Genomic DNA, 100,172 nt, shown 5'->3' with positions numbered 1-100,172 from the left:
GCCGTAGAAATGAAAAGTCATTGTCTTAGACTTTTCATTTCTACGGTCACACCAAGCGAAGCGCGGTAGTAGTTTTGAATGAATAGTTCACCAAAGTGAAGTGTCCATTTTCTTGACAGAAGACCAAGATTGAGCCAAAATATTGTGAACTTCAGCCGATTATGTGACAGCTTGAGCCGAATGCTTAAGAACCACTAAAAAAGGACCTCTCCTCACTGGAAAAGTCCTTCCTTGTTTACCTTATGGTAAAAATCCAAACCCTAATCTTCCAAAACCTAAAATTAATGTGAGAATAACTGCAATAACAAGCTGAATCCACCAGCTTTTCGTTGCTTCTTCTCTGCCCATTTTCAAGCTAATCATTTCCATGGCAAAGATAGCCCATATTCCTGCAAGACCTTTAAAGATGGCTTCTCCCATTTGCGGACCGCTGAAATATGCCGCAAGCAGCGTACCACCGGAATATAGTATTAATAAATAGTCCAGACGCAAAATCATTTGTACTATTTTTGCACCTTTTACCTTGCCGGATTTATGCAGTAAAACCACTACAATAAAAAGAATGAATGCCAAGGCCCATGCAGTGACGTGCAGATGTGTATTCATATATGTTCCTCCTATGCATTAATACATAATAAAACTATCATATCATGTACCACTAAGAAATTCATTTGAAAATTATTTGAACACCTCAAACTGGAAGTAAAATTGTTTAAAAACTGTTATACTATAATGTGTAATCGAGATTTAAAATCGGAGGGATAGTATGGTACAAAACAGTCAGCAAATAATTGATCAGACGCAGGAATACGGCGCTAAAAATTACCACCCGCTTCCTGTTGTCATATCAAAAGCGGAAGGTGTTTGGGTTGAAGACCCAGAAGGAAACCGCTATATGGATATGCTAAGTGCATATTCAGCAGTTAACCAGGGACATCGTCACCCAAAAATCATTGATGCATTAAAAAAACAGGCAGACCAAGTAACACTAACCTCACGAGCTTTTCATAATGATCAGTTAGGTCCATGGTATGAAAAAATTTGCAAATTAACAAACAAAGAAATGACGCTCCCAATGAATACTGGTGCAGAAGCTGTCGAGACAGCTATTAAAACTGCACGTCGCTGGGCTTATGATGTTAAAGATGTTCCTGAGGGCAAAGCAGAAATAATTGCTTGTGAAGGCAACTTCCACGGGCGTACGATGGCAGCGGTATCGTTATCTTCCGATGCAGAAAATAAGCGTGGCTTTGGACCAATGCTTCCAGGAATAAAAGTCATTCCATATGGGGATATTGACGCTTTAAAGGCAGCTATAAATGAAAATACTGCAGGCTTCTTATTCGAGCCAATCCAAGGTGAAGCTGGAATTGTCATGCCACCAGAAGGATTCCTTAAAGAAGCATATGATGTATGCTCAGAAAACAATGTATTATATATTGCTGATGAAATCCAGGCAGGTTTAGGTCGAACTGGAAAAATGTTTGCCTGCGACTGGGAGGATGTATCACCTGATATTCTCATTTTAGGAAAGGCTCTGGGTGGTGGTGTATTCCCTATCTCATGTGTCGTTGCCAACAAAAACATACTTGGCGTATTTAACCCGGGATCACATGGTTCCACATTTGGCGGTAACCCGCTCGCATGTGCGGTCTCAGTGGCATCACTCGAAGTATTGGAAGAAGAAAAATTGGCTGACCGGTCATTGGAACTTGGTAAATACATGATGGATGAACTTAAAAGCATTGATAATCCGATGATAAAAGAAGTACGAGGCAAGGGATTATTTATCGGCGTTGAACTGAATGAAGCAGCCCGCCCATACTGCGAGGCATTGAAAGAAAGAGGCCTTTTATGTAAAGAAACACACGAAAACGTAATCCGATTCGCCCCACCACTTATCATTGAAAAAGATGATTTAAAATGGGCAGTAAACCATATTAAAGATGTTTTAAAAGGTTAGAAAACTAGGTTATCACCAAGCCTTAATATAGATAAGCCTTAATTACACTTATGCAGTAAGAAAGGATTTATACTTTCTTTTCTGCCTAGAATTAAATAAAGCTTGGATAATATCTTATTATCCAAGCTTTATCTTTTTGTTTTGATTAAAAGACTCGAGTGTCCTAAAAGTTTATATATTGTGACATAGCATACTGCTCCTGTTACCGAGACGAAACAACATTGCTACAGTATCGCAACTTATGTCTATATGCTAAGATTAAAAAGCTTCAGAACTTAATGAATAAATCCTAGTTTTCAGATGACTTCTCATTCGAGATATCACTAAAAATACCGACATATTTAATGATTTCTCCCTCATCACCTTCAATTGCACTTATCGTCAGCCATTCATGATAGACTTCACCATTTTTACGCTTGTTCCAAATATCACCCTGCCAATAACGATTTTTATCCAACTCATCCCACATGGATTGATAAAAATCAGCTGTATGATAACCAGAGCTTAATATTTTTGTCTTTTCCCCTAAAGCCTCCTCAGCTGTATACCCGGTTACTTCAGTAAAAGCCTTATTCACGTTTGTAATAAATCCTTTTGTATCTGTAACCATAACACCTTGACCTGTGTTTTCCACAATTTCATTGGAAAGCTTAAGCTTGTCTGTATAATACATCCAAATGACAATAATTAAACTTGCTAACGCAAATTGTGATAAAGCCATGAATCCAATTGCATAGTGACCTGTCAGACTGAAAACAGTTGACAGCATTAACGGTGGGAAGAAACCTCCTAACCCCCCCATTGCTGCAACAATACCGTTAACGATACCACCTTGTTTTGAGAAGTAAAAAGGAACCAGTTTAAAAATAGTCCCATTCCCAATCCCGGAACAAATCGCAACGGTTAGCGTACCGACTGTATACAATGTCATCGTTGGAGAAAATGACAGCAAGACACCGGATAATGTTAATCCGGTAAATACAAGGATTAAGATTTTAAAGGGATCAAACTTATCTCCAAGCCAACCACCTAGAGGGCGAATTAATGTACAAAGTGCGATAAACCCAGCTGTACGTAATCCAGCATCAACTTCTGTCAAATTGAATTCTGAGACTAGAAAATTTGGAAGATAAACCGTAAATGCTACAAACGAACCAAAAGTCAGAAAGTAAAATAGACTGAGAAACCATAGCTTTTGATTAAGGTAAACTGCTTTAATTTGATTATTCAACGACGTCGATACCTTTGGTTCATTGCGGTCACCAAAGAAAAAGTTTAATAAGGCGAACAATATAAGCGGTATAATTAATAATCGGACAGTTACTTCCCAGCCAAACTGTCCCGCAATAATCGGGGCTGCAAAAGCAGTTAATGCTGTACCAATATTACCAACACCATAGATTCCATTTACGAAACCATGGCGTTCTTTTGGAAAATACTTAGGAAGTGATGTTACACCAGTAGAGAATATCGCTCCACCGACACCAATGAATAAGCCAGCAATAATTAAGCCGATAAATGAATTAGCTATACTAATATAATAGACTGGAAATATTAAAAAGATAAGACTAATTAAAAATATCCATCTGGCTCCAAAACGATTCGTCCAATAACCGATAGGCACTCGTAAAATTGATCCTAAGATAACAGGAACTGCCGTAACCCAGGACACCTGTCCCATTGTTAAATCAATATCCTCTTTAATAAATGGCATTAATGAGGATAGAATTACCCATACCATAAATCCAACAACTAAACTTAATGTCTGAAGGGGTAATTGTAATTTCTGGTTACTCAATATAACCTCTCCTTTCACTACCAAATTCTAGTGACTTTAAGACGTTCAACAAGGTAAAATATGTAAAAGCATTTTGTCTAGTATAACTTATACACATCTTCTTTTATACCTTTATGCTATGACATTATTGTGGCAGTTTTGCTTTATAGTCACACTACTGTTGTCACTAGGAATCTCTTCGCTTCACTTTTCGTAAAGACTGTTTTTCTTTGTACGTAAAACTTCGCCATATCCATTCAAGCGGTCCAAAGCGATATCTTTCCAGCCACCATTTACTCGAGACAATTTGAAGGCTATAGACAACTGCAACAATCCCCATAGCGACGATTGGCCGCACCGATCCATACAACCCGAAACCTATTCCATAAAACAATATAAAACAGATGACCGATTGCGTTATGTAATTTGTCAGGGACATCCTGCCAACATAAGTGAACGGTTTTATCAACTTTGTTCCAAAACTGCTCCTTGCCAGCAATGTTATAGAGAATAAATAGAATAAAGCAGATGCTGTTCCGCCAAGATTATCCTGAATGTATGAGAACCAAGTCGGATTATTGTATGAATATGGACCCAATTTTAATGCTGCAAAGAATAGCAAACTAATAAACCACACTATCAAAAGTGTTCGTTTATGTTCGTCGGGCTTGTGCAGCCATCCTTTTCTTGCTAGGAACATACCAAATAAAAATAAAGGCAATAATGTTGTTGCTAAAAGAAAACTTGAGAATAAACTATTCGAATAAAACCAATCGCTAGCGTTTTGTGACAAAATCACTGACAGATCACTGCTGCTATAGTTTTCCTTCACCTGGGAAATTTTCGAAGCGTCATAACCGTCCAAAAACGCCCTTGCATCATATAACATTTTAGAAAAGTAGCTAACGCTCAGTCCTAACATCAGCGCTCCCCATACCAATAGCGTTTTATTTTTTCGGTTTACAAATGCTACTAAAAATAAACCAACAACCCCATATGATAATAAAATATCACCATGCCAGATTAAAAATGCATGGATTAAACCAAAACCAATCAATACAAATAGTCTCCGAAATAAAAATGGATAGACATCGATATTTTTTTCCACCAATCGTTCCTTCAGAACCTGAAAGCCAAAGCCAAATAATATCGAGAAAAGTGTATAAAAGCTAGCCTGGAAGAAAATATCAATAAATACTTGAGTATTCTGATCAATAGCGGATGTCCACGCATCTTCCTCTCCGCCATACATAAAATACGGTGCAGAGAAAGCTCCAATGTTTACGACGAAAATCCCTAAAATAGCGAAACCCCGAGCGGCATCAATCCATATTAAACGCTCAGATTCCTTCGATGGCGATACAACATTCATTCGTTCCACTACCTTTCTTAGAAAACTTACTGCCAGAATAACGAACTTTTCTATTATTCTATAAATTAATAATAACTTCTTTCTACTGATTCAACAAATTTTCACCTTCACATAAACTATACGTGAAGGGGGGATTTAGCATGCCAGCAAAAGTCGGAGCAGTCAAAGTAATTAATATAGGCTCGTCCAGCATTTTTAACATTGGAGATGTGTATTCTATGAGCCCGGAAAGTACTGCAAAAACATATGCTGGTGGTGGATCCTTTAATACAGGAGATGGCACTCATATCCAGTTGAAAGAATCGAATACGTATGTACGGGATACAGATGCAGCGGATCAGAATATAGATTAATAATGGAGTGTATACCATGAATTTTACCATTCACCAATCCATAAGTATTCATATGTTAAAAATTGGTGCGATAACTAATTCTTCAGTTGTTCAAATCGGAAGTACTGGGTGTATTCAGGCACAATCTGATATTTACAATACAGGTGAATATGAAGAAGCAGCAGAACCAGCCGAACCTGTTGGTGATGCTTCCATCATTCGGTTGCAACAGCCTGGTCGTTAGCACAATTTCTGCCGTTATGCATATGGTACTATAGGTATTTGCCTAGTTATAAGGAGGGCACACTCTTATGAATAACTGGAATAATTATATGTATAACTTACTTCAACGAATCGATGAGCAGGATAGAAAAATCAGATCACTGGAATCAAGAGTCGAGAAGTTTGAACAAAAAGAACCAAATCATAATAACATTGAAAAAGTTGAATATCATTTTGACCAGCTTAAAATAGAGAATCTCGATGGAACTCTCCATATCGGATTATCACCAAATGACCTGAAAAATATAGAAGATCTCTCTGTTCCAACTGGCAAAACACCATTTAAACAACAGTTATTAACTGATTTAAATAGATATTTAAAAGAAGATGGAACAAACCTAATTCAAAATTTAGCGGATCAGAATAATTTTTCAATTGATAACACCGATCCATCCATACTTATTGAGGATATGGCTAAACAGCTACCCGAACGAATCGCTTTTTACGAAGAAGAATCAAAACGAAGCAAGCAGGAACTTTCAGACGAACAGAAGAAACAATTCATAACAGAGCAAATTAAGAATGAAATTCATCATTCGCTAACAACATATATGGAAAGGAATGATTCAACAAATGAATATGGAAGTTCATAATTGGGGCTTACAAGTCGGAAATGTTCAAATTGATGCGATCACATCGTCATCTGTTTTTTTAGTCGGGGACAGTGAAGAAATAATACTCTCTTCATTCTTCGATACACCGCCAGAAGCAACTATGATAGGTACCATCGTTCCATTATCAGGATGAGGAATTTGTTGATGCAAAAGCGAATAGCTTCCGTAAAGCATATCGAAGTTCATGGTTTAACATATAGTGGTGTGTTTAACATCGGCGATACATCAAACGCCAGACCGAAAACAAGAGGACTCGCAATACAAAAAGAAGGTGCAGCATTTGCTGACGATGAGGGATTGTATTTTAATAAATTCACAATATTTCAACGAGAGGCAAACTGGCCAAGTGATGCTCTTAAAATCCATAAAAATACCCTGAATCATTCTGACATAATTCAGGTTGAAAGTATATCTATTCTCGGCGTAAGTCAATCAGCTATTTTGCATATTGGCAACCTTAACGAATTATCTGCAGAAGCAAGGGTAAAACACTTTCGCCAGTATAGTATCGGCACGGATGACAACATGACATCATAAACTATATGTATCCTGTAATATGATTATGGAGGAATTCTTCATGCCATCAATTGTTGGACCAATAAAAATTAACAGCGTGGGCGGTGGCGTTATCAATTTTGGTGATTCTTTTTATCTGGCACCTAAAAGTACTTCTAAAACTAATACTGGTTCAGGATCACAAAACACTGGCGATTTCATTTGTACCAATAGTGGGTTAAGCTCCACCAATCCATTTGACCCTGATGTGAACGATCAAAATGTAACCGCAAATGCTTAATATTAAAAGAACTGTCTGTTATACGGGCAGTTCTTTTTGCTGTTGTGTTTTTTGCTGAAGTTAATTGAAGTTTCTCCTACCTGGTTAGAGTTCCCCCAACAGAAGATTGAAATCCCGCATTATACAAACCCTCGACCTCCTCCCCTGCCAAAAAAAGCACCCCTTACAAGAGGCGCTTCAAGCTTATTCAAATCCTGATTGATCAATGAATAATAATTGCAAAACATATATAAGTAAAAATGCTGCCATTGCGAGTGAACCCCAGCCAAGTGTTTTTTGCTCCACTTCCAGGTAGTTATTACATATTTGGCTATCCGCTCCGATATACAACAACGCCATTAGTCCAAACATGATAACAAAGAATATATAAATAAGATTTCTGCCAACTTTTCCAAGCTTCATCCAGCTATCACGGAGGGAAACTCCTGCCAAGAAAGGTAAACTAATAAATTTAAAAATCTCTACCATTTGAACAGTAATTGCTTCATCCATTGAACGTGGAATCATCCAGTAACTCCAAATAATAATAAATAAGAGAATTCCAGGTACCCCATTACGATTCCATTTTTCAAAAAAACCCGGAAACTTTATCTGAAAAAATCGTGCCATTAGGAATCCGGATGCTAATAGTAATGGCATTTGCATATGCATATGAATAATCATTATCGATTCCAGTAAATTAGCTACGGGGGGAAGAATCAGAAAGACGAACAGCAGTAAACCATAGATTGCCTGTTTCATCATTTATTCCCCCTCTTCGCTGTTTAGAATATCTACAACAGTACCAGCAGCTTCATCAATTTTGGTGAAATCCATCACTTGCTGCAAATGACCTGTTTTCCCAATCAAATAAAAGGCACTGTTATGTGTAAAATCCCCGTTACCATCAGGAATTACAATTACACCCAGTTTTTCCAGCAGTGAATCCAGTTCAGCCTGGTCATTAATTCTGGCCATACGCCATGTCTCTCCATCGCTGCCGAAATAAGATCTGTATTTGGTTAATGTAGCTGGGTCATCTCTTTTTGGGTCAAAGCTAATACTTAAGAAAACGATGTCCTCACCAATATATTTACTTGGTATCTGCTCATAAACATCTGCCATGTTCATCTCCAGCTGCGGGCATACAGTTGTACAACTTGTATACATGAAAGTCAAAAATACATATTTCGCTTCTGCAAATTCATCAAAAGTATATGTCCGCTCATGACTGTCTTCTAAAGTTACTGGTGGAAATTCAGGCTTATTCTGCAATATTTCATATGTTCTAGCACTTTCTGCTGTGAAAGCACGAAATCCATCAGTTCCAATATAAAATAAACCAATTCCAAATAGGATTACGAGAATGATAGCTATTAAATTATGTCTGTCTTTGATCATAACCGATCACTTCCCAAGTCATTAGTTTTATTTTAAAAAGATAGCCCTGAACAGGACTATCTTTTTAGTTTTGTTTCAACTACCATGTTCTGATTGGTGGTGATCCTGGTGGTCCATTTACCACAAAGTCTACAATTGGAACAACATAAGCCATAGCAACAACCATAAGCATTAAGATGATCCAAATGCTCCACCGTTCTGTCCATAGTGGTGTAGGTGCTTCACTTTCTTCAGTTTCACCAACTGGGAATTCTGTTTCTCCTTTTGGAGCGAAAAACATCATATTAACTACTGCATATACTTGAATGATTACACCTAAAAGTAGTAATGTTCCTCCGAATGCCATAACATACTCATAAGGCACCCAACTTAATGCTATTTCATGGTCTCCATAGGTAGTGAAAGATGTACGTCTTGGGTCACCTAACAGGCCAACTAAATGCTGAGAACCTGACATGAAGATCATTCCAACTGTCCAAACAATTGTCTGTATTACACCGAGTCTATTCATTTGAGGTGTTAGCTTACGTTTGGATAAAAACGGTACAAGCCAATAAGTAATTCCAAAGAATGTTAGTACAACTGTTACACCTACAGTTATATGAAAGTGTCCAACAACCCACATTGTGTTGTGAATTACCTGGTTCATCTGGTTACTTGTATTGACAATTCCACCAGCTCCTCCAGGGATAAAGGCAATCATTGCAATCATAGGAGCTAGGAAACGAACATCTCCCCATGGCAATTTTGTAAACCAGCCTAATAATCCTTTACCTCCACGTTTTCTGCCAGCTCTTTCAAACATAGCGAATATCGCAAATGCAGTCATTAATGAAGGAAATGCGATTGATGTACTCATAAACACGTGTAAAAACTTAACTGATTCTGATATGCCCGGATCGATAATCTGATGGTGAAAACCACCAGGAATGTTTAGGATAACTAATAATATTACTACTACCCTTGCAAGTTTATCACTGAATACTTTGCCGCCGATAATCTTAGGTATAGCCACATACCATGCTGAAATTGCTACGATATACCAAATATTTACCAATGTGTGTCCAAAACTCCAAAATAGTGTGCGGCTAACCATAACGTTAATTGTTTCTTTCCAGCCCAATGACCAAGGAATAAGCGTTAACACTTCGACTGTTACCCCAATACTTCCAAAGAACCAAAGTACGAATACAGCCATTGCGAAGAAAGCATACAGCGGGGTTACTTGACCGCGATGATTTTTTCTCCAGTGATTGTAATTGATAAATGCTCCAAAAGCACATGACCATATACCAAGCACAACAAATACTAACCCGATATAAAAGATAGGTGATGCAGCAAGTGGTGGATAAAAAGTATATAATACAGATGCCTCATTCATTACAATCGTTGCAACTACTAGCACCACTCCTAATAACATGAGTGAAAGTCCTACCCAAGCCATTCTGCGCACTTTTGGAAGTAGTCCTTCTAATGTATGGGATAATACTGCATATAAATATCCGATTGTGAAAGTAGCTGTAAAAACAAGAATTAATAAAATACCGTGTGCTGTTAATACTTGATAATAATTCAACCATGTCGGCAATTCCAGAAGACCTGCCCTCTGAAGTCCCTGTACTAGTCCTAAAATCCCGCCAATAAGCAAAGTAATAAAGGCTACTGATAAATATGATTTCGATATTTTTGCATCCAGAGGATTTACGCCTAATCCTTTATTCGCCTTCTCGCGAAATGTTTCTCTTACTGATTGTTCCATTTGACTTTACCTCCTTTACTTCACCGTGATTGTCGTGGACATTAGCTGATGCCCCGCACCGCAATATTCATTACATAACACTAGATACTCGCCTGGTTCCTCAAATGTGTGTGTTATTTTCTGGATGTGACCCGGCATTACCATCGCATTAATATTTGTTCCAGCAACCTGAAAACCATGTACAACATCTTTTGATGTCATCGTAAATGTCACCTCTGCTCCAGCTGGAACTTCAATATCACTAGGGTTAAAGCCAAATGCTTGTAATGTCATAATAACTTCATATTCGTTTTCTCCAACCTTTTTTACACCAGGCTCATCAAATGGAGCTGTCTGATCTACTTGTTCAGGATCAATCGTATCCTTGTTACTTGGTGGCCCCATACCTAACGCGAATGTTTGATAACCAACTACTACCATAAATAAAATTAAAATACCGGCGCTTAATCCAAGCCAAATTTCTTCTAATCGATGCATATCATTTCCCTCCTATACTCTGGACATATATAGCCAAAAGACTCCTACCCACATAACAACGATGACTCCTAAGACAAATAACACGGAGATCATCGTACCTTTTAATGATTTTTCTTCTTTATTTTCGACTGGAGTACTCGTTTTTGCTGCTTCCATCACAAATCCCCTCCTTGTAAACTATCTTTCTACTACATCTTATTTTTTTACCTGAATTACTGAAGTGAACTAAATCACACGCAAATGTGATTTTAGTTACAGGCAAATTCCCGGTGATTATTTACCGCGAATTCGAATAAAATTAAAGAGCCAAACCCCTTCTATAACAGGGTTTGGCTCTTTAAATGTAACCATTATAATTTGTAACCGCTTCGTCACATTTTCGGAAATTATATTTATTAAAAAACGTTAAAAGGATTCCTAATAAAGGATTTATGTTTTATTAACTTCTAATAAGAGCTGCTTAGAAAAGAAATAAAGGTATGTCTCTTTTACTTGCTCATACCAAATATGTTCAATCGCATGTTTGTACAAATTCATTTGTACTTCATATCGGTCTAATAGTTTATCTTTTACGCGATCCGTTACTTCCTCGGTAATTGCGTCCGTCTTATAGTCAAGAATGATCCATCCATCCTCTTTTGGTATAACACAGTCAATTACACCTTGCACCAATACTTGTTCATCCGTATCATTAGTCCAATTTGCATAGACTTTTTTTGCAGAAAGCGAAATACTGAATGGTATTTCACGATAGATAACCGCAGAATCCATCATTAATTGCGCAATTGGTGTCGTAAAAAACTGTTCAACAGCATCAATATTAATCACTTCTGCTTCCTGCTTTGTCAGGATTTCCCGTTCAGCCAAATGTTCTACAAAATCTTCTATTTCAGATGCGTTCATTGGCCGCGTCATTGGTATATGCTGCATGACGGTATGCATTGCGGTACCACGCTCTGCTGCTGTTATGGGTTTTTGTTTTTGCATAAATGCAGGACGCTTTACGATTGGTGCATGAAACGTTTGAATGAGCTGATCACCGCTGTATTCATCCTTAATCTCACGCTGCCGTTTAATTTCTGTTACGGTTTGTTTAGCACGGTAAGTTGCAGCTTCAAGATATGGATACGTATAGGAAAGGCGGTCGTTAACCGCTTCATCCAGTCCATTGTCATCCAAATCAAGCTTCTGCCACTTCACAATATTTTCCTTACGTTCCAGGTCAGCTTCCGTAACTGTTTCGTCCAAATTAGTTAATGAACTTCCGTGAACAATCGAAACATTCCATTCTGACGGATCAACTTGTATCTCATCCAATACTGCATCGTCAATATCCATCGTCCGCAGTACATCATTCTGTTTGTGACGGATTAAAGCAGGACCCACCCAATCAAGGTACGTTTTCGATTCGATCCTGTAATGTGCTGGAAGAATCCATTCGGAATGATCAATCATTTTCTCCCATTTCTGCTGTTTCTTCTCAAACGATGCAACATTACCGACCATTACTAATTTCTCTTTCGCACGTGTTAATGCAACATATAATACTCGCATTTCTTCGGCCAGAAGCTCTCGCAGCTTTTCTTTCTGCAATGCATGGTGAAACAGTGTCGGATACGTTATCCGTTTGACAGGATCAATATATTTACTGGCAAACCCAAGATCTTTATGCAATAAATAACGTCGCTTCAAATCCATAAAATTAAACTGTTTATCCATAGCACCCAGAATAACCGCTGGGAACTCCAGCCCTTTACTTTTATGAATGGTCATAATTCTAACAACATCCTCTTGCTCACTTAACGCCCGAGCTGCCCCCAGATCATCACCACGCTCCTCCATTCGCTCAATAAAGCGCAGGAAGCGGAATAAACCGCGGAATGATGTTGACTCATACCCTCTGGCACGATCATACAATGCTCTAAGATTTGCTTGACGCTGCCGTCCTCCAGGCATACCGCCAACAAAGTCATAATACCCTGTTTCCCGGTAAATCTGCCAGATCAATTCAGATAAAGCACCCTGTCGTGATGCAAGCCGGTAACGCTCAAGCTGCTCCAGAAAATTACTTACTTTAATTGCTGTATCACCTGAATTCTGCGTTTTAAATGCCTTTAATGCATCATAGTATGTTCCTTTTCGATCTGCCAATCGAACGAGAGACAGCTCCTCTTCATCCAATCCGACAATAGGTGACTTAAGTACAGAAGCAAGCGGAATGTCCTGTCTCGGATTATCAATCACCTTAAGCAGACTTAACATAATTTTTACTTCAATAGCATCAAAATAACCTGTCGAAAGTTCGGCATATACTGGTATTCCCTGTTTTTTCAATTCGTCAACTATTGTTGGTGCCCATGTCATCGAACGCATTAAAATAACAACATCGCGATACTGCAGATCCCGCTGTGTATCTGTTGTTTTATCATAGACTTGTAACGGACTATTTTCTTTCTGTCCAATCCAGCCTTTAATTTTTTCAGCATATGCACGTGCCTCAAGCTGTGCCTTTTCCAGATCCTGATAGTCCTCTTCTTCCTGTGAAATATCCTCGCTTTCCTCTGGTACCTCACGATCAATAATCATCAGTTCTGGCTGTGGTTCAGTATGTGGTAATGTATCATACATTTTATTTGCATAAATCAGCTCAGCGTCCTCATCATAGGCAATTTCCCCTAATTCTTCGTCAAGGATTTGTCTGAAAATATAGTTAGCACCAACCAGGACATGTTCACGGCTGCGGAAATTACTTGCCAAATCGATTCGTCTGGCAGGAATCCCTTCATCAGCAAAACGTTTGTATTTCTGGATAAATAACGATGGTTCTGCATGCCGAAAGCGATAGATACTTTGCTTCACATCTCCAACCATAAACCTGTTTCCTGGACCTGTCTGATCGCTAATTAGTGTTAAAATTGTTTCCTGAACAAGGTTTGTATCCTGATACTCATCTATTAATAACTCACTGAACTGTTTTTGCAGATTGACGGCCACGCTTGACGGTAAAATATTATCCGCCGTGGACGAATCGTCAATTAACAACTGCAGGCAGTAATGTTCCAAGTCGGAAAAGTCAACAATAGCTCGTTCACGCTTTTGTTCTGTAAAACGTGTTTTAAATTGTTTCACAATCTCCGTCAATTGCCTGATGACCGGAGCCAGTTCCTGCATATCTGCAATGTGGCCTGCCAAATCACGGCTGAACCAGCCCTCTTTCATTTCATTCCAGCGTTTCTTATAGCTATCACGCAATTTTTTCACTTTATCTTTTTTGGTATCATCACAATCGACTTTCTTCCCTGATAGTTTTGCAAAAGAACTTGTCACCATATGTGCTTGCAAATCATTCCAAGAATTCAGATGTGCCAGTGCTATTTGCAAGTTCTCCGCGTCTGAATCAATTGCATCCGCATAATGGTATGGCCCATCGCTTTCTCTTGTTAATTCCATTGCAAGATTTATTTCTTGCTGCATCGCTTCAAGCTGGTTTTTAGCTTCTCTTTTTATGATTGACAGCCATGGCAGTTGATCTTCATTCCAATCATTCGGAATATCATAGACGTCTGCAATTTGATCAAGCCACATATCAGGCCATGGATTTTGTGCAGCAAATGTATATAAATCAAGTACTAGACTTTCCACATCTGCATCACTTCGATCACTGGAAAAACGGTCTACTACAGCAAAAAATCTCTTTTGATCTTCGCCTTCTTTTCCGTACCATTCTTCAAATAAATCGTCAATTACTTCCTGCTTAATCAAATCTGCTTCCATATCATTTGCGATACGAAAAGCAGGATCAATATCCAGTAAATAAGCATATTGTTTAACCGTATCAAGGCAAAACGAGTGCAAGGTAGATATGGATGCACGCTGCAGAAGTGATAATTGCTTTTTAAGATGTGGTGAGCTCGGGTCTTCTGCCAATGCTTCTTCCAGTGCCAATCCAACCCTGTTCCGCATTTCCTGAGCTGCAGCGTTGGTAAATGTTACAACAAGCAGCGAATCAATATCTACAGGGTTATCCTTCTTAATTAACTTTTGAATTATCCGCTCGACAAGGACAGCTGTTTTCCCCGAACCCGCAGCCGCGGCTACGAGCACATCACTGCCATCCGTATAGATTGCCTGTTCTTGTTCCTTTGTCCAACTAGCCATTACATTTCCTCCTTATGACGGAGTCTTTCCAGTATTTCGTCATCCTTTAAGTCTGTTAGCTTCCGATAATTATTTTCTTCAAGAATCGGATCAAATTGACAGACCGATAAGAATGGGCAATACGTGCAAGCCGTGTTCTGTTTATGCTGGAATGGATTTAAATGTACGCCACCAGACGTCATATCAATCCCCGCCTGCATCATGAGGTGATGAATATGCTGCTGCAAACTCGAAAACGTCTCATTGTCAGCAACCTTGGAGCTGCTGTAAAAATCACCATTCTTCTTCATTCCTGCCGGTATCACCTGACTTGTTCCTGACTCAAGTGATGTATCCATCATTTTTACAATCTGCTCATCTGACAGCAGTAATCCTTGCATTTTATACTTTTTGAATATTTCTTTTTCAATTTCATCATCAGCCATTTTCAGCTTGCCTGAAACCATTGGATTATGCACATGGAAGTAGAGAACCCCAGCTGGTGTTGCTTTTGCACCGAGCCACTCTTCTGAATGGGACAGCACAACATCAAGGTAGGTCAGCATCTGTAAAGCAAGTCCATAATAAACCTCTACCAAATTTAATCCTTTTGCACTTGATTTGTAATCAATAATCCGCAAGAATAAATCCTCATTATGGAGCGCCTTATCAACCCGGTCAATCCGTCCACGCAGCATTAGTTCAAACCCATTGTCCAACTGCATTGTGACAGGCGGCAATGCCTTGTTATCGTCAAACCCAAAGCCAAGCTCTAGTCCAACTGGTGAAAAATCACTTTGCCGTGATTGTTCACTTAAAATATACGTAGCTCTTGTAATAACTTCCTGCAGTTTTTGCTGGATATATTTATATCGATTTGAGCTATGCAGAATCTGATGCTGTAAAATCGGTGCAAGATTATCGACCGCTTTTTGCGCATAGCTTGCACTGTCATTTTTGGATAACTGGGAAAAGTCCTTACCCTCAGCTTGAATCCATTCGGTTATTTTTTTCAATGCCTCGTGGAATAACTGACCAATATCAGGCGCATCCAATTTATATGTTTTTCGCTCATCCAATTTAAGACTATATTTGGCAAAATGCTGATAAGAACAACGATAGTATGATTCCAGTCTCGATACACTTGCTTTCACCTGCTTCGGATAGAGCTGTTCAGTTGTTTCTTTTGTTAAATTAATCGGACGATTCTGGTAATATAAACTTTGTAAAATTGTATAGGTTGTACTATATTTCGGATGGTTTTCAATATACCAGTTCAGTACATGCCACCAAACTGGCTTCACAGGGTACCCTTTTCGACTGCGGGCCAACTGTGCTGTTAACGCCGCCCTTGTTTTAACCGGGGTCGTGATAAACCGATCCGCATCTGTTAATTCATCCGGATCCTGCAGTAACAAGTGGTTGCTGCATGAAGGGAATAGATCCTCCATCCGTTTGATCAGCTGTGATGGCATTTTGGATTTACCTTCTTCATCACTTAATGGATAACTTAGCCATAAATAATTGGTTGCAGATGTGAATGCAACATACATATAGAACCAGTCATCAAGCAATTGCCGTTTACTGCTCTCGGCAAGCTGGATTCCGTGTCCTGCTAATAATTCCCGTTCCTGTTCATTGATCATACCTTCTGCCGCCGGTTTCATTGGCCAAACACCATCATTCACACCAAGTAAAAAGGAGCATTTCATACCACTGATTCTTGACCTGTCAATGGTACCGACGATGACATGGTCCATACTTGGGGGCACATGAGAAAAAGTTAGTGAATCGAATCCCGCCTCAATCGTCGTACGGAAAGTATCCAGGTTCATCATTTCGTTCCCGGCCAATTCGACCATCTCATCAAAAAGCTGGATCACTGCATCCCACACTTGCTCTTGCTCGCGGGCCTTTTCGATTTGACCTTCTCTATCATACATTTCCCGCACCTGCTCCAGCCGTTGTGGTACGCCCAATTGTTCTATTAGCAAATAGACTATTTCGCATAATTCACTAATCGTATCTGCTTTTCTTATGTCTTTGTCAAATTGCTGTAATGCTTGTACTACTTGATTTCTGTACGCATTTATTCGATTTTGGGTTTCTTTTTCCGAATCTGTTTGTGCTGATTGATCAAACCCTCGAAAGCGCTGAAAAATCCACTGTTTATCGCCCATCCATCGTTCCCGCGAACGAATTCCATATTCAAGTACATAGTTTTCCAACTCATCAATGGCATCATTGGTAAGTGGATACTTCTTATCGGTGGATGGGATAAATCCAGTTTTCAGAACCCGAAAAATAGCATCATACCGCCAATTACCTTCTACAATGTCCAGGACAGAACGAATAAACTCAATCAGGGAATGATTCAGCATTGTCCGTTTTTCATCAATAAAAACTGGAATATCATAATCACTAAAAATAGTATCTATTAAATCGTGATACATATCTGACTGGCGAATAAACACAGCCATATCCTGGAAACGATAGTCTTCTTCACGTACCAGTCGTAATATTTCCTGGGCTGCACCTTCCACCTCTGCACGGGGATGTACTGCCTCAGCAATTTGCAGTGGAACCTTACCACTATATTCAGGTGCAGGTCGCACATCAAAGTTTTGTTCTAAGTGGGCAAAATACGGCCGTTCCTTAAATCTGCCATTCACTGGATCTAGTACAACTGTTTCATCTACGCTAATATTATTCTCCGAAGCAATTGTTTTTAGTATCTGGTATGTTTCTTTCGTTTGGTAAAACAAGTCCAGCTCAGATAGTTCTTCCTCTTCTGGATTATCGACTGTTAATGCAATGGTCACTGATTTACACTTTTTCATTAATGCTTCAACAACAAGGAGCTCCTTTGGCGAAAATCGGTGGAACCCATCCAAGTAAATTTCGGCATCCTCAAGTAATGTGGCATCCTTAATCTTTTCTGCAAGCAACTGCAGCTGGTCCTCACTATCAATATATTTACCTTGCAGTGCATGCACCAAGTTTTCATATATGTACGATAAATCATTTAATTTATCCGATAAAGCAACTTCACCAGATTCTTTATGAACAAACTGATTCATCTGTTCAATTTGCATGTATAACATTTCAGGGGTAATACGATATCGCTTGAATTCGGTAATCATTTTTTCCAGCTGTTCAAGGAACCCCTGTTTCTCTAAAGCCTTTTGAAATACATTCCACTCCGATTCTTTCTCTTCAATAATCTTTCGGAGCATCATTTGAATACCGACCGAGCTAATAAACTGTCTCGTACCGCCACCTGTCTGCTGCAGGACCCTCCACGCCAGACGTGAAAAACTGGTAACCTGTGCACGAATACTTCCATGGATATCCTGACCATTAAACAAGGCATACTCCTGCTGAAAAGTCATTTGATCCGGTACGATATAAAATATTGGCCTGCCTTGTGGATTATCAATCAGTTTTCCTTTAATCTCATCCAATGATCTTCCACTTTTACCAGTACCAGATCTGCCTAATAAAAATCGGATCCCCATAATTTTTCCCCCCTTATTGAAATTTCTTACTCAAAATTTGTTGTTATTAACTGAACTTTCGCATCTATAGAATTAGCTCAAACAGCTATCTACTTCTTAAGACTCATTACTTAGAAAAAGCAACAATCTTTTAGAAAACAACCTTACTAAAAGAGCTTCAATAAAAAAACCTCTATCCCCTATTTTATCAGAGACAAAGGCTTAATTATAGTTAATTGCCGAAGCTTAATTGCATTTGGGAAAATGGCCAATACGTTATATCTACCTTCCCGACAAGTTTATTAACCGATACAAAACCAAACGTACGGCTGTCTAAACTAGATTCACGATTGTCCCCCATAACAAACAAGTTCCCTTCTGGTACTTTCGTCTTCCCAGTCTTTTCCTTCAGTGTAAAGTCTTTTGTATATGGCTTTATCTCATCCATCTTCTTTAATGGTTCCAAAAAGTTTTCTTTTACATACTTTCCATTTATAAAAAGCATATCATCCTTGTATTCTATTTCATCACCAGGCAGCCCAATAACTCGTTTCACATAATCATCTTTTTTGCTTGCATGGAACACAATAACATCAAAACGATCGACATCCTTCAAATCGTATACCACTTTATTTACCATTAACAGGTTTCCATCATAAAGGGTTGGTTCCATCGATTCACCGTCAACAACATAGCTTGCAAATAAAAAAGATCGAAAAAGAAACGCCAATGCTATTGTTAATAAAACAATAGGAATAATTCTGCGTAAATATTTTCTTTTCATTCAAATTTCCTCCAGGGTATTTTCTTTGCGGTTTAGCTGAAGCACCAAAACTTTATATAGACGCTTACGCTTCTGCTTTTCTCTCTGTCTAGCATACCCCGTTCTGATAATTTCTAACCTAATCTCTTTCGGATATTTCTTTGATTAATGCTTTTCGTTGTAAACGGCGCTCAATATATTTACCGATAAGCCAAAATGATACAATGCATATCCCAACAACTATCGTTTTCACCGGTTCTTTTGCAAATTCAAATATACTTGACCCTACATAAGCTATGGAAAATATCATGACAGATTTACCAAGCAATACTGCCAATATAAACTGTTGAATACTTATATTGGATAACCCCGATACAACATTAATCACCGACGATGGCGAAAAAGGAAAACACATTAACAGAAACAACGGCCCAAACCCTCGCCGTTCAACCCAGCCAGTAACCTTATGTACTTGTTTATTGTTACGGATTGCTTTAAAAAGTCGCTTATCACCAAGTCTTCGTATGATTAGAAAAACTAAAATAGCTCCAATCGATGAACCCGCCCATGACAGCAAAAAACCCTCCAGTAACCCGTATGCCGCTGCATTCGCAAACACAAAAACAACTAACGGCAGAAATGGCAAAAATGCCTCAATGAAAGGTAACACAATCCCTGGCAGTGGCCCTAAACTCTCATATTCATTTAATAGTTGCATGATATAGTCATCTAACTTATCTTCCTGAAGTAATACCTTAAAATTAGCTATAAAATATAACAGATCCATTAATGAAGTCTCCCCTAATCATCTATCAACAAAATACACACCCTAATTCACAAAAGCGGAAGCGCCTGTCTAGCGACGTATGGACTGTGCCAAGCGCTGCGGTAGGTCACGTTGCCGCGCAAAGCAGCGGTCTTAGTCGATTTTCCCTTTCCCAAAGATAAAGAATACACGTAGAGCGAAAGCTGCCCCACAGGACGTGGGGTAGTTGATGCTGCTACAGGATGTGTTGTGTTTTAGTCGAACATCCTTTACTTCTTATCTTAAACACGGAGAGGGAAGTCCACTAGGCGCTATGTACTGAAGCTAGACGTAGCTGATGCGGTAGTTCAGTTATCCAAGCACTCCCATTTTATAAATTCTTATGCAACAAGTTTATCTACTTTTATTTTAAATTAAACCTCATTATCTGGAAAGCAGAAATAAAGTTTTTGGCCTCTTTCTTTTCACCTGCAGATTTTTTAGTGTATTTTTCATACATTTTATCATATAATAATTACAGAACATGCGTTCGATTAATGGAGGGTTATCATGCGCTATCTTAATGAAGAAGAATTACAGTTAGCTTCACGCTTTCTATTCCTTTCGATGGCAATGGTTGTTATTCAACAGGATATTCAACACGTCCAGCAAGGAGCTTTTAAAATTAAAGAACCTTATATTGAGCTTTTGGAAAAAATGAATTCAGAAGCAGCTAATGAGCGAAGGAAATTACGAAAATTGATGGAAGACGGGAGAATACAAGTAGTGACATTAAATAAGAACGACTCCTTTTCTTCGTTTTTATTTATTTGCAAAGGTCGGGAAGAAAAACGTAATTATTTTAATCCTGCCATTCGCAAAAAAGTGGAACTAATTGTTCAGGAACTTATGCAAAAGGCTCTGCCACCACATCAGCATTCTGTCTCTGCAAATACTTAATGCGGTTATCCAATAAATAGCGATATTGTGCAGTCCGATGTACCTGATTGAGCATCGATCCGTGAGATACTTCCAGAAGAATAGATTTGCCATTATTGAATACTACTTTGGTAAACCGGTCCGGCCCTTTTAAAACCTGATCAATATGAGAATGTGCAATCCATGAACACTTTGGATTTGTTGGTGCAATTGTGGGAAAGAAATACATGCCACTGGTAGGATCAATCGATATGGGAGCTTTATGTGTGATTCCACAAATATCGCGGGTGCCGTCCTGACGACCTCGCAAACTGGATCCGAAGAACTTGCAAGCATAATCGATGACTTTACTTGGAGACTGTTGAACAAAATACTCTTCCTGTTCTTCTAAAACAGTTGTATTGGTATTTCCGTTTTCATCATGCTTTGCTATAACTGCCATGGTAAGAGGAGTTACTTCGTGCGATGGAAAATAAACTTCATTTAACATATTATCTTCATCCTTTCATAATTAAATGAAAAGAAAGAGGCTTATCTATAATTTACCAAATTCCGAGTAAAAAGTGTATTAAAAATTTAAATTTTCAACAAATTATTAACGAAGTTCACATTTTAGACATAATTAATCAGTTGAATCTGGTGAATTGTCACTATTGCCAGTATTTTCGTCAGTTATCTGTTCCTTTTCCCCACTTTGGTCCAGTTGTGCATGAAAATCTGGATTTAAAATTGTAAAAGTAGCTAACTCAGGCGTGTCATTATTTTTTTTCATCACTAACAAATCCTTTTATTTTTAGTATTCCAGGATTTGAGCCCAAATATACTTAGCATGAGGGCCATAACATAGAGAAGAGATGCCCCAGTATCCAGAACATCTCTTTTCTCTATAAATTCTACTGTTCTACTTTATCACGCAAATTCTTTCGCAAAATTTTGCCTGTCGTATTCTTTGGTAATTCATCCAAAAATTCAATTTTGGATGGTACTTTATATTTTGCTAAATGACCTTTGCAAAAGTCTAATAAAACATCTTCATTTAAGGAGGGGTCTTTTGTAACGACAAAGCATAGTACCGATTCACCGGTCTCAGAGTGAGGTGTACCAATTACTGCTGCTTCAGCTATACTTGGATGCTGATATAGCACTTCTTCTACTTCTCGAGGATAAACATTATACCCGCCGACAAGAATCATATCTTTTTTCCGGTCAACAATGTAAAAATATCCTTCATCATCCATTCGAGCCATATCTCCAGTGTGAAGCCAGCCATCTCTTAATGCCACAGCCGTTTCTTCATCAAGTTTATAATATCCTTTCATCACATTTGGCCCACGAACAGCTAATTCGCCGACTTCACCTGCCTCAACTTCCTCACCAAATTCATCAACAACTTTGTTTTCGACATTTATAATACTCTTACCAATAGAGCCAGGTTTTCTAGGCTGATCCAATGGATTAAAGCAGGTAACTGGTGATGCTTCAGACAGCCCATACCCTTCAGAAACTTTTGCATTAAACGCTTCTTCAAACTGGCCAAGTAAAGCAACAGGCATCGCTGCCCCGCCGGAGATACAAAGACGGATTCCAGTAAATGCTGAAGTATTACCTTCTGCACTTTGAAGCAGGTAATTATACATTGTTGGTACCCCTGCAAAAATCGTTGCTTTGTGATCAACTGCTATCTTAAATACTTCCTGCGGCGAGAATTTTGGCATAATCAATACAGTCCCGCCATTCATTAATGGTGCATTCAACGAAACGGTTAGGCAAAAGACATGGAACATCGGCAACGCTGCTATAACGCGATCCTCTCCATTAATTGTTAAATAATCGGCTGTATCCTTTGCGTTCGAATAGATGTTTTTATGAGATAACATTGCACCTTTTGGCTTACCAGTAGTTCCTGACGTGTACAAAATGATCGCTGTATCATTGTCACTCATTTGTGGTCCATCAAATTCCAGACTTCCTTCCTGTACCAGTTGAGTAAACGATTTCAATTTAGCCGATAATGAACTTTCCTCTAACGAAATACCCGCGCCACTTTCGCATGATATATAGTGCTTCACACTTGGAACCTGATCAGCAATAGCTTCAAATTTCTCAAGTAGCACATCCATAGTAATGACAGCTTTCACATCACCATTCTTCAGTATGTAACTCATTTCAGGTGCTGTATATAACGGGTTAATTGGAACGACGACTGCTCCCATACGAAGCGCACCATAAAGTGCAATTACATAATATGGGCTGTTTCCAACTACCAGAGCAATATGGTCCCCCTTTTTATAACCCATTTCTTTTAATCGTGAAGCAAATTTTGTAACAGATCCTTCCAGTTCCATATAGCTAGTCTCGTTATCCTGAAATACATATGCAGTTTTGTGCGGATTCTCTTTAGCTGTTATGGATAATTGTTCTGTTAAGTTCACTTTATATCCCCCTATATAATTGATATGAATGAATAATCATTCATTTTTATAATAAAATTTATATTAATTATAAAATACAGAAAACGACAAATCAAGTGAAAGCGCTTGCTGATTCATTAAAAAACGAACCTCCCAGCAATAAGTAGTTTTGGCGTATAATTCCAATGGTTAACAATAGATATAAACTGCGAAGTACTGATTGGGTGCAGTAACACCGCTACGGAAATACACTTCGCGCACCTATGGCGGCTGTTGAGCCCTCTTCGTGCTAACGCACTCAGATGTCTCATCTAGGCCTTTCCTCCCCCAGGAGTCTACGTGTATTTCCTGCGCTAGGATTTGCTCATTATAATTTGATAAAATAACAAAATATACATTTTGATGGAAAAAGAGTAAAAATTTTCAAACCATTTAAACTAGCAGCTGGAATACGCGAGACTCCTGTGGGAAGAACAAGCTAGGCGAGACCCCGCAGGCGAGGTACGAGCTGAGGAGGCTCGGCACTTGCCCACGGAAAGGGAGCATATTCCAGCTGCGTGGTTAGAGAAACTTACAAATTTCACTCGTTCGCAGCATTTGCGTTAGAAAACTTACGAATAGAGCCCAAAAAAATTACCATCAATCTGCAGTACAAATTGATGGTCACTCATATCCAATTTTAATGTTTTAGATTTGTGGTTGGTAACGGAAACCCGATATCACTGTTTATTAGTATAACAAGTTGATAAAGTCTTCTTTAGAAATTTTGCCAAGGTAATGTGGTACGTCAACATCGTTTAATGCCTCTTCAATTGCTTTTCGCTCATGACGAACACCAACAAGCTTATCTTCAATATCGCGAACTTCACCAATTCCGAAGAAATCTCCGTAAATCTTACAGTTTTCAATCGTTCCATTCTTCACATCCAAACGAACGTCGACAAGTCCTGCATCAAATTTATGTGATTCCTGTATGTTGAATTTAGGTGATTTTCCATAGTTCCAATCCCATTTCTGATAACGTTCCTCTGAAATTTTATGGACATTTTCCCAATCTTGTTCCGTTAACTCATAGCGTGGCACATCTTTTACATCTTCTACGTCGAATACATAACGTAAAATCATTCCTTTAAATTCGTCCATTGTGATTTCTTCTTCCAGGAACTCAGAAATATTTGCAACACGACTGCGAATAGATTTAATTCCTTTAGATTGAATTTTTTCCATTTTAACATTTAAAGCAGAAACAACATTTTCAATTTCTGAGTTGAACATTAATGTTCCATGACTAAACATGCGTCCTTTTGTCGAAAACATTGCATTACCGGAAATTTTACGTCCATCTGCAGCAAGGTCATTTCTTCCTTGTAATTCTGCTGGTACACCTAGTTTATTTAAAGCTTCTACCATTGGCTTAGTGAATTTTGCAAAGTTTTGGAAGCTTTCCCCATCGTCTTTTGTAATAAAACTAAAATTTAAATTACCCTCATCATGATAAACAGCCCCGCCACCAGATAGACGGCGAACAACTTTAATACCGTTCTCATCCACATAGTTCGTGTTAATTTCTTCAATTGAATTCTGGTTTCGGCCTATAATAATAGAGGGTTTATTAATATAAAATAATAAATATGTATCTTGCTCTCCGAAGTTTTGTAAAACATATTCTTCCAAAGCCAAATTTATGGTTGGATCTGTAATACCTTTATTATCGATAAATTTCATCAAAATCAGCCTCCCTATATAATATATCCATTGATAAGTTTAATAGATAAGGCTGACACAATCAAAACTAACGACTTTTCTCCCAAATAAACCCTTCCTTCGCGAGTCGAATTTCACCTTTAAAATAGTTGCTTGCTTCCTTAACTAAATCATAATTATCACCGAACTGTGGTAAATGACTGAGCAATAATTCCTGCACATGTGCTTCCTTTGCAATCATGGCAGCGTCTTTACTATTCATATGTCCCGCACTAGAACCATCCTGACTCTCATAAAAATTACAATCTGTTATCAAAAGACCAGCGTTATTAGCAAACTCATACCATTCTTCTTTAAAAGATGTATCGGCTGTATAAACAATTACACTTTCACCATCAGTAATTCGCATACCGTAACAGGGAACAGGATGATTAGTTTTCAGAAAGGTAATGGATATCGGACCTATCTTTAATGTTTCACCTGGATCATAAGCAATTCCTTCCGTATTTTTATGTGTTAATGATTCAAACCCTCCCAAATCTTCCGAATGACCATATATTGGCAAGATTTCATTCCGGTTCTGTACAAACGAATCCACTAACCATGCATACTGCAATACACCAACATCAGCAATGTGATCGTTGTGATAATGGGATAAAACGACTGCATCAATATCCATTACGTGCTTATAATTCTGCAGTTTGGATAAAACACCACTCCCAGCATCAATTAATAATGAAAAATTATCCTTCTCGATTAAATAACCCGAAGTCGCTTCATTCGGGGCAGGATAACCACCCCAGCAGCCTATTACGGTTAACTTCATAGACATTCACCTCATTTTATAATTTTGTCGTAACACAGCATTGACTTTTTGCATACTGTTATATTACAATATAGCTATCAACTAAAAGGAGGATACACATGATAAACGTCGTTGAGTTTTTCAGAAATTTACCAAAGAAAAAGTGTCATCAGTGTGGGCAGGCCATGCATGAGAAAGCTGATTGCTATGGTAACCTTTGTGACGAATGTGATCATCCTGCCAGATAGTAAGTAGTATAAACCCAAATCATATAATTAATGTACTATAACAGATTCTTTTTCCATTGAACAGCTATGCAGATAGCTGTCTTTTTTTGCAAGTTTAAATACATTCTTACTGAATATGTCCAACTGAGGCTTTTGCCACCTATTTTCTGAAAAATATTTCATTTCAGCTTTATTTATTTTATAATTAGTTAGAGAGACGAAATAAGTATTTATGGAAGGGGTACAGTTATGACAACCAAAAACAAACGTTGGACACGTTCAGAAGTTCCAGCTGAGCAAACCTGGAATCTGACAGATTTATTTGCCACAGAAGAAGATTGGGAGAAAGAATTAACAGCCATACAGGCAAATGTTAGTGATGTTACACAATATAAAGGCAGACTGAATAATGCCCAGAATTTATTAAACTGTCTGACAGCATTAGAAAACTTTGAAAAACGTCTCATTCGCATAGGAACATATGCCAACCTAAGAGCAAGTGCTGACGGGACAGATCCTAAAAATCAGGGTGACATGTCCAGAGTATCCGCTGTTATGGCAAATTTAGGAGCTAAATTAACGTTTATTGAATCCGAGTTACTGGAGTATTCAACGAGTGCCATTGAACAATTTATTGCCAATGAACCAGAATTAGAAACCTACCGGAAAATGCTTGAAGATATTATGGAAAAAAAGCCGTTTACACTTGCACCGGAAATTGAAGAAACACTTGCGGCGCTTGGTGAAGTACATAGTTCCCCATACATGATCTATCAGCGGAGCAAATCATCTGATTTGACATTTGAACCGATTGAAAATAACAACGGAGAAGAATTGCCAATGTCATTTGCGCTTTATGAAGACCGCTATGAATTATCACCTGATAAGGACATTCGCAGAAAAGCATATGACTCCTTCATCAAAACATTAAATCAATACAAGAACACATATGCGGCTACATATGCTACTGAAATCACCAAAGAGGTTACGATGTCCCGCTTACGTTCCTATAATTCTGTAACAGAAATGCTGCTTCAATCACAACAAGTAACACAAAACATGTATCATAATCAATTGGATGTTATTCAGAAAGAGTTAGCACCACACATGCGCCGGTTCGCAAAGCTCAAACAGGATAAACTGGGCTTAGATGAGTTGCATTTTTCCGATTTAAAAGCACCGCTCGACCCTGAATTCAATCCAGAAACAACTTATGAGGAAGCGACATCAACTATTCTTGAAGCCCTTCAGGTAATGGGGCCAGAATACAGCGAAATCATGAAGCAAGGGGTTAACAATCGCTGGGTGGATTTTGCCGATAATGTCGGCAAATCAACCGGAGCATTTTGTACAAGTCCATATGGTGTCCACCCCTACATCCTGATCACCTGGACAAATACCATGCGTGGGGCCTTTATACTTGCACATGAACTGGGACATGCTGGCCATTTCTATCTGGCTGGTAATAACCAAACACTTTTTAATACACGACCATCAACCTATTTCGTTGAGGCTCCTTCGACCTTAAATGAACTATTACTAGCGAATCACTTAATCAAGAAGACTGATAATAAACGCATGAAGCGTTGGGTCATCACACAATTATTAGGGACATATTATCATAATTTCGTTACCCATTTACTAGAGGGTGAATTCCAGCGTCGTGTTTATGATTTAGCTGAAAAAGGTACCCCACTAACTGCAAACGTACTTTCCGAGCAAAAGAAAGAGGCTCTGGGGAATTTCTGGGGGGACGCAGTAACACTGGATGAAGGTGCCGGTCTGACATGGATGCGCCAGCCACATTATTACATGGGCTTATACCCATACACATACTCAGCTGGATTAACAGTATCTACTGCAGTCGCACAAAAGATTCAAGAAGAAGGTCAGCCAGCAGTTGATCGCTGGCTATCCGTACTTAAAGCTGGCGGATCCATGAAGCCACAGGATTTGATTGAAAAAGCAGGTCTCGACATGTCCAAACCAGACGCAATCAAAGGAGCAGTAGCATACGTCGGCGAACTTGTCGATGAATTAGAGAAAAGTTACGAATAACGAAAGTGTGCCCCAAAGCAACCGAGCTTTGGGCACTTTTTAATTCTGCATCAGCAGAAAACCCATCACCAGACTCAAATCCTGCTGGAAACTGAATAATGTGGCATGAACACTGAATTAAGTGATGTGAATACTGAATTACGCTCCATGAAAACTGAATTACAGCTCAAACTGCTGAACGAAGACTGAATTATCCGCACGAAGACTGAATCACCCCTTCCCCCATCACCACCTCACACAAATAGCAAAAACCCATCACCAGACTCAAATCCTGCTGGAAACTGAATAATGTGGCATGAACACTGAATTACGTTGTGTGAATACTGAATTAAGATCCATGAAAACTGAATTACAGCTCAAACTGCTGAACGAAGACTGAATTATCCGCACGAAGACTGAATCACCCCTCCACCCCAGCACCACCTCTCACAAATAGCGGAAAACCATCACCAGACTCAAATCCTGCTGGAAACTGAATAATGTGGTGTGCATACTGAATTAAGTGGTGTGAATACTGAATACGCTCCACGAAAACTGAATTACAGCTCAAACTGCTGAACGAAGACTGAATTATCCCTCACCCTGGCACCACCTCACACAATAGCAGAAAACCCATAACCATATAAAAAACTGGCACAAGGCGATTATCCATCGCCTTAATGCCAGTCAGTTCAATCATCTACGCAAATATTCCAGTACATCAGCAACTGCTTTTTCACCTTGTCCAATACAGTCAGGAACACCGATTCCTTCGTATGAACTGCCAGTCAAAAATAGACCTGGCAGCTTATGACTTGCCTCTTCTCGTACTTTGGCAATTCGCTCTTTATGCCCAACAGTGTATTGCGGCATTGCATTTTGCCAGCGTGTAATAACACTGAATTCTGGCTTCTGCGTAATGTTCATTGTTTTGTTCAGGTCGTTCAATACGATTTCAGTAATCTCTTCGTCTGAGAGATCCACTACCGATTGATCAGTCGGTCGTCCAACATAACAACGTAATAATGCTTTGCCCTCAGGTGTAGATTGAGGCCATTTTTTATGAGTCCATGTACATGCGGTAATCCGAAAATCACTGTTTCTGGACACTACGAACCCAGTTCCATCAATATCCTTTTTAATTGCTGATTGATCAAATGCTAATGCAACGTTGGCTACCGATGTTGCTGGAATGTCATGAAATTCATTAAACAAGTCGTATTGGCTAAACATTTTTGGCAATGTATAATGTGGTGTTGCCATTACGATTGCATCTGCCTTATATACCTCACCACTGCTTAACAGTAAATGATAGCCATGGTCTTTCTTTTCAACATGATCTACTACTGTGTTCTTTGAAACTACACCATCATCAAGTGTATTCTCAAGCGTACTAATCATAGATTCAAATCCGTTTATAAAAGAGAAGAACATACCTGGTTTCTTACCAGTTGAATTTTTCTTTTTAGGTGTTGTTTTTTGCAACCCTTTAATCAGACTTTTATGTTCCTGCTCAAGCTGGTAAAAGTTCGGGAACGTCGCCTTTAAACTCATATCATCAATATTTCCGGCATAAATACCAGACAATAGTGGTTCTATCAGATTCTCTACCAATTCATTACCAAACCGACGACGGAAAAAGCCACCTAATGACTGGTCACTTCCTTTTTTGCTTTTTGGAATCACAAAATCAAATCCGGCACGCAGCTTTCCTTTAGGTGAAAAGATTCCTGAAAATAAAAAAGGACGTACTTGTACCGGGATTCCCATAAATGCCCCTTTAGGCATTTTGTGTAACTTGTTGTTAACTAAAATATACGACTGACCGGTGCCATTGCGAACAAGTTGGTCCGTCATACCCAGTTCTTCTGCTAATTTTACAGCAGGCTGTTTGCGTGACAAAAAGGAGTCAGGACCACGTTCAATTGTATATCCATCCTGTCTCACTGTTTTGATTTTCCCGCCAAGCCGGTCACTTGCTTCAACAAGCTTAATCTCGTATGGTAAATTGTTTTCTTTGATTTCTTTTTGTAAATAGTAAGCAGCGGTTAACCCAGTTATCCCGCCTCCTACTATTACGATTTTTTTGGTTTCGTTCATCGTACTTCACTCTTTGCTGTTTTTAACACTACATCAGATAATGTAGCGATGAAATCCGGATGGACATTCGGCATTTCAGGTCGATAATAATTTGCGCCTAATTCATCACATACAACCTTACATTCATAATCATTGTCATATAGAACTTCCAGGTGGTCTGCAATAAAACCTACCGGAGCATATACAAATGAACGATATCCTTTTTGTTCGTACAGGTCACGTGTTAAATCCTGTACATCAGGGCCAAGCCATGGATCAGGTGTATTCCCTTCACTTTGCCAGCCAATCGCATAATCTTTAATTCCTGTTTTTTCAGAAATTAGCTTTGCAGTTTCTTTTAATTGATCAGGATATGGATCGCCATTTTGCAGGATTTTTTCCGGCAAACTATGAGCTGAAACGACTAATACTGCCTTCTCTCGTTCTTCAGCAGACATTTCATCATAAACTGCATTAATTTGATTTGACCAGTGCTCGATAAATCCGGGTTCATCATACCAGCTCTCAACTGATTCAATGTTAATTCCGTATTTCTCTGCTTCTTCAGTCGCTCGCGTATTATAGGATTTCACACTGAATGTTGAATAATGGGGAGCCAATACAAGCGAAACTGCTTCTTTAATCCCATCTTCAGCCATCTGTTGAACAGCATCTTCAATAAATGGTGCAATATGCTTTAAACCAATATATACACTGTATTCAACTTCATCCTGGGAAGCATTAAGATTAACCTCTAAAGCTTTTGCCTGTTCCTGTGTGATTCTTGCTAATGGTGAAATACCTCCAATTGCTTTATAACGGTCTTTTAAGTCCTGCAATGCTTCTTCAGAAGGCTTTCTTCCGTGCCTGATGTGCGTATAGTACGGCAGAATATCTTCCTCTTTATTGGGTGTACCATATGCCATTACGAGTAGTCCCTTTTTCTTCTTTTCCATTATTAAACACCTCTTCTATCCTTTTATTATCGTTGTGAATAGGAATGGATTAGCTCGGTTAATTTTCTCAGTGTTTCTGGGTTAATATCTGGTGTTACACCATGACCCAAGTTGAAAACATGACCCTCTTGCATGATGGCTTCATCTAAAATGGCCTTTGTTTTCGATTCAATTGTTTGCCAATCTGAAAGCAGAACAGCAGGATCAAGATTACCCTGCATTACCTTTGTTACACCCATTTCCCTTGCTTCAGTAATGGATGTGCGCCAGTCAAGGCCAATAACATCTACTGGTAAGTCATTCCATTCCATCAACAGGTGTCTTGCACCTACGCCAAAAATAATTAATGGCACATTTTCCTTTTGCAAGGCCGTAAAAATACGATTCATGACTGGTTTTATATATACACGGTAATCAGCAGCATTTAATGCTCCTACCCATGAATCAAAAATTTGTATAGCTTTTGCGCCGGCTTCAACTTGTGCCTTCACATAAGCAATTGTCATATCCGCTAGTTTGCCCATTAATGCAAACCACACTTCTGGCTGACGATACATAAATGCTTTTGTTTTTGCGTAGTTTTTTGATGGTCCACCCTCAATCATATAACTTGCTAATGTGAATGGAGCACCGCTAAATCCGATAAGAGGAACTTCCAGTTGCTCTTCACTTAATAAACGAATGGTATCCAGCACATAAGGGACATCAGTTTTAGGGTTTATTGCACCTAAATTCTCTACGTCCTGAAAGTTATTTATCGGATTGTGAATTACTGGACCAATTCCCGATTTAATCTCTACCTCGACTCCAAGTGCAGGTAATGGTGACATGATATCCTTATATAAAATGGCTGCATCTGTTCCATAATGTTCAACAGGCAATCGGGTCACATACGCACATAATTCTGGCTGATGCGTAATTTCAAATAAAGAATACTTCTCCTTTAAAGCCCGATATTCTTTTTGTGATCGCCCAGCCTGTCGCATAAACCATGTCGGGATATAATCCGTTTTTTCTCCTCTGTACGCTCTTAAAATTGTATCATTGATTTTTTCTGACATTATCTTCATCCTTTTAAACTGCCATTTTACCTACTTAAGGCCTACTATCTACTATTTACTATAGCTTTTTCCCATCCAACTGTATAGCAAACCACAAGGATTGTCACCAATTTGTCTAAATTACATCGACAATGTTACGGTGTTTGATTTTTGTCCTTCTAGTTTTGTTAAAGGATCATATGGAACGACATAATAGCTGGTGGCTTTAAAAATACTTATATTATCGACAGTAAATTCGCTTTCCCCTTCAACTTTAGCAATTCGTTCGTCAACACCGTCTTTTTCCTGATAAACATGATAAACAACCCGATCGTCTTTAGCAGGGGTCCACTGCAGCTTTCCTTTAAATAATGAAAATCCGCCAAAGGAATAGTCCCCATTCAAAACCACTTCTTCAGGTAAATCAATCGGCTTTGGTAAATCTTTAACATTCTCAGGCTTTTCAAAAGCAGCAGTGAGCGTTTGCTGTTTATCCAACTCGGAAAGAATTGCTTTCGTAAGTTTTGTCGGGAATTCACTTCCACCGGTTAAATAATGCCCCTTATCCGATGTGTCATACCCCATCCAAAGTGCACTTACATATTGTGGGGTATATCCTACAAACCATGCATCCTTCACTTTATTAGCAACATGCGGATGCTGGGTTGAACCCGTTTTTCCAGCCAATGCCTTTGAATATTCACCAGCACTTGCCGTCCCCTCATTAACAGCTTCCGTTAATATCGATGTCATATACCAAGCAACCTGTGGGCTGAATACTTCGGCAGTAGTTGCCTCACCCTCGTAAATAAGTTCATTTTGCTTGTCATAGATTCGATCGATTGCAAATGAATCAATCGTTTCCCCGCCACTGGCGAATGTCCTGTAACTTTCAGCCATTTTTAACGGAGTTAAGCCTTCTGATAATCCACCAAGTGCAATAGCAAGACCGTCATCAGGAATTGAAATATTCATCTTAGTTAAGTAGTCCTTGGCAGTCTGGACACCCAACTCATTCAAAAGCCAAACTGCTGAAGCATTTTTCGATTCCACTAATGCTTCGAAAATCGATACAGCACCCTCATAATTATCGTCATAGTTCGTAGCGGTATATCCATTAATTTCCACTTTTTGATCACGTATTAGTGTATATGGCTGATATGCTTCCTGCATCATAGCTGGTCCATATACTGCAATTGGTTTCATCGTGGAACCTGGCTGCCGGGTGACAGTAACACGATTTAAATTGCCTAATTGATAATCCCTGCCACCAATAGCAGCAACGATTTTTCCCGAATCCTGTTCTATCATGACGAAAGCGCCCTGAACACCTTTCGTATTTCCTGGGAAATAGTCCCCATTTTTGAATTTTCGATAGGCAATTTGTTGAGCCTTTTCATTCATATTTACAACAATTCGATATCCACCGCGTTTTAACTCATTATTCGACAATTTATATTCCTCTTTAGCTTCCTGCAAAACTAAATCAATATAACTATCAGTCCAAGGATTTGGTTTCTTTTTCTTTATCTCCAGTCCTAATGTCTTACCTTGAGCACTCATTCGCTTCTCAGTGGAGATCTTGCCTGTATCGTCCATCGTTTTTAAAACAACATTTCTTCGTGCTTTTGCTTTCTTCGGATGGTCAATCGGCGAATAGCCATTGGGAGCTTTAGCTAGTCCGGCCAAAAGTGCACCTTCTGTGACATCAAGATCCCTGACTGATTTCGAAAAGAACTTTTGTGAAGCAGCCTCAATACCATATAAACCTTGTCCAAAATAAATTTCATTTAAGTATAGCTCTAGAATTTTATCTTTAGAAAATTGACGTTCCAGATGTATTGCAGCCATCACTTCTTTGGTTTTTCGCATCCATGTTTTATCATTATGCAAAAACAAATTCTTTGCTAATTGCTGCGTGATTGTACTTGCACCTTCCACCTTCGCCATAGCTATAATATCACGATAGACCGCTCGAACTACCGATTGAAAATCGACACCGCCATGATCATAGAAACGTCTGTCCTCGACAGCTACAAATGCTTCTTTCACATGGTCCGGAATTTCTTCCAGCCTAACCGGGATTCGATTTTCATTATATAATTTGCCGATTATTTCCCCATCACTCGTTTCAATTGTTGTCGTTGCATCCAGAACTAAGTCTTCTTCATCGACAACAAGGTTTCCACCGAATAAAATAGCCGTATATCCTATGATTGCTATAATTAAGATAAAAACGGAAGATAGCAACAGCCATTTCATTTTCTTTCTTATAGAGCTTTTGAATTTACGCATTTATTCACCTCTATATTTATAGCACACACTTTACATTATACGACAGATTTCGCCATTAAAAAAGGAATAATACTTACTGTTACTTAATAATTATTTTAATTGAGTATCCAAGCAGAAATTAGGGTATGTTAAAATGGGGAGAAAGAAAGGGGTATACTATGAATGCATATATGACCAATGGAACGTTTGATTTTCTGAAAAAACTTAGAGACGATTATCCAGCTATTAATTTTTACTTTATGAGCGGAGACTCTAGCACGTTAGTTTATTATGAAGCTAGCACTAAAAGCATTTTCTCAGCGGGGAGATCTTATAAGACAATAATCGAAAATGGTGATTTACAGGAAAGCGGCTTTGTTGTCATGAATAATATTCCGGTTACCGAGGAAGGTACAGCTGTATTCGAAGACCGGTTCAAGCAGCGACAACAAAATGTGGACTCCATGCCTGGTTTTCAAGCATTTCGCTTACTTAAACCGAAAAAAGGGAATACTTATGTCGTCCTGACACAATGGGCCACAGAGGGTGACTTTGAAAACTGGAAAAACTCGGATCAATTTAAAAAAGCCCATAAGGACGGCGGAACAAAACCACCTGCATATTTTGCAGACAGACCATTCATAACAAGCTATCGAATGATAAACCTAGATGATTAAAGATTACTGGGCGCCATGTAACGGGATCGCTGTTTTCTAAAATAAAAAGGCGGAGTCCCCACAAAAGAATTGCTGCGACACTACGGTGGGAGCCTGATTAGTAGCTTTTATTGAGGCACCCTAACGATACAGCTGGTTTAAGTGGTTATATCCAACACTATATGTATTTGCTATTTCTTTGGATATAGTAGGTACAACCCAGCCGACGAAATACACGGAGACTCCAGCGTGTCAAAGGCTAAAACCGCTCATGTTCGTTAGCTGTGATTATCCAGGTCAGTATTACTGGAACAATAGCGCAAGCGCCTGTTCAGCGCCGTATGGACTGCGCTCAGCGCTGCGGGTGGGTCGACGTTGCCGCGCAATGCGGCGGTGTTATTTTATAATTTACTATACAATAAAAAATAGCTAGCTGGGTTAACCACCCTAGCTAGCTTCTTCGTTTCCGTCTACTGCATACTCATTGAAAAATGCTCTGAATATTTCTTCTGATTGCGATCCATTTACGCGATCTACTTCTTTTCCATCTTCAAAGTGAACTAGTGTTGGAGTACTTTGGATACTGTAGTTATTCCATGCAGCTTCAAATTCCAGCACATTTAATTTCTTCATATCAACGCCCATTTCCTCTGCCAGCGGTGCAAGCATTGGTGTAGTTCGCTTACAATGCGGACATGTTGGGTCATAGAAATATACGGTTACATCTTCACCGTTATCCAGCTTTTCCTCCAATTTATCCGGAGTAATCTGATTTTGATAATTAGGGTTATCAAGCTGATCAATCGTTGCCTGATGCAAGTCGTCTTTTCCGTATGGATTTTCATTATCACCCATAGCCTGGTTATTTTTATAATCTATTACAAAGTAAAGTGCAATAAATAAAACTAATATTGAAGCCAAAATAATCAGCATTTTCTTTTGCATTTATTACTTCCTCCTATCTTGTCTGATAATTATTATATGTAGAACAAAAATCACAATAAACGCAATTCCAGCTAGAAAAGGAATCGTAACAAATCCAAAATAGTTTACGTATTGCGTATTACATGGAACTGCTCCACAAGATCCACCAGCTTCATGCAACGCTGGCAGTTTTTGAATTAAATAATGATAAATTGAAACGAACACGCCAATTCCACTCAAGATCAAACCTGGCAATGCAACCGCAATATCTTTTTTGATAGCAGCAACACCATAGATAATCACTAACGGGTACATTAATATTCGCTGTATCCAGCATAATTCGCATGGGATATACCCCATTACTTCGGAAAAAAATAAGCTACCCAATAATGCAAGAAGCGCCTGAGCCCAAACAAGCATTAATAATGTTTCATTTGGTTTTTTATTATCCATGGTCGTGCACTCCTTTAATTATTATACATAAGAATTATACAAGACTCTATTATAAAAAATCAAAAAAGAGGATTATATGATACTAATCCTCTTGTTTAACTATGTCATTTTTGTGAACATATACAGCTGCCTGTGTACGATCATGAACATCCAGCTTTGACAATATATTGCTAACATGAGTTTTCACCGTTTTGATCCCAATATAAAGTTTATCACCGATCTCTTGATTTGTTAGGCCATCACCAATACACAATAACACTTCAAGTTCACGTTCAGTCAGCTCATCATGTGCTTTCTTTTGCTCTGACCGGAAGCTTGTCATCATTTTACCGGCAACTTTTGGCTCTATTACATTTTCACCGGCTCCAGCTTTTTTAACTGCATCGGCAATTTCTGATGCCGAAGAAGTTTTTAAAATATAACTGAATGCGCCGGCCTCGATTGCTGGAAACACCTGTTTATCATCATAGTAGCTTGTTAGAATTATAATTTTACATGCTGGCAATTCTTTCATCACTTTTTCCGTTGCTTCAATCCCTGATCCATTTTCCATCATCAAATCCATAAGTACCACATCTGGTTTTGTTTGTAAAATTAAATCTGCCCCGTCATTGCCACTGGAAGCTTGACCAACAACTTCAATATCACTTTCCGTTTGCAAATAGGCAACTATCCCTTTTCGTACAATTTCATGATCATCTACCACTACAACACGAATCATCAATTTCTCTCCTCCTATTTAACAAGGTATGCGAATATCCAAATATGTTCCTTCCCCTTTAATTGAACGGATTGTGAACGTTCCGCCAAGTTCCTCGCTTCGCTCTTTCATCGTCTTTAATCCATATGAGGTTTTCCGGTCTGTATCTTCTTCGACATTAAATCCTTCTCCATTATCACTAATATGCAAAAATAACTCATTTGATCTTATGAAAGCTTCAATTTTGGCTTCTGATGCAGCAGCATGACGAAGCGTGTTTGATAATGATTCCTGGATAATGCGGAAAACATGCTCTTCCGTAGTTTCGGACAATTGGATATCTTCATCAATTGCCACCGCAAAATTCATATTCGTTTTTTGTTTCAGTTCGTCAATTAGCTTTTTTACACCAATTGGTAAAGGGTCTCCAGATAAATGGACAGGTCGCAGATGCAGTAAAAGTGCACGCATTTCCGTCTGTGCCTTTAGCGCACTGTCGGCAACATCTCTTAGTTGTGTCTTAGCTACATCAGCATCAATATCCAGCTGCTTCAGAGCCGCTTCAGACATCATTGTTATCGCGAATAACTGCTGACTTACTGCATCGTGTAAATCACGAGCTAACCGCTGCCTTTCTTCAATTACTGCAGCCTTATGTGACGACTTGGCAAAATCGGCTTTTTCATCAGCCATTCGCTGTAATGACTTCACCTGGTTCTGCAATTTTTCACCAAGTTCATTCATCTCATTACTAATTCTCGTTATCTCGTCACTTTCGTTAAAATAAACACGTGATTGATAGTTTCCATTCGCAAATTGGGTAATCAATACAGATAAATAATCCAAACGTTCTTTTATTTCGCCACTCGATTTAAACCCAGCATATACAGAAATAATAAGACCCACTAAAACATATAGCAAAATAAAAACAAAAACACTCAATGCTGACAGCCATTCGGGCCCAACCAAAACATGTATCGACAACAATACAGACAATAGAATAACCGTTGTTAGAAATACCGCATATAAGTGGGAACGAATGTACATATAACGGATACTGCTAAGCTTTTTCATCATTTATACGTCCCCCTCAAACTGTAACAACTCGAACAGATCCAGCCTTCAAATCAATCATAATATCTAATTTTCGTACCGCTGTGTCATAATCAGCAGTTTCGTGCATAAGACTTCTGTTTATCCCTTCTGCTGTTCTCCCAACTACTTCAATATCCCCCGCCTTCACAGTTGCATCGACGCGAAACTCAATATTCTCAGGTATCAAAATATGAACATCGCCAGCCAATGAGTTAATGGTAATCGGAATTTCTTTTTCAGGAATAAATGCTTTGGAAAAATCAAGATAAAAATCTCCGGCCATACTTTTAAGATTCATCGGCTCTACTTTCCAGTTCGGCTGATTATACTCATGTTCGCCAATTGAGAAAAAACTGCTATCATAACTGCCTTTTATTTTACTTTTTTTTGCCCCATTTTCCGATTTGCCACTGCCCTTGTTTCGACTTTTAGACTTACCAATAAACGAAAATCCTATATAAACAATCAGCAACGGCCATAGTTTATAAACATCATTAAAGGTAAATTCAATCACTTCAAAGCGATCAAACAGCAACAATGAACCAAATATAAAGAAAAATGATCCAAATACCCAGCTTCCTCCATTATACCTTATTTTATCAAGCATCCACTTTATACCAAATATAATAAAGAGAATTGGATAAATATAAATCCATGCATTATCCATATTAAAATCAATAATTCCTATATTTGCCAAAACCAGTGCTGCACCTACTAAAATAAGTGTTATTGCTATAAAGGACCTAAAAAAATTACCTCTCAATTATCACACCTCTTCCCCCATTTGATAGCTTAGAATTGTTTTATTTCTTAAATTGTATCCTCCAATTAAAACAATTATCGCTCCACTTATAATGATGATTGTCTGAATTTCTACATTTACAGCAATTAATAGTGATGTCACCACGTATGAAATTGGAACCAGACCAGTAGCCGCTGTAACGAGAAAACTCATCATTCTGCCAAGCATCTTTTTTCTGTTGTTTGTTGAAGCATTGTAAATAGCGGAATATTTATCAATTGTGTTAAAAAAGCCATAACCATAACAGTTCCAACCGTCAAATACAGATAATTTGATATACCTGTAATGGTGTAAATTATACCTAGTAAAATGAGACTGATAATTAGCACCAGTCCGGGTTTTTTCAGTTTTTTAGCTGCCAGGTAAATTGCACCTGCCAGGGCTCCAGTACCCATCGCTGTTTGGACCATTGCAAGACTGACCGCATCACCATTAAAAACATCTTTTACGATAATTGGCATCCCTATCGAAAATGGACCCGAAAAGAAAAAATTAATAAAGACTGCTACACAAACTATTGAAATGATAAGGTTATTTTGGCGTGCATACCGAAACCCTTCTACTAAATCCTGTAGCGGTGTCGCTTTTTCCAAATCACTTTTGTCCGTTGATACTTTTATAAAAAGGACTGCAATGGAGGAAAGCAGAAGCATTCCAAATGCTACCAAAAACACACCTTCAAATCCTAATAATGCAATCATGCTGCCACCAAGAGCAGGTCCAAGAATCGGACTTATCTGCATGGTCATTTGCATAAACGAATTGCCACGCTGCAATTGGTCATTTTCCAGTATTGTTGGTGTTAATGAATTAAGTGCAGGGTAGCTGAATGCATCTGATATCCCGAATAATGCCGCCAGGGCAATCAGATGATAAGCATTCACAACATCAGACCATATCAGAAAAATTAATATCAAAATCAAAACTGCTCGTGAAATATCAGATAAAAATAATATGGTTCGTTTATTAAAACGATCAGCAACTATTCCTCCTACGACAAGCAATAACAAACGCGGAATTGCTGCTGCAAAGAATAACATGCTTAGAAAATTTGGCATTCGCCAAGCCTTATTGGCGAGTGCCTTAGTTGCACTTATGCAGTAAGAGAGGATTTATACTTTCTTAACTGCCAAAGAAAAAACGATTGTCGCTTAGCGATAACATTAGCCATTCTGCACCAATCAAATAAACAAAATATCCTGGTGAAGAAAATATTGCCGCAATAAACAGAAACAAAAAATTACGGTTCTTAAAAACTGGAATTTTTTCCTGAGTTACCTGATTGTGTGAAACAGCGTCCATTATAAAAGCTCCCTCCGATTTAACCTACCTCTATTTTACTAAGTAGTATTTCGGAAGGTAATGGTCTCTGGAATGTTTTTGCCTCCGTCTTAAGACTGACCCTTGAACCTGTGCTTGTTTAACATCTCGTATAAATAAATTAATCCCACTAAAAAAATAAATCCAAAAATAAACCCGGCAAGAACATCCGTTAAATAATGTACATTTATTATATATCTGCTTATCCCGATAAGAAAAATAAGCAACGCAAAGAGAATTTGGACCATAATATTAGCTTTAGTAGAAGAAATGCTCCTGGCAATAAAGTAAGAAAGCAGTCCATAACAGACCATCGATATCATTGCATGTCCAGATGGAAAGCTGTATCCCTCTGCATTTGCAGCCACCAGGATACTTGGCCGTTCCCTTTCAACAAGACCCTTAATAAGTATGTTCAATCCATGACTAGTCAATGTTCCGAGTCCAAAAATCAGGCCGGGTAGCCAATCCCGAAACGCCCACCATAGTACGAGTGTAAAAAGAATAGTAAATGGTACTAAAAATTCTTCCGATCCCAGTTCAGTTGTCCACCGGAAAAACGTATAAACATTCGTATCAGCAAGATTCCCAACAAGTTCACGGGTCCAGCGATCTGTATAAAGGACTTGTCCACTAACGATACGCGAAATCCAAAATACTATAGTTATCAGCACAATAGTGAGTAAAAATAAAATAATATAATTACGTTTTTTCAACACGTCCATACCTCCTAACACTATAATACCTCATTTAACGTTTTAAAAAAATGGAACAGGGAAATGTAATTATATAGATAAAAATCATATGAAAGGTTGCGATATGCTATGAATAAAGATTTACAAAATTTAATTGATGGTCTAAATGAAGACCTTGCAAATGAATATGGAGCAGCTATCCAATATACGTATAGTGCTTCGGTTGTTTCTGGGCTGTATCGATCTGCATTGAAACCATTTTTCGAATCGGAAATTACCGATGAAATGGGTCATGCACTATACTTATCAGAAAAAATCAGCACACTAGGCGGGACACCAACAACGAAGTCAGCAAATATCCCGCAGCCTACTGAAGTAAAAGACTTATTAGAAGCAACACTTAATTCAGAAAAAGATACAATCGAACGCTATGAACAACGCAAAAAACAGGCCGATGAATTAGGCTATACTGAGCTCGTTGTCAAACTCGAAGACATGATAGCTGATGAAACACATCACAAAGAAGAAATAGAACGATTATTGAAAGACCCAAGATTTTCATCATAATTTAAAAAGGTTGTCTCATGAGGCAACCTTTTTTATTTTCACATGTAACCAGCTGAGGATCGCACTCCTTTAAAGGTTCCTGCGTTCAATCTGGAGATTGTTAGCTCTCCTTCTGTTGATTCACCCTCTCCTTCTGTTGATTCACCCTCTCCTTCTGTTGATTCAACCCCTCTTTCTGTTGATTCACCCGCTCCTTCTGTTGATTCACGCTCTTCTTCTGGCGATTTACACCCTCCTTCTGTTGATTCACCCGCTCCTTCTGTTGATTCACCCCCTTCTTCTGTTGACTCACCCCCTCTTTCTGTTGATTCTCGCTCTCCTTCTGTTGATTCAACCACCCTTCTGCCGATTCACACCCTCCTTCTGGCGATTCACCCGCTCCTTCTGGCGATTCACACCCTCCTTCTGTTGATTCACCCGCTCCTTCTACGGATTCACCCGCCCATTTCTCCCGATGCCCCCTTCATCTGCACATTCTTAACAATGCTATTCAACCTGCTCCTAAAAATGTTATAATAATTAGAAAATATAAGAGGAGTTTTTATTTTGCTAAACGAAATACATAAACAGCTTGAGGCACTTTATCCGGAGATGGTTGAAATTCGTCGTTATCTGCATCAGTATCCGGAACTTTCTTTTCATGAAACAAAAACAGCACAATATATTGCGGACTTCTATGAAAAATTAGGAATCCCCTACCAGCCGAACGTTGGCGGAAATGGTGTCATTGCAACATTAAAAGGTGGTAAGCCTGGCAAAACTGTTGCATTACGAGCAGACTTTGATGCACTGCCAATACAGGATGAGAAAGATGTTCCTTATAAGTCAAAGGTAGATGGCGTGATGCATGCGTGCGGGCACGATGGACACACTGCAACATTGCTCATGCTCGCAAAAACAATGAAGTCCTTTCAGGAGGATTTACCCGGAACAATCGTCTTCCTGCATCAGCATGCTGAAGAGTATGCACCAGGCGGGGCTAAACCAATTGTTGAATCTGGTGCAATTGATCATGTTGATGCAGTATTTGGAACTCATCTTTGGGCCACTACTCCATTCGGTGTGCTGCAAACGACCAAAGATGTATTTATGGCGGGGACTGACCGCTTCACAATAACAATCCATGGTCAAGGCGGTCATGGCGCATATCCACATGAAACGAAAGATGCTATTGTAATTGGTTCACAAGTGATAACACAGCTTCAGCAAATCGTAAGCAGACGATTAGATCCACTGGAAACAGCAGTGCTAACGATCGGTGTATTTGAAGCAGGTACGACGTTTAATGTTATTGCGGATAAAGCAAAGATAGTTGGTACAGTACGTTTTTTAAACACAGCTGTCCAAGAGCAAGTCATCGAAGAAATGGAAAAAGTAATCAAAGGTGTGTGTGTGGCAAGTGATGCCTCCTACTCATTTGATTATGTAAAAGGTTACCCGCCACTAGTTAACCATGCAGAGGAAGCTGAACTTGTCTTGAATGCTGGTAAAAAAATAAAGGAAATTCATAATGCTGAGGAAGTGTTGCCTGTAATGGGTGGCGAGGACTTTGCATATTATACAATGAAAAAGCCTGGTGCTTACTTTTTTACAGGGGCTCAAAAAGAAGGCAATGAATTCCCGCATCATCATCCAAAATTTGATATTGAAGAACGCGCATTACCAGTAGCAGCCAAGACATTAATTCAAGCTTACTTTGATTATCAAGAGAAATAAGAAATACCCTTCAGCAATTGAAGGGTATTTCCTATTTCATCTTCTTTTTTACATAACCATTTATAAATAAATAATTAAATATTGTCCCCACAACCAAAACAGCCAGTACTCCAACAACCTCGCCCATCCCTAAAAATAACAGAGCGAAAATTATAGTTTGAATAATTGTTAATTGAAAAAGCAATTTTACCAATGACCTTTGGCGAACCTCCAAATCGACAGGGTACAAATCCAGCCACATAATTGTTCGATGATGTTGGTAAAGTGTCATCATCTGGAAACTGCTCATATATAAGAATAACAATGCAAAGATTAATTTCATCCATATATTTGGTACATAGTAAATAAATAATCCACCAATAACGATTAATCGAATATACATCCCCAGGTAATCACCACTACGGATAAAGGTAATCCGATACAAATAATCAAATGTATTTTTGTTGGCAAATGGCACCTTATTAATAAGCGATACGAGCCAATGTCTGTTTTTAACTTGATTTCTCAAATGAGGGACATCGGTAAACATATTTGCCAGCCGGTAAAAAGAATGCATACGATTACGATCTTTTTCAACTAATAAATCCCACACAATACCCGCTTGTTTTCTTGATACATTTAAATCATACAAAAACACAAGCATAAATAATAAAGTACTAATACCCGCTAACAGCATCTCACCTTGAATAATAAAATAAAATACAGCCACATTTAATAAGCTTCGAACAGCTAAGTCAACATAGCGGCTTCCTGGTTCACGTACTTTAAGCATCCACCAGTTCGCCATCAGGTTCCATCCTTTGAATACAAGGACAACAAGCAACGTTAAGAAATAGACATTTCCCGCACGGTCTGGATATGTAGCAAAATATAACGGACCAAAGATAGCTCCCGCGAGTAGGATAAGGTACAGCTGAATAACAAAGCTATACACAATTCCATTCCGAAAGTAAGGTCCCATTTTATTTTCAGCAGTTATTAAGAAAACTAAATCTGGCTCTTTTAGCAGTGTTCGCACTGGACTGTAACTGACAAGCAGCCCAAATACAACACCGATAATAATTGCTGTTGGGAAGTTTTTCGGAAGCTCTGTTAACCATTGCTGGTAATAATAGGCTAGGGCCGAAACAAAAAATAGCATTGCAAAAGCAATATGCCCATTAAAAATATAACGTAAATAACGGCTTGTCTCCTTAAGATGTGCCGCGAACCGTTTCTTGAAAAAATCATGTGAATCAAACATGGCTATCTTCCTTTGTTAATTCCACATATAAATCATCAAGAGTTGAAGAAGGCATGTTGAATTTTTGCCTCAGCTCGTCCAACGTGCCAATTGCTCGGATCTCTCCGTCATGCAAAATAACAAACCGGTCACAATAGCGCTCTGCCGTCGCAAGAATATGTGTTGACATCAAAACGCCTGAACCATTTGCTTTCATCTTGTCCATTAATTGCAAATAGGATTTAATCCCAAGTGGATCCAGCCCAACAAACGGCTCATCAACAATATATAATGGCGGTTCAATCAGGAAAGCGCACATTATCATTACTTTTTGGCGCATCCCTTTTGAAAAATGAACCGGAAACCATTTTAACTTCTTTTCCATTCGAAATTCATTCAGCAATGGAGGCAATCTTTTTTCAAAAACATCCTCAGGTATATTATAAGCCATTGCAGTAAGCTGCAAATGTTCATACAGTGTTAATTCATCATAGAGTATCGGCATTTCCGGTATATAGGCCATTTGATTCCGGTAAGTTGTTCTGTTTTCCTGAAACGTTTTACCATTGACAGCAACCGTTCCTTTTTTAGCATGCATTAAGCCGATAACATGTTTAATTGTAGTACTCTTACCAGCACCATTTAAGCCAATGAGCCCAACAATTTCACCTGGGAAAACATTAAAAGAAATGCCTTTCAGTACGTTTTTGTGTGTATAACCACCATACAGATTATCAATATGTAACAAAGGTTCCACGAGTTTTCCTCCTAGTATTCACTTAGCTAGAATTTTACCATTTTTAGCGGGTAAAGCCAAAACAAACTCTTCATCACGTTTCGACAAAAAGTTTGGTATAAAATCACTGAATCCGTCCAAACTAACAAATGAAGTCATGAGGATCTAACACATCATAAAATTTCGTATTGCACACAAATGAGGTGTTTGTGAAAGGTAATTCTGTGATTGACAACAATCATAAAATTCCGTTTAAAACACAAATGAGGTGTTTGTGATCGATAATTCTGTGATTGACAATCTAATGAAATAAACCCTTTTGCCAGGACTTCTCAATTACTTGAGATGCTGACAAAAAGGTTTTTGTAATCACGTTAAGTAGCAACATGCGATTTAACATTAATTACAAAGTCCCCAACGTTAGAGTGTATAGCATCCTCATACTTCTTAAAGCAGGCAGGTCCATTAGCTTGGGCCTGACCTGTTTATTTAATTGCAATAGCTTTACATTACACCCCATTCCTATATACAATAAAGTAAAATGATATTAGGAGTGATTTGTGTGCCACATGAAGATTGTATTTTCTGTAAAATTTTAAACGGAGATATTCCCTCAGCAAAAGTATATGAAGATGATTATGTCTATGCATTTCTCGACATTAGCCAGGTAACTAAAGGACATACGCTCGTAATACCAAAGACACATACCAAGAATATTTATGAGACACCACCAGAGGTTGCAAGTTCGCTCTTTGCAAGAATCCCAACAATTGCAAACGCAATTAAAAAAGCATATCAGCCAATCGGAATGAATCTTTTAAATAATAATGAAAAACCTGCAGATCAATCAGTGTTCCATTTACATATTCATATCATACCGCGCTATGGTGACAATGACGGATTTTCATCAAAATGGGTAACACATGAAAATGATTACACTACAGAAGATTTGCAACAAATTGCAAATAAAATAGGTGATGAAGTCTAGGTGTATTTTGAATAAATCAGAAAATTAATACTTTTTATTTTGCCTATTGTTTGGTATAATAAGATTGAATTACTCATCGAATAACATCTTGGTATTAGCAACTTACTTTAAAAGCATTTCTCATTTAACGTGATGTATTGATCCTCTGGCATTACTTGTCAGAGGATTTATTAGAAAAACCTTGGCAATCGCCCAGCTTATATGCCAAAAGTCATCATCTTAATCTTTTTTATTTGAAAATAACTGTTACATATTTGAAAAAACACGTTTCATAGTAACCCCAAAAAAGGAAAAGATATAACAAGTGTTGAAAGGAGCGTATTCTCTATGGCAAACGGAAAATCATTAATTCTCGGAATTATGGTTGGTGGGACGGTGAGTGCTGCCGCAACTTTACTGAGTACACCTTCATCAGGAAGAGACTTTCGCTATCGCGCCAAAGAACAAAGCATGGAATGGAAAAGTATGCTTGAAAATATTAAACTTGACGGTCTGCGCCTGAAAAAGCAAATCTCGGAAACTTCAAAAGAAGGTGCAGCTCTAATCAAAGAACTGACGCAAGAAATGAAAAGTTCTGTTCAGGAGTGGAAAGGAACAGTTGAACCACATCAGGAGAATATCCATGAATATTTAGAACAAATTGAATCAAGCTTAAGAGATCTGGAAACTAAACTAATAAAAGAGTAAACTATAGCCGAAAAATAAGAATGTAAAGGGAGTATTGAATTGCAAGTCAATTTGATGCTCTTTTTTGTTTTCCCCAAATTTTAATGGCATGTTATCACTTTCTTAAAAAAGGAACTCCCCAAACATATTGTTCTGTTTAACGATGCCTACTGGAGCTTGTTATTCCGCCTATTCGATATTTCTGTTACTAATTCTAATACATAATTTCATATAAAAAAGCAGTTCAATTAAGGGTACAAACTGTGTTATATACTCCGAAATTAAACCACTTTTTTATCAAATGCTTTTTTATTTTGCAGGTTTCAAATCTTTTATCGATTCGATATCCATGTATGATGGGACAACTAAGCCAATTTTAGCGCCTTTAAGATTTGGTCCAAGATCTTCAAATTGATCCGAGTACTTATCATAAAAATCTTTATGCGTTACTGGCATCCATGGTGCAAGTGAGGCATCACCATCACCATTTGCAATTGATTCAAACACAACTGCAACATCTACTGGTGTAACCGTGACTTCATAACCCAATTTCTCCATAACAGTTTTCATAACAAACGCAGAAGAACGTTCGGAGTCCCAAGGTGTTGATACAAGTTCAAACGTCTCTCCATCAACCTCTTCTACACCCTTTGTCCATTCGCTAACCTTATCCTGGTTATCTTCCACCCAGCGCTTCGCAACTGTTTCAATGTCGTCACCGGTTTCTTTTGATTCGTACATAATGCTCTCCATGTCTTTTACATCCCACTTAAATTGGTCAACCAATTTATAGGCATTTGGCTTATCTTCTTTCAAGCCTTGTCTAACAATCGTCTTGATTACTTCTTCCTCACCATAAATTCCTTTGGGATCATCCAAATACTTCATATCTGGGTATTTGGCAAATGTCCAATGTGGATTCCAGCCAGTAATAATAATTGGCTCTTCTTCTTTAACTGCCTTATCCAGTTCTGATGCCATCGCTGCAGTGGAAGATAAACTTACTTCCCATCCACTTAAGGAATCATACTTCTTAATTGCTTTCTCAGTTGTAACAGATATTCCTGCTCCAGGCTCAATCCCGGTAATTGTATAGTCTACTGCTTCACTATAATTAGTTTTGCTCTCACTACCGGAATTTTCTTCGTTACTCTCTGCATTGTCCTCATTACCCCCGCCTGATCCACATCCAGCGGCAATAAGTAATAATAATAAACCAAAAATAAATGTATATTGTGTCCATCTATGGTGGTTTTTGATCACTTGATAACACTCTCCTTCTTTACATTAAAGACCGATACCATAATAGTATCGGCCTTTATTTTTTTAATTATTCTACTCCTGAAGTCCATTCATCTACTTTATCTTGATTTTCTTTAATCCATGTTGCTGCAGCTTCTTCAACAGGAGTACCGTTCTGAATTGAAAGCATTACACTTTCAATGTCAGCAGAACTCCACTTGAATGCATCAATTACTTTGTATGCATTTGGAAGATCTTCTTTAAGTCCTTTGCGAGCCATTGTTTCAATTGTTTCAGCATCCCCATAAACACCTTTTGGATCTTTTAAATATTTCAGGTCATATTTTTGGAACTTCCAGTGTGGAGACCAGCCAGTAACAATAATTTCTTCCTTATTTTCGATTGCTTCACCTAAAGCAGTAGCCATAGCACCACTTGATGATGTTTTAAGTTCCCAGTCACTCAAGTTTTCATATTTTTTAAGTGCTTCTTCTGTTGCTGCTACAACACCAGCACCAGGCTCAATACCAGTAATTGTTTTATCAGCCTGTGAATCAAGATCTGCTAGAGAATTAACATCCATATATTTTGGAACAACTGCTCCAATTTTAGCACCTTCAAGGTTAACACCTAACTCAACCATTTGATCAGCATACTCTTCATACTGCGTAGCGTGTGTTCCAGGTAACCATGCAGCTACCATTGCATCAGCTTCACCATTAGCAACAGCTTCCCACATAACTGTGTTATCTAGTGGTGTTAATGTAACATCATATCCAAGATTCTTTAGAACTTCGCCAAGAACGTGAGTAGATGCAACTTCTGTATCCCACTCAACGTAAGCAAGTTCTACTTCTTTACCTTCACCGACTTTGGCTGCATCGTCTGATCCGCCTTCACTTCCGGAATCTCCTGAACCGCCGTCTGAGCCACAGCCTGCGGCAAATAATGATAATGAAAGTCCGGCAGCAATACCGAGACGTTTCCAGTTAAGTTTAAACATAACTATAAATCTCCCCTTTTTCTAATTTTTTATATATGGAAACTCTTCGTTAAGAAAAGATACCAACTTAATCACTCTTCGAATTCACTGTTTGTGTGAATCGGTCAATAATAATTGCAAGTATTACAATTCCAACACCTGCAACAAATCCTGTCCCAACTTGTGCACGTTGCAGTGATGACAGAACTTCTCTTCCAAGTCCAGGCGCACCAATCATTGATGCGATAACTACCATTGATAAAGCTAGCATAACTGTCTGGTTAATACCAGCCATTATGGTTGCTCTTGCCATTGGTAATTCTACTTTCACTAATTTCTGTGATCCGGTACTACCGAATGCATCTGAAGCTTCAACCAATTCTTTGGAAACCTGACGGATACCTAAGTTGGTAAAACGTACTGTAGGTGGCGTCGCAAATATTAATGATGCAAATATACCTGGCACCATCCCAATACCAAAGAATGCAACAGCCGGTATTAAATATACAAAGGCTGGCATTGTTTGCATAAAGTCAAGAATTGGCGTGATAATCGCTTCAGCTGTTCTACTCTTAGACATTAGAATACCAAAAGGTACACCAATTATTACTGAGAGAATACTGGATATTAATACAAGCGTAAATGTATTCATCAATTGTTCCCACAGCCCCTGATTGTAAATAAACCACAATCCAACAATACTAAACGCTGTCAATCCAAGTTTCTTTCCAGATAGGAAAAAGGCTAGTATTGCAACAATCAGAATAATAATTACCGGTGGAACCAGCATCAGCGTTTCTGCTGACCATTCCATAAATACTCCAAAGTTTTCTTTAACGGGATCAAATAGAAACGCAAACCAATCTGTCAGTTTATTAGTAAACCATTCTGTTCCCTTCGCTACCGGTATTTTCGGTACAAAATCCAATATGTTATTAAGCATCTTCCAAATTCACCTCGCCATCTCCAGCAAGTGCAGCTATAACTGCTCCACGGACAACAATTCCAACAAGCTTTTCGTTTTCAACGACTGCAACAGGAACTGGTGAGTCATGAATAACATTAAAAATTTCATTCATAGAAGTTTCTTTATCTACTTTTTCAATACCTGTACGTAATATTTCCTTAATATCCCGCACCTCATTCTTTCTTGCTTCAGATGCATCATCAGCGGTTACATACCCCATTAGATTACGTTTGCCATCAACCACTAAGATACTTGACAGACCTTCTTCACGCATACGTTCTAATGCAACGCGCGGACCATGTTTCTCTATGTTTATGGTTTCTGGACGTTTCATAATATGCTGTGCAGTTAATACTTTCGAACGATCAACATCTTCAACAAACTTCTCTACATAATCATTTGCTGGATTAACTAGAATTTCTTCTGGCGTTCCAATTTGAACGATGGAACCATCTTTCATTAATGCAATACGGTCTCCTAATCTTAATGCTTCATCTAAGTCATGTGTGATAAATAAAATTGTTTTCTTCATACTTTCCTGCAGGTCAATAAGTTCATCCTGCATTTCTTTACGAATAAGGGGATCCAAAGCTGAAAAAGCTTCATCCATTAATAGAACTTCAGGATCATTAGCAAGTGCACGTGCCAATCCGACACGCTGTTGCATACCACCTGATAACTGACCTGGAGTCTGATGGATATACCCTCCTAATCCTACCATTTCCAATGCTTCCTGTGCCTTTTTCTTTCTTTTCTCTGCAGGAACATTTTGTATTTCCAAACCAAATTCTGCGTTTTCCAAAATGGTTTTATGTGGAAACAGCGCAAAGCGTTGGAAAACCATACTTAATTTTTCTCTGCGAATTTTGCGCAAAGATTTTTTATCCATAGTAGCCAGATCATCGCCATCGATTAGAACACTGCCTTCAGTAGGTTCAATTAGGCGATTAACCAACCGTACTAAAGTTGATTTACCACTACCTGATAATCCCATAATGACAAATATTTCGCCTTCTTCTACTGAAAAAGTAGCGCGATTAACCCCAACTGTATTACCTGTTTGTTCCAAAATCTTTTCTTTTGAAACTCCTTCATCCAATAACTTTAAAGCTTGTTTAGGATTTCTGCCAAACACTTTTGATAAGCCTTTAACATCAATTACCGGCACATCATTCACCTCTCTCTTTTAAATAATACCTGTTAATGCAAAACCAGGAATTTAGTAATACTACTTTTTTCTTATTTTTTTCACACACATGTATTTTATGAAACTGATTTCTAAAATTTTTAGATCCGAACAGCATCACTCACTTTTAACACTATATATTTATTACAGCTATATTTCAAACATAAAGTACCATTAATTTTGTATGTATTTTTCGTACAGTTTATTCTGTATAAAGTTTTGCGCGTTCATTCTTAAAATTCCTCCTATTTGCTCCTTTTTACTATTGTATCTCTTGTTTTAAATAAAATTCACTTTAGTGTAATCTTTATGTAGCAGTGCGCTGGGGGGATTTTATGTTAGAACCAACATCGGAAAAAATAACAAATAAAATATTGATAGAATTCGCCAAAACAATCGAAATGTTTGGCTTAACTCCATTGGAATCAAGACTATTTGCTTATATGTACTTAACTGAAAAACCAATGACCCTGGATGATATGAGTGATGCATTAGGTAAAAGTAAGACCTCTATGAGCACAAGTATACGAAGTTTATCCGATTCAAATCTTGTAACCCGTGTGTGGAAAAAAGGGGTGCGAAAGGATTTATATGTAGCCAATAATGAGCTTTTTAAAAATTTTATGAGTTTCTATGTAAATAAATGGTTCGATGCGGTTAATCACCAAAAAGATTCCCTTGAGGTCATACGTGAAAAACTTGATCATCATGGTATGGATCAAGGTCATGACACATACGTAAAGTTATTAAAGATCATAAATTTTCACAAACAGGTTGAGTCATCGTTCCGGAACATGAGACAGAGTTAATACGTTATCCTCTATTTTCATCTTCCGTTAATACCTTTACAAATTCATTTATCAAAGAAGGATAATATCCTTCTTTTTTTAATGCATATATCGTTTCATTCGGGTACAGCTTTTCATTCAGCATACCTGCAAAATGAACCAATAAACCAGTATAATCCAAGAAGCCTTCTTCTTTTTGGTCCTCTAATAGGCTGTTAAGCCCTTCCAAAAGACTCATTAACTCCTCAAATTCTGTCCGAGATATATTTTTTTCAATGAGTAACTTAATTAACGGAAACTCCTCCATATTAATAACGTTAGCTAGTAAACAAAGATGAAAGGTCGTAGATTCATTTCGGTCTGAATATTTCAATGAGATTGACCTCCCAGACAAATTATTTTAACGCTTTAATCCATTGTCATATCAGTCTTCAAAAGACTTTTAAAAAAAGGCTTATTTTTTTACCAAAAAACTATTGATTTTTCCGATGAAACGTACTATTATGCTTGAAGGATTAGTCATGCATTTTGCGAATTATATTATTGGAGGGATCAAAAATGAATTGCTGGAAAACTATTAATTTTAATAAAGACTATGGAATAAATAGGTTATATCTTCTATCATTTTTGATTGGCCTTGTATCATTCGTATTTCTGTATGTACCATTTTCAATTATACATGGTGCAGTTAATTTGAACGAATTTGGGGTTGTGCCATTAATAATAGCAATATTCTTTTTGCCAACTGTTCATTCGCTCATGCATATCTTACCATTAATTATGATGTATAAACGAGTAAGATTGACCTATAAACGAAAGAATTTATTCTTTCCTATTATTAATTATTATACAAAAAAACCATTAACTAAAAAAGTTTCTTTACTAGTTGCAATTGCACCGACATTATTTCTTACGATACCAGCTGGATTGGCAACTTATATGTTTGTAAACTATTATGTTTATTTTCTATTATTTACTTCATTCCACATTGCAATGACTTTTACCGACTTTTTATATTTAATTAATATTTCTAAAGCTCCAAAACGATCCTATGTTGAAAACAGCAATGATGAGTTTGCCATTTTAGTGAAAACAAAAAATTAAATATGACTGGGATCTGACATAATACATCAGATCCCTTTTTTTGCTATAAAAACTATTAAAGTGTAATTCTTAATATAAATATGCCTTAGAAGCATTTATGCAGTAAGTTTTTATGCTCTCTTTACTGCGAAGAAATGAACAATTTAATACTGTTCATGAAGACGATATTTTGATACAGTATTAAATATGAATTATGTGTATGTTGTATGTTTGTTAAGGGGGTTTTTCGTATGAGTATTCTTTTTCCTGTTTATGCAGTATTTATATTATTGATTTTTAATTCTCTAACACATCAATTCTGCATGAAAATGGAAATGAAAGAAAGAAAGCAATCCACAGTATTCCGTGTCATTAATATCATGGTTCTCGTATTGCTAATAACTTCTTACGTAAAAGTGTTGAATGTAGTAACTTAAATATAAATAATCTCTACCTATTCTTTTAGAAAAAAAAATGTTATATTAATGCAATAGTTGAAAAAATTATTGAACAAATTGACTAGGAGTGTTCACACATGAAAAAAATAGCAATCGCTGTCACACTTTCAGCCAGTGTTCTGGGCTTAGCTGCATGTAATGCGGATGACAGTTCAAAAGTAGTAGCAGAATCAAGTGCCGGAAACGTAACAAAAGAAGAGTTTTATCAGGAATTAAAAAATAGCTATGGTGCAAGTGTACTGCAGCAACTGGTAACAGAAGAAGTACTAAGTAATAAATACGATGTAACCAAAAAAGAAGTTGATAAAGAGCTTCAAAGTGTTAAAGATCAATTAGGTGACAGGTTTCAACAGGCAATACAGCAGCAAGGTTTTAAAGATGAAGAAGCCTTTCGCAAGATGCTTCGCCTCAGCCTTCTTCAGGAAGCAGCTGTAGCAGAAGATATCGAAATTACAGAAAAAGAACTTAAAGAACAATACGAACGTAAGAAAACAGAAGTACAAGCACAGCATATTTTAGTAAAAGATAAAAAAACAGCCAAAGAAGTTAAGAAGAAGTTAGATAATGGCGCCGATTTCGCCAAATTGGCCAAAGAGTATTCAACTGATAAATCTAATGCCGGAGATGGCGGGAAACTTGGATACTTCTCAACCGGTAAAATGGTACCAGCATTTGAAGACGCCGCCTACAGTTTGGATGTTGGTGAAATAAGTGATCCGGTCAAAACCCAACATGGCTTCCACATTATTAAAGTGACGGACAAGCGTGAAAAAGAAAAAGATATCGGTTCATTTGAAGAAAATAAAAAGGATATTCGCCGCAGTATCTTAAATCAGCGTATGGATCCGCAGAAAGCTAGAGAAAAAATTAATAAATTAATTGAGGATGCTAACGTTGATATTAAAGTAGAGGGATTAGAGGATATCCTTAAACAACCAAAGACAAACAAAGCTCAAGGATAAAGCAAAAACGGCTAGTCCATCATTGAATGGACTAGCCGTTCTTTTTATTGGGATACATGTTGCTCCCTCTCCTGTTTATGTTTACGCTCTTCTTCCATGCGTTCCATGTAGACCTTGCCTTCACGCTCAATAAATTGGTGTTCCAATTGTTTTTCAGCACGTATTGCCCTAAAAGCCATATAGCCACTAAGAAAAATAAAAATAATCATCATAAAAACCCACCAAGGTACTCCAACTATCAAGATTAGCCCCCCTTGTCCATCATCTACCACATGTATATGAACAAAGAACTGAAAAAATAACCTATTTTCTCCAAAGGGTTCCGTTATCTATCACAAAATACGAATTTACAAGATAAAAATGTATTCATGTCATGTAATCCTTATTCCTCTATCAATTATTATAATACTAAGCGTATTAAGCAAAAATTGGCAGGCATGAGTCCGGTTCAGTACCGCATTCACACCAGCCAATTAGCTGCTTAATATAAAACTCTAACTTTTGGGGGTCACATCAAAATTGATGGTCATTTTTCAATGTTTATGATAGGAAAAGAAACCCGTTATGTTCCTTTAGTTCTCCTCGAAAAGTGGTTTATAAAATGCTCTATTATCCATTGCAAACATTCGCTCAGTAAATTCTCCAGGTTTAACTTTATCCAGTGAGCGATTTAGCATATTCATTTTTGCGTCTATCAAATCAATTAAATGCAATAGCTCAGCTTCTCGAACTAATGGAGGTTTAGGACTTCCCCACTCTGCCTTTCCGTGATGAGACAATACCAGGTGCTGTAAGATTAAGACTTCTTCACCTTCAATTTGCAGTTCCTTTGCTATATGCCCTATTTCCTCAACCATCATTGGTATATGCCCCAATAATTTTCCTTCAATTGTATAGGATGTGGTAACAACACCGGATAATTCTTTAAGTTTACCAAGATCATGTAATATAATGCCCGCGTACAGTAAATCTTTGTTTAATTCCGGATATAATTTATGGAGCTCTTTTGCTAATGCAAGCATACTTACAATATGATGTGCTAAACCTGACACATATTCATGGTGGTTTTTACTTGCTGCAGGATAGGTTAATAGTGCCTCCTGATATTTTTTTATAAAAGCGCGAACGATACGTTGCATAGACGGATTTTTCATTTCAAAAATGGTTTCCGTTAATTTTTCCATAAGAATTTCTTTGTCTACTGGAGCTTTTGCGATAAAGTCAGATACTTGTACGCCATCAGTTGATTGTGCTGGCCGGATGGATGTAATTTTTAATTGTGCCTTTCCTCGAAACTGGTTGATTTCCCCAGTAAGTTTAACAATCTGTTCTGGTACAAAAATTTCCTCATCTTCTTTATTGGTATCCCAAAGCTTTGCTTCTATTTCCCCCGTTGTATCACGTAAAATTAACGTAAGAAACGGTTTACCGTTACTTGTAACTCCACGTGAGGATTCTTTTATTAAAATGAAATTATCAAAAGAATCACCAATACTAAAATTTCCTATTCCGTTCTTCATAATAATCCTCCCCCGTAGACCAAAAGAGACCGACAAAGGCGCTACAAGGTGTCACGCCGCTTTTATGTCCATCTCTTTTTGGTGTTTTTTATTTAGGATTCCGATAGCTGTACGCCTTTTATAAACATAGCAACAATTTATTTGGAAAACAGCCTTTATTTATCATTTTTTGGAATGTACTCAAATATCTTCCCTGATTCTATCAACTGTATAACTTGCATTAGCCACTCATAATAATTACGTGCATAGTGAAGCCGGTCAATATCCTGATGAATCTTTCGCTTTAAATCCTCATCATCTGTTTTTTCTAGAATATTATTCAGTTCTGATACAGTTTCGTCAGCTTCTTCAATATTTGTTTCTGTATGATGGCGCCAGCGATTTCCGAATAATGATGTGAACGACTTATACCAGTCTTCTTCTGATTGGTATAAATCTTTTCGTATCCCTTTTTTAAAGGTGGATTCAACCATCTTCATATCAGATAATGCACGAACACCTGTGGACATACTTGTTTTACTCATTACTAATGCCTCGCGCATATCATCCAATGTCATTGGCTGATTGGAAAAATATAAGACACCATATAAACGCCCTACAGAGGAAGTAATTCCATACAGATTCATGTTTCTGGCAATTACCTGAATAAATTTTTCAATTGTCTCTTCATATTTTTCTACGTCGTTTGGTGTGTTTTCATTAGGCAATGGATTTCCCTCCAACTGCATTATTCGTCCATAAATAATGTCAAATTCTGACTCAGTTATCTGAAAATAGTTTATCATTAATAACTAATTTATGCGAACAGAATTTTTCAACTTAATCACATTTGTATTCGCTGTTAGATCCATAACATCTCTCTTACATGTAAACAAAATAATTTGCTGGTTTGTGGCAACGTCAGACAGCATCTCTATTATCCGTTTCGTACGGTCCATGTCAAAGTGAACAAAAGCATCATCAATTATAAATGGCAAACGATGCTTTTCACTCATAACATCACTTATACCCAAACGCAATGCAACATACAACTGATCAATGGTCCCTTGTGATAATTCTTGAGCTTCATAGCGTATGCCATCAAGAGATTCTACCTGAAATGGCCTATTGGCTTCTGGTGCATAAATATGTTTATATTTGTTTGCTGTTAATACTTTAAAATACGCTCTTGTCTTTTCAATTACAACTCCCATATACTTATCACGGTAATTTCGCTTTGCTTCAATTAATATTTCTTTAGCAGTTTTATAAACAGACCATTCTTCTGCTAATTTCTCTAATTGTTCCTGCTCCATGTTATACCGATGCAATACTTCTGAATGCGATTCAGAGGACTCCATATTTGAAAGGTCTGCATCAATATCTGCACGTTCCTGACGCATCCGGTCTATTTCATTTTCGAGTATGTCTATCTGTTCACTAATTTGTTCATGGGATACTTCAAGTTCACTTTCCTGAATATCCTTTTGTTCTAACAACGCTTGATATTCTTCTTTACTGGGCAGAATTCGTGCAATTTGTTCAGTTAAGTGTACAAGTTCTGCTTGATGTTTTTGCTTTTCTTCCAGTTGTTTTGCCAGTTTTAAAAACTCATCTTCTGTTTCTGTCCCGGCAAAAGAAATTAAACCGGCAATTTCCTGTTCATAAATGTGCATTTTTTGTTTCATTTCTCGCTGTTCATCACTATTTTCAGTAATCCAAGTTTCATATTGTTTTAATAATCCTACTGTATTTTGATGGTCAGTCAACAGATTCTCTATTTCCTCAAGTTTTTCTTCAACGGTTTTGTTCGTCTCCCAATTCCTTTTCTGATAAAAAGCAGAAAGCTGTTGATGAAAATTGTTCATTTCTTTCTCTATTGCATCGTATTGGCTTCTTAATTGTCTTTTGTCACGATCAAGGTTTATTAACTTTTTCAATGTATGAAAGAATTCAGGCCAATACATTATCTCGATTTGCTTCAGGAACGGATATTTCTCATGCTGTGAAATTACCATTTTATTGATACGTTCTTTCTTTTGTTGTAAGCCATTCTTTTTTTCTTCCCATTGCAACAACTCAATATCAATTGACCGTAATCGGTCTCTTAGAGAAGCTAACTCGTTTTTCCTTTGATCATTTACTTCAAGTAATTGTTCCGCCTCCAACTTTTCCTCATCTGTTACCTGGCCGGAAATCACTTCCTTATTCTGCAGCATACTTTCCATTTCACGCATTGACTTCCTGCTAACGAGCTGCTGCATAATCCCACCAGCAAGAATTAAAGCTGAAACACCGAATAAGGTTTGCTGCTCCTGAAAAATTGCTAAAAGAACCACAAGAAAAGCAATAACAACACTTCCTGCCAGCCAAAATTTTGCACGGTTTTCTTTTTTCTCCTTCACTTTCTTCCAGTTTTTCTGTTGTTCAATTGTCTCTTCTCTTGCTTTCTTTAAGTATTCCTGATGCTGATAATCATTGATTCGTTTTGTTAGCTCATTAATCTTATTCTCATGCAGAAGTGAATCAGTAATTTCCGATTGCTGGTTGATTAAATAATCCTGATTTTTCTTTAATTGCCTGTACTCGTCTTGTATATGTTCCTCTGTTAGTTTGAGCTGCTCCTTATCATTCTTAAGCTGATTCCACGCTTTTTCAACATGGAAGGGGAGGTTTATTTCGGTTAAATCCTCAGGTGAAATTCCAATATTTAATTGTTCCAACTCTGTCTCAATTTGTATATTCAGTTTCTTTATTGACTTATCTTGCTTATCTAGTTCCCTTTTATTCTCTATGTAATCTTGTTTTTGCCGGAAAATTGCTTCTGCATTTTCATATACAGAATGCTCATATGAACTGGTTAGAAGCATATCCTTCTTTTCTTTATATTTTGCCTGATTATCCTGCAATACGGATAATTCACTTTTTAACGGCAGTAATTTTTCCTTTAATGTTTCAAAGCGCTCGACTCCATTCTCTGGAAACTTTATCTCCTCTGGAAATGCAGTAAGGTGTTCCACCTCGCGTTGATACGCTTTCATACTTGGAAGGGCATGCTGTTTCTTCTCAACACGGATGAGATCCTCCTTGGCCCGTTTCAATTCTTCACGATACCTCTCAATAGTATTAGAAATAGTTGATACGTTTGATTTTTTATCCCGATACGTAGCTTCTGTTTCTTGGTAGGATTGTAAAGTAGCGAATAAGTCATCAAGGGTTTCCAATTGCTGATTAATTTCAGGTTTCTTCCCAAAAGGCTTAAATAGTTCACCAATCTTATTTTCCAGCTGCTTTTCAATTGCATAAATATTTTTAGAACCGGTTAATCCAACTCCAAGCAGCACTTCTCCAAGTTCATCTTCCTTCATATTTCGTATATTTATTAAATCAGCAGCAGAAAATGAAAAAATAGATTGAAACGTTGATTGTGTCATACCGTTCAACCGCCCCTGCAGCCAATCCTCTCCATAGGATTGACCATCTGCTGTAAAACATGCAGCTGCTCCGTTTTGTACACCATCAATCCGTTCAATCGTAAATTCACCATATTCAGCGTCAAATAACGTTAGTCTTCCCCCCATTTTACCGCTTGTTTTTGGCCGAAAATATGCCCGTTTTTTTGGAGGTAATCCGAATAGCATAAATAGTATAAAATGCTGTAACGTAGACTTCCCGGATTCATTCTCTCCATAAACGCAGACAAATGATTCATTTGAAAAGTCAATTGAGTCATCGACCCATTTTCCAAATCCATAAATGGTTGCATGTCTTATTTGCACATTAATCACCTCCATTTTTTAAAAGTTCATGGACAAGCATATGTTTCGCTTTACGTTTAATACGCATTTCTTCGTCATCATTCATTGTATCCATATACTTTCTCGCCTGTTTATGCTGGTACAATTCCTTTAAATACGGTTGGATCGATACCTCATCAAAATGGCGAATCACTTCTCCTGCAAAATGCTCTCCATGTGCAAGTTCATTATCTATCGAAAACAATCGTTCGATCTCGTAACGGAAAACATATTTCCAGTTTGCCTGATGGAGGGTTGTTTCATTTACGAGCTCAATAACTTCACCTATCATTTGTTCATCGTGCCAGTTTTGCAGATTAACCTGATTACTTTTTAATAGTAACTGAAGTAATTGTGGCCCCGAATCCTTTGTGTATTCATTTATTTCATTCTGAATTTTCGTTTCCAACTGATGAGGCTCATCACAATCAGAAACATCAATTGTTAAAACATTATATTGAAGGGACTGCAGCGGCAAAAATGTCATTGTTGTATCTGTTTCAGATAATACAACATGGTAGCAACCCTTTTCACCAGTCTCTTTACGGTTCCGTCCCTGTATATTTCCAGGGTAGACAATTGGAGGGGTCTCTTTTAATACTTCCCGCTGATGAATGTGGCCAAGAGCCCAATAATCAAAGTTTTTCTTAGTTAAATCCGACAAATAAAATGGTGCATATACGTCGTGATCTGTATTACTGTGCAGACTACCATGAAGCATCCCAATGTGGAATGGAATTTTTCCCGGAATGCGCTGATATTCCTTCGTTTTTTCTGCTAGCACGGAACGGTTTTCATAGCTAAATCCATAAATAGCAGCTGAAGTGTCATTATTTTTCTCAAACGTAAAATGAGTCACTTTTTCATTAGGGAATATATAAACATTATCCGGATATGTAACAGGATGGATATTCCCATTAATAAAATCATGATTGCCATATGATAAATAAACATTGATGTCATGATGCTGCAATTCTTCAAAGGCTCCGCGCAAGCGTACCTGTGCTTTTAAGCTTTGTTTTTCATTATCAAATAAGTCACCAACTATCAGCACAAAATCAACTTTTTTATCAATTGCTGTCTGAACCAGTCTATCTAATGCATCAAATGTACTGTTTCTTACCTTCTTAAAAATATGCTCAGGTATATGTGCAAGCCCTTTAAATGGACTATCCAGGTGCAAATCTGCCGCATGAATAAACGAAATTTGTTCCACCAAACGATCACCCTCTTTTTAAAATAACTATATATTTTTATTTTACCAAAAATTGCGTGCGAATGCACGTTCGTATAAAAAGTAACTAAAATTATGCTTGGTCTCCAGTTGATATAAATGTGATGTAGTATGTGAATAACCGGTACTCATAGTTCTGAGTTTATTAATGATAGCCATTTGAGCTTATTCTATAGATCCGAAAGTTGAATATCTAATAACAACAAAAAATCCGAACTAATTCGAATTCTATTTCAAGAATTTCGAATCATAGTTCGGATTTCGCTTTTACTAAAACACTTTTGTCCAAGCCTTTTCCATACTATTCTTTTTTGGATAGAGCTATTGCCTTTTTGACATCTTTAAGTGAGCTTGAGCGGCCATACATTAAAACTCCACCTTTATAGACTCTTGCACCAATTGCTGCAAAAAGTAAAATAGTTGCAACTAGAATTCCAATGGATATCACCACTTCCCAAATCGGAATATCCAGCATGCCAACACGAAGGAACATAAGCATCGGTGCGAAGAAAGGAATATAGGAAGTTACTGTGACAAATGATGAATCCGGTGCTTCAAGTCCAAACATAGCAATGAAAAAGGCAATCATAACAAGGAAAATCATTGGCATTATCATTTGCTGAACATCCTCTGTTCTGCTCACAAGTGAACCTAACATGGCAGCTAATGTTGCATACAGTAAGTATCCTAGCAAGAAAAATACAATTGCATATACGTACACGGAAGCAGAGGTATTCTGAATTCCAAAGTAATCAAATACGCCTCCAGTCAGCTCATTCTGTTTGGACATAATAAGGGAATACCCTACGCCGATAATAATTCCAACCTGCGTGAGTCCCAATAAAGCAATACCGATTATCTTCGCAAACATATGGGTAACTGGTGATGCACTTGAAATTAAAATTTCCATAACACGTGACGATTTCTCAGTAGCGACATCATTGGCAATCATCGTTCCATATGTGATTACGGATATATACAACAGGAATAGCATGACATAAACAATTCCCCTTGCCTGATTCAATTCTTCTGCGGTTTTTGCACTATCATCTAAAGCAACCTTATTAAAGGTTACAGGTGAATATATTTCGGTAATTGTTTCCTGGTCAACACCAGCTTGTTGTGTCGCAGCTGCAACCTTCAATTGCTGCAGTTGTTGCTGAATAACTGACTGTTCCCCCGCTTCGGCAATATTATTGGCAAAGTAGGTTGCTTCTGGCAATCCTTCAGCATTTAACGATAATGAAATTAACGCAGCATATTTTTCATCCTGTACAGCGTTTTTGCCATCTTCCTTTGACCCATCAAATGCAATCAGATCCATCTCATCTGTTGAACCCTCAACACTTTCTTCAAGTGGGGTAAATAATTCACCCGATTCATCGATTACAGCAATTTTGTCTGTGTCTCCCGAGAATGTATCCATGACTGTCTGGATATTTGCGATGGCAAAAATAAATACTAATGAAATAATGGTACTGATTAAAAATGACTTTGTTTTAAATTTCGTCATATACGTATGTGATAAAATAATCCAAAATTTATTCATAGGAAGCACCTACCTTCTCAATGAATATGTCACTTAAAGTCGGCTCCTCTAGTTCAAACTTTCGCACAAAGCCTTTTCCATGGAGAGCATCAAATAGTTTCTGTGCAACTGTCTCACTCTCAATCTGAAGCTCACAGCCTTCTGTCAAAGATTTATAGTGTAATACTCCAGTATAGTCTTTCAGAAAATCTACTGAAAAGTCTGCATGGACAATTAAATTCTTTTTCCCAAACGATTTTTTAATTTCCCTGAGTGACCCTTGAACAACTGGTTTTCCTTTATGTAAGATACATAAATGTTCACAGAGCTCTTCCACGTGCTCCATTTGATGAGATGAAAAAACAATGGATGTTCCTTGTTCCTTAAGGTTTACAACAGCTTCTTTTAACATCTCAACATTGATTGGATCCAAACCTGAAAATGGTTCATCAAGAATAAGCAATTTTGGTTTATGGATAACAGCAGAAATAAATTGAATTTTTTGCTGATTTCCCTTTGATAGCTCTTCCACTTTTTTATCCATATATTCCGGTACTTTAAACCTATCAAGCCAGCCTTCAAGCTCTGTAACCACTTGGCTTTTACTCATACCGCGAAGTTTCCCAAGGTAAATCAATTGATCACGAACCTTCAGCTTTGGATATAGCCCTCGTTCTTCAGGTAAATACCCAATTAAATGACTTTTATCGTAGCTGATCGACTCTCCATTCCACGAAATATCGCCTTCAGTATTATCCAATAGTCCCAGAACCATTCGAAACGTAGTAGTTTTACCCGCACCATTCCCACCTAAGAATCCGAACATCTCCTTTTCGGGAATTTCGATGGAAAGATGGTCAACTGCAGTGGTTTTACCAAAACGTTTCGTTACATCATTAATTTTTAATGTCAAATTTCTTCTCTCCTTTCCCGTTTTATGATACGTTTACAATAGATAATAGTTTCATAATTTTTAATTTTAGGAGGAACCTAAAATGCGAACTTACGTATTAACAGTTTTTGACAAATCCGGGGAAAAGTTGCTTGATGAGTCCTTTGAGGCTGCCAGTAATGATGAGGCCAAAAAAATTGGCCAAGCAAAATTAGATGAAGAAGGATACAATGAACATACACATCGTTGTGTATCTCCTGATGCAAAGTTAATCCTATTTCACAGATAAATTCAATAGTCATTACTACATTCGAATCACAGCTTAATCAGGTGGCATTAAAAAATATTTTTTAATGCCACCTTTCAGTTAACAAAAACGATTATTGTTTTAGAAGAACGTGTTTTTTACAGCAGAGTTATCGTCCAATAAATGAAGGCTTACGTTTTCCTGAAAATGCACTTACACCTTCTTTGTGGTCTTCTGTATTTCGAAGTTCCCATTGTGACTTTCGCTCTTCTTCCATATAGGAGGTTAATTCTCTCTCATTTCTTTGATGATACATCATTTTTGTTTTCAGCATTGCCACAATTGGTGCAGCTAACATCTGATTGGCCATCTCAGTTGCGTGATCGATGGCCTGCTTATCGGTAAGCACATCTACAAGACCCATTGCCTTTGCTTCAGGCCCTGCTAATTGCTGCTTACCCCATATAAATTGTTTTGCCTTATGTGTTCCGATCCGTTCGCGCAACAGGAAGTGCCCGCCTCCATCAGGTGCTAAGCCGATTCCTATAAATAGCATCCCAATTTTTGATTCATTTTGAGCAACAACATAATCTGCCGTTAGCGCAAGGCTCAACCCTAAGCCAACAGCTGACCCCTGAACAGCCGATATAACAATCTTAGGCATCATGTACAGCTTTAAAGCAATTGCTTCAATGGTCTTCATAATGTGTTCATAATAGTTTTTATCAGCAAATTCCGTCATCATTCCAATGTCTCCACCTGCACAAAATGCTTTTCCTTTTCCACTAAGGATTACAATTTTATCGTCATTTTTTTCAATCTGTTCCAGCACATCAAGTAATTCCATAAGCATATCTTTATTCAATGCATTGTATCGGTCAGCCCGATTTAAAGTAATATAAGATATATTATTCTTGCTTTCGAATAAAACAGTACGCATCACGGTATCTCCTTTATATAAAAATTTCTATCATTGATATAATTCGCCATCTATAGACAAAATCCTTTCTTATAGATTGTTTTTTTTAAGATTGTAGGTATTGATTCTTCAACACAGAATGAGAGCAACTAATTCATAGTATTCAGAGAGGGAATCTGAGGAAGCTGAAGTGTTGTCTTTAAGGTGTGATAGTGTATTTCCGGAGCGGATTCGCAGTACTTCATAAGTTTTTCACATCACGTCGTAGTTATATAAACTAAAAGGTCTTTGAGCAAATATAAAAATAAAAGCCCGCAACAGTTAAGGTGCGGGCTTGTACTTAATTATTCGTTTGATTCTTCTTCAGAAGTTCCGTAAAGTTCTTCCAATGGTTTCGTAATAATTTGGCTTACTTCATTGATCACAAGGTTTAAGCGCTGTTCTTGTTCCATCAATTTTGAGATGTCTTCATGCTGCTGTACTGTTTCTACAACTTTACGTGCTTGTTCTACTTCTTCTTCAGAAATTTCCTGACCTTGCATTTGTTTTTCCTGTAATTCCATTTGAGTATTTCTAAAATTGTCAAACATTTGCTTGGCAGATTCGTCACTCATTACTGCATCATATGCTTCCTTTAAACTTTTAAATTCGTCACTTTCACGAATTGACTTTTCTAGATCGTACGCACTATCATAAATATTAGGCACGTTATATCCTCCTTCATTTTCTAACTAAAATAACTATAACAAACGTTTTGACACATGTATACTATTTTAAAAAATAGCTAAAAATGCAAAATTGATTTTTCTATTCAATTTTACTGCTATAATGGAAAAAACCCCTATAGAAAGAGGCATTTTCATGATCGAACAACTCCGTAAAATTTTTTCGTCATTAGTATTATATAATGAAATATCTAACAAAAACCGATATAACTATAAATGGTTTATGACTAACGAAAAACAAGTTATTGGGATAAATCAAAAAGAACTTACTGAAAAGGATACAACTCTTTTACATATCTTCCTTCGTCCCTATAATGTTTCCATCCCCCAGATGACTGCAGAAGAACAGCAATGGAAATCGTATATAAGTACCGACATAACTGATAGCACGAGTTCATTAACATATCGGTTTATTTATTTTTCGTTTCAGCCTTTTCAAATTGAACCTGAATCTTTTAAAGAAGCAATAAATGAATTTTATGCCAGACAAGTTCCAGTACTTTTTGAGAATGACCATGAAGGAATTATCGTAGAAACAAACCCGAAAGATACCATATCATATGAGCAAATAATCGATGTACTAATGAGTGACTTGTACGTTAAGATAAAATTTTTTGTTGGTCCATACCTGCATACGTTATCCGCAGCCAAAAGGTATCACCAGATATTAGTAAACGGGGCTAACACCACCTTTGCTTATTCTGACAAAACTGTATCCACGTATATTGATGCTGTTCCATTTATACTTGTTGATCAAATGGGAAGTAATACACGTGCTGATATAATTAACTCCGTGTTAGGTGAAACGGAGCACGACAAGGACCTGTTAAAAACGATTGAAATGTTTATTGCTTGTAACTTAAATGTGTCAGTTACCGCAAAAGAATTGTACATGCACCGAAATAGCTTACAATACAGACTTGATAAATTTACCGAAAAAACCGGTATTGATATTAGGCAATTTCACCAGGCAATGGCAGTACAACTAGCCATTACTATAAATAAAAAGCTCATGAAAGAAACCTAAGGCGTTTAGTTTCAGGGGAGTGGGGTTATAAAACGCAGATCGTGTCGTGATTCTTACACCTGAATTCTATTTGAGCATCCGTCAAAAAATCGAAGCGGATCCTCATTCCGCTAAATAGCAGTAAAAGTGCTCTCGGAAGGGTGAGACGGATCCTCGTTCCGCTAAATGCAGAAAATCAGCCAAATTTGAGGTAAAAATGACAAATAACGGAATGAGGATCCGAACCCAAGCTTAAAACGAGGTTTTTTTAGAAAATAACGGAATGAGGATCCGCCAAATCAGTAAACCGGATCCTCGTTCCGTTAAAAATAGCCTTATCTCGGACGCTACTTCTCACCAGCAATCCCTAAGTTACGCGTAAACACGCAAGTATTTTTCTTAAAGTCTCTAGATTGAAAGAAAAGTGCACAAAGGATTTCAAATTCTTTGTGCACTTTTTCCATTTACGGGTGGACTAGATATTAGCTACAATATATATTATAAAAACGTTTACATAATTGGAGGAGAAATAATGGCTGAACTACGTTTGGAGCACATTCAGAAGTCATATGACAAGAAGGCAATTGCTGTAGATGACTTTGATTTGGAGATTAACGACAAAGAATTCATTGTATTCGTCGGACCATCAGGCTGCGGAAAATCAACAACACTAAGAATGATAGCTGGCTTGGAAGAGATTACTGACGGGGAACTTTATATTAATGATAAGAAAATGAATGATGTTGCACCTAAAGACCGTGATATAGCAATGGTATTCCAAAACTATGCATTATACCCGCATATGAATGTATATGACAATATGGCATTCGGTTTAAAACTTCGAAAGTTTAAAAAAGATGAAATAGAGCAACGTGTTAATAACGCTGCTAATATCCTAGGCTTAGAGGCATACCTGGACCGTAAACCAAAAGCATTATCTGGTGGACAGCGCCAGCGTGTAGCATTAGGTCGTGCAATTGTACGTGACGCGAAAGTATTTTTAATGGATGAACCACTATCAAACCTTGATGCAAAATTAAGGGTACAAATGCGTGCTGAAATACAAAAATTGCATAAACGCTTACAAACAACAACTATTTATGTAACGCATGATCAAACAGAGGCAATGACAATGGCTACGCGTCTAGTTGTTATGAAAGACGGGTACATCCAACAGGTTGGAGCACCAAAAGAGGTTTATGACAAACCTGAAAATATTTTTGTTGGAGGATTTATCGGGTCTCCTTCCATGAACTTTTTGAGTGGAACATTGAAAGATGGCTTTTTCGTAATGGAAGATACACAAGTTAAAGTTCCTGAAGGTAAAATGAAAGTTTTACGGGAACAGGGTTATATTGATAAAGACATTACATTGGGTATACGTCCTGAAGATATTCATGATGAGCCACTATTCATTGATTCAACCCCAGATTCAAAAATTAAAGCAACAATTGATGTAGCTGAATTAATGGGAGCAGAGTCATACCTATATTCTAAAGTAAATGAGCAGGACTTTGTTGCGCGCGTTGACTCTCGCTCTGACATTAACGGGGGTGAAGAAGTTGACTTGGCATTCGATATGAATAAAGTTCACTTCTTTGATACAGAAACAGAAAAACGCATTCGTTAATTAATTTAGGTGTATATTTATAAGAATTAATGAAAATAATACCAATTGAAACTAAAATTTAAGAGGGAAGTCAAAGACTTCCCTCTTAACTATTGTTTCTTTAAAGGGGAGCATCCCTTTAAGCCATAGGTTATTTAGGTTGTTGTCCACTGAACTGCTGTTGTGCAGATTGCACTAAGCGTTTAGTAATTTCACCACCAACAGAACCATTTGAACGTGAAGTAGAGTCTGGACCTAATTGAACACCGAACTCTTGTGCAATCTCAGTCTTCATTTGATCAAGTGCCTGTTGTACGCCAGGTACTACTAGGTTATTTGAGTTGTTATTAGCCATGTTATCACCTCCTGTAAGCATAGTTTTAGCAGATTCACAAAACTTATCACGAAATACAGTTGGTAATTGTTGCTTAAAGTCCCAAATAAGTGTTGACTATTATTATAACTTAGAAAAACTAGCGTATTGCCAAGTTTTAAAGTAGATGTGCCTTAGTTGCACGTATACTTTCTTAATTGCCAATCAAAAGAGCTCATTACATCGTAATGAGCTCTTTTGAAATAAGTATTATTTCGGATATGTCATCTCTTTCGGATTTACATATTGTTCAAATTGTTCTTCGGTTAGCAGTCCTAATTCTACAGCAGTTTCTTTTAAAGTTGAATTATTTTCAAAAGCTGTTTTAGCAATCTTTGCTGCATTTTCATAGCCGATATGCGGATTCAAGGCTGTTACAAGCATTAACGAATCATTTAAGTATTTTTCAATTTGTTCATGATTTGGCTCGATACCTTTTGCACAACGCTCATCAAAAGATAGCATGCTGTCTGAAAGAATTTGGCAGGATTGCAGGAAGTTATAAGCGATTACAGGCTTAAATACATTTAATTCAAAATTACCTTGACTTGCCGCAAACCCGATTGTTGCATCATTACCCATGACTTGAGCTGCGACCATCGTAACTGCTTCGCTTTGTGTCGGATTAACTTTTCCAGGCATAATCGAACTACCAGGTTCATTTGCCGGAATGGTAATTTCACCTATTCCACAGCGCGGTCCACTTGCTAACCAGCGTACATCGTTTGCAATCTTCATTAGATCTGCTGCCAATCCTTTTAGTGCGCCATGTGCATGGACTGTTTCATCGTGACTTGTTAAAGCATGGAATTTATTTGGTGCGGAAACAAAATTCTTCCCTGTAATTTCATTAATTGCTTCACAAACAGCCTCGGAAAAATCAGGATGGGCATTCAATCCCGTTCCAACAGCAGTACCACCAATTGCAAGTTCTTTTACATGATGGACACTCTCTGTAATCATTATTTCCGATTTTTCCAGCATACGGTGCCAGCCACTTATTTCTTGGCCTAATGTTAGTGGTGTAGCATCCTGTAAATGGGTGCGGCCAATTTTAACGATGTCCTGAAAGGCATCCATTTTAACTTTAAATGTATCCTTCAATGTTTGCAGTGCTGGAATAACATTGTCCTCTAGCTTCAATACAGAGGCAATATGCATTGCTGTAGGATATGTATCATTTGAACTTTGTGATTTATTAACATCATCGTTTGGGTGAAGTTTTAAATCACTTCCCTCATCCTCAAGCCATTTATTGCCCGCATACGCTATTACTTCATTCACGTTCATATTTGACTGTGTACCACTTCCGGTTTGCCAAACAACTAATGGAAAATGGTCATTTAACTTACCGTCGATAACCTGATCTGCTGCAAAGCCAATCGCGTCTGCTTTTTTCTTATCAAGCAATCCCAAATCACTATTCGCCTTTGCTGCACTTTTCTTCAAAATAGCAAATGCTTTTATAACTTCAGTTGGCATTTTTTCGTCACCGATTGGAAAATTTTGTTTACTTCGTTGGGTTTGAGCACCCCAATACTTATCAGCAGGTACATTTATTTCTCCTAGCGTATCTTTTTCTACACGATATTCCATGTCTGTTGCCTCCTTGTATAACATAATATTATCTTTTACCATTGTAACAAAATTAAAGAAAATATTGTTAGCTTAACAATTAGTAGAAGTCACAAAATAGTACATATTTTAACTAACAATACAGTTGCTTTTCATTTATAATACTATATAGAGACTATTTTAGCAGTTTAGAAAGTATAAATTCTTTCCTACTGCATATATGCCGCTAAGACCCATTACATTAAGCTTGGCGATAAGCAAAGTTTTTCAATAATGAAAGACTCTATAGAATCGGTAATTACTATACATTGATAAGCAGAAGTTTTCTATATGCGTCTTAATGCAAGGAGGATTTCCCTATGCCAAATATTTGGACACATATGCTATTTTGTGAAGATGTTGTGGATACAATCAAAAATCCATATCCATTCTCACAGTATGAGTCATATATGAAATTAGGTGCACAAGGGCCAGATCCATTTTTCTATTATAATTTTTGGCCTTGGATAAAAGAAGAACCTGTTCACGATATAGGAATGATTTTACATAAGGAGAATTGTGGAGCATTTTTAATGGATTTAATTGAGCAAGCAAAGGATATGAACGGACATGTTCAAGCGTATGTATTTGGATTTGTTACACACCATATCCTTGACCGGAATGCACATCCATATATCCATTACCGCGCCGGCTATGAAGGCAGTAATCATCAAAAGTTAGAAGTACTCATTGATACATTGATGATGGAGAAATATCATAATTTAAAAACATGGAAAGCACCGGTATATAAAGAAATCGATATTGGGCACTCATTTAATGAGTCAATTACTAATTTACTGCATTCAACGATTAGAAGACATTATCCAGAGATCAAGCGTACGTCTACTTCTTACATCCAAAAAGCATACCGAGATATGAAATTGGCACTGAAATTGTTAGCAGACCCATATGGCTGGAAAAATGTGCTATTAAAACCATTAATTGCATCTTATTCCCATCAGCCAGTTAAAAGTAACGTGGATTATTTAAATTTACAACATACAACATGGTACCACCCGGCAACAAATGACCCTTCTTCTCAAAGCTTTATTGACCTATATAAACAGGGACGATCTGAAGGCATTGAAATTATGACAGAAGTGCTATCCTATTGGCAATACAGGAACGATTCTGCCCGGAATAGACTGAGTGAATTAATTGGAAATGTATCATATGATACTGGAAAGCCACTTAAGCTGAACCTGGAAAATAAATATAGTGAACCAATTGTATAATGGCGCAAGCACTCGCTTAGTGATGTATTACACACGCATCACGGCGGGGCATTGTTGCCGCGCGAAGCGGCATGCTGAGTTCAACTTCCTTCAATTTATGGATGATAGCAAACCTTTACGTGATTTAAACCGATTTTATATGTTCTTGAATAACCGAATTGATAATGTGCATAGAGTTCCATTCTCCCAAAGAAAAATAGGTGATTGGATACTTTTTTGGAAAAAGTGTGCTGCTAATCTGACTTGGTGACAACCCACCTTCGTACAATTTGATTATTTTTCCTTGGAGTTCTAACAAATATTCCAGCTTCCTTTGTAAAGCAGCACGTCCATCCTCTAAATAGCCGGCATGGCTGCAATACACGTCCTCAAAATCATAGGATAATACTCTCTTTAAGGATTCAATAATGGTTGGAATGTTTTCTTCACGTAACACGACCTTTGTTCTTTCTTGGCAATACAAATCACCTGTGAAAAGCTGACCGGTTTCACGGTTTAAAAATGCTAAATGGTCAATAGCATGACCGGGTGTGTCAATCACGTCCCAAATTGCATTGCGAGATGAAAAAGTTCTTGCAATTTCCTTCGCATGAAAAGGGCTGCGCTTTCCCCAAAACAATTTTCGATACATTGGATAATTAGGCTTCTTTTTACAATAATCAAGCATAATACCATTCATATACACCGGAAGATGCTGCTCTTCATGCAAAAACGCTGCACAGCCTGTATGATCTTCATGATAATGCGTAATTACTACTTGATCTATATCCTGTTGTTTAAAAAATGGTTTAAACTCCTTTTCTAAGGATTTTGCACCCGTATCAATTAAAACGCCATCCACCACGAAGCAATGAACATTTAATTTAATCCCCTGAAATGCTACTATACCATTTCCCATTTGAACCGCATTTATCGTTTGTTGTTTAAAATCTTTCTTGAATAACATAAAGTAAAAACTCCCCATATCCTCCACTTTGCCAAACTATAACACATAGTGAATGGTGATACATTCTATAGCCATGGTGGTTTCTTTATATGCTAAAAAATGACGTCCGGGTAGGTATCACCTCAGACGTCCATTTTGTCACGTTAATCAAAAATTATTTTTGTAAAAGAATCTTTATTTAAACAACTTCCCTAACATTTTTCCGGTTCCTTTTCCCGCTATCCTTCGTCCGACTCTTTTACCTGCTTTACCTTTCTTAACAGCATTCACATCTCCCAGAATTTTAGCAAGCCCATATAACAATTTACGGATATTATTAATACGCATTAATTTTCACCTCTTACCGTGGTTTGATATCAACCTTTTCAGATTGATTGGTTTGACGTTTAGCTTCCAGTACTCCCTGTTCAATGTTAACGAATCGCAATAACACAATTCCTACAATAAAGAAAATCACAAGTGAAATGATACCAAGTCTGCTGGAGCCTGTTAGCTGCCCTACGAATGCAAACAAAAAGGGTCCAAAAATAGCTGCAAATTTTGCAGAAATTCCATAGAACCCAAAGAACTCTGCATGTTTATTAGCCGGTACCATCCGTCCATATATCGATCTGCTGAGCGATTGCGCCCCACCTTGTACTAACCCAACACATACTGCCAATAGATAGAAATGTAGAGCAGATGACATAAAATAGCCGAAAATAACAATACCCAGATAAGCGTATAACGTTATAAACAGTGCCTTTTTGGCGGTTATTTTTTTCGCCAGCCAGCCAAAGAAAAACGTACATGGAATGCCGACAAATTGCGTGATTAACAATGCAGCAATTAATGAATTCGAATCGATACCAATATCGCGTCCATAAATAGTTGCCATTTTTATAATGGTTGAAATTCCATCATTGTACATCCAAAAAGCCAGTAAAAAGATTAATAAGTGCTTGTATTGCTTAATTTCCTTAAAAGTATTTGTCACTCTTGAAAATCCAATTGCTACATAAGAACGATCACGTTTGGTTGTTACTTTCTTCTCTTCCTTGATATTTTTTAGTAGTGGCAAAGAAAAGATAAACCACCATATACCTACCGTTACGAACGAAACCTGACTTGCGACAGCTGCGTTTGGCATACCGAACCAGGGATACTTCAGAATCATCAGAATATTTATTGCTAGTAAAATACCACCACCAATATAGCCGAATGCAAAGCCATAGGAAGAAATTTTATCTATTTCATCCTCATCAGCTATTTCCGGTAAAAAGGCGTCATAAAATATATTCGCACTAGAAAAACCAACTGTTCCAATGATTAATAAAAGAGAGGCAAATATGTAATCTCCTTCACCAACAAAGGCTAATAAAATACTCGCAATAATCCCCATAAAAGCGAAAAATCGCAAAAATTTCTTTTTAGCTGCTGAAAAGTCACTGATAGCACCCAAAAACGGTGCCATCACGGCGACAAGCAGTGCAGCAATTGACTGCGAATATCCCCAGTAACTATCTGCAAGCGATTGGTCTACACCAACTGCTGCAACATCATAGTAGAAAACTGGAAGAACTGCTGCCATTATCGTCGTTGCAAATGCTGAATTCCCAAAATCATACAGCATCCAACTAAATGCGGTCTTCTTTCTCATGTGAATCCCCCCTCGTTTCTTTAGCATATCAAATAATTCCAGATATTAGGGTGAAAAAGAAAAAAATATTTAAAAAAGTTGAACTCGTTAAAGGGGTTCTTATAAAAGCGTATTTGCTTTCTTAGAACCCCTTATACACTGAAATGAATCATTATTATAGCTAAGCCTTTGTTGCATTTATACAATAAGAAAGGATGTACTTTCTTACCTGCAGAGAAAAAATCCCGCAAGTATTCTCATTTATCGCGCTTTTTCCAATGAAGCTGCGACTTCATTTGTTTCTTCAATAGCAGAAACCAAATTAGTCATACGATCCACCTGTTCTTCAACCATTGCCTCTAATTCCTGGATGGTAGCTGTCGTTTCTTCAATTAAAGAAGCTAGTTGATCAACTGATCCATCTATCGTTTCAGATGATGCCTGTATATCATTAGCCTGCTTCGCCAAATACCCTAAATACTTAATAAAATTGATTAGCTGATCCGTAATTCTCTCAAAATTGACTTTTGTTTCCTGCACACTTAACGTACTGTTTTGCAGCTGGTCTTTGTTATCATCTACTTCCTTCTGGGCCTGTCTTGCATCGTGTTCAATAGATTGCAGGTTTTGACTGATCTGCTGCGCGGTGTGTTGTGACACTTCAGCAAGCTTACGAACTTCTCCAGCAACGACAGCAAACCCCTTTCCTGATTCTCCAGCCCTGGCTGCCTCTATACTTGCATTTAACGCCAACAAATTAGTCTGTTCAGCTATATCCTGAATTTTTTCTGTAAACGTATTATTTTCCTGCATTTTATGAACAAGATTATCCATGTTTGTACCGAGCTGTTCAAAAGATTCTTGAAACCCATTCATTGTGACGGAAAGGTTGTCCATAGATCGCTGACCTTCCATCGATAATTCTTTTAACTCTTCTCCATCTGCAGTACTTCGTGAAAAAGAATGAATCATCTTGGATAATTCTTCACCAGTCTGTTCAATTGTTGTGGAAATCGTAGTAGCAGATTCAGCCTGTGACTGACTGGCTTTTGTAATTTCCTGAAATGCCTGACGCATTTCCTGCATTGATTGCGAGTTTAAGTTACTATCTTGTTCAATGATGTTCATTTGTGATCTAACACTTGCTGCACTTGCTTCTGCAACTTCAGCTTGTTTCCTTTGGATTTCGGAGTGATTTTCGCTATCTTTTAAGGCACTTTGGACATCAGTCAGCAATTTCCTCGCTACCCTCACCTGGATTACCAGAACAACGAATACGAGGACAAAAAATACAATCGTGATAGCAGTAGCTCTTGCATCAAATCCAATTATTTCCCCCTTCGTGATAACAAAGAAGGTTAGTAAGGACAGGCCAAAGAAACCACCTGTAACTAAAACTGTCAACGAAAGAGATATTGCTGCTACAGCAAGGACATAAAAGGTAAATAACATATTCGTTACATAATCGGAACTTAAAATAATAATGAATGCGACTCCGGATAGACTTATAACTGCTAAATAAGGAACTGCCTTGGTAAATATCTGCTTATAATGAAAAAAACCAATTAAACCCACACTTACAGCTCCGCCAATACCAAGTGCAACAAGGTTTTCTTTTGGTGCCCCAACAACAAGCTCTGCCCCTACCCCCAACAATAATGAAAATAACAAAATATAAAAAAGTATACGGTTTTGTTTATGTAACATCGACTGATTACTATTTCCCATTCATTTTCCCCCAATATGAATAGCTTCTGTGCAAAAAGAACTACTTATATTCATTAAAAAAACCTCACCAAACAAAGGTAAGGCTAATCTTGATGAAAACTGGGATTACTCCCAAATGTAATGTCTGTATTCCTTACTTAACTGCAGGAATTTATCTTTATCTCCTGTATCAATAGAGCTATTTATCGCTGATTCCAGTCTTTCCTTATTCCAATTAAAGCATAACTCATCCAGTAACATCCTTGATGAGAGTTTTAACTCATATGAAACTTCCCTTTTGGCGTCGAGTACTTTTCCATCATATCTTACATACTGATAAATTAATTTCTGCTTCTTCATGGAACACGCCCCTTTGTTCCTTTTTTCTATTATCCTAAAATTTACGGATAATTGCAACAATAATATTTTGGGCTGCACCATTTTTTTACGGGTTAATGTTTCGGTAGGCAAGTAAACCTGCTCCCAAGGCAAAAACAGTTAACAGGCTTACCATCCAGATAATATTCCCTTTCATCATAATTGCAATTACCGGCGGTCCTGCTGCAACCCCAATGAAACGCATGGCACTGTAAATCGATGTAATCACACCACGCACATTTTTTTCCAGGCTCTCGGTAATTAAGGCATCCATACAAGGTAATGACATCCCAATACCACTTCCACAAACCAGAAAAATAGACAAAAGATATACCGGATGGTCCATAAATGGAATGACAGCCACTGATCCTCCAGTGAGAATAATGCCAATAAATGTTACCCACTTCATTAATTTTAAATTATCATTTATTTTTCTGCCGGCTATAAAAGAAGCAATGGATAAAGCCAGTAGTGGAATTGCGAGTAGCACACCTTTCCAAACACCATTATAATCATACTTATCCTCCAGGATACTCGAAAGATAAAAAAGGAATCCAAACAAAATAAACATTAATATAGCGCCAATAATAAACACAGCACACAACCATTTTCCGTGTTCCTTAAGCGTGTCTTTGGCGAACCCCCAGTATTTCTTAAAACTTGTATGTTCCTCTTCCTCACCCTTATTTTTCACAAGAAAACCAACCATCAGAACGGATACAGCACAGAATACCGGTATTGAATAAAACGGCAGAAACCAAATAAACGCAGCCAGTACAGCACCTAATATTGGACTTAAAACTTTACCAATAGTGTTAGATGTCTCTATAATCCCGAGCGTTGTACTTGCTTCTTTATCATCGCGGAACATATCACCTACAAGTGGAAGTACTATTGGTGCAGCACCTGATGCGCCAATTCCCTGGAGAATTCTACCGACTATAATCATTAGATATGGATCATCCATGGCATTGGACGCCCAGCCTGCAACTAACCCCCCCAATCCGGTAATAATGAGCGAAGGAATAATTACTTTTTTCCTGCCAAACCGGTCAGATAGAAACCCTGCTAATGGAATGAAAAAGATAGCTACAATTGAATACATCGTAATAATATAACTTGATTGCAATTTGGAAATATCAAGCTCCTTTTCCATTAAAGGTAATATTGGAATAAGCATCGAATTTCCCAAAGTCATAATTAGTGGAATCGATGCCAATGATATAACTGCCCAGCGCTTGTCATGAGCGTCATTCTGTTTCATCATATTACATTCACAGTCCTTCTTTTATATAATAATCACTAGAATTACTATTCTCTTACGCAAGATATTTATTCTAATTGAGGCGATAGTCATTTTTTAGCAATTAACAAAGTATAAATACTTTCTTACTGCATAAGTGCAGCTAAGGCTTATCTATATAAGGTTTGGCGATAGGCCAACTTTTCTAATCTAACGAAACTTATTTTATAACTAACAAAACATATAACTGCATCCTTTACTTTTTCTCTAGACTTACCGCTCTATGCTTTGGTAGACTGTTATAGCTGACAAAATCGGCAGAATGAAATGCAAAAAGTTTGCAGTGAATTTATAGGAGGCAACTTCATGGGACATGCTGATAATCTGAAAAAAGGTGAAAAAGGTGCATGGATAAGTATTTTTGCTTACATTATCCTTTCAGTCTCTAAATTAATAATCGCCTATATCGGCAGTTCTACGGCATTGCGTGCAGATGGATTAAACAACACCACTGACGTAATTGCCTCGATTGCCGTATTAATTGGATTGAAAATATCAAGGAAACCCCCTGATGAAGATCATCATTATGGGCATTATAGAGCAGAAACTGTTGCATCCATGTTCGCAGCTTTTATTATGATGACAGTTGGGATACAGGTAATAATCGATACATTCAGTAAATTATTTACGAGCGAAACAACGGAGCCTGATATGCTAACAGCTTGGACGGCATTAAGTGCTGCTGTCATTATGTTCATGGTTTACCGCTATAATCTTTCATTATCCAAAAAGGTAAAAAGCAGTTCATTGTATGCCGCTGCACAGGACAACCGTTCAGATGCCTTTGTAAGTATTGGAGCGTTTGTGGGAATTGTCGGTGCCAAGCTCGGACTTTTTTGGCTGGATCCATTAGCTGGGTTAGTTGTTGGTATTATTATCTGTAAAACTGCTTGGGATATTTTTAAAGATTCGACACATACATTAACGGATGGATTTGACGAAAAGCAGATTATGAAAATAAAATCAAGTATTGCAGAAGTTCCTGAAGTAAAAGAAGTGGTAGATATTAAAGGAAGAGTACATGGCAATCAATCTTTTATTGATATTACCATTCTTGTGGACCCCCAATTGAATGTAAAAGAAAGCCATGCTATTACAGAGAAAATCGAAACACTACTTGATCAAGAGCATAATATTCCATATGCTCATATCCATATCGAGCCACACCACTAAAAAAGTGCCTACCGACTCATAACATGAGCAGATGGGCACTTTTTATGGTTCTAAAATATATGTTGTTACGAAAAAATATTTTTATTATTGAATAGTTTCAGACAATCTGTCCAGCAGCTTGTCGATATCTTCCCAGCCATATGCTGTTTCCTGATAGGTTCCTTCGCCAATGGTTGTTTCTTCTTCCCCAACAGGTTCAGCTTGGAATCGTTCATAGAAGCGACTGGAAGGGTTCTGTTTAAGAATCCAGACGAGGAGAGATTTATGCCCCTTTCCCTGCATTTCTTCGCTGAAAGCCTTTAAAAGTCTGCCACCCAAACCCTTCCTTTGAAATTCATCCAATAGATAAATCGTGTAGATTTCACTATCATAATCAAAACGTTTTGTCCGCTCCGGTCCGCCAGAAACAAAACCAACAATCTTGTTATCGTTTTGAATGCCAAGTGTGCATTGCTCTTCTTTTTGGATACGTAAAATAGTCTCCCATAATGCCTTACGATTTTCATATGTCGTATTGGATATATCCTGCTCATCAAGCAGACCAGCATACGTACTTTTCCAGCTGCTTGCGTGAATATCTGCAATCGCTGCAGCATCATCATAAACAGCCTTACGAATTGTAAACATGTGATAACCCCCTGTTATCGTCAAAAACATTCGACCTAACTTATCTTTTTTATATGGTAAAGAGAAAGACTGTCACTATAGCTCCTAATACTGCCACAATGACATTCAGACCTAAATAAGCCAATACAACAGCGACTGCCCCGCCAATTATTCCAATGTGTGGCTGGTCTGGTTTAACGTTCAAAATACCTGGAAAAATAAGGGCCCCCAACGCTGCGAATGGTATTGCATTAAGCCAGCGATTTACCCATTCTTTAAACTGCAGTTTATCCACAATAAATGCTGGGATAGCTCTTGGAATCATTGTTACGAGCGCCATGCCTATTATAATAGCAAATATCATGATTGGTCCTCCTTCAGCAAAAATACGCCACTTAATCCACCGAGAACCGTACCAAACACAATCGCCCAGCCTTCACTCATGAACTGGTTGAAAATCGTATTGATCAGCATTGCAATAATAGCTATAAGTCCAATTCGTAATTCTTTTTTAACCGATGGAATCAAAAGACCTATGAACATGGCATATAATGCAATCCCCATGCTTTGGCTCAATTGCTCCGGAATAACTTCACCAAGTACTCCTCCTAAAAACGACCCCATAACCCAGGAAAAATATGCAGTTAAAATGAGTGCTGTATAGAAAAGAACTCCTTTTTCCATTTTAGCTTCTTTCGTATGTAAGGATGACACAGCAAATGTTTCATCCGTCAAACCTAATGATAAAGGAACTTTCCAATTCCGTCCAATTCCCCGCAAACGATTCATAAACGATAAACTCATGACAAAATGACGGAAATTAAGGACAAATGTAGCGACAATAATCTCTACAGCCCCCGCACCCACAGCAATCATATTGGCACCCATAAATTGGCTTGCACCAGCGAAAACCATAACACTCATTAATGTTAATTCTGTCAGTGACATTCCAGCCTGCCTCGCCAATACACCATATGTTAATGCAATCGGCAAGTATCCCAGCATAATTGGAAACCCCACCGCTATACCTCTTTTGATCATATGCGCCGACGATGATGTGTTACTTTTATGTATAGCTTTAGTAGTCATAGCACTTCCACCCTCAACTTGAAAAGTGAAACTATTATAACGTATATTCTTAATTTTACAAAGAAATTAAATTGGAAGAATTAAGTATTGACAATTGATGATTTTAACATGTATAGTCAGATTAATATTTTAAGCTGAATAACTTATTCGGGAATGCGAAGTAGAATTTTTTCCAGGCAGCAACTAGAGACAGGGCATCAGGTGAAAGCTTTGGCAGGAAATAATTCGAATTACACATTCGGTTTAGCGAATTGTTCATGAGCGGATGAGAGCATATAATTGCACTCATCAATCAGGGTGGTAACGCGGAGATAAAAGCTTCGTCCCTATTAAGGGATGAGGCTTTTTTATTTTAGCAGAAAGGAGGATTACTATGTTTCCAATCAGCCCAAAGCACAACCCCTCACTTGGCGAGTCCATTTTATTTTTTATGTTTACAATAGGACTAATCAGTTATTTCCTTATTGGTCTTGGAACAAAACCACATATCCCTATCATGATTGCAATCTTTATCCTGGTTTTATATGGGTTATTGAAACATATTGCGTTTAAGGATTTGGAAGAAGGTATGACTGCTGGCGCTAAGTCCGGTATGGGTGCAATTTTTCTGTTTTTACTGATTGGCATTTTAATTAGCAGCTGGATGATAAGTGGTACCATTCCTGTTTTAATGAGTACCGGATTCACCCTCATTGGAGGGACCTGGTTTTATGCTATTGTATTTGCAGTAACAGCAATTGTTGGCGTTTCGCTTGGCAGTTCACTAACAACTACCGCGACAATCGGTGTGGCATTCATCGGTATGGGAAGCGCAATGGATGCTTCCATGGCTATAACCGCAGGAGCAATTGTTTCCGGGGCATTTTTCGGTGATAAAATGTCACCACTGTCAGATACGACTAACTTAGCTTCAACAATCGTACAAGTGGATTTATTTGAACATATAAGGCACATGAGTTTAACAACCATACCAGCATTTATAATTTCGTTTATTTTATTTGTGGTATTATCACCCAATGAAGCAATAAACACGGAAAACCTTGAGGCATACAAATCAGGTTTAGATGCTACTGGGTTAATTCATTGGACATCGTGGATTCCATTGGCCATTCTGATATTGGCTACCATCCTTAAATTACCAGCATTTATTTCGATTGGGCTAAGCAGTGTACTGGCTACAATACTCGCACGGATAACAAGTGGACTTGCCTGGTCAGATATATGGTCAATCTGGTTTAATGGCTTTACCGCAAATACTGATTTTGAACCTGTTAATAGTTTATTAACCAAGGGTGGCATTAACAGTATGCTCTTCACCATATCACTTGTAATTTTAGCACTTGGATTTGGTGGATTATTGTTTGTCACAGGGATTGTTCCATCGATACTTCAATCGTTCCAGGAAAAATTAAAAAAAGTGAGAACGATAATTCTTTCAACAGCGGCTACAGCAATTGGTGTGAATGTACTGATTGGGGAACAATACCTTTCCATAATGCTTACAGGTGAAACATATAAAGGTGTTTATCATGAGGCAGGATTATCGAATAAGGCCCTTTCCAGAACACTGGAGGACGCCGGTACTGTGATTAACCCACTTGTACCGTGGAGTGTTTGTGGAGTCTTTATTGCTGACGTTCTTGGTGTTCCAGTTCTAACCTACTTGCCATTTGCGTTCTTCTGTCTTATAAGTCCAATTATAACAATCCTTTTTAATGGGAAAGCATTGAGATAAAAAAACAGTGGCCTGATCGTAAAGCGAAATTCTACAATTAGCGCAATGAGGCTCTGTTTGATGATTCACTATGAATCCTCATTCCGCTATTTGTCCCAATATCATCTGATTAAGCTTGGTTCCGGTTCCTGGTTCCGCTATTTGTCCTTTTTAGCCTCACATTTCACTGTTTTTGGTTATTTAACGGAACCAGGATTCACTTAAGCATTTGAGAGATAGCTTTTTTACCATTTAGCGGAACGAGGATCCGTTTGATTTAATATTAATTTGCACGTATGCACTAATACTTAGCGCCTAAAAAAACTCCCCTCAATTAAGGGGAGTTTTCCAGTATAGATACTAACTTTCGTAATCCTTCCAGCAACCTTGGGGACGGTCGGCAGTAAAGCGATTCCTCTAGGACATGAATCTTTTCTTCTTGAATTGCTTTCATTTCATGCCAGCCGGGGCGCTTCATCACAAGTTCGGGTTTCATCTTTGATTCTTTTACACCTACCCAAACCATACAGATATGGTCAGGATCACGTTGGTAAACGTCTGACCAGTCTGTTTGAACACTGGCTACATCTTCTGTATCAAAAATATTTCTTGCTCCAGCAAGATTGCTTATCTCAGTAAGCCAATTAACACTGCCAGGAGTGAAAACTGGTTTAGGCCACCACTCCCAATATAATGAAGGCTTATTTTCCCGCATATCTGCTTGTTGACGGTAAGCAGTTACTTCATCACGAAATTTTTTTGCTTTATCCAATCCAAGTTGCTTCTCACCTAATGCTTTGCCGACCTTAGCAATATCATCTGCTATTTCATCTAAAGAATTAGGATTTAAAATAATGTAAGGTAACCCTTTCCTATCAAGTGCTTCTATATTTTTTTCCATTCCAGGAACACTTAATGAAGCTAGGACTATATCAGGATTAAGTTCTTCTACTTTATCCATATTAATCGAAAGGTCCGGGCCAACCTTGGGCAGGTCTAGTACTTCAGCTGGCCAGTCTGAAAAATTATCTCTGCCAACTAATTCATCCGTTTTTCCAAGGTATTCTACGATTTCCGTATTACTCGGACAAATGGATACGACTCGCAACATCATCTCCCCCTCATCTGACTAACATTATCTGTCTTGGTCAGTAGTAAGTAACGGTCCATCTTTTGTTACCACTACGGTATGTTCGTATTGAGCAGAACGCCCTTCATCAATTGTACGCGCGGTCCAATTATTTGAGTCCATCTTACTTTGCCAGCTGCCTTCATTGATCATTGGTTCAATAGTAATTACCATTCCTTCTTTTAAACGTAACCCTTTGTTAGGCAAACCAAAATGTGGTATGTGTGGTTCTTCATGTATTGTTGGTCCAATCCCATGACCAGTGAAATCTCTTACAACTGAAAATCCTTCTCCCTCTGCATAGGTTTGTATTGCGTGACCAATATCACCAATCCGACTACCTACTTGCGCTTGTTCAAGTCCTTTGTATAAAGAAACTTTTGATACGTCTAATAACTTTTGACCTGCTTCATCGATATTTCCAACTGGATATGTCCATGCGGAATCCGCGAGTCCACCATTTAAGTTTACAACCATATCAATCGTTACAATATCACCATCAACAAGCTTTTCATCCCTTGGAAATCCGTGACAAATCTCATCATTTACGGATGCACAAATAGCATAAGGATAACCGCTGTATCCTTTTTGTTCAGGTGTGGCACCGTGCTTTGCCAAAAATTTCTCAACGAATGTATCAATTTCCATTGTTGTAATACCCGGCTTAATCATTTTGGCAATTTCTTTATGACATTTAACGAGCAAATCGCCCGCTTTCTGCATTTTCTCGATTTCCCGTTTACTTTTTCGTGTGATCATATTTCTTCTTCCCTTCACCGTTTGTAATTAAAATATATAGTATGATTCAGCATTTTAAAACATCACAGTTAATACTGCATCATAAATTGTATCATATAAATAGCAACTATTGAGAATTAGCGCTCCAAATTGACTATAACGCAGAAAATGCAGAGGAGCAAATTCGCCCTCTGCACTTCACTTCAATTAATAGCCGCCAAAGCCGCCACCATATCCGTGACCGCCGCCATCTACATATGCGGCACCGATTATGATTAACAATATAAATAAAACGACTATCAGCGCAAAGCCTGAGCCGTAGCCACCACCACTCATTGAATTCCCTCCTCATTTTCAAGTTCACTATAATTTATGCACTTGATATGGGTTTGGGAAGGGCGACTGCCTGTATATATGTCTAGAGATAGTCTTTAACACTATATATTTTTCCATTTTTAACACTTGATTCATCGGTCAATATATTAACAAGTACTCCTCCAACTGCATCTGTTTCCTTTAAAAGGTTATTATCTTTATAACTCCTAAAGGTATCAACTTCAATAAATTCATCTTTATTGCTTTCTCTGATTTTCTTCTGCATTTGAGTATCCATTACTCCAGGACTAAACGCAATCACTTTATTTTGAGTTTTAAGTTCAGCCTGTTCCAATGCAACTGTTTTTGTATACATGTTAATGCTTGCCTTCGTACTGCAATACGCACTCCATCCATATACTGGTCTATCAGCTGCTCCCGAAGATATTGTGGTACCAATCAACTGTACATCCTCATCAGTGGCCTTTTTTAGAAATAAATTCATCAATACCATTGGAGCGACTGTATTTACCTGTACATGATATGCCAAGTCAGTACTTTTTACATTCATAGATTTATCGATTGGCTCAAGAACCCCTGCATTATTTACTAAGTAAACAATTGATGGCTCCTGTGCAAATATATCCTGACTTATTTGATCAAAAGTACTTTCTATACTTTCAAGATTTCCTAAATCACAGGCAACATGCTGATAGGATACATTATTCTGGGATGCACATACTTGCAGCGAATCATTTTTACTACGGGAAATACCAACTACATTAACGCCAGATTCCATCATTATTTTAGCAATTGATTCGCCCAGGCCTTTTGATACTCCAGTAATTACTGCAAACCTCATAAATAACCCTCCTTTTTATTAATCTCACCCTTTTGGAAAAGATTATTTATTTCGTATTTATTTCTGACCAGTAATGAACTAATGTCTCCATTCCTTTATCAAAACTATCGAGCGGGAAACTTTCATTTGGTGAATGCAACCGATCATCTGGCGTCCCGAATCCTAATAGAACGATTGGCATTTTATAAATATCTTCAATCCATTCAACAACCGGGATAGATCCTCCCATGCGAACATACACCGTTTCTTTACCAAAGGCTTTTGTATAACTTTTTGCGGCCTTTTCAATAAGCGGATTATTCGGTTCCACTTTATATGCTTTTGCAGAAAGCTTTTCCTTAACAACTTCTACTTTTACACCAGATGGAGCAACATTGTATACATGTTTCTCCAGCAATTGCTGGACCTGATCAGGATCTTGTCCGGGAACTAAACGGCAGGTAATTTTTGCTGTAGCTGATGAGGGAATTATTGTCTTGGTTCCTTCCCCCTGATAGCCACCATACATTCCATTAATTTCAAAAGTTGGACGAGCCATTGTATGCTCTTTTGCAGTGTAGCCTTTTTCTGAGACTGTGTCACTAACTCCAGCTGTTGACCGGTAATCTTCACCCTGGACTTGTTTAATTAATTCGCGTTCCTTATCGGTTAATGGTTCAACTCCATCATAAAACCCATCTACTGTACAAACTTCATCCTCATTTTTCATCGAAGTCAGTATATGATTAAGTGCCATAATCGGGTTTCGAATCGCCCCACCATACATTCCTGAATGCATGTCATGATCAGGTCCTGTTACATTTATTTCTATTCCAGTAAACCCTTTTAAACCATATAGGATAGTAGGCTGATTTTCAGCAATCATCCCTGAATCTGAAATAACGGCAAAATCCGCGTTAAACTGTTCCCGCTTGTCATGAAGGATGCGGTAAAGGTTCTCACTGCCTATCTCTTCCTCGCCTTCAATACACACTTTCACATTTAAAGGTAATTTCCCTTCTGTTTTCATATATGCTTCAAAAACAGCAAGATGCATAAATACTTGCCCTTTGTCATCACTTGCTCCCCGTGCATACAAGCGTCCATCACGCACTTCTGGCTTAAACGGGTCGCTTTTCCACTGATCGATGGGATCAACAGGCTGTACATCATAATGGCCGTAAAATAAAACCGTTGGTGCATCAGGTCCGGCTTGATTGTACTCCGCATAAACCAGTGGATGTCCACCAGTATCCTGCTGTTCTACTTTGTCAAACCCAATATCATTTAAATATGTTTCCAGAAAGTTTGCTGCTTCATTAATATCGTTTTTATGTACGCTATCTGTGCTCACACTTGGAATCGATAGAAAATCATTTAATTTTGATAATAGCTGTTCGCGATTATCAGTTAAATAGCTCAATGCTTGTTCGCTCATCGTCACATTCCTCCAGTTCTTTTTTTCTATTCTAGCATATTCTAAGCACGTATAACGAACTTTGAAGATTGGCTTAATGTGATCTTCACTGTATACTGTTGATGTTCCTGCTGTTTTGTCTCATCTGCTCTTTCCGACCTCGTAAAGAAATCATCAACATCAAATATCCAAAAGGCACAAGGGAGATCTTCTGCATCAGCAGAAAATCAATCCCATTACTAGACCTCATAAATTGCTAAGAACTAAATAATCCGTATGAATACTGAATCTACTTCACCTCTTTAGAAAACTTGGCTTATCGCCAAACCTTGGTTGCACTAATACAGTAAAAAAAGACAGCCCAACGACTGTCTTTTGCAAATAAATCATTTCAATGCTTGTGCTAAATCCTCAATAAGATCATCAACATCCTCAATCCCGACTGATAAGCGTACTAATCCATCCGTAATGCCCAACTCAGCTCGTCTGTCCGCCGGAATCGATGCATGTGTCATTTTCGCTGGAACCGAAATAAGACTTTCCACCGCTCCCAGGCTTTCAGCAAGGGTATAATACTGGACACGGCTTAGTATCTTGTCTGCTTCGACTCCACTTCCTACATCAAAAGATATCATGCCGCCAAAACCAGTCGTTTGCCGTTTTGCAGTTTCATGGCCCATGTGTGATTTGAGCCCTGGATAATAGATGGAGCTCACTTTTTCATGCTGTTGCAGAAATTCAACAAGCTTTTTAGTATTTCGTTCAATTGCTTCCATTCGAATAGCCAGTGTTTTAATACCACGCATTAGTAACCAGGAATCCTGTGGTCCTAGAACTCCACCAGCAGAGTTCTGAATAAAATGAATATCTTCAGCCAACTTATCCGAATTTATCGCTAATAGACCTGCCACAACATCACTATGGCCACCAATATACTTGGTTGCACTATGCAATACAATATCTGCCCCCAAATCAAGTGGTTGCTGCCAATATGGTGTTGCGAAAGTATTGTCCACGATTAAAAGCAAATCGTGTTTTTTAGCGATGTCTGCCATCTTATTGATATCTGTGATCTTCAGCAATGGGTTTGTAGGTGTTTCAATATATAAAGCCTTTGTATTCTCTTTAATCGATGCTTCCACTTTCTCGGGAACACTTGTGTCTGCGTATGTGTGGTCCAGATTAAATCGGTTCAGAACACTTGTCATCAGTCGATATGTTCCACCATACACATCATCCGTCATCACAACATGATCACCTGAGTCAAACAACATCATAACGGAGGTGATTGCAGCCATTCCAGATCCAAAAGCAAAACCAGATTGGCCATTCTCCAAATCTGCGATGACCGTTTCAAGGGCATGCCTTGTTGGATTTTTGGTCCGTGAATATTCATATCCGCGATGGTTACCAACCGAGTCCTGTTTATAAGTGCTTACTTGATAGATCGGAACCGATACAGCCCCAGTATTTTCATCACCAGTTATACCACCGTGGATCATTTTGGTCTTTGTTCGCATGTGTAGTTCTCCCTTCAACAACTGTTAGATTGGGTAAATATCTTTACTTAAATAACGATCGCTTCCATCAGGAAAAATGGTAACAATCGTCGTGCCAGGCTTAGCATTCTCAGCCTCTTGTAATGCGGCATACATAGCAGAACCTGATGAACTCCCTACCAGCAATCCTTCCTGTGAAGCAAGCTTTTTCACCAAATCAAAAGCATTATTATCAGTAACGGTATGCACACCATCGACAAGTGACTGATCAAAAAAGTCCGGCAAAAACTCCATACCAATACCTTCTGTCTTATGTGGACCAGGTTCTCCCCCGGCAATTATCGATCCCTCTGGTTCTACGATCAGCGCCCTAATTCCTGAATTCTTCTCTTTTAAATAACGGGAAGCCCCCATAAATGTCCCGCTGGAACCTGCGCCTGCAACAAAAACGTCAACCTCACCATTTAAATCGTTCCATATCTCAGGTGCAAGTGTTTTATAATACGTCGTGGGGTTAGCGGCGTTTGAAAATTGCTGTGGGGAAAAACTGTTTGGTATTTCTTCTAATAATTGCTTTGTCTTCTCGATTGCACCTCGCATCCCTTCGCTGCTTGGAGTTTGCACAATCGTTGCTCCAAGTGCCTTCATGAGCTGTTGTTTCTCAAGACTGAATTGTTCAGGGACACAGAATATAATTGATAAATCCTTATCAAGGGCTGCAATTGCTAATCCAATTCCAGTGTTTCCTGCTGTTGGCTCAATTAGCGTCCCACCCGGTTTTAACTTCTCACGCGAGAAAGCGTCATTGATGAGTTCAATCCCTAGACGATCCTTAACACTGCTGCCCGGGTTATAAAATTCCAGCTTTGCATACAAACGAACCCCCTCTGGAAGGGGGAATTTCGTTATTTCAAATAGTGGTGTTTTTCCGATTAACTGATCAATGGAATGGTATATCGCCATAACTTTCGCCTCTTACTTGGCAAAGACTTCGTGCCAATCATCTTTTTCTGCCAACATTTCTTTGGCAATTTCTTTTGCGCCTTCCAAGCTATGATTAGCTGCCCAGCCACATTGTACTTCATTACATGCAGGCACTTCCTTTGCTTCCAAGACATCCTGCAGTGTTTTTTCCAGCGCATCAAGCACCTGGTCATAATTATCATTATTTAAAATAGCGAGATAAAAACCAGTTTGACACCCCATTGGGCCAATATCCAGAACATTGTCCATATGATTCCGGATATTTTCTGCCATTAAATGTTCAATGGAATGCAGACCAGGCATATCCATATGTTCTTTGTTCGGTTGTTTGAATCGAATATCATATTTATAAACTTTGTCACCATTCGAACCTGATGTAACACCAACCAAACGTACGTAAGGTGCATTTACCTTCGTATGATCAAGGTTAAAACTTTCTACATTCATTTTTTGTGCCATTATTAATCGCTCCCTTTCATTTTTTTACAGCTATAATTAACCAAACGAAATCATTCATTTGTTCAAACTTAACATGAAAGCCATTTGCTGTAAAAATACGCTGTAGTTCCCCTACTGTAGTATAATATTCTCGCTGCAAATCTTCAGCCAGGTCCGTAAATCCCTGTTTATAGGCTTTGTTTATCATAATTTCCTTGTACTCAATTGATTCAAACACCGTATCCGCAAATACAATCTTCCCCATGGAAGGAAGAATCCTTGCAAATTGTTGAACAGCAACATCTTTTTCTTTATCTGTTAAGTGATGAAAGGCATAAGTACTTACAACTGTGTGAACCGGCTTTGATAAATCAGGAAAGTCAATAAAATCACCTTCATATAAAGGCAATTCAGGCAACTTTTCAGAAGCCTTTCGTCGCATCGTTTGCGAAGGTTCTATACCAGTTACACGATAACCTGACTCCATTAATTTCTTTGATAAATTACCTGTCCCAACACCAAATTCCAGAACATTCCCGAAAGCACATTTGGTTACTTCATTCAAAATCACATCATAATTTTCAAAAACTGCCTTATATTGTGGGTCAACACCAGCTACACTTTCATCATATGAGTCCGCCCATTGATCAAATACACCTAAAAACTCACGACCCATTTAATCCAACTCCATTATCCTCCAATTCATAGTAAACAACTATGTTTAATATGGATTATATGTTAAAGAGTAGCATATGTTGACTCAAATATCAAAACTAAAGACGAGTGCTCACTATTAAGTGGCACTCGTCTTATAAACGTTTGTTATAAATTGTTAATTTTGGTTTTGCGGGAAAATACGTTCAATCATATTACCCATTTGGTCAAACAAACCTTCAACTGGATCACCATTACCTGCATCATCTGCGTAGTTGTTAGCTAAATCAAAGAAATCAGGATTTGTTGAGACATACACATTTTCAACATCTTTATCAACTGACTTAACTATTTTTGAAATTTCTTGCTTCACTTCATCAGTTAACTGATTTCCATTATTGTTGTTTCCATTATTTCCATTTTTTGTAAGTCCATTGTTCTCACCATTCATGTTGCCACCATTATTACCGTTCATGTTCCCGTTGCCATTCATATTACCAGTGTTTCCATTACCATTATTCATTCCATTAGCATTATCTTTATTTGTAGTTCCATTGTTTCCATTATCTAATTCTGCAGCAACATATGCGTTATTGTCAGTCTTCAGTACATATGCATTATCGATGCCCTTAACTTGTTTAGAAATTTTATCTGCAGCTTTTTCAGCCAGTTCATACTGATTTTCTCCATTTCCCTGTTGCCCATTACCATTGTTGTTTCCATTGTTTCCATCATTGTTCATATTGTCTGTGGCATTATAACGGGTTTGTTCTACATTATTTCCATCACCATTTTGACCTTGCTCATTTCCATTGCCATTCCCATTATTTCCCTGACATGCTACAAGTGCTACCGATATTACCACTAAAAGGCATAAAAGTTTCCATTTCATATAGCTTATCCTCCTTACTGTTTTGCCTTTAGTATGTGGCAGTAAGGTTATTTTATTCGCTTAACACAAATTGGCAAGCACACCATTTTTGTTACAGACAATAAAAGAGTAATTCGGGGAATCTATAAATAACCCTTTACATTTAAAGGAGGGCAAATAATGGATATACCTGATTATGATAAAGCCTTGTATTATACGTTGTGGGGCCAATGGGATGACTTGCTTGTATTAATGGTCCGAACGAGCGATGACATGTTATCCAAAAAAATTCAAATCTTTCTGCACGCTTATCATTACTCACTTGATCAAACTAAAGTAGTCGAATCACACGATACCCTTCTATATTATATTGACCACGCTATGAAGTACACACCCACAGCAGTAATGGAAGTATAAAGAAAATGCACCACATGTGGTGCATTTTCGTTTTTTTTAATGTACGTAATAAAACCATTGTTACTGCATAAATACAACTAAGGCTTATCTCTGATTAAAGCTTTACGATAAGCCGAGTTTTTAAAATTATTACATTCCCTAATGTTTGTTTCCGTTATTGCCTTTATTACCGTTGTTTCCTTTATTGCCTTTTTTTCCGTTATGTTTATTGTTTTTATGTTTTTTTGAATTATCTTTATGATGTCTATGTTTTGAATTATCTTTATAGTGATTATGTTTTTTATGCCCTTTAGCTTTGCCCTTATTATCTTTGGCAAGATCACTTTTTACATGACCTTTTCTTTCCTTATTCCCTTTATTTTTCCCTTTAGAATTAATCTCGCCATTTTTTCCTTTAAGCTCGCTGGGACCTCTAGTATGATCTTTATCTTCACGGTTATCTTTTTTAACTGATTGGGCAGTTTCATCACCATTGCTCTTTTTCGATGTAACGGATTCTGAATGATTTTGGTTTTTATTATAAAAAGAATTTATTATAGCTTCTTCCTTCTCATTCACGGGATCTTTTTTATTCACATCTGAAGCATTTTCGGTCTCTTGTGATTCAGCAAGGGATGTTGCCATTAGTTCATTCATTGTCTGTTTATTTTCTTTAGCCTGTTCACGTATTTCTTCGGGCACTTGAAATGTAGCAATTTTCCAATCTGTTTTGTGATCTAAAAAGTACTCGTCAACTGTATCAACAATCGATTTTTCCTTGGAATCCAACATATAGCTGACCCCGACAAGCATATTCTTTCCATTTTTCAGCAAGCCAGCTTCTTCACTTGTATTCATAATGTTATCGATAACGTCCTCTAATTTTTTTCCTTTATATTTAGAAAGCTGGTTGATAAGTACTTTAGCATCATCATTCATTGGATTAATTGATTGTACTTTCAGATTTTCATTAACTTCCAGTTCAACACTCGGATTAATATCAATGTTGACATATGCGTATGTTTCATTTGAATTCATGCTAATAAAGAAAGGCATAACTAAAACAAATAACATACATGTCATAGCAATTAAACGAACAGGAACTTGTTTGTTTCTGCTGGAAAATTGATAAAACAGTGTATTCATTTTTGTTTCCTTTGGCTGAAAGTAAACTTCAGCACCAATCTCAGCATCATCAATTGGCAGTGCTTTTTGGAATGCACCATCTTTTTGCATAACAATTGTATAGCGGCGATGCTTTTCCATAACGATTCCTTTTTTCACTAACCCACCCCCTTAAGGTACTCCTTAAGATACATATAATCCTCATTTAAAACAACGAATATCGCCAAAATAAATTTTCTGTTTCGTTCCAGCGTTTTTTTACTGACATCCACTTTTTTTACTAAATCCTTTATCGGCAACTTCTTCTTCCTGTAAACATACTCCCGAAGATCAGTATCATCATAGAGTTGTTTTGCTACTGTTATAGCCGATTCACGAGCATCCTTATGTTTAGGTGAAGCCTCTGTCAGCTCGACTAACGAAAGTTTGTAAACACGCAGTTTCTCCTTAAAATCGATAATTTCTTCTCTGCGATGCCATGCTTCTTGTTCCTGTCGGTATATTTCTTTCACAGCAACAATCTCGGTAGGATTTTCCATCTGTTCCTCATCAAAGTTCTCATCTAATGACGTAGCAGCGGGTGTTTTTTGAACATAACGGATGTAATCAATCACTTTCCTCTTCACAACTAACTTTGAAAAGGATAGGAATGAACTGCCTTTGTCAGGAGAATAGGATAAAATTGCTTCATTAAATGCAGCTAAACCGATACTAAATTCATCATCTTTCTGTGGATCAATATAACGTTTGCAAACTTCTGAGACACACTTGGCAATAAACGGCTGATATGATTTTAAAAGATAATTCTGCAATGATTTGTCCCCTTGCTGGATTAGGGCAATCATTTCTTCAAGAGGCATTTCTTCTACAGGCTGACTCATCATTAGACTGTAGCACCCCCGGTCATTATAGAATTCGTTTTATTGTTGCACTTTTTGGGTGTAGTTAGTAAGGATTTATTATTTATCATTTCATTTCTAGTTAATATATTATATCTCATGATGTAACCACCATCTTTGTTTATATATTTTTTCATAGTATTACGTAGATTAAGCGTAACGTACTAGTCTATTTGTTGCTATCTCAAAATAATTACAGTTTGTTTAAATATTCATTACTTATATAGTATAACGGCATATTAAAAGAAATCTGAAGTTAAAAATAGAGGCACTTCAATAAGTCTTAAACGGAGTTGATATAAACTGCTAAGTATTTTATAATTTCCTAACAAAAAAGATGCCTTTATAAAGGCACCAATTTTTGCATATTAAATTACATAGAATAAAACGTAGATCAATTATCGTTGTGTTCATAATAGTAATCAATAGGTATAAACAACCCTACACGTCCATGGGTATCATGAAACAATGTTGCAAACACTACCCCAAGTACTTTGCCATCCTGATTAATAACTGGGCTTCCACTACTCCCACGATACACAGGAGCATCTATCATTAAAACTGGCTCTTCCCAATCGCTTAATGACGTATAATCTATTATCGTCCCCTTATTAGCTATTCCATTAAAATTCAACGGGTTACCGATAAAATAAATCTGTTCATTCGGTTTAAAAGTAGTTTTGTCAGCTAACTGCAGATGCGGCAAACTTTCACCATCTACATTCAGGACTGCCAGATCAACTGACGGAAATGTTTCTACGACATCTGCTGAATATAATCCATCGTTAGGAAAGGCAACTGTAACAGAATCTTCCCCTTCAACCACATGATTGTTAGTTAAAATTGTACCATCGGCCGTAATTGCAAACCCAGTTCCTCTACTGTCGCCTGTCTCAATTGCTACTACAGCTTCTTTATATGTTTGGATTTGATCCTGTGTTGACAATTTTGCTGATGTTATCAAAAAATCAATTGCAGGAACCGAAAACGTTTTTGGAAGAAGTGCCACCACATTAAACAGCATTACAAGAGCAATTAGCCAAAACGCCCACTTCGGAAATGGACGCTTTGGCTTAGGATTTTGTTCCTGTTGAGCCTTAGCTAATGCCTTTTGACGCTCAATTTCGACAAGTTCCTTTAATTCTTCTTCCTCAAGCTCTTCATATAGATCTTCATCAATAACATCATGGTCTTTTTTTTCGTCTGACATAAAACACCTCGCACAGCTGAATCATTACACTGCTCGTTTCGATTTCCCTTGTTGCATCTGGTACATATGATAATACAAACCTTTTTCGCCGATAAGCTGAAAATGGTTGCCTTGTTCTTTTATTGTACCATTTTCTAATACAAAAATTGAATCTGCTTGCTGAATTGTTGATAGTCGATGTGCAATGACAAGGGTTGTTCTTCCCTGTTTTAAAACTTCCAAGGCATTTTGTATGATACTTTCCGTCTCCGTATCAATATTGGCTGTTGCTTCATCGAGAATAAGGATTGCCGGATTAAAAGCAAGTGCGCGAGCAAAAGAAATTAGTTGACGCTCACCAAGCGAATAAGTCGTACCTCCTTCAGACACCTTCTCATCGTAACCATCAGGTAATTTTTCAATAAACCGATCGGCCCCTACTGCCTTTAATGCACTGATTGCGCTATCACGAGTAATGTTTGGGTCACTCATCGTAACATTTGAAAGAATCGTTCCAGAGAACAAAAATGGATCCTGAAGTACGATTCCCATATGTCCTCTAACCTGTTGCCTGGACCATTCCTGCGTCGATTTTCCGTCAATTGTAATAGTACCTTTTTGCGGATCATAAAAACGGAAAAGTAAATTCATAATCGAACTTTTTCCAGAGCCAGTATGGCCAACAAATGCTGCTGTCTCTCCTGATTTTATAGTAAAAGAAATATCATTTAGGACATAATCAACATCATTGTACGCGAACGACACATGATCAAAATTAATTTCTCCGCGATATCGGTCAACTTTATCATTGATAACCTTTTCTCCATCATGATCCAATAATTCAAATACCCTATTTCCAGCAACACGTGCCTGTTCAATTAACGGAAGCTGATTCACAATATCCTCCATCGGCTCAAACAACCTTGTTAAATAGTCGACAAATGCATAAAGCACCCCGATGGAAATGATACTTCCCGGTTCCAGTGAAAAGGAACCAAAGTACCAGATAAAACCCACAAATGCCAAGTTGCGAAAAACAGTTACAAGATTATATGACGTTAACGCACTTAACTTAACTAGTTTTCGTTGATACGTAAAGTGCCGTTCATTCAACACTTCGAAATCATCCTTCGTTTTCTTTTCCCTGCTAAATGCTTGAATAATTGGCATACCCTGAATTGCTTCATTGATATTACCATTGATTTCACTAATCGTCGCACGAACAACCCTATTATATTTCGTACCAAAATGTTTATATAGTTTCATCCAGCCAATAATTAGTGGAACCACAACTAAACACAATGCGGCCAGTTTCACGTCTAGAATAAATAACGCGACGAAAATCCCGGCCATGTAGATAATACTAGTTACAACGATTGATAAGACTCTTTCATACAAATCACGAATTGCTTCCGTATCATTTGTAACACGGGCAACAATTTTTCCGGCAGATTGCTCCACATAGTAGTTAATAGGAAGCCGTTGTGTATGTGCAAAGATATCATTCCGCATTTTTTGTACAATCTGATTGGATGATTTCTGTAATAGGAATGTCTGATAAAATTGAAAGAACCCTGCGATAACAAGCAATACCATATATAAAACCAAAAGAAATATAATTGGTCCTTGTTCAGGCTTGAAAAACGGATAAATTTCAGACAGTGAAAGCTTATCACCTTCGTATGTTACTGTATCATCTGCTGTAGTGATCGTTATCTTTGCCCCATCTGCACTGCGTTTCCCCTGTAAGGGAACAGTTTCATTTACAAAATAATAATCGTTGCCAACTTGAAAAACAGTAGCACTGCCTATTTCCTGATCTGATTCTTCTAAGCGGTCAGAACGTTTATACAATTCACCATTATAGGAAACCGTATATTTATCATCGTTATTTTCTACCTTTGCCCACTTACCCTCTACGCCCAGAATATGTTCATCAATTACTGTTTTTGCAATTAGGGGACCAGCAAGTTCGAGCGCAACAGCAACGATCAGACAAGCTAATCCGATCAAAATACCCTTTTTAAAATGTAACGCATATTGAAATAGTCGCTTTTCAGTTGATGATTTCATTAGGAGGACACCTCCCCGTCTTCTAATTGTTGCTGCTGGTATTGTTCCTTGTACCAGCCATTCAACTTCATTAATTCCTCATGTGTTCCCTCTTCTGCAATCTTTCCATCCTCAAGCACAATAATATGATCTGCATGTGTTACAGCCGACATACGATGTGCAGCGATAAATGTCGTTTTATTTTTGCGTTCATTACGTAAATGCTCAATAATTTTCGCCTCTGTTTTACCATCAACAGCAGACATCGAGTCATCCAAAATTAAAATTTCGGGATCTTTTATAAAAGCACGTGCTAATGCCACTCGTTGCTTCTGACCTCCAGATAAAGTTACACCGCTTTCTCCGACCTGTGTATTTAAACCATTTGGAAGCTGCTTCATGTCCTCAAGGAAATGCGCGAGCTCCATGACTCGGTAAATTTCCTTATCCGTTGCATCTGCCTTACCGAATTGAATGTTTTCACGAATGGACTTGGAAAACATCATCTGATCCTGTGGCACATAACCAATCCATGCCCGAATTTGTTCCAGACTTATCGATTCTAAGTCGACTCCGGACATCTTTATAGCACCAATTAATCCAGGATATTGTCTGAGCATTAGTTTAAATAAGGTTGTTTTACCTGCTCCTGTCTTACCAACAACACCAATCGTCTGCCCTTTTTTAACAGTCAGCGAAATATCGGTTAACTGATTAATATCAGTTGATGGATAAGAAAAAGATACAGCATCAAAATCAATCGTATTTACTTCCTGAACAGTTTGAGGGTACTCTGGATTTGTAATATCGGCCTGATAATCCAATGTATTGTTAACTCTATCCAGCGAAGCATTTCCTCGCTGCAATATATTTATCAGTTCTCCAACAGCGAACATTGGCCAAATTAACATCCCAAGATAAACATTAAACGTGACCAAGTCACCCAATGTTATCCTATTTTCAAATACAAGCAATGCTCCATATCCCAACCCAATCGTATAGGATAAGCCAACGAGAATCTTCATAGTCGGTTCAAATAAAGCATCAATTTTTGCAACTTCTATGTTTTTTTCATAAACATCATCCGTTCTGGTGTAGAAGCGCTTCTCATCCTGTTCCTCCTGCACAAACGCACGAATAACACGGACACCCCGAATAGATTCAAGTACTTCATTATTCATTTCACTAAATGCTTCCTGCGCCTTCGTGAAGCGTGCATGGATGGCAGCACCATATTTATTCATAACAATCGCCATAATTGGTAATGGAATTAAAGCTGCCACAGTTAAACTCCAGCTAATCGTAAAGCCCATCATCGCTACAATCATCAACATAAATATGCTGGAATCCACAAGTGTCAGAACACCAAACCCTGCAGTAAGGTTAATTGTTTTAAGATCATTTGTACTTCGCGCCATTAAGTCGCCCGTACGGTACTTGCCATAAAATGTTGGCGTCATTTTCAGGAAGTGATCCATCATCTTGCTACGTGTCCACCTCTCCAAAATGACCGCTCCGCCAAACAACGTATAATCCCATAAAAATGAAATTGCGTAGTGGACAATTGTTAAAATTAAATAGCCTGCAACAACCATTACTAGTAATTGCATTGTTAACGTTTCAAATTGTATTTTATCAATTACATACCCAACCAACTTTGGCGGAATCAATCCAATTGCACTCGAAATAATTAAGGCTATGATTGCAAACGTATACCTTTTCCAATAATGCTTAAAAAACCAATCCAATTTCTTAAAAACCTGAAACATATTTAACCACCTACTTCTCTCTCTAACAGCAGCCTTCTGAGCGAATAAAAAAGCACACGCCTATGTGGCATGTGCTTTAAAGGGATACATCATACCCCTCATATAATACAAAAAGGCCACAGACATGCGTGACCTCATAACTATAAAATAAAAATACTATAGTTAGTTATTTTTTTCCGCCCAGAAGGTCACACCAAATATAAAATTTTGTTTAACACGAACCATTTTATTTTCCATCGATATGACCTCCTCTCTTTTTTAAGATACTCAATAATTATAGTATTAAGAAAATTTAAAGTCAATTACTTTTTTTAAAATTTTTATTTTTTCTTCACACAACACTTCAAAAAGTCGATATACAAGCATAGCCTGTTTTCTAAAAGATTGTTGGGATTTCAATAAACTGTGACAAAGACCAAGGTAACAATTCGAAGTATTACGAGGAGGCTTGCCAGGCGCCCTAAGGTGCGCGTAGTGTATTTCCGGAGCGATGTAATAGCACTCAAGTTTTTTTCGTAATGTATCGCAGTTAAAACAAAAGCAATAATCTTTTAGAAAATAGAAGATATAAACAGCAGGGGGAATAGCATTGTTAGGTAAAACAAAAAAGCGCAATAATCTTGAAGAACAATTGTACAAAGCAAATCAAAAAATACAGAAATTGGAGCAGGAAAAAGCACAAATCAAGAAGGATAGTTCACTTTTTTTAAACCAATTTGAAGAAGATTTAATACATACAATTAACCAGCACGAACATGTGAATGGGCAGCATCATGAACTGGAAAACTTAGTAATACATATCAAGCAGCGATTTGAGCAAGTTCAGTCACTTGGTGAAGAGTCAAGTGATCACTCCAAACGATTAGTTGCAAAAGGAAACGAGCTTGTAGATTCCTCTGACTCTCTCTCTAAGCAATCAGAAGAATATCAGCAAATTATGAAACAGAACCAGGAACTTATGAGCCGCCTGGAATCACAGATGACTAAAACAACTGGAAGTATGCAAGAATTAGGAGAGCATTCCAATACAATAAAGGAAATCGTACAGGTCATAAGTGAAATAGCAAACCAAACAAACCTATTAGCATTAAATGCGTCTATTGAAGCTGCACGCGCTGGTGAACACGGTAAGGGTTTTGCAGTTGTAGCGTCAGAGGTTAGGAAACTCGCAGAAAATACTGCAGAAAGCACCCATCATATTGATGAGGTGACGACTACCATTCAGCTTAAAATTCAAGAAGCAGAACAAGACACATATGAAAATCAGAAAACACTTCGATCTTCTACAGAAATTAGTAACAAAACAGTAGAAATGCTGGAACAAATGGCGACAATCGTAAAGACTGTTAAATCTAACACACAGGACGTTCTGCAGGATATAAATAATCAAAATGAACTTACAGGGGAAATGGTAAGGTACATTGAGGAGACCAACGACTCGTTTGATACAATTAAGCAAGCTATATCACAGCATATTGAAGATGCAAAAATTGTAGATAAACAGCTAGCATCGGGAGTTGAGGGAATTAAAGGAATCTCAACCTCTTAAAACAATACAATTAGAGAATGACTTAATACGTCATTCTCTGTTCTTTATATTAGAATAGGGTGTAAAGGTTATTTTTTTGCTGAGACTCTTCCCTTTTATCGCCAAGGTCAATCATTTGTTCTACCTTTTCCACAGATACATTTGTTGCTAACGAAATTTCTTCAATTGATACATGTGGATTCTTGACTATAAAACTTCTTATCCGATCACTTTCCACCAAACAAGTCGTACACATCATAAACGGGCCAGATTCCATTTGCTTCTTACATAATCGGCAATTTCGAATAAACTCTCCCATTTACTCACCCCTTACGACTGATTAAAGCCATTCTACACTAAACGACAAAATCAAACAACACATTTTTTAGAATTTTTAAAAAATAGAACTAAAGTCATATTACATGATAAAAGTCCCGTTTACATTAACCACATCACTACTGATAGGACAATAATCAGCCACTTTCCTTTCAAATATTTCGATAGCCATAATAATATATCCGATATTTTCACATACTAACATT

General features: G+C 37.7%; 100 protein-coding genes and 2 pseudogenes. 28 read left to right on the top strand and 74 right to left on the bottom strand.

Annotated elements, in window-relative coordinates; all coding sequences use genetic code 11:
• Window positions 1–240: 240 nt before the first annotated feature.
• On the bottom strand, window positions 241–606 hold the full coding sequence (locus ACE1TG_RS04115; protein WP_375051082.1) for a YisL family protein: 366 nt from the start codon (window positions 604–606) through the stop codon (window positions 241–243).
• 160 nt (window positions 607–766) lie between these two features.
• Here ACE1TG_RS04115 and ACE1TG_RS04110 point away from each other — a divergent pair, with 160 nt between their 5' ends.
• Window positions 767–1,963, top strand: a complete 1,197-nt coding sequence (locus ACE1TG_RS04110) for an ornithine--oxo-acid transaminase (RefSeq protein WP_375051081.1) — start codon at window positions 767–769, stop codon at window positions 1,961–1,963.
• A 289-nt stretch (window positions 1,964–2,252) separates the two neighbouring features.
• Here ACE1TG_RS04110 and ACE1TG_RS04105 read toward each other — a convergent pair whose 3' ends face one another.
• Complete coding sequence (locus ACE1TG_RS04105; protein ID WP_375051080.1) at window positions 2,253–3,761, bottom strand: nitrate/nitrite transporter; 1,509 nt, start codon at window positions 3,759–3,761, stop codon at window positions 2,253–2,255.
• 166 nt (window positions 3,762–3,927) lie between these two features.
• The gene (locus ACE1TG_RS04100) at window positions 3,928–5,112 is read right to left on the bottom strand and encodes a DUF418 domain-containing protein (protein WP_375051079.1); all 1,185 of its coding nucleotides are present in this window, start codon (window positions 5,110–5,112) and stop codon (window positions 3,928–3,930) included.
• A gap of 140 nt (window positions 5,113–5,252) precedes the next feature.
• Between ACE1TG_RS04100 and ACE1TG_RS04095 the strand changes: the two genes are divergently transcribed.
• The 6 genes from ACE1TG_RS04095 to ACE1TG_RS04070 all read left to right on the top strand — a co-directional run bounded on the left by ACE1TG_RS04095 (window position 5,253) and on the right by ACE1TG_RS04070 (window position 7,136).
• Window positions 5,253–5,465 carry a spore germination protein gene (locus ACE1TG_RS04095; protein ID WP_375051078.1) on the top strand — a complete coding sequence of 71 codons (213 nt, stop codon included), beginning with the start codon at window positions 5,253–5,255 and terminating at the stop codon, window positions 5,463–5,465.
• Window positions 5,466–5,481: 16 nt separating this feature from the next.
• Complete coding sequence (locus tag ACE1TG_RS04090; protein ID WP_375051077.1) at window positions 5,482–5,688, top strand: spore germination protein GerPB; 207 nt, start codon at window positions 5,482–5,484, stop codon at window positions 5,686–5,688.
• Between the two features lie 67 nt (window positions 5,689–5,755).
• The gene (gene gerPC / locus ACE1TG_RS04085; RefSeq protein WP_375051076.1) at window positions 5,756–6,319 is read left to right on the top strand and encodes a spore germination protein GerPC; all 564 of its coding nucleotides are present in this window, start codon (window positions 5,756–5,758) and stop codon (window positions 6,317–6,319) included.
• Window positions 6,300–6,473: a spore gernimation protein GerPD gene (locus ACE1TG_RS04080; protein WP_375051095.1), complete on the top strand. Its 174-nt coding sequence runs from the start codon at window positions 6,300–6,302 to the stop codon at window positions 6,471–6,473. The genes gerPC and ACE1TG_RS04080 overlap by 20 nt, the downstream gene beginning before the upstream one ends.
• An 11-nt stretch (window positions 6,474–6,484) precedes the next feature.
• Window positions 6,485–6,877 carry a spore germination protein GerPE gene (locus tag ACE1TG_RS04075; protein WP_375051075.1) on the top strand — a complete coding sequence of 131 codons (393 nt, stop codon included), beginning with the start codon at window positions 6,485–6,487 and terminating at the stop codon, window positions 6,875–6,877.
• Between the two features lie 40 nt (window positions 6,878–6,917).
• Window positions 6,918–7,136 carry a spore germination protein gene (locus ACE1TG_RS04070; protein ID WP_375051074.1) on the top strand — a complete coding sequence of 73 codons (219 nt, stop codon included), beginning with the start codon at window positions 6,918–6,920 and terminating at the stop codon, window positions 7,134–7,136.
• 183 nt (window positions 7,137–7,319) lie between these two features.
• Here the strand turns inward: ACE1TG_RS04070 and ACE1TG_RS04065 are convergent, their stop codons facing one another.
• The 9 genes from ACE1TG_RS04065 to ACE1TG_RS04025 form a co-directional block, all read right to left on the bottom strand.
• A complete protein-coding gene (locus ACE1TG_RS04065; RefSeq protein WP_375051073.1) occupies window positions 7,320–7,880 on the bottom strand; it encodes a hypothetical protein in 561 nt (186 codons plus the stop codon).
• Window positions 7,881–8,516, bottom strand: a complete 636-nt coding sequence (locus ACE1TG_RS04060; RefSeq protein WP_375051072.1) for an SCO family protein — start codon at window positions 8,514–8,516, stop codon at window positions 7,881–7,883.
• A gap of 79 nt (window positions 8,517–8,595) precedes the next feature.
• The gene (locus tag ACE1TG_RS04055; RefSeq protein ID WP_375051071.1) at window positions 8,596–10,275 is read right to left on the bottom strand and encodes a cbb3-type cytochrome c oxidase subunit I; all 1,680 of its coding nucleotides are present in this window, start codon (window positions 10,273–10,275) and stop codon (window positions 8,596–8,598) included.
• Between the two features lie 15 nt (window positions 10,276–10,290).
• On the bottom strand, window positions 10,291–10,752 hold the full coding sequence (locus ACE1TG_RS04050; protein WP_375051070.1) for a cytochrome c oxidase subunit II: 462 nt from the start codon (window positions 10,750–10,752) through the stop codon (window positions 10,291–10,293).
• A 12-nt stretch (window positions 10,753–10,764) separates the two neighbouring features.
• Window positions 10,765–10,908 (bottom strand): cytochrome c oxidase subunit 2A, encoded by a 144-nt coding sequence (locus ACE1TG_RS04045; protein WP_375051069.1) that lies wholly within the window; start codon window positions 10,906–10,908, stop codon window positions 10,765–10,767.
• Window positions 10,909–11,181: 273 nt separating this feature from the next.
• Window positions 11,182–14,910: a helicase-exonuclease AddAB subunit AddA gene (addA, locus tag ACE1TG_RS04040; protein WP_375051068.1), complete on the bottom strand. Its 3,729-nt coding sequence runs from the start codon at window positions 14,908–14,910 to the stop codon at window positions 11,182–11,184.
• Entirely contained in the window at window positions 14,910–18,407 is a 3,498-nt protein-coding gene (addB, locus tag ACE1TG_RS04035; protein WP_375051067.1) for a helicase-exonuclease AddAB subunit AddB, read from the bottom strand. Before addB ends, addA begins: the two co-directional genes overlap by 1 nt.
• Window positions 18,408–18,618: 211 nt before the next feature.
• Window positions 18,619–19,170 carry a signal peptidase I gene (gene lepB, locus ACE1TG_RS04030; RefSeq protein WP_375051066.1) on the bottom strand — a complete coding sequence of 184 codons (552 nt, stop codon included), beginning with the start codon at window positions 19,168–19,170 and terminating at the stop codon, window positions 18,619–18,621.
• Window positions 19,171–19,288: 118 nt separating this feature from the next.
• Window positions 19,289–19,936 carry a TVP38/TMEM64 family protein gene (locus ACE1TG_RS04025; protein ID WP_375051065.1) on the bottom strand — a complete coding sequence of 216 codons (648 nt, stop codon included), beginning with the start codon at window positions 19,934–19,936 and terminating at the stop codon, window positions 19,289–19,291.
• Window positions 19,937–20,464: 528 nt separating this feature from the next.
• Between ACE1TG_RS04025 and ACE1TG_RS04020 the strand changes: the two genes are divergently transcribed.
• Complete coding sequence (locus ACE1TG_RS04020; protein ID WP_375051064.1) at window positions 20,465–20,854, top strand: YhjD family protein; 390 nt, start codon at window positions 20,465–20,467, stop codon at window positions 20,852–20,854.
• On the opposite strand, the gene ACE1TG_RS04015 is transcribed toward ACE1TG_RS04020, so the two are convergent.
• The 5 genes from ACE1TG_RS04015 to ACE1TG_RS03995 form a co-directional block, all read right to left on the bottom strand.
• Entirely contained in the window at window positions 20,802–21,323 is a 522-nt protein-coding gene (locus tag ACE1TG_RS04015) for a competence protein ComK (RefSeq protein WP_375051063.1), read from the bottom strand. The two genes, ACE1TG_RS04020 and ACE1TG_RS04015, sit on opposite strands and share 53 nt — an antisense overlap.
• A gap of 132 nt (window positions 21,324–21,455) precedes the next feature.
• Window positions 21,456–21,608: a hypothetical protein gene (locus ACE1TG_RS04010; protein WP_375051062.1), complete on the bottom strand. Its 153-nt coding sequence runs from the start codon at window positions 21,606–21,608 to the stop codon at window positions 21,456–21,458.
• Window positions 21,609–21,726: 118 nt separating this feature from the next.
• Entirely contained in the window at window positions 21,727–23,265 is a 1,539-nt protein-coding gene (locus ACE1TG_RS04005) for a fatty acid--CoA ligase family protein (RefSeq protein WP_375051061.1), read from the bottom strand.
• A gap of 708 nt (window positions 23,266–23,973) precedes the next feature.
• Window positions 23,974–24,969, bottom strand: a complete 996-nt coding sequence (gene lplA / locus ACE1TG_RS04000; protein ID WP_375051060.1) for a lipoate--protein ligase — start codon at window positions 24,967–24,969, stop codon at window positions 23,974–23,976.
• Between the two features lie 67 nt (window positions 24,970–25,036).
• Entirely contained in the window at window positions 25,037–25,774 is a 738-nt protein-coding gene (locus tag ACE1TG_RS03995) for an MBL fold metallo-hydrolase (RefSeq protein WP_375051059.1), read from the bottom strand.
• A 98-nt stretch (window positions 25,775–25,872) separates the two neighbouring features.
• Here ACE1TG_RS03995 and yhfH point away from each other — a divergent pair, with 98 nt between their 5' ends.
• Window positions 25,873–26,001 carry a protein YhfH gene (yhfH, locus tag ACE1TG_RS03990; RefSeq protein ID WP_092493621.1) on the top strand — a complete coding sequence of 43 codons (129 nt, stop codon included), beginning with the start codon at window positions 25,873–25,875 and terminating at the stop codon, window positions 25,999–26,001.
• A 228-nt stretch (window positions 26,002–26,229) separates the two neighbouring features.
• Window positions 26,230–28,038: an oligoendopeptidase F gene (pepF, locus tag ACE1TG_RS03985; protein WP_375051058.1), complete on the top strand. Its 1,809-nt coding sequence runs from the start codon at window positions 26,230–26,232 to the stop codon at window positions 28,036–28,038.
• Between the two features lie 675 nt (window positions 28,039–28,713).
• On the opposite strand, the gene hemY is transcribed toward pepF, so the two are convergent.
• From hemY to ACE1TG_RS03965, 4 genes are all read right to left on the bottom strand, one after another.
• Window positions 28,714–30,117, bottom strand: coding sequence for a protoporphyrinogen oxidase (gene hemY / locus ACE1TG_RS03980; RefSeq protein ID WP_375051057.1), 1,404 nt, complete (start codon window positions 30,115–30,117; stop codon window positions 28,714–28,716).
• The gene (hemH, locus tag ACE1TG_RS03975) at window positions 30,114–31,052 is read right to left on the bottom strand and encodes a ferrochelatase (protein ID WP_375051056.1); all 939 of its coding nucleotides are present in this window, start codon (window positions 31,050–31,052) and stop codon (window positions 30,114–30,116) included. Before hemH ends, hemY begins: the two co-directional genes overlap by 4 nt.
• Window positions 31,053–31,078: 26 nt before the next feature.
• Complete coding sequence (gene hemE, locus ACE1TG_RS03970; protein WP_375051055.1) at window positions 31,079–32,113, bottom strand: uroporphyrinogen decarboxylase; 1,035 nt, start codon at window positions 32,111–32,113, stop codon at window positions 31,079–31,081.
• A gap of 120 nt (window positions 32,114–32,233) precedes the next feature.
• Window positions 32,234–34,387, bottom strand: coding sequence for a transglycosylase domain-containing protein (locus tag ACE1TG_RS03965; RefSeq protein ID WP_375051054.1), 2,154 nt, complete (start codon window positions 34,385–34,387; stop codon window positions 32,234–32,236).
• Between the two features lie 158 nt (window positions 34,388–34,545).
• Between ACE1TG_RS03965 and ACE1TG_RS03960 the strand changes: the two genes are divergently transcribed.
• Entirely contained in the window at window positions 34,546–35,043 is a 498-nt protein-coding gene (locus ACE1TG_RS03960; protein WP_375051053.1) for an antibiotic biosynthesis monooxygenase family protein, read from the top strand.
• A gap of 426 nt (window positions 35,044–35,469) precedes the next feature.
• On the opposite strand, the gene ACE1TG_RS03955 is transcribed toward ACE1TG_RS03960, so the two are convergent.
• The 9 genes from ACE1TG_RS03955 to ACE1TG_RS03915 form a co-directional block, all read right to left on the bottom strand.
• Window positions 35,470–35,967, bottom strand: coding sequence for a thioredoxin family protein (locus tag ACE1TG_RS03955; RefSeq protein ID WP_375051052.1), 498 nt, complete (start codon window positions 35,965–35,967; stop codon window positions 35,470–35,472).
• A 3-nt stretch (window positions 35,968–35,970) separates the two neighbouring features.
• Window positions 35,971–36,399 carry a disulfide oxidoreductase gene (locus ACE1TG_RS03950; RefSeq protein ID WP_375051051.1) on the bottom strand — a complete coding sequence of 143 codons (429 nt, stop codon included), beginning with the start codon at window positions 36,397–36,399 and terminating at the stop codon, window positions 35,971–35,973.
• Window positions 36,400–36,481: 82 nt separating this feature from the next.
• Window positions 36,482–37,120: a response regulator gene (locus ACE1TG_RS03945; protein ID WP_375051094.1), complete on the bottom strand. Its 639-nt coding sequence runs from the start codon at window positions 37,118–37,120 to the stop codon at window positions 36,482–36,484.
• An 18-nt stretch (window positions 37,121–37,138) separates the two neighbouring features.
• Window positions 37,139–38,176, bottom strand: a complete 1,038-nt coding sequence (locus ACE1TG_RS03940; protein ID WP_375051050.1) for a sensor histidine kinase — start codon at window positions 38,174–38,176, stop codon at window positions 37,139–37,141.
• Window positions 38,177–38,189: 13 nt separating this feature from the next.
• Window positions 38,190–38,957: a cell wall-active antibiotics response protein LiaF gene (gene liaF / locus ACE1TG_RS03935; protein WP_375051049.1), complete on the bottom strand. Its 768-nt coding sequence runs from the start codon at window positions 38,955–38,957 to the stop codon at window positions 38,190–38,192.
• A 3-nt stretch (window positions 38,958–38,960) separates the two neighbouring features.
• Window positions 38,961–39,152 (bottom strand): hypothetical protein, encoded by a 192-nt coding sequence (locus ACE1TG_RS03930; RefSeq protein WP_375051048.1) that lies wholly within the window; start codon window positions 39,150–39,152, stop codon window positions 38,961–38,963.
• A complete protein-coding gene (locus tag ACE1TG_RS03925) occupies window positions 39,149–40,054 on the bottom strand; it encodes an MFS transporter (RefSeq protein WP_375051047.1) in 906 nt (301 codons plus the stop codon). The genes ACE1TG_RS03930 and ACE1TG_RS03925 overlap by 4 nt, the downstream gene beginning before the upstream one ends.
• A 64-nt stretch (window positions 40,055–40,118) precedes the next feature.
• Window positions 40,119–40,298 (bottom strand): hypothetical protein, encoded by a 180-nt coding sequence (locus ACE1TG_RS03920; protein WP_375051046.1) that lies wholly within the window; start codon window positions 40,296–40,298, stop codon window positions 40,119–40,121.
• An 89-nt stretch (window positions 40,299–40,387) separates the two neighbouring features.
• Window positions 40,388–41,035 carry a phosphatase PAP2 family protein gene (locus ACE1TG_RS03915; RefSeq protein WP_375051045.1) on the bottom strand — a complete coding sequence of 216 codons (648 nt, stop codon included), beginning with the start codon at window positions 41,033–41,035 and terminating at the stop codon, window positions 40,388–40,390.
• 105 nt (window positions 41,036–41,140) lie between these two features.
• Between ACE1TG_RS03915 and ACE1TG_RS03910 the strand changes: the two genes are divergently transcribed.
• On the top strand, window positions 41,141–41,578 hold the full coding sequence (locus ACE1TG_RS03910) for a ferritin-like domain-containing protein (RefSeq protein ID WP_375051044.1): 438 nt from the start codon (window positions 41,141–41,143) through the stop codon (window positions 41,576–41,578).
• Window positions 41,579–41,616: 38 nt separating this feature from the next.
• On the opposite strand, the gene ACE1TG_RS03905 is transcribed toward ACE1TG_RS03910, so the two are convergent.
• A complete protein-coding gene (locus tag ACE1TG_RS03905; protein WP_375051043.1) occupies window positions 41,617–41,916 on the bottom strand; it encodes a hypothetical protein in 300 nt (99 codons plus the stop codon).
• Window positions 41,917–42,124: 208 nt separating this feature from the next.
• Between ACE1TG_RS03905 and ACE1TG_RS03900 the strand changes: the two genes are divergently transcribed.
• Window positions 42,125–43,294, top strand: a complete 1,170-nt coding sequence (locus tag ACE1TG_RS03900; RefSeq protein WP_375051042.1) for a M20 metallopeptidase family protein — start codon at window positions 42,125–42,127, stop codon at window positions 43,292–43,294.
• Between the two features lie 31 nt (window positions 43,295–43,325).
• Here the strand turns inward: ACE1TG_RS03900 and ACE1TG_RS03895 are convergent, their stop codons facing one another.
• On the bottom strand, window positions 43,326–44,537 hold the full coding sequence (locus ACE1TG_RS03895; protein ID WP_375051041.1) for an ABC transporter permease: 1,212 nt from the start codon (window positions 44,535–44,537) through the stop codon (window positions 43,326–43,328).
• Window positions 44,530–45,273: an ABC transporter ATP-binding protein gene (locus tag ACE1TG_RS03890; RefSeq protein ID WP_375051040.1), complete on the bottom strand. Its 744-nt coding sequence runs from the start codon at window positions 45,271–45,273 to the stop codon at window positions 44,530–44,532. Before ACE1TG_RS03890 ends, ACE1TG_RS03895 begins: the two co-directional genes overlap by 8 nt.
• A gap of 541 nt (window positions 45,274–45,814) precedes the next feature.
• On the opposite strand from ACE1TG_RS03890, the gene ACE1TG_RS03885 reads away from it, so the two are divergent.
• Together ACE1TG_RS03885 and ACE1TG_RS03880 are read left to right on the top strand one after the other, a co-directional pair.
• Window positions 45,815–46,240 (top strand): HIT family protein, encoded by a 426-nt coding sequence (locus ACE1TG_RS03885; protein WP_375051039.1) that lies wholly within the window; start codon window positions 45,815–45,817, stop codon window positions 46,238–46,240.
• 327 nt (window positions 46,241–46,567) lie between these two features.
• Window positions 46,568–46,927 (top strand): YtxH domain-containing protein, encoded by a 360-nt coding sequence (locus ACE1TG_RS03880; protein WP_375051038.1) that lies wholly within the window; start codon window positions 46,568–46,570, stop codon window positions 46,925–46,927.
• A gap of 288 nt (window positions 46,928–47,215) precedes the next feature.
• Here the strand turns inward: ACE1TG_RS03880 and ACE1TG_RS03875 are convergent, their stop codons facing one another.
• The 4 genes from ACE1TG_RS03875 to ACE1TG_RS03860 all read right to left on the bottom strand — a co-directional run bounded on the left by ACE1TG_RS03875 (window position 47,216) and on the right by ACE1TG_RS03860 (window position 51,265).
• Window positions 47,216–48,169, bottom strand: a complete 954-nt coding sequence (locus tag ACE1TG_RS03875) for a glycine betaine ABC transporter substrate-binding protein (protein ID WP_375051037.1) — start codon at window positions 48,167–48,169, stop codon at window positions 47,216–47,218.
• Between the two features lie 67 nt (window positions 48,170–48,236).
• Window positions 48,237–49,151 carry a glycine betaine ABC transporter substrate-binding protein gene (locus ACE1TG_RS03870; protein ID WP_375051036.1) on the bottom strand — a complete coding sequence of 305 codons (915 nt, stop codon included), beginning with the start codon at window positions 49,149–49,151 and terminating at the stop codon, window positions 48,237–48,239.
• Between the two features lie 67 nt (window positions 49,152–49,218).
• Window positions 49,219–50,073 (bottom strand): ABC transporter permease, encoded by an 855-nt coding sequence (locus tag ACE1TG_RS03865; RefSeq protein WP_375051035.1) that lies wholly within the window; start codon window positions 50,071–50,073, stop codon window positions 49,219–49,221.
• Complete coding sequence (locus tag ACE1TG_RS03860) at window positions 50,066–51,265, bottom strand: quaternary amine ABC transporter ATP-binding protein (RefSeq protein ID WP_375051034.1); 1,200 nt, start codon at window positions 51,263–51,265, stop codon at window positions 50,066–50,068. The genes ACE1TG_RS03865 and ACE1TG_RS03860 overlap by 8 nt, the downstream gene beginning before the upstream one ends.
• A gap of 353 nt (window positions 51,266–51,618) precedes the next feature.
• Here ACE1TG_RS03860 and ACE1TG_RS03855 point away from each other — a divergent pair, with 353 nt between their 5' ends.
• A complete protein-coding gene (locus tag ACE1TG_RS03855) occupies window positions 51,619–52,092 on the top strand; it encodes a GbsR/MarR family transcriptional regulator (RefSeq protein WP_375051033.1) in 474 nt (157 codons plus the stop codon).
• A 4-nt stretch (window positions 52,093–52,096) separates the two neighbouring features.
• On the opposite strand, the gene ACE1TG_RS03850 is transcribed toward ACE1TG_RS03855, so the two are convergent.
• Window positions 52,097–52,444, bottom strand: coding sequence for a DUF1878 family protein (locus ACE1TG_RS03850; protein ID WP_375051032.1), 348 nt, complete (start codon window positions 52,442–52,444; stop codon window positions 52,097–52,099).
• A gap of 185 nt (window positions 52,445–52,629) precedes the next feature.
• Between ACE1TG_RS03850 and ACE1TG_RS03845 the strand changes: the two genes are divergently transcribed.
• The 3 genes from ACE1TG_RS03845 (at window position 52,630) to ACE1TG_RS03835 (ending at window position 54,574) form a co-directional block, all read left to right on the top strand.
• A complete protein-coding gene (locus ACE1TG_RS03845; RefSeq protein WP_375051031.1) occupies window positions 52,630–53,175 on the top strand; it encodes a DUF3267 domain-containing protein in 546 nt (181 codons plus the stop codon).
• 230 nt (window positions 53,176–53,405) lie between these two features.
• Entirely contained in the window at window positions 53,406–53,591 is a 186-nt protein-coding gene (locus ACE1TG_RS03840; RefSeq protein WP_375051030.1) for a hypothetical protein, read from the top strand.
• Window positions 53,592–53,689: 98 nt separating this feature from the next.
• A complete protein-coding gene (locus ACE1TG_RS03835) occupies window positions 53,690–54,574 on the top strand; it encodes a peptidylprolyl isomerase (protein ID WP_375051029.1) in 885 nt (294 codons plus the stop codon).
• Window positions 54,575–54,618: 44 nt separating this feature from the next.
• Here the strand turns inward: ACE1TG_RS03835 and ACE1TG_RS03830 are convergent, their stop codons facing one another.
• Window positions 54,619–54,816, bottom strand: coding sequence for a sporulation YhaL family protein (locus ACE1TG_RS03830; protein ID WP_375051028.1), 198 nt, complete (start codon window positions 54,814–54,816; stop codon window positions 54,619–54,621).
• A gap of 150 nt (window positions 54,817–54,966) precedes the next feature.
• On the opposite strand from ACE1TG_RS03830, the pseudogene ACE1TG_RS03825 reads away from it, so the two are divergent.
• Window positions 54,967–55,059, top strand: a pseudogene (locus tag ACE1TG_RS03825) (IS3 family transposase); the annotation flags it as partial.
• 87 nt (window positions 55,060–55,146) lie between these two features.
• On the opposite strand, the gene yhaM reads toward ACE1TG_RS03825, so the two are convergent.
• From yhaM to ACE1TG_RS03795, 6 genes are all read right to left on the bottom strand, one after another.
• A complete protein-coding gene (yhaM, locus tag ACE1TG_RS03820) occupies window positions 55,147–56,094 on the bottom strand; it encodes a 3'-5' exoribonuclease YhaM (protein ID WP_375051027.1) in 948 nt (315 codons plus the stop codon).
• Between the two features lie 155 nt (window positions 56,095–56,249).
• Window positions 56,250–56,801 (bottom strand): GbsR/MarR family transcriptional regulator, encoded by a 552-nt coding sequence (locus tag ACE1TG_RS03815; protein WP_375051026.1) that lies wholly within the window; start codon window positions 56,799–56,801, stop codon window positions 56,250–56,252.
• An 84-nt stretch (window positions 56,802–56,885) separates the two neighbouring features.
• On the bottom strand, window positions 56,886–59,852 hold the full coding sequence (locus ACE1TG_RS03810; protein WP_375051025.1) for an ATP-binding protein: 2,967 nt from the start codon (window positions 59,850–59,852) through the stop codon (window positions 56,886–56,888).
• 1 nt (window position 59,853) lies between these two features.
• Entirely contained in the window at window positions 59,854–61,086 is a 1,233-nt protein-coding gene (locus ACE1TG_RS03805) for a metallophosphoesterase family protein (RefSeq protein WP_375051093.1), read from the bottom strand.
• A gap of 319 nt (window positions 61,087–61,405) precedes the next feature.
• Window positions 61,406–62,653 (bottom strand): ABC transporter permease, encoded by a 1,248-nt coding sequence (locus tag ACE1TG_RS03800; protein ID WP_375051024.1) that lies wholly within the window; start codon window positions 62,651–62,653, stop codon window positions 61,406–61,408.
• Complete coding sequence (locus ACE1TG_RS03795) at window positions 62,646–63,545, bottom strand: ABC transporter ATP-binding protein (protein WP_375051023.1); 900 nt, start codon at window positions 63,543–63,545, stop codon at window positions 62,646–62,648. Before ACE1TG_RS03795 ends, ACE1TG_RS03800 begins: the two co-directional genes overlap by 8 nt.
• Before the next feature lie 82 nt (window positions 63,546–63,627).
• Between ACE1TG_RS03795 and ACE1TG_RS03790 the strand changes: the two genes are divergently transcribed.
• Window positions 63,628–63,813, top strand: coding sequence for a YhzD family protein (locus ACE1TG_RS03790; RefSeq protein WP_375051022.1), 186 nt, complete (start codon window positions 63,628–63,630; stop codon window positions 63,811–63,813).
• Between the two features lie 127 nt (window positions 63,814–63,940).
• On the opposite strand, the gene ACE1TG_RS03785 is transcribed toward ACE1TG_RS03790, so the two are convergent.
• Window positions 63,941–64,711, bottom strand: coding sequence for an enoyl-CoA hydratase-related protein (locus ACE1TG_RS03785; RefSeq protein ID WP_375051021.1), 771 nt, complete (start codon window positions 64,709–64,711; stop codon window positions 63,941–63,943).
• A gap of 323 nt (window positions 64,712–65,034) precedes the next feature.
• Complete coding sequence (locus ACE1TG_RS03780) at window positions 65,035–65,397, bottom strand: YlbF/YmcA family competence regulator (protein ID WP_209478980.1); 363 nt, start codon at window positions 65,395–65,397, stop codon at window positions 65,035–65,037.
• Between the two features lie 154 nt (window positions 65,398–65,551).
• On the opposite strand from ACE1TG_RS03780, the gene ACE1TG_RS03775 reads away from it, so the two are divergent.
• A complete protein-coding gene (locus tag ACE1TG_RS03775) occupies window positions 65,552–66,442 on the top strand; it encodes a PucR family transcriptional regulator (RefSeq protein ID WP_375051020.1) in 891 nt (296 codons plus the stop codon).
• Window positions 66,443–66,953: 511 nt separating this feature from the next.
• Window positions 66,954–68,051, top strand: coding sequence for an ABC transporter ATP-binding protein (locus ACE1TG_RS03770; protein WP_375051019.1), 1,098 nt, complete (start codon window positions 66,954–66,956; stop codon window positions 68,049–68,051).
• Window positions 68,052–68,181: 130 nt separating this feature from the next.
• Here ACE1TG_RS03770 and ACE1TG_RS03765 read toward each other — a convergent pair whose 3' ends face one another.
• Window positions 68,182–68,385, bottom strand: a complete 204-nt coding sequence (locus tag ACE1TG_RS03765; RefSeq protein ID WP_209478983.1) for an alpha/beta-type small acid-soluble spore protein — start codon at window positions 68,383–68,385, stop codon at window positions 68,182–68,184.
• Between the two features lie 228 nt (window positions 68,386–68,613).
• Window positions 68,614–69,999, bottom strand: coding sequence for a class II fumarate hydratase (gene fumC, locus ACE1TG_RS03760; protein ID WP_375051018.1), 1,386 nt, complete (start codon window positions 69,997–69,999; stop codon window positions 68,614–68,616).
• A 338-nt stretch (window positions 70,000–70,337) separates the two neighbouring features.
• Between fumC and ACE1TG_RS03755 the strand changes: the two genes are divergently transcribed.
• Window positions 70,338–71,252, top strand: coding sequence for a zinc dependent phospholipase C family protein (locus ACE1TG_RS03755; protein WP_375051017.1), 915 nt, complete (start codon window positions 70,338–70,340; stop codon window positions 71,250–71,252).
• A gap of 124 nt (window positions 71,253–71,376) precedes the next feature.
• On the opposite strand, the gene ACE1TG_RS03750 is transcribed toward ACE1TG_RS03755, so the two are convergent.
• From ACE1TG_RS03750 to ACE1TG_RS03725, 6 genes are all read right to left on the bottom strand, one after another.
• Window positions 71,377–72,198, bottom strand: coding sequence for an MBL fold metallo-hydrolase (locus ACE1TG_RS03750; RefSeq protein ID WP_375051016.1), 822 nt, complete (start codon window positions 72,196–72,198; stop codon window positions 71,377–71,379).
• Between the two features lie 174 nt (window positions 72,199–72,372).
• On the bottom strand, window positions 72,373–72,525 hold the full coding sequence (locus tag ACE1TG_RS03745) for a hypothetical protein (RefSeq protein WP_375051015.1): 153 nt from the start codon (window positions 72,523–72,525) through the stop codon (window positions 72,373–72,375).
• A gap of 13 nt (window positions 72,526–72,538) precedes the next feature.
• On the bottom strand, window positions 72,539–73,837 hold the full coding sequence (locus ACE1TG_RS03740; protein WP_375051014.1) for an MFS transporter: 1,299 nt from the start codon (window positions 73,835–73,837) through the stop codon (window positions 72,539–72,541).
• A 240-nt stretch (window positions 73,838–74,077) separates the two neighbouring features.
• Window positions 74,078–75,544: a methyl-accepting chemotaxis protein gene (locus ACE1TG_RS03735; protein ID WP_375051013.1), complete on the bottom strand. Its 1,467-nt coding sequence runs from the start codon at window positions 75,542–75,544 to the stop codon at window positions 74,078–74,080.
• Between the two features lie 105 nt (window positions 75,545–75,649).
• Window positions 75,650–75,883 carry an IDEAL domain-containing protein gene (locus ACE1TG_RS03730; protein WP_375051012.1) on the bottom strand — a complete coding sequence of 78 codons (234 nt, stop codon included), beginning with the start codon at window positions 75,881–75,883 and terminating at the stop codon, window positions 75,650–75,652.
• Window positions 75,884–75,968: 85 nt separating this feature from the next.
• Complete coding sequence (locus ACE1TG_RS03725; RefSeq protein ID WP_375051011.1) at window positions 75,969–77,168, bottom strand: MFS transporter; 1,200 nt, start codon at window positions 77,166–77,168, stop codon at window positions 75,969–75,971.
• Window positions 77,169–77,510: 342 nt separating this feature from the next.
• Here ACE1TG_RS03725 and ACE1TG_RS03720 point away from each other — a divergent pair, with 342 nt between their 5' ends.
• On the top strand, window positions 77,511–78,377 hold the full coding sequence (locus tag ACE1TG_RS03720) for a cation diffusion facilitator family transporter (RefSeq protein WP_375051010.1): 867 nt from the start codon (window positions 77,511–77,513) through the stop codon (window positions 78,375–78,377).
• Window positions 78,378–78,461: 84 nt separating this feature from the next.
• Here ACE1TG_RS03720 and ACE1TG_RS03715 read toward each other — a convergent pair whose 3' ends face one another.
• From ACE1TG_RS03715 to ACE1TG_RS03705, 3 genes are read right to left on the bottom strand one after another with little or no spacing between them, the layout of a single operon-like run.
• Window positions 78,462–79,004: a GNAT family N-acetyltransferase gene (locus tag ACE1TG_RS03715; protein ID WP_375051009.1), complete on the bottom strand. Its 543-nt coding sequence runs from the start codon at window positions 79,002–79,004 to the stop codon at window positions 78,462–78,464.
• Between the two features lie 49 nt (window positions 79,005–79,053).
• Window positions 79,054–79,347, bottom strand: a complete 294-nt coding sequence (locus tag ACE1TG_RS03710) for an AzlD domain-containing protein (protein ID WP_375051008.1) — start codon at window positions 79,345–79,347, stop codon at window positions 79,054–79,056.
• Window positions 79,344–80,072, bottom strand: a complete 729-nt coding sequence (locus tag ACE1TG_RS03705) for an AzlC family ABC transporter permease (RefSeq protein ID WP_375051007.1) — start codon at window positions 80,070–80,072, stop codon at window positions 79,344–79,346. The genes ACE1TG_RS03710 and ACE1TG_RS03705 overlap by 4 nt, the downstream gene beginning before the upstream one ends.
• 373 nt (window positions 80,073–80,445) lie before the next feature.
• Between ACE1TG_RS03705 and nhaC the strand changes: the two genes are divergently transcribed.
• Window positions 80,446–81,807: a Na+/H+ antiporter NhaC gene (gene nhaC, locus ACE1TG_RS03700; RefSeq protein ID WP_375051006.1), complete on the top strand. Its 1,362-nt coding sequence runs from the start codon at window positions 80,446–80,448 to the stop codon at window positions 81,805–81,807.
• 313 nt (window positions 81,808–82,120) lie between these two features.
• Here the strand turns inward: nhaC and ACE1TG_RS03695 are convergent, their stop codons facing one another.
• From ACE1TG_RS03695 to ACE1TG_RS03650, 10 genes and pseudogenes are all read right to left on the bottom strand, one after another.
• Window positions 82,121–82,894, bottom strand: coding sequence for a cobalamin-binding protein (locus ACE1TG_RS03695; RefSeq protein ID WP_375051092.1), 774 nt, complete (start codon window positions 82,892–82,894; stop codon window positions 82,121–82,123).
• Between the two features lie 27 nt (window positions 82,895–82,921).
• Window positions 82,922–83,674: a type I methionyl aminopeptidase gene (gene map / locus ACE1TG_RS03690; protein WP_375051005.1), complete on the bottom strand. Its 753-nt coding sequence runs from the start codon at window positions 83,672–83,674 to the stop codon at window positions 82,922–82,924.
• 231 nt (window positions 83,675–83,905) lie between these two features.
• A pseudogene (locus ACE1TG_RS03685) lies at window positions 83,906–83,989 on the bottom strand (YjcZ family sporulation protein); the annotation flags it as partial.
• Window positions 83,990–84,071: 82 nt separating this feature from the next.
• Window positions 84,072–84,830, bottom strand: a complete 759-nt coding sequence (locus ACE1TG_RS03680; RefSeq protein ID WP_375051004.1) for a (S)-benzoin forming benzil reductase — start codon at window positions 84,828–84,830, stop codon at window positions 84,072–84,074.
• Between the two features lie 46 nt (window positions 84,831–84,876).
• Window positions 84,877–86,247, bottom strand: a complete 1,371-nt coding sequence (locus tag ACE1TG_RS03675; RefSeq protein WP_375051003.1) for a dipeptidase — start codon at window positions 86,245–86,247, stop codon at window positions 84,877–84,879.
• A gap of 365 nt (window positions 86,248–86,612) precedes the next feature.
• Window positions 86,613–87,746, bottom strand: coding sequence for a bifunctional cystathionine gamma-lyase/homocysteine desulfhydrase (locus tag ACE1TG_RS03670; protein WP_375051002.1), 1,134 nt, complete (start codon window positions 87,744–87,746; stop codon window positions 86,613–86,615).
• Between the two features lie 24 nt (window positions 87,747–87,770).
• A complete protein-coding gene (locus tag ACE1TG_RS03665) occupies window positions 87,771–88,688 on the bottom strand; it encodes a PLP-dependent cysteine synthase family protein (RefSeq protein ID WP_375051001.1) in 918 nt (305 codons plus the stop codon).
• A gap of 12 nt (window positions 88,689–88,700) precedes the next feature.
• Window positions 88,701–89,168 carry an S-ribosylhomocysteine lyase gene (locus tag ACE1TG_RS03660; RefSeq protein ID WP_375051000.1) on the bottom strand — a complete coding sequence of 156 codons (468 nt, stop codon included), beginning with the start codon at window positions 89,166–89,168 and terminating at the stop codon, window positions 88,701–88,703.
• 16 nt (window positions 89,169–89,184) lie between these two features.
• The gene (locus ACE1TG_RS03655) at window positions 89,185–89,823 is read right to left on the bottom strand and encodes a class I SAM-dependent DNA methyltransferase (protein WP_375050999.1); all 639 of its coding nucleotides are present in this window, start codon (window positions 89,821–89,823) and stop codon (window positions 89,185–89,187) included.
• A 156-nt stretch (window positions 89,824–89,979) separates the two neighbouring features.
• Window positions 89,980–90,693: a YhcN/YlaJ family sporulation lipoprotein gene (locus ACE1TG_RS03650; protein WP_375050998.1), complete on the bottom strand. Its 714-nt coding sequence runs from the start codon at window positions 90,691–90,693 to the stop codon at window positions 89,980–89,982.
• Window positions 90,694–90,852: 159 nt separating this feature from the next.
• Here ACE1TG_RS03650 and ACE1TG_RS03645 point away from each other — a divergent pair, with 159 nt between their 5' ends.
• Window positions 90,853–91,089 (top strand): YhdB family protein, encoded by a 237-nt coding sequence (locus ACE1TG_RS03645; protein ID WP_375050997.1) that lies wholly within the window; start codon window positions 90,853–90,855, stop codon window positions 91,087–91,089.
• Window positions 91,090–91,227: 138 nt separating this feature from the next.
• Here the strand turns inward: ACE1TG_RS03645 and ACE1TG_RS03640 are convergent, their stop codons facing one another.
• The 5 genes from ACE1TG_RS03640 to ACE1TG_RS03620 all read right to left on the bottom strand — a co-directional run bounded on the left by ACE1TG_RS03640 (window position 91,228) and on the right by ACE1TG_RS03620 (window position 98,102).
• The gene (locus ACE1TG_RS03640; protein WP_375050996.1) at window positions 91,228–92,352 is read right to left on the bottom strand and encodes an anti-sigma factor domain-containing protein; all 1,125 of its coding nucleotides are present in this window, start codon (window positions 92,350–92,352) and stop codon (window positions 91,228–91,230) included.
• Entirely contained in the window at window positions 92,352–93,077 is a 726-nt protein-coding gene (gene sigI, locus ACE1TG_RS03635; protein ID WP_375050995.1) for an RNA polymerase sigma factor SigI, read from the bottom strand. Before sigI ends, ACE1TG_RS03640 begins: the two co-directional genes overlap by 1 nt.
• A 409-nt stretch (window positions 93,078–93,486) precedes the next feature.
• Window positions 93,487–94,302 carry a S1C family serine protease gene (locus ACE1TG_RS03630; protein ID WP_375050994.1) on the bottom strand — a complete coding sequence of 272 codons (816 nt, stop codon included), beginning with the start codon at window positions 94,300–94,302 and terminating at the stop codon, window positions 93,487–93,489.
• Between the two features lie 24 nt (window positions 94,303–94,326).
• A complete protein-coding gene (locus ACE1TG_RS03625) occupies window positions 94,327–96,354 on the bottom strand; it encodes an ABC transporter ATP-binding protein (RefSeq protein WP_375050993.1) in 2,028 nt (675 codons plus the stop codon).
• The gene (locus ACE1TG_RS03620; protein ID WP_375050992.1) at window positions 96,354–98,102 is read right to left on the bottom strand and encodes an ABC transporter ATP-binding protein; all 1,749 of its coding nucleotides are present in this window, start codon (window positions 98,100–98,102) and stop codon (window positions 96,354–96,356) included. The genes ACE1TG_RS03625 and ACE1TG_RS03620 overlap by 1 nt, the downstream gene beginning before the upstream one ends.
• A gap of 589 nt (window positions 98,103–98,691) precedes the next feature.
• On the opposite strand from ACE1TG_RS03620, the gene ACE1TG_RS03615 reads away from it, so the two are divergent.
• Complete coding sequence (locus ACE1TG_RS03615) at window positions 98,692–99,651, top strand: methyl-accepting chemotaxis protein (protein ID WP_375050991.1); 960 nt, start codon at window positions 98,692–98,694, stop codon at window positions 99,649–99,651.
• A 49-nt stretch (window positions 99,652–99,700) separates the two neighbouring features.
• Here ACE1TG_RS03615 and ACE1TG_RS03610 read toward each other — a convergent pair whose 3' ends face one another.
• Window positions 99,701–99,949, bottom strand: coding sequence for a hypothetical protein (locus tag ACE1TG_RS03610; protein ID WP_375050990.1), 249 nt, complete (start codon window positions 99,947–99,949; stop codon window positions 99,701–99,703).
• Between the last annotated feature and the right edge of the window lie 223 nt (window positions 99,950–100,172).

Origin of the sequence: Virgibacillus sp. JSM 102003, assembly GCF_041949995.1 — a bacterium.
Taxonomy (GTDB): domain Bacteria; phylum Bacillota; class Bacilli; order Bacillales; family Amphibacillaceae; genus Lentibacillus.
This window is presented reverse-complemented; position numbering and strand designations above follow the sequence as displayed.

Excerpts from the sequence above, each read along its gene's own strand:
- ACE1TG_RS03670 (WP_375051002.1), bottom strand. The coding sequence starts at position 87,746 with ATGCGAACAAAGACCAAAATGATCCACGGTGGTATAACTGGTGATGAA.
- ACE1TG_RS03655 (WP_375050999.1), bottom strand. The coding sequence starts at position 89,823 with ATGGGTCGTGAGTTTTTAGGTGTATTTGATCAATGGGCGGACTCATAT.
- ACE1TG_RS03610 (WP_375050990.1), bottom strand. The coding sequence starts at position 99,949 with ATGGGAGAGTTTATTCGAAATTGCCGATTATGTAAGAAGCAAATGGAA.
- ACE1TG_RS03845 (WP_375051031.1), top strand. The coding sequence starts at position 52,630 with ATGAATTGCTGGAAAACTATTAATTTTAATAAAGACTATGGAATAAAT.
- ACE1TG_RS03950 (WP_375051051.1), bottom strand. The coding sequence starts at position 36,399 with ATGGATAATAAAAAACCAAATGAAACATTATTAATGCTTGTTTGGGCT.
- ACE1TG_RS04100 (WP_375051079.1), bottom strand. The coding sequence starts at position 5,112 with ATGAATGTTGTATCGCCATCGAAGGAATCTGAGCGTTTAATATGGATT.
- ACE1TG_RS03925 (WP_375051047.1), bottom strand. The coding sequence starts at position 40,054 with ATGCCAAATTTTCTAAGCATGTTATTCTTTGCAGCAGCAATTCCGCGT.
- ACE1TG_RS04115 (WP_375051082.1), bottom strand. The coding sequence starts at position 606 with ATGAATACACATCTGCACGTCACTGCATGGGCCTTGGCATTCATTCTT.
- ACE1TG_RS04065 (WP_375051073.1), bottom strand. The coding sequence starts at position 7,880 with ATGATGAAACAGGCAATCTATGGTTTACTGCTGTTCGTCTTTCTGATT.
- ACE1TG_RS03880 (WP_375051038.1), top strand. The coding sequence starts at position 46,568 with ATGGCAAACGGAAAATCATTAATTCTCGGAATTATGGTTGGTGGGACG.
- ACE1TG_RS03750 (WP_375051016.1), bottom strand. The coding sequence starts at position 72,198 with ATGTTATTCAAGAAAGATTTTAAACAACAAACGATAAATGCGGTTCAA.
- ACE1TG_RS03765 (WP_209478983.1), bottom strand. The coding sequence starts at position 68,385 with ATGGCTAATAACAACTCAAATAACCTAGTAGTACCTGGCGTACAACAG.
- pepF (WP_375051058.1), top strand. The coding sequence starts at position 26,230 with ATGACAACCAAAAACAAACGTTGGACACGTTCAGAAGTTCCAGCTGAG.
- ACE1TG_RS03720 (WP_375051010.1), top strand. The coding sequence starts at position 77,511 with ATGGGACATGCTGATAATCTGAAAAAAGGTGAAAAAGGTGCATGGATA.
- ACE1TG_RS03945 (WP_375051094.1), bottom strand. The coding sequence starts at position 37,120 with ATGATTCGTGTTGTAGTGGTAGATGATCATGAAATTGTACGAAAAGGG.
- ACE1TG_RS04025 (WP_375051065.1), bottom strand. The coding sequence starts at position 19,936 with ATGGATCTGTTATATTTTATAGCTAATTTTAAGGTATTACTTCAGGAA.
- ACE1TG_RS03835 (WP_375051029.1), top strand. The coding sequence starts at position 53,690 with ATGAAAAAAATAGCAATCGCTGTCACACTTTCAGCCAGTGTTCTGGGC.
- ACE1TG_RS04090 (WP_375051077.1), top strand. The coding sequence starts at position 5,482 with ATGAATTTTACCATTCACCAATCCATAAGTATTCATATGTTAAAAATT.
- lplA (WP_375051060.1), bottom strand. The coding sequence starts at position 24,969 with ATGAAATTTATCGATAATAAAGGTATTACAGATCCAACCATAAATTTG.
- ACE1TG_RS04060 (WP_375051072.1), bottom strand. The coding sequence starts at position 8,516 with ATGATCAAAGACAGACATAATTTAATAGCTATCATTCTCGTAATCCTA.
- hemY (WP_375051057.1), bottom strand. The coding sequence starts at position 30,117 with ATGAACGAAACCAAAAAAATCGTAATAGTAGGAGGCGGGATAACTGGG.
- ACE1TG_RS03855 (WP_375051033.1), top strand. The coding sequence starts at position 51,619 with ATGTTAGAACCAACATCGGAAAAAATAACAAATAAAATATTGATAGAA.
- ACE1TG_RS03740 (WP_375051014.1), bottom strand. The coding sequence starts at position 73,837 with ATGAGAAAGAAGACCGCATTTAGTTGGATGCTGTATGATTTTGGGAAT.
- ACE1TG_RS03965 (WP_375051054.1), bottom strand. The coding sequence starts at position 34,387 with ATGCGTAAATTCAAAAGCTCTATAAGAAAGAAAATGAAATGGCTGTTG.
- ACE1TG_RS03960 (WP_375051053.1), top strand. The coding sequence starts at position 34,546 with ATGAATGCATATATGACCAATGGAACGTTTGATTTTCTGAAAAAACTT.
- lepB (WP_375051066.1), bottom strand. The coding sequence starts at position 19,170 with ATGAAAAGAAAATATTTACGCAGAATTATTCCTATTGTTTTATTAACA.
- ACE1TG_RS03715 (WP_375051009.1), bottom strand. The coding sequence starts at position 79,004 with ATGTTTACAATTCGTAAGGCTGTTTATGATGATGCTGCAGCGATTGCA.
- map (WP_375051005.1), bottom strand. The coding sequence starts at position 83,674 with ATGATCACACGAAAAAGTAAACGGGAAATCGAGAAAATGCAGAAAGCG.
- ACE1TG_RS03865 (WP_375051035.1), bottom strand. The coding sequence starts at position 50,073 with ATGCTTAATAACATATTGGATTTTGTACCGAAAATACCGGTAGCGAAG.
- ACE1TG_RS03660 (WP_375051000.1), bottom strand. The coding sequence starts at position 89,168 with ATGGCACAAAAAATGAATGTAGAAAGTTTTAACCTTGATCATACGAAG.
- ACE1TG_RS03995 (WP_375051059.1), bottom strand. The coding sequence starts at position 25,774 with ATGAAGTTAACCGTAATAGGCTGCTGGGGTGGTTATCCTGCCCCGAAT.
- ACE1TG_RS03710 (WP_375051008.1), bottom strand. The coding sequence starts at position 79,347 with ATGATATTTGCTATTATAATAGGCATGGCGCTCGTAACAATGATTCCA.
- ACE1TG_RS03725 (WP_375051011.1), bottom strand. The coding sequence starts at position 77,168 with ATGATGAAACAGAATGACGCTCATGACAAGCGCTGGGCAGTTATATCA.
- ACE1TG_RS03730 (WP_375051012.1), bottom strand. The coding sequence starts at position 75,883 with ATGAAGAAGCAGAAATTAATTTATCAGTATGTAAGATATGATGGAAAA.
- ACE1TG_RS03840 (WP_375051030.1), top strand. The coding sequence starts at position 53,406 with ATGAGTATTCTTTTTCCTGTTTATGCAGTATTTATATTATTGATTTTT.
- hemH (WP_375051056.1), bottom strand. The coding sequence starts at position 31,052 with ATGGAAAAGAAGAAAAAGGGACTACTCGTAATGGCATATGGTACACCC.
- ACE1TG_RS04095 (WP_375051078.1), top strand. The coding sequence starts at position 5,253 with ATGCCAGCAAAAGTCGGAGCAGTCAAAGTAATTAATATAGGCTCGTCC.
- yhaM (WP_375051027.1), bottom strand. The coding sequence starts at position 56,094 with ATGAAGAACGGAATAGGAAATTTTAGTATTGGTGATTCTTTTGATAAT.
- ACE1TG_RS03800 (WP_375051024.1), bottom strand. The coding sequence starts at position 62,653 with ATGAATAAATTTTGGATTATTTTATCACATACGTATATGACGAAATTT.
- addB (WP_375051067.1), bottom strand. The coding sequence starts at position 18,407 with ATGGGGATCCGATTTTTATTAGGCAGATCTGGTACTGGTAAAAGTGGA.
- ACE1TG_RS03775 (WP_375051020.1), top strand. The coding sequence starts at position 65,552 with ATGATCGAACAACTCCGTAAAATTTTTTCGTCATTAGTATTATATAAT.
- addA (WP_375051068.1), bottom strand. The coding sequence starts at position 14,910 with ATGGCTAGTTGGACAAAGGAACAAGAACAGGCAATCTATACGGATGGC.
- ACE1TG_RS03620 (WP_375050992.1), bottom strand. The coding sequence starts at position 98,102 with ATGTTTCAGGTTTTTAAGAAATTGGATTGGTTTTTTAAGCATTATTGG.
- ACE1TG_RS03755 (WP_375051017.1), top strand. The coding sequence starts at position 70,338 with ATGCCAAATATTTGGACACATATGCTATTTTGTGAAGATGTTGTGGAT.
- ACE1TG_RS03785 (WP_375051021.1), bottom strand. The coding sequence starts at position 64,711 with ATGCGTACTGTTTTATTCGAAAGCAAGAATAATATATCTTATATTACT.
- ACE1TG_RS03630 (WP_375050994.1), bottom strand. The coding sequence starts at position 94,302 with ATGTCAGACGAAAAAAAAGACCATGATGTTATTGATGAAGATCTATAT.
- ACE1TG_RS03735 (WP_375051013.1), bottom strand. The coding sequence starts at position 75,544 with ATGGGAAATAGTAATCAGTCGATGTTACATAAACAAAACCGTATACTT.
- ACE1TG_RS04045 (WP_375051069.1), bottom strand. The coding sequence starts at position 10,908 with ATGGAAGCAGCAAAAACGAGTACTCCAGTCGAAAATAAAGAAGAAAAA.
- ACE1TG_RS03645 (WP_375050997.1), top strand. The coding sequence starts at position 90,853 with ATGGATATACCTGATTATGATAAAGCCTTGTATTATACGTTGTGGGGC.
- ACE1TG_RS04110 (WP_375051081.1), top strand. The coding sequence starts at position 767 with ATGGTACAAAACAGTCAGCAAATAATTGATCAGACGCAGGAATACGGC.
- ACE1TG_RS03680 (WP_375051004.1), bottom strand. The coding sequence starts at position 84,830 with ATGAGGTTTGCAGTAATTACTGGAGTATCAAAAGGCCTGGGCGAATCA.
- ACE1TG_RS03665 (WP_375051001.1), bottom strand. The coding sequence starts at position 88,688 with ATGGCGATATACCATTCCATTGATCAGTTAATCGGAAAAACACCACTA.
- ACE1TG_RS03705 (WP_375051007.1), bottom strand. The coding sequence starts at position 80,072 with ATGACTACTAAAGCTATACATAAAAGTAACACATCATCGTCGGCGCAT.
- ACE1TG_RS03910 (WP_375051044.1), top strand. The coding sequence starts at position 41,141 with ATGAATAAAGATTTACAAAATTTAATTGATGGTCTAAATGAAGACCTT.
- ACE1TG_RS03770 (WP_375051019.1), top strand. The coding sequence starts at position 66,954 with ATGGCTGAACTACGTTTGGAGCACATTCAGAAGTCATATGACAAGAAG.
- ACE1TG_RS04075 (WP_375051075.1), top strand. The coding sequence starts at position 6,485 with ATGCAAAAGCGAATAGCTTCCGTAAAGCATATCGAAGTTCATGGTTTA.
- fumC (WP_375051018.1), bottom strand. The coding sequence starts at position 69,999 with ATGGAATATCGTGTAGAAAAAGATACGCTAGGAGAAATAAATGTACCT.
- hemE (WP_375051055.1), bottom strand. The coding sequence starts at position 32,113 with ATGTCAGAAAAAATCAATGATACAATTTTAAGAGCGTACAGAGGAGAA.
- ACE1TG_RS03955 (WP_375051052.1), bottom strand. The coding sequence starts at position 35,967 with ATGCAAAAGAAAATGCTGATTATTTTGGCTTCAATATTAGTTTTATTT.
- ACE1TG_RS03895 (WP_375051041.1), bottom strand. The coding sequence starts at position 44,537 with ATGTTTGATTCACATGATTTTTTCAAGAAACGGTTCGCGGCACATCTT.
- ACE1TG_RS04080 (WP_375051095.1), top strand. The coding sequence starts at position 6,300 with ATGAATATGGAAGTTCATAATTGGGGCTTACAAGTCGGAAATGTTCAA.
- ACE1TG_RS03870 (WP_375051036.1), bottom strand. The coding sequence starts at position 49,151 with ATGTTTAAACTTAACTGGAAACGTCTCGGTATTGCTGCCGGACTTTCA.
- ACE1TG_RS03650 (WP_375050998.1), bottom strand. The coding sequence starts at position 90,693 with ATGAAATGGAAACTTTTATGCCTTTTAGTGGTAATATCGGTAGCACTT.
- ACE1TG_RS04050 (WP_375051070.1), bottom strand. The coding sequence starts at position 10,752 with ATGCATCGATTAGAAGAAATTTGGCTTGGATTAAGCGCCGGTATTTTA.
- sigI (WP_375050995.1), bottom strand. The coding sequence starts at position 93,077 with ATGATGAGTCAGCCTGTAGAAGAAATGCCTCTTGAAGAAATGATTGCC.
- ACE1TG_RS04015 (WP_375051063.1), bottom strand. The coding sequence starts at position 21,323 with ATGTTAAATGAAGTTTATTTTCCATCGCACGAAGTAACTCCTCTTACC.
- ACE1TG_RS04020 (WP_375051064.1), top strand. The coding sequence starts at position 20,465 with ATGCGCTATCTTAATGAAGAAGAATTACAGTTAGCTTCACGCTTTCTA.
- ACE1TG_RS04055 (WP_375051071.1), bottom strand. The coding sequence starts at position 10,275 with ATGGAACAATCAGTAAGAGAAACATTTCGCGAGAAGGCGAATAAAGGA.
- nhaC (WP_375051006.1), top strand. The coding sequence starts at position 80,446 with ATGTTTCCAATCAGCCCAAAGCACAACCCCTCACTTGGCGAGTCCATT.
- ACE1TG_RS03675 (WP_375051003.1), bottom strand. The coding sequence starts at position 86,247 with ATGAGCGAACAAGCATTGAGCTATTTAACTGATAATCGCGAACAGCTA.
- yhfH (WP_092493621.1), top strand. The coding sequence starts at position 25,873 with ATGATAAACGTCGTTGAGTTTTTCAGAAATTTACCAAAGAAAAAGTGT.
- ACE1TG_RS04070 (WP_375051074.1), top strand. The coding sequence starts at position 6,918 with ATGCCATCAATTGTTGGACCAATAAAAATTAACAGCGTGGGCGGTGGC.
- ACE1TG_RS03930 (WP_375051048.1), bottom strand. The coding sequence starts at position 39,152 with ATGATGAGTTTTCTCGTTACAGCGGCTACTGGTCTGGTTCCAATTTCA.
- ACE1TG_RS03920 (WP_375051046.1), bottom strand. The coding sequence starts at position 40,298 with ATGGACGCTGTTTCACACAATCAGGTAACTCAGGAAAAAATTCCAGTT.
- ACE1TG_RS03790 (WP_375051022.1), top strand. The coding sequence starts at position 63,628 with ATGCGAACTTACGTATTAACAGTTTTTGACAAATCCGGGGAAAAGTTG.
- ACE1TG_RS03745 (WP_375051015.1), bottom strand. The coding sequence starts at position 72,525 with ATGCGTATTAATAATATCCGTAAATTGTTATATGGGCTTGCTAAAATT.
- ACE1TG_RS03625 (WP_375050993.1), bottom strand. The coding sequence starts at position 96,354 with ATGAAATCATCAACTGAAAAGCGACTATTTCAATATGCGTTACATTTT.
- gerPC (WP_375051076.1), top strand. The coding sequence starts at position 5,756 with ATGAATAACTGGAATAATTATATGTATAACTTACTTCAACGAATCGAT.
- ACE1TG_RS03940 (WP_375051050.1), bottom strand. The coding sequence starts at position 38,176 with ATGATGAAAAAGCTTAGCAGTATCCGTTATATGTACATTCGTTCCCAC.